Source organism: Aminobacter sp. Piv2-1, assembly GCF_037625995.1.
GTDB lineage: Bacteria > Pseudomonadota > Alphaproteobacteria > Rhizobiales > Rhizobiaceae > Aminobacter.
Map to the genome: position 1 here is coordinate 111440 of NZ_JARKMU010000007.1, position 111393 is coordinate 222832.

104 protein-coding genes and 1 pseudogene (2 of these 105 only partly in view) are annotated in these 111393 nt (G+C 66.2%); 48 read left to right on the forward strand and 57 right to left on the reverse strand.

The window, feature by feature from the left end; translation table 11 throughout:
• The 3 genes from AmiPiv_RS14570 to AmiPiv_RS14580 all read left to right on the forward strand — a co-directional run.
• A protein-coding gene (locus tag AmiPiv_RS14570) for a citrate synthase family protein (RefSeq protein WP_340038199.1) crosses the window boundary here: on the forward strand, nucleotides 1-931 show its 3' portion. 281 nt of this gene lie to the left of the window's left edge; the window shows 931 of its 1212 coding nt (coding positions 282-1212); its start codon lies off the left edge, out of view; its stop codon occupies nucleotides 929-931.
• A 48-nt stretch (nucleotides 932-979) separates the two neighbouring features.
• Nucleotides 980-1363 (forward strand): DUF1801 domain-containing protein, encoded by a 384-nt coding sequence (locus AmiPiv_RS14575; RefSeq protein WP_340038200.1) that lies wholly within the window; start codon nucleotides 980-982, stop codon nucleotides 1361-1363.
• 151 nt (nucleotides 1364-1514) lie between these two features.
• Nucleotides 1515-2165, forward strand: coding sequence for a DUF930 domain-containing protein (locus AmiPiv_RS14580; RefSeq protein WP_340038201.1), 651 nt, complete (start codon nucleotides 1515-1517; stop codon nucleotides 2163-2165).
• Between the two features lie 57 nt (nucleotides 2166-2222).
• Here AmiPiv_RS14580 and rpoD read toward each other — a convergent pair whose 3' ends face one another.
• Together rpoD and dnaG are read right to left on the reverse strand one after the other, a co-directional pair.
• Nucleotides 2223-4244: an RNA polymerase sigma factor RpoD gene (gene rpoD / locus AmiPiv_RS14585; RefSeq protein ID WP_340038202.1), complete on the reverse strand. Its 2022-nt coding sequence runs from the start codon at nucleotides 4242-4244 to the stop codon at nucleotides 2223-2225.
• Between the two features lie 323 nt (nucleotides 4245-4567).
• Nucleotides 4568-6508, reverse strand: coding sequence for a DNA primase (gene dnaG / locus AmiPiv_RS14590; RefSeq protein ID WP_340038203.1), 1941 nt, complete (start codon nucleotides 6506-6508; stop codon nucleotides 4568-4570).
• Between the two features lie 312 nt (nucleotides 6509-6820).
• On the opposite strand from dnaG, the gene AmiPiv_RS14595 reads away from it, so the two are divergent.
• Nucleotides 6821-8485: a Na/Pi cotransporter family protein gene (locus tag AmiPiv_RS14595; protein ID WP_340038204.1), complete on the forward strand. Its 1665-nt coding sequence runs from the start codon at nucleotides 6821-6823 to the stop codon at nucleotides 8483-8485.
• Nucleotides 8486-8754: 269 nt separating this feature from the next.
• Here the strand turns inward: AmiPiv_RS14595 and AmiPiv_RS14600 are convergent, their stop codons facing one another.
• Nucleotides 8755-9204, reverse strand: a complete 450-nt coding sequence (locus AmiPiv_RS14600) for a GatB/YqeY domain-containing protein (RefSeq protein WP_340038205.1) — start codon at nucleotides 9202-9204, stop codon at nucleotides 8755-8757.
• Between the two features lie 287 nt (nucleotides 9205-9491).
• Between AmiPiv_RS14600 and carA the strand changes: the two genes are divergently transcribed.
• A complete protein-coding gene (gene carA, locus AmiPiv_RS14605) occupies nucleotides 9492-10694 on the forward strand; it encodes a glutamine-hydrolyzing carbamoyl-phosphate synthase small subunit (protein ID WP_340038206.1) in 1203 nt (400 codons plus the stop codon).
• Between the two features lie 216 nt (nucleotides 10695-10910).
• Entirely contained in the window at nucleotides 10911-11195 is a 285-nt protein-coding gene (locus AmiPiv_RS14610; protein ID WP_340038207.1) for a hypothetical protein, read from the forward strand.
• Between the two features lie 202 nt (nucleotides 11196-11397).
• Here the strand turns inward: AmiPiv_RS14610 and AmiPiv_RS14615 are convergent, their stop codons facing one another.
• From AmiPiv_RS14615 to AmiPiv_RS14635, 5 genes and pseudogenes are all read right to left on the reverse strand, one after another.
• Nucleotides 11398-11883, reverse strand: a complete 486-nt coding sequence (locus AmiPiv_RS14615) for an SRPBCC family protein (protein WP_340038208.1) — start codon at nucleotides 11881-11883, stop codon at nucleotides 11398-11400.
• A gap of 28 nt (nucleotides 11884-11911) precedes the next feature.
• Nucleotides 11912-12256: an ArsR/SmtB family transcription factor gene (locus AmiPiv_RS14620; protein WP_340038209.1), complete on the reverse strand. Its 345-nt coding sequence runs from the start codon at nucleotides 12254-12256 to the stop codon at nucleotides 11912-11914.
• Nucleotides 12257-12366: 110 nt separating this feature from the next.
• Nucleotides 12367-13638, reverse strand: a pseudogene (locus AmiPiv_RS14625) (TCR/Tet family MFS transporter); the annotation flags it as partial.
• A gap of 201 nt (nucleotides 13639-13839) precedes the next feature.
• Nucleotides 13840-14745: a KPN_02809 family neutral zinc metallopeptidase gene (gene ypfJ / locus AmiPiv_RS14630; protein ID WP_340038211.1), complete on the reverse strand. Its 906-nt coding sequence runs from the start codon at nucleotides 14743-14745 to the stop codon at nucleotides 13840-13842.
• A gap of 177 nt (nucleotides 14746-14922) precedes the next feature.
• Nucleotides 14923-17484 (reverse strand): AMP-binding protein, encoded by a 2562-nt coding sequence (locus tag AmiPiv_RS14635; RefSeq protein WP_340038212.1) that lies wholly within the window; start codon nucleotides 17482-17484, stop codon nucleotides 14923-14925.
• Between the two features lie 228 nt (nucleotides 17485-17712).
• Between AmiPiv_RS14635 and AmiPiv_RS14640 the strand changes: the two genes are divergently transcribed.
• Nucleotides 17713-19059: an Nramp family divalent metal transporter gene (locus AmiPiv_RS14640; protein WP_340038213.1), complete on the forward strand. Its 1347-nt coding sequence runs from the start codon at nucleotides 17713-17715 to the stop codon at nucleotides 19057-19059.
• A gap of 83 nt (nucleotides 19060-19142) precedes the next feature.
• Here AmiPiv_RS14640 and AmiPiv_RS14645 read toward each other — a convergent pair whose 3' ends face one another.
• Nucleotides 19143-20315: an MFS transporter gene (locus AmiPiv_RS14645; protein ID WP_340038214.1), complete on the reverse strand. Its 1173-nt coding sequence runs from the start codon at nucleotides 20313-20315 to the stop codon at nucleotides 19143-19145.
• A 147-nt stretch (nucleotides 20316-20462) separates the two neighbouring features.
• Between AmiPiv_RS14645 and AmiPiv_RS14650 the strand changes: the two genes are divergently transcribed.
• Both AmiPiv_RS14650 and AmiPiv_RS14655 read left to right on the forward strand, forming a co-directional pair.
• Complete coding sequence (locus AmiPiv_RS14650; protein ID WP_340038215.1) at nucleotides 20463-20804, forward strand: ArsR/SmtB family transcription factor; 342 nt, start codon at nucleotides 20463-20465, stop codon at nucleotides 20802-20804.
• Nucleotides 20805-20835: 31 nt separating this feature from the next.
• Nucleotides 20836-21591: a metallophosphoesterase family protein gene (locus AmiPiv_RS14655; RefSeq protein WP_340038216.1), complete on the forward strand. Its 756-nt coding sequence runs from the start codon at nucleotides 20836-20838 to the stop codon at nucleotides 21589-21591.
• A gap of 142 nt (nucleotides 21592-21733) precedes the next feature.
• Here AmiPiv_RS14655 and AmiPiv_RS14660 read toward each other — a convergent pair whose 3' ends face one another.
• Both AmiPiv_RS14660 and AmiPiv_RS14665 read right to left on the reverse strand, forming a co-directional pair.
• Nucleotides 21734-22135 (reverse strand): DUF1801 domain-containing protein, encoded by a 402-nt coding sequence (locus AmiPiv_RS14660; protein ID WP_340038217.1) that lies wholly within the window; start codon nucleotides 22133-22135, stop codon nucleotides 21734-21736.
• A gap of 213 nt (nucleotides 22136-22348) precedes the next feature.
• Entirely contained in the window at nucleotides 22349-24751 is a 2403-nt protein-coding gene (locus AmiPiv_RS14665; protein ID WP_340038218.1) for a DNA/RNA non-specific endonuclease, read from the reverse strand.
• A gap of 242 nt (nucleotides 24752-24993) precedes the next feature.
• Here AmiPiv_RS14665 and carB point away from each other — a divergent pair, with 242 nt between their 5' ends.
• The 6 genes from carB to AmiPiv_RS14695 all read left to right on the forward strand — a co-directional run bounded on the left by carB (nucleotide 24994) and on the right by AmiPiv_RS14695 (nucleotide 31637).
• A complete protein-coding gene (gene carB / locus AmiPiv_RS14670; protein ID WP_340038219.1) occupies nucleotides 24994-28479 on the forward strand; it encodes a carbamoyl-phosphate synthase large subunit in 3486 nt (1161 codons plus the stop codon).
• 108 nt (nucleotides 28480-28587) lie between these two features.
• Complete coding sequence (locus tag AmiPiv_RS14675) at nucleotides 28588-28896, forward strand: endonuclease domain-containing protein (protein ID WP_340038220.1); 309 nt, start codon at nucleotides 28588-28590, stop codon at nucleotides 28894-28896.
• Nucleotides 28897-29108: 212 nt separating this feature from the next.
• On the forward strand, nucleotides 29109-29483 hold the full coding sequence (locus AmiPiv_RS14680) for a hypothetical protein (protein WP_340038221.1): 375 nt from the start codon (nucleotides 29109-29111) through the stop codon (nucleotides 29481-29483).
• A gap of 82 nt (nucleotides 29484-29565) precedes the next feature.
• Nucleotides 29566-29937 carry an endonuclease domain-containing protein gene (locus AmiPiv_RS14685; RefSeq protein ID WP_340038222.1) on the forward strand — a complete coding sequence of 124 codons (372 nt, stop codon included), beginning with the start codon at nucleotides 29566-29568 and terminating at the stop codon, nucleotides 29935-29937.
• A 239-nt stretch (nucleotides 29938-30176) separates the two neighbouring features.
• Nucleotides 30177-30530, forward strand: a complete 354-nt coding sequence (locus AmiPiv_RS14690; protein WP_340038223.1) for a hypothetical protein — start codon at nucleotides 30177-30179, stop codon at nucleotides 30528-30530.
• A 279-nt stretch (nucleotides 30531-30809) separates the two neighbouring features.
• Nucleotides 30810-31637: a hypothetical protein gene (locus AmiPiv_RS14695; RefSeq protein ID WP_340038224.1), complete on the forward strand. Its 828-nt coding sequence runs from the start codon at nucleotides 30810-30812 to the stop codon at nucleotides 31635-31637.
• Nucleotides 31638-31857: 220 nt separating this feature from the next.
• On the opposite strand, the gene AmiPiv_RS14700 is transcribed toward AmiPiv_RS14695, so the two are convergent.
• Both AmiPiv_RS14700 and AmiPiv_RS14705 read right to left on the reverse strand, forming a co-directional pair.
• Nucleotides 31858-32343, reverse strand: coding sequence for a GNAT family N-acetyltransferase (locus AmiPiv_RS14700; protein WP_340038225.1), 486 nt, complete (start codon nucleotides 32341-32343; stop codon nucleotides 31858-31860).
• On the reverse strand, nucleotides 32340-33419 hold the full coding sequence (locus tag AmiPiv_RS14705; protein ID WP_340038226.1) for a lytic transglycosylase domain-containing protein: 1080 nt from the start codon (nucleotides 33417-33419) through the stop codon (nucleotides 32340-32342). Before AmiPiv_RS14705 ends, AmiPiv_RS14700 begins: the two co-directional genes overlap by 4 nt.
• 166 nt (nucleotides 33420-33585) lie before the next feature.
• On the opposite strand from AmiPiv_RS14705, the gene AmiPiv_RS14710 reads away from it, so the two are divergent.
• Nucleotides 33586-34161: a methylated-DNA--[protein]-cysteine S-methyltransferase gene (locus tag AmiPiv_RS14710; RefSeq protein WP_340038227.1), complete on the forward strand. Its 576-nt coding sequence runs from the start codon at nucleotides 33586-33588 to the stop codon at nucleotides 34159-34161.
• A gap of 34 nt (nucleotides 34162-34195) precedes the next feature.
• Here AmiPiv_RS14710 and AmiPiv_RS14715 read toward each other — a convergent pair whose 3' ends face one another.
• Nucleotides 34196-34525, reverse strand: coding sequence for a hypothetical protein (locus AmiPiv_RS14715; RefSeq protein WP_340038228.1), 330 nt, complete (start codon nucleotides 34523-34525; stop codon nucleotides 34196-34198).
• A gap of 289 nt (nucleotides 34526-34814) precedes the next feature.
• Here AmiPiv_RS14715 and AmiPiv_RS14720 point away from each other — a divergent pair, with 289 nt between their 5' ends.
• Complete coding sequence (locus tag AmiPiv_RS14720) at nucleotides 34815-35024, forward strand: cold-shock protein (RefSeq protein ID WP_340038229.1); 210 nt, start codon at nucleotides 34815-34817, stop codon at nucleotides 35022-35024.
• A gap of 372 nt (nucleotides 35025-35396) precedes the next feature.
• Here the strand turns inward: AmiPiv_RS14720 and AmiPiv_RS14725 are convergent, their stop codons facing one another.
• Entirely contained in the window at nucleotides 35397-36236 is an 840-nt protein-coding gene (locus AmiPiv_RS14725) for an EAL domain-containing protein (RefSeq protein ID WP_340038230.1), read from the reverse strand.
• On the reverse strand, nucleotides 36233-37138 hold the full coding sequence (locus AmiPiv_RS14730; protein ID WP_340038231.1) for an EAL domain-containing protein: 906 nt from the start codon (nucleotides 37136-37138) through the stop codon (nucleotides 36233-36235). Before AmiPiv_RS14730 ends, AmiPiv_RS14725 begins: the two co-directional genes overlap by 4 nt.
• Nucleotides 37139-37497: 359 nt before the next feature.
• On the opposite strand from AmiPiv_RS14730, the gene AmiPiv_RS14735 reads away from it, so the two are divergent.
• From AmiPiv_RS14735 to AmiPiv_RS14750, 4 genes are all read left to right on the forward strand, one after another.
• Nucleotides 37498-38700 (forward strand): pyridoxal phosphate-dependent aminotransferase, encoded by a 1203-nt coding sequence (locus tag AmiPiv_RS14735; RefSeq protein ID WP_340038232.1) that lies wholly within the window; start codon nucleotides 37498-37500, stop codon nucleotides 38698-38700.
• A 225-nt stretch (nucleotides 38701-38925) separates the two neighbouring features.
• On the forward strand, nucleotides 38926-39297 hold the full coding sequence (locus tag AmiPiv_RS14740; protein ID WP_340038233.1) for a hypothetical protein: 372 nt from the start codon (nucleotides 38926-38928) through the stop codon (nucleotides 39295-39297).
• Between the two features lie 126 nt (nucleotides 39298-39423).
• Nucleotides 39424-39594: a hypothetical protein gene (locus tag AmiPiv_RS14745; protein ID WP_018428911.1), complete on the forward strand. Its 171-nt coding sequence runs from the start codon at nucleotides 39424-39426 to the stop codon at nucleotides 39592-39594.
• Between the two features lie 191 nt (nucleotides 39595-39785).
• Nucleotides 39786-41675: an MFS transporter gene (locus AmiPiv_RS14750; RefSeq protein WP_340038234.1), complete on the forward strand. Its 1890-nt coding sequence runs from the start codon at nucleotides 39786-39788 to the stop codon at nucleotides 41673-41675.
• Nucleotides 41676-41792: 117 nt separating this feature from the next.
• On the opposite strand, the gene AmiPiv_RS14755 is transcribed toward AmiPiv_RS14750, so the two are convergent.
• Nucleotides 41793-43382: an ABC transporter substrate-binding protein gene (locus tag AmiPiv_RS14755; RefSeq protein WP_340038235.1), complete on the reverse strand. Its 1590-nt coding sequence runs from the start codon at nucleotides 43380-43382 to the stop codon at nucleotides 41793-41795.
• A 295-nt stretch (nucleotides 43383-43677) separates the two neighbouring features.
• Between AmiPiv_RS14755 and AmiPiv_RS14760 the strand changes: the two genes are divergently transcribed.
• Nucleotides 43678-45723, forward strand: a complete 2046-nt coding sequence (locus AmiPiv_RS14760) for an elongation factor G (protein WP_340038236.1) — start codon at nucleotides 43678-43680, stop codon at nucleotides 45721-45723.
• A 388-nt stretch (nucleotides 45724-46111) separates the two neighbouring features.
• Nucleotides 46112-47071, forward strand: a complete 960-nt coding sequence (gene msrP, locus AmiPiv_RS14765) for a protein-methionine-sulfoxide reductase catalytic subunit MsrP (protein ID WP_340038237.1) — start codon at nucleotides 46112-46114, stop codon at nucleotides 47069-47071.
• A 15-nt stretch (nucleotides 47072-47086) separates the two neighbouring features.
• Here msrP and AmiPiv_RS14770 read toward each other — a convergent pair whose 3' ends face one another.
• Nucleotides 47087-47482: a GFA family protein gene (locus tag AmiPiv_RS14770; RefSeq protein ID WP_340038238.1), complete on the reverse strand. Its 396-nt coding sequence runs from the start codon at nucleotides 47480-47482 to the stop codon at nucleotides 47087-47089.
• 981 nt (nucleotides 47483-48463) lie between these two features.
• Between AmiPiv_RS14770 and AmiPiv_RS14775 the strand changes: the two genes are divergently transcribed.
• Nucleotides 48464-48976 carry a methyltransferase family protein gene (locus AmiPiv_RS14775; protein ID WP_340038239.1) on the forward strand — a complete coding sequence of 171 codons (513 nt, stop codon included), beginning with the start codon at nucleotides 48464-48466 and terminating at the stop codon, nucleotides 48974-48976.
• On the opposite strand, the gene AmiPiv_RS14780 is transcribed toward AmiPiv_RS14775, so the two are convergent.
• Complete coding sequence (locus AmiPiv_RS14780) at nucleotides 48970-49866, reverse strand: LysR family transcriptional regulator (protein ID WP_340038240.1); 897 nt, start codon at nucleotides 49864-49866, stop codon at nucleotides 48970-48972. The two genes, AmiPiv_RS14775 and AmiPiv_RS14780, sit on opposite strands and share 7 nt — an antisense overlap.
• A gap of 33 nt (nucleotides 49867-49899) precedes the next feature.
• Nucleotides 49900-50874, reverse strand: coding sequence for a thioredoxin-disulfide reductase (gene trxB / locus AmiPiv_RS14785; RefSeq protein ID WP_340038241.1), 975 nt, complete (start codon nucleotides 50872-50874; stop codon nucleotides 49900-49902).
• A gap of 618 nt (nucleotides 50875-51492) precedes the next feature.
• Here trxB and AmiPiv_RS14790 point away from each other — a divergent pair.
• Entirely contained in the window at nucleotides 51493-51963 is a 471-nt protein-coding gene (locus AmiPiv_RS14790; protein WP_340038242.1) for an Lrp/AsnC family transcriptional regulator, read from the forward strand.
• A gap of 122 nt (nucleotides 51964-52085) precedes the next feature.
• Nucleotides 52086-53177, forward strand: coding sequence for a methyltransferase domain-containing protein (locus AmiPiv_RS14795; RefSeq protein WP_340038243.1), 1092 nt, complete (start codon nucleotides 52086-52088; stop codon nucleotides 53175-53177).
• Between the two features lie 35 nt (nucleotides 53178-53212).
• On the opposite strand, the gene AmiPiv_RS14800 is transcribed toward AmiPiv_RS14795, so the two are convergent.
• Complete coding sequence (locus tag AmiPiv_RS14800) at nucleotides 53213-54007, reverse strand: polysaccharide pyruvyl transferase family protein (RefSeq protein ID WP_340038244.1); 795 nt, start codon at nucleotides 54005-54007, stop codon at nucleotides 53213-53215.
• 87 nt (nucleotides 54008-54094) lie between these two features.
• On the opposite strand from AmiPiv_RS14800, the gene AmiPiv_RS14805 reads away from it, so the two are divergent.
• Entirely contained in the window at nucleotides 54095-54892 is a 798-nt protein-coding gene (locus AmiPiv_RS14805) for a glycosyltransferase family 2 protein (protein ID WP_340038245.1), read from the forward strand.
• Between the two features lie 16 nt (nucleotides 54893-54908).
• On the opposite strand, the gene AmiPiv_RS14810 is transcribed toward AmiPiv_RS14805, so the two are convergent.
• The 3 genes from AmiPiv_RS14810 to greA all read right to left on the reverse strand — a co-directional run bounded on the left by AmiPiv_RS14810 (nucleotide 54909) and on the right by greA (nucleotide 57419).
• Nucleotides 54909-55640, reverse strand: coding sequence for a glycosyltransferase family 25 protein (locus AmiPiv_RS14810; RefSeq protein WP_340038246.1), 732 nt, complete (start codon nucleotides 55638-55640; stop codon nucleotides 54909-54911).
• Between the two features lie 181 nt (nucleotides 55641-55821).
• On the reverse strand, nucleotides 55822-56904 hold the full coding sequence (locus tag AmiPiv_RS14815) for a glycosyltransferase family 4 protein (protein ID WP_340038247.1): 1083 nt from the start codon (nucleotides 56902-56904) through the stop codon (nucleotides 55822-55824).
• Nucleotides 56905-56945: 41 nt separating this feature from the next.
• Complete coding sequence (greA, locus tag AmiPiv_RS14820; protein ID WP_340038248.1) at nucleotides 56946-57419, reverse strand: transcription elongation factor GreA; 474 nt, start codon at nucleotides 57417-57419, stop codon at nucleotides 56946-56948.
• 285 nt (nucleotides 57420-57704) lie between these two features.
• Between greA and AmiPiv_RS14825 the strand changes: the two genes are divergently transcribed.
• The gene (locus tag AmiPiv_RS14825) at nucleotides 57705-58838 is read left to right on the forward strand and encodes a PQQ-dependent sugar dehydrogenase (RefSeq protein ID WP_445206959.1); all 1134 of its coding nucleotides are present in this window, start codon (nucleotides 57705-57707) and stop codon (nucleotides 58836-58838) included.
• 118 nt (nucleotides 58839-58956) lie between these two features.
• Here the strand turns inward: AmiPiv_RS14825 and AmiPiv_RS14830 are convergent, their stop codons facing one another.
• The 5 genes from AmiPiv_RS14830 to AmiPiv_RS14850 all read right to left on the reverse strand — a co-directional run bounded on the left by AmiPiv_RS14830 (nucleotide 58957) and on the right by AmiPiv_RS14850 (nucleotide 62204).
• On the reverse strand, nucleotides 58957-59355 hold the full coding sequence (locus AmiPiv_RS14830; protein WP_340038250.1) for a hypothetical protein: 399 nt from the start codon (nucleotides 59353-59355) through the stop codon (nucleotides 58957-58959).
• 53 nt (nucleotides 59356-59408) lie between these two features.
• Complete coding sequence (locus AmiPiv_RS14835; protein WP_340038251.1) at nucleotides 59409-60311, reverse strand: hypothetical protein; 903 nt, start codon at nucleotides 60309-60311, stop codon at nucleotides 59409-59411.
• A 176-nt stretch (nucleotides 60312-60487) separates the two neighbouring features.
• A complete protein-coding gene (locus tag AmiPiv_RS14840; protein WP_340038252.1) occupies nucleotides 60488-61021 on the reverse strand; it encodes a tetratricopeptide repeat protein in 534 nt (177 codons plus the stop codon).
• A 193-nt stretch (nucleotides 61022-61214) separates the two neighbouring features.
• Nucleotides 61215-61790, reverse strand: a complete 576-nt coding sequence (locus tag AmiPiv_RS14845) for a tetratricopeptide repeat protein (protein ID WP_340038253.1) — start codon at nucleotides 61788-61790, stop codon at nucleotides 61215-61217.
• Between the two features lie 63 nt (nucleotides 61791-61853).
• Nucleotides 61854-62204 carry a DMT family protein gene (locus AmiPiv_RS14850; protein ID WP_340038254.1) on the reverse strand — a complete coding sequence of 117 codons (351 nt, stop codon included), beginning with the start codon at nucleotides 62202-62204 and terminating at the stop codon, nucleotides 61854-61856.
• Between the two features lie 160 nt (nucleotides 62205-62364).
• Between AmiPiv_RS14850 and AmiPiv_RS14855 the strand changes: the two genes are divergently transcribed.
• The 5 genes from AmiPiv_RS14855 (at nucleotide 62365) to AmiPiv_RS14875 (ending at nucleotide 67191) form a co-directional block, all read left to right on the forward strand.
• A complete protein-coding gene (locus AmiPiv_RS14855) occupies nucleotides 62365-62790 on the forward strand; it encodes a DUF3775 domain-containing protein (protein ID WP_340038255.1) in 426 nt (141 codons plus the stop codon).
• A gap of 388 nt (nucleotides 62791-63178) precedes the next feature.
• On the forward strand, nucleotides 63179-63763 hold the full coding sequence (locus AmiPiv_RS14860) for an extensin-like domain-containing protein (protein ID WP_340038256.1): 585 nt from the start codon (nucleotides 63179-63181) through the stop codon (nucleotides 63761-63763).
• A 416-nt stretch (nucleotides 63764-64179) separates the two neighbouring features.
• A complete protein-coding gene (locus AmiPiv_RS14865; RefSeq protein ID WP_340038372.1) occupies nucleotides 64180-64980 on the forward strand; it encodes an extensin-like domain-containing protein in 801 nt (266 codons plus the stop codon).
• 123 nt (nucleotides 64981-65103) lie between these two features.
• Entirely contained in the window at nucleotides 65104-65811 is a 708-nt protein-coding gene (locus AmiPiv_RS14870; protein ID WP_340038257.1) for an LssY C-terminal domain-containing protein, read from the forward strand.
• 72 nt (nucleotides 65812-65883) lie between these two features.
• Nucleotides 65884-67191 (forward strand): hemolysin family protein, encoded by a 1308-nt coding sequence (locus tag AmiPiv_RS14875; RefSeq protein ID WP_340038258.1) that lies wholly within the window; start codon nucleotides 65884-65886, stop codon nucleotides 67189-67191.
• Between the two features lie 214 nt (nucleotides 67192-67405).
• On the opposite strand, the gene AmiPiv_RS14880 is transcribed toward AmiPiv_RS14875, so the two are convergent.
• A complete protein-coding gene (locus AmiPiv_RS14880) occupies nucleotides 67406-68011 on the reverse strand; it encodes an NADPH-dependent FMN reductase (protein WP_340038259.1) in 606 nt (201 codons plus the stop codon).
• Between the two features lie 108 nt (nucleotides 68012-68119).
• Here AmiPiv_RS14880 and AmiPiv_RS14885 point away from each other — a divergent pair, with 108 nt between their 5' ends.
• Nucleotides 68120-68488 (forward strand): winged helix-turn-helix transcriptional regulator, encoded by a 369-nt coding sequence (locus tag AmiPiv_RS14885; protein WP_340038260.1) that lies wholly within the window; start codon nucleotides 68120-68122, stop codon nucleotides 68486-68488.
• Between the two features lie 368 nt (nucleotides 68489-68856).
• Here AmiPiv_RS14885 and AmiPiv_RS14890 read toward each other — a convergent pair whose 3' ends face one another.
• On the reverse strand, nucleotides 68857-69249 hold the full coding sequence (locus AmiPiv_RS14890; protein ID WP_340038261.1) for an acyl-CoA thioesterase: 393 nt from the start codon (nucleotides 69247-69249) through the stop codon (nucleotides 68857-68859).
• Nucleotides 69250-69429: 180 nt separating this feature from the next.
• On the opposite strand from AmiPiv_RS14890, the gene AmiPiv_RS14895 reads away from it, so the two are divergent.
• A complete protein-coding gene (locus AmiPiv_RS14895) occupies nucleotides 69430-71046 on the forward strand; it encodes a GMC family oxidoreductase (protein ID WP_340038262.1) in 1617 nt (538 codons plus the stop codon).
• Nucleotides 71047-71219: 173 nt separating this feature from the next.
• Nucleotides 71220-72434: a mandelate racemase/muconate lactonizing enzyme family protein gene (locus AmiPiv_RS14900; RefSeq protein ID WP_340038263.1), complete on the forward strand. Its 1215-nt coding sequence runs from the start codon at nucleotides 71220-71222 to the stop codon at nucleotides 72432-72434.
• A gap of 277 nt (nucleotides 72435-72711) precedes the next feature.
• Here the strand turns inward: AmiPiv_RS14900 and AmiPiv_RS14905 are convergent, their stop codons facing one another.
• Nucleotides 72712-73650 carry a diacylglycerol/lipid kinase family protein gene (locus AmiPiv_RS14905; protein WP_340038264.1) on the reverse strand — a complete coding sequence of 313 codons (939 nt, stop codon included), beginning with the start codon at nucleotides 73648-73650 and terminating at the stop codon, nucleotides 72712-72714.
• A gap of 153 nt (nucleotides 73651-73803) precedes the next feature.
• Here AmiPiv_RS14905 and AmiPiv_RS14910 point away from each other — a divergent pair, with 153 nt between their 5' ends.
• Nucleotides 73804-74238 carry a DUF4383 domain-containing protein gene (locus AmiPiv_RS14910; protein WP_340038265.1) on the forward strand — a complete coding sequence of 145 codons (435 nt, stop codon included), beginning with the start codon at nucleotides 73804-73806 and terminating at the stop codon, nucleotides 74236-74238.
• 9 nt (nucleotides 74239-74247) lie between these two features.
• Nucleotides 74248-75378 carry a hypothetical protein gene (locus tag AmiPiv_RS14915; protein WP_340038266.1) on the forward strand — a complete coding sequence of 377 codons (1131 nt, stop codon included), beginning with the start codon at nucleotides 74248-74250 and terminating at the stop codon, nucleotides 75376-75378.
• Between the two features lie 11 nt (nucleotides 75379-75389).
• Here AmiPiv_RS14915 and AmiPiv_RS14920 read toward each other — a convergent pair whose 3' ends face one another.
• Both AmiPiv_RS14920 and AmiPiv_RS14925 read right to left on the reverse strand, forming a co-directional pair.
• The gene (locus AmiPiv_RS14920; RefSeq protein WP_340038267.1) at nucleotides 75390-77012 is read right to left on the reverse strand and encodes an FAD-binding oxidoreductase; all 1623 of its coding nucleotides are present in this window, start codon (nucleotides 77010-77012) and stop codon (nucleotides 75390-75392) included.
• 324 nt (nucleotides 77013-77336) lie between these two features.
• Nucleotides 77337-77579, reverse strand: a complete 243-nt coding sequence (locus AmiPiv_RS14925; protein ID WP_340038268.1) for a DUF1344 domain-containing protein — start codon at nucleotides 77577-77579, stop codon at nucleotides 77337-77339.
• 464 nt (nucleotides 77580-78043) lie between these two features.
• Here AmiPiv_RS14925 and AmiPiv_RS14930 point away from each other — a divergent pair, with 464 nt between their 5' ends.
• Entirely contained in the window at nucleotides 78044-78301 is a 258-nt protein-coding gene (locus tag AmiPiv_RS14930; RefSeq protein WP_340038269.1) for a SemiSWEET family sugar transporter, read from the forward strand.
• A 17-nt stretch (nucleotides 78302-78318) separates the two neighbouring features.
• On the opposite strand, the gene AmiPiv_RS14935 is transcribed toward AmiPiv_RS14930, so the two are convergent.
• The 3 genes from AmiPiv_RS14935 to AmiPiv_RS14945 all read right to left on the reverse strand — a co-directional run bounded on the left by AmiPiv_RS14935 (nucleotide 78319) and on the right by AmiPiv_RS14945 (nucleotide 81707).
• Nucleotides 78319-79272 (reverse strand): hypothetical protein, encoded by a 954-nt coding sequence (locus AmiPiv_RS14935; protein WP_340038270.1) that lies wholly within the window; start codon nucleotides 79270-79272, stop codon nucleotides 78319-78321.
• Nucleotides 79273-79457: 185 nt separating this feature from the next.
• The gene (locus tag AmiPiv_RS14940) at nucleotides 79458-80495 is read right to left on the reverse strand and encodes a CapA family protein (RefSeq protein WP_340038373.1); all 1038 of its coding nucleotides are present in this window, start codon (nucleotides 80493-80495) and stop codon (nucleotides 79458-79460) included.
• A gap of 114 nt (nucleotides 80496-80609) precedes the next feature.
• Nucleotides 80610-81707 carry a glycosyltransferase family 4 protein gene (locus AmiPiv_RS14945; protein ID WP_340038271.1) on the reverse strand — a complete coding sequence of 366 codons (1098 nt, stop codon included), beginning with the start codon at nucleotides 81705-81707 and terminating at the stop codon, nucleotides 80610-80612.
• A 356-nt stretch (nucleotides 81708-82063) separates the two neighbouring features.
• On the opposite strand from AmiPiv_RS14945, the gene uvrB reads away from it, so the two are divergent.
• From uvrB to AmiPiv_RS14970, 5 genes are all read left to right on the forward strand, one after another.
• Nucleotides 82064-85273: an excinuclease ABC subunit UvrB gene (gene uvrB / locus AmiPiv_RS14950; RefSeq protein ID WP_340038272.1), complete on the forward strand. Its 3210-nt coding sequence runs from the start codon at nucleotides 82064-82066 to the stop codon at nucleotides 85271-85273.
• Between the two features lie 341 nt (nucleotides 85274-85614).
• Nucleotides 85615-86043 (forward strand): VOC family protein, encoded by a 429-nt coding sequence (locus AmiPiv_RS14955; RefSeq protein WP_340038273.1) that lies wholly within the window; start codon nucleotides 85615-85617, stop codon nucleotides 86041-86043.
• A gap of 197 nt (nucleotides 86044-86240) precedes the next feature.
• Entirely contained in the window at nucleotides 86241-86672 is a 432-nt protein-coding gene (locus AmiPiv_RS14960; protein WP_340038274.1) for a hypothetical protein, read from the forward strand.
• On the forward strand, nucleotides 86662-87621 hold the full coding sequence (dapA, locus tag AmiPiv_RS14965; protein WP_340038275.1) for a 4-hydroxy-tetrahydrodipicolinate synthase: 960 nt from the start codon (nucleotides 86662-86664) through the stop codon (nucleotides 87619-87621). Before AmiPiv_RS14960 ends, dapA begins: the two co-directional genes overlap by 11 nt.
• Before the next feature lie 102 nt (nucleotides 87622-87723).
• Nucleotides 87724-88020 (forward strand): hypothetical protein, encoded by a 297-nt coding sequence (locus tag AmiPiv_RS14970; protein WP_340038276.1) that lies wholly within the window; start codon nucleotides 87724-87726, stop codon nucleotides 88018-88020.
• Between the two features lie 6 nt (nucleotides 88021-88026).
• Here AmiPiv_RS14970 and AmiPiv_RS14975 read toward each other — a convergent pair whose 3' ends face one another.
• Complete coding sequence (locus AmiPiv_RS14975) at nucleotides 88027-88497, reverse strand: Lrp/AsnC family transcriptional regulator (protein WP_340038277.1); 471 nt, start codon at nucleotides 88495-88497, stop codon at nucleotides 88027-88029.
• A gap of 96 nt (nucleotides 88498-88593) precedes the next feature.
• On the opposite strand from AmiPiv_RS14975, the gene AmiPiv_RS14980 reads away from it, so the two are divergent.
• Entirely contained in the window at nucleotides 88594-89805 is a 1212-nt protein-coding gene (locus tag AmiPiv_RS14980; RefSeq protein ID WP_340038278.1) for a diaminopropionate ammonia-lyase, read from the forward strand.
• Nucleotides 89806-89969: 164 nt separating this feature from the next.
• Here the strand turns inward: AmiPiv_RS14980 and AmiPiv_RS14985 are convergent, their stop codons facing one another.
• The 13 genes from AmiPiv_RS14985 to AmiPiv_RS15045 all read right to left on the reverse strand — a co-directional run bounded on the left by AmiPiv_RS14985 (nucleotide 89970) and on the right by AmiPiv_RS15045 (nucleotide 103871).
• Nucleotides 89970-93113 carry an efflux RND transporter permease subunit gene (locus tag AmiPiv_RS14985; RefSeq protein WP_340038279.1) on the reverse strand — a complete coding sequence of 1048 codons (3144 nt, stop codon included), beginning with the start codon at nucleotides 93111-93113 and terminating at the stop codon, nucleotides 89970-89972.
• Nucleotides 93114-93218: 105 nt separating this feature from the next.
• The gene (locus AmiPiv_RS14990; RefSeq protein ID WP_340038280.1) at nucleotides 93219-94364 is read right to left on the reverse strand and encodes an efflux RND transporter periplasmic adaptor subunit; all 1146 of its coding nucleotides are present in this window, start codon (nucleotides 94362-94364) and stop codon (nucleotides 93219-93221) included.
• Between the two features lie 49 nt (nucleotides 94365-94413).
• The gene (locus AmiPiv_RS14995; RefSeq protein WP_340038281.1) at nucleotides 94414-95025 is read right to left on the reverse strand and encodes a TetR family transcriptional regulator; all 612 of its coding nucleotides are present in this window, start codon (nucleotides 95023-95025) and stop codon (nucleotides 94414-94416) included.
• A 245-nt stretch (nucleotides 95026-95270) separates the two neighbouring features.
• On the reverse strand, nucleotides 95271-96140 hold the full coding sequence (locus AmiPiv_RS15000; protein ID WP_340038282.1) for a DUF2182 domain-containing protein: 870 nt from the start codon (nucleotides 96138-96140) through the stop codon (nucleotides 95271-95273).
• Between the two features lie 9 nt (nucleotides 96141-96149).
• Nucleotides 96150-96794, reverse strand: coding sequence for a DUF1326 domain-containing protein (locus tag AmiPiv_RS15005; RefSeq protein WP_340038283.1), 645 nt, complete (start codon nucleotides 96792-96794; stop codon nucleotides 96150-96152).
• A gap of 82 nt (nucleotides 96795-96876) precedes the next feature.
• Entirely contained in the window at nucleotides 96877-97653 is a 777-nt protein-coding gene (locus AmiPiv_RS15010) for a slipin family protein (protein ID WP_340038284.1), read from the reverse strand.
• Nucleotides 97650-99029, reverse strand: coding sequence for an NfeD family protein (locus tag AmiPiv_RS15015; RefSeq protein ID WP_340038285.1), 1380 nt, complete (start codon nucleotides 99027-99029; stop codon nucleotides 97650-97652). Before AmiPiv_RS15015 ends, AmiPiv_RS15010 begins: the two co-directional genes overlap by 4 nt.
• Before the next feature lie 87 nt (nucleotides 99030-99116).
• Complete coding sequence (locus AmiPiv_RS15020; protein WP_340038286.1) at nucleotides 99117-99650, reverse strand: GNAT family N-acetyltransferase; 534 nt, start codon at nucleotides 99648-99650, stop codon at nucleotides 99117-99119.
• Between the two features lie 6 nt (nucleotides 99651-99656).
• Nucleotides 99657-100223 (reverse strand): helix-turn-helix domain-containing protein, encoded by a 567-nt coding sequence (locus tag AmiPiv_RS15025; protein WP_340038287.1) that lies wholly within the window; start codon nucleotides 100221-100223, stop codon nucleotides 99657-99659.
• 44 nt (nucleotides 100224-100267) lie between these two features.
• The gene (locus tag AmiPiv_RS15030; protein WP_445206960.1) at nucleotides 100268-100933 is read right to left on the reverse strand and encodes a class I SAM-dependent methyltransferase; all 666 of its coding nucleotides are present in this window, start codon (nucleotides 100931-100933) and stop codon (nucleotides 100268-100270) included.
• Between the two features lie 165 nt (nucleotides 100934-101098).
• On the reverse strand, nucleotides 101099-101392 hold the full coding sequence (locus AmiPiv_RS15035) for a GYD domain-containing protein (RefSeq protein WP_340038288.1): 294 nt from the start codon (nucleotides 101390-101392) through the stop codon (nucleotides 101099-101101).
• A gap of 358 nt (nucleotides 101393-101750) precedes the next feature.
• Nucleotides 101751-102422, reverse strand: coding sequence for an aspartate/glutamate racemase family protein (locus AmiPiv_RS15040; protein ID WP_445206961.1), 672 nt, complete (start codon nucleotides 102420-102422; stop codon nucleotides 101751-101753).
• Entirely contained in the window at nucleotides 102423-103871 is a 1449-nt protein-coding gene (locus AmiPiv_RS15045) for an MFS transporter (protein ID WP_340038289.1), read from the reverse strand.
• A gap of 253 nt (nucleotides 103872-104124) precedes the next feature.
• On the opposite strand from AmiPiv_RS15045, the gene AmiPiv_RS15050 reads away from it, so the two are divergent.
• The gene (locus tag AmiPiv_RS15050; protein ID WP_340038376.1) at nucleotides 104125-104967 is read left to right on the forward strand and encodes a MurR/RpiR family transcriptional regulator; all 843 of its coding nucleotides are present in this window, start codon (nucleotides 104125-104127) and stop codon (nucleotides 104965-104967) included.
• Between the two features lie 179 nt (nucleotides 104968-105146).
• Nucleotides 105147-107738, forward strand: coding sequence for a DNA translocase FtsK (locus AmiPiv_RS15055; protein ID WP_340038290.1), 2592 nt, complete (start codon nucleotides 105147-105149; stop codon nucleotides 107736-107738).
• Between the two features lie 39 nt (nucleotides 107739-107777).
• Here AmiPiv_RS15055 and AmiPiv_RS15060 read toward each other — a convergent pair whose 3' ends face one another.
• From AmiPiv_RS15060 to AmiPiv_RS15080, 5 genes are all read right to left on the reverse strand, one after another.
• Nucleotides 107778-108194 (reverse strand): DUF1801 domain-containing protein, encoded by a 417-nt coding sequence (locus tag AmiPiv_RS15060; protein ID WP_340038291.1) that lies wholly within the window; start codon nucleotides 108192-108194, stop codon nucleotides 107778-107780.
• On the reverse strand, nucleotides 108194-108418 hold the full coding sequence (locus tag AmiPiv_RS15065; protein WP_340038292.1) for a hypothetical protein: 225 nt from the start codon (nucleotides 108416-108418) through the stop codon (nucleotides 108194-108196). Before AmiPiv_RS15065 ends, AmiPiv_RS15060 begins: the two co-directional genes overlap by 1 nt.
• A gap of 27 nt (nucleotides 108419-108445) precedes the next feature.
• On the reverse strand, nucleotides 108446-108856 hold the full coding sequence (locus AmiPiv_RS15070; protein WP_340038293.1) for an SRPBCC family protein: 411 nt from the start codon (nucleotides 108854-108856) through the stop codon (nucleotides 108446-108448).
• The gene (locus tag AmiPiv_RS15075) at nucleotides 108853-109176 is read right to left on the reverse strand and encodes an ArsR/SmtB family transcription factor (RefSeq protein WP_340038294.1); all 324 of its coding nucleotides are present in this window, start codon (nucleotides 109174-109176) and stop codon (nucleotides 108853-108855) included. The genes AmiPiv_RS15070 and AmiPiv_RS15075 overlap by 4 nt, the downstream gene beginning before the upstream one ends.
• Nucleotides 109177-109310: 134 nt before the next feature.
• Complete coding sequence (locus tag AmiPiv_RS15080) at nucleotides 109311-109964, reverse strand: glutathione S-transferase family protein (RefSeq protein ID WP_340038295.1); 654 nt, start codon at nucleotides 109962-109964, stop codon at nucleotides 109311-109313.
• Nucleotides 109965-110584: 620 nt separating this feature from the next.
• Between AmiPiv_RS15080 and AmiPiv_RS15085 the strand changes: the two genes are divergently transcribed.
• Nucleotides 110585-110995, forward strand: coding sequence for a hypothetical protein (locus tag AmiPiv_RS15085; RefSeq protein WP_340038296.1), 411 nt, complete (start codon nucleotides 110585-110587; stop codon nucleotides 110993-110995).
• A gap of 104 nt (nucleotides 110996-111099) precedes the next feature.
• Here AmiPiv_RS15085 and AmiPiv_RS15090 read toward each other — a convergent pair whose 3' ends face one another.
• On the reverse strand, nucleotides 111100-111393 hold the end of the coding sequence (locus AmiPiv_RS15090) for a cation:proton antiporter domain-containing protein (protein WP_340038297.1). The gene runs 1440 nt beyond the window's last position; only the last 294 of its 1734 coding nucleotides appear in the window; its start codon lies off the right edge, out of view; the stop codon is at nucleotides 111100-111102.

Consider the following 111393-nt stretch of genomic DNA (forward strand, 5'->3'; position numbering starts at 1 on the left):
CGCCGTCGCCCTGTCCGAGCACGCAACCTTGGAACAGGCGGCGACGCTTCTGTGGGACATCAGCGGCGCCGACCCCTTCGCGGCCGACAACCTGCCGGTGGTGAACGAGACCATGCGCACCGTCGCGGCGGCGACGGCCGGCGAAGCGCCCATCCCCCGCGCGATCGCTATGCTGGCGCTGGCCGCCGGCAGCGACCCCCGAGCCTTCAACCGTTCGCGCCAGGGCCGCGCCGAGGTCGGCGCACGGGCCATGCGCCTGCTGGCCGCAGGCATTCTGGGCACCAGCCCCTCGCCCGCCCCGGTCCACCGCCAGGTCGCGGCGGCCTGGGCAACCGGCCATCCGCATGCCGAGTCCGTCTTTCGCCGCGCCCTGGTGCTGCTCGCCGACCACGAGCTCAACCCCTCGACCTGGACCGTGCGCTGCGCCGCCTCCACCGGGATCAACCTCTACGATGCGCTGATCGCGGGCCTGGTGGCGCTCAAGGGCCCCAGGCACGGCGGCGCCGGACCATTGGCCGCCCACATGGTGGCGAATTTCGCGGTGACCGACGTCGCCGCCAACATCCGCGAGCGCGTCGCCATCGGCGACCGCATCCCGGGCTTCGGCCACACCGTCTACCACGACGGCGACCCGCGCGCCGACAGCCTGCTGGCGACGCTGGCCGAAGCCGGCGCCGACAGGCGGCTTGCAGTGGAGGCGCCTGCCCTCATCACCGAAGCCACCGGCCTCCACCCCAACATCGACTATGCACTGGCGGTGATGGTGCGGACGTTCGGCTTGCCGATCGGCCACGAGACGGCGTTCTTCGCCATCGCCCGCTCGGCCGGCTGGGTCGCGCATGCCATCGAGCAATTGACCTCGGAGACGCTGATCCGCCCGCGCGCCCGCTATGTCGGCCCGGCGCCTGGACGATCCGCCAGTCTGGCCTGAACGCCCGTTCTCGACGATGCTTGCATCGATACCTGGGGAGACAGCCAGATGCTGAAGGAAGTTCCGGCGGCGAACCCGCAAGCCTATGTCGAGGCCCTTGGCGGCTGGCGCCGGGAGGTCGTCGAGGCATTGCGTGCCGCCGTCCGCGCGGCCGGCGATCCCGAAGCGCGCATCAAATGGGGCCACATCGTCTGTTTCTCCAACGGCCCCGTGCTCCTGATCCGCGCCGAAGACGCCCGCGTGCTGTTCGGCTTCTGGCGCGGCAAGCGGCTGCGCGCGATCGAGCCAAGGCTGAAGGCCGGCGGCAAGTACGAGCTCGCCACCATGACGTTCCTGGAAGGCGACACGGTCGACGTTCCTCTGGCCGAAAGGCTCGTCCGCGAGGCCGTGCGCCTGAACGCCGAGGTCGGCGACCCGACCAAGAGCAGCTAGTCTAGGCGGTAGTGCCAAGACAGCCAGCAACCTGCCGCCGACGTTCTACGTTTGCCGGCGCAAGCGCAACCAGCGCGCTGAACGATGTCGGGCGCCGCAATGGCGCCATAGTGACAGGCGAACCAACCGGCTGCATCTGAAAGCCGGTCGCATGACGCCTGCCGTGAAACTGGAGCCCAGCTGGCTCGCCTCGCTGGCATTGCATGCCCTGCTTTTGGCGGCCATGCTGCTGTTGCCACGGCCACACCCGTTCAAGGTGCCGGCCGAAGTGGCGGTGCCGATCGAACTGGTCCCGCCCGCACCCGAACCGGCGAAGGTCCCATCGCCATCCCAACCCGAGGCTCCCGTCGCCCCGCCTTCCGACGAAGCCGCAACCTCTCCGGAACCAGAGGTTTCCGCCTCTCAAGGGCCGGCCATGATCAAGGCGCGCAGCTTCTACGCGGCCAAGGTGCTCGCCGACCCGCGCAGCCGCGGCGGCAGGCAGGCGCTCGCAACCTTCGCCCCCGACGAGCGCGCCGTCCAGATCTGCAACATAGAAGCCATGGAGCAGATCCATCGCTGGAAGGCGGAACTTCGTCCCGATCTGGTGACCCCTTACGCCACCCGCGACCTGAAGATCGAGGGCGGCTCTATCCGCGCAGAGGGCGGCGCGTTCCGGGCCGGGCGGCGCTGGTACGGCGTGACATTCAACTGCGAAGTGGCCGGCGGCGCTGTCGCTGCCTTCGAATTCAGCGTCGGCGAGGAGATCCCCGAAGCCATGTGGGCCGAATACAACCTCGCCGCTGACGACCCGGCAGACTAGGCCTATGAACGAAAAAGCCCGGCCGGAGCCGGGCTTTCTTGAACGACATGGAACCGATCAGCTGTCGAGGAAGCTGCGCAGCTTGCGGCTGCGGCTCGGATGCTTGAGCTTGCGCAGCGCCTTGGCCTCGATCTGGCGGATGCGTTCGCGCGTGACCGAGAACTGCTGGCCCACTTCCTCGAGCGTGTGGTCGGTGTTCATGCCGATGCCGAAGCGCATGCGCAGCACGCGTTCCTCGCGCGGGGTGAGCGAGGCGAGCACGCGCGTGGTGGTCTCGCGCAGGTTCGCCTGGATCGCCGCGTCGATCGGCAGGATCGCCATCTTGTCCTCGATGAAGTCGCCGAGGTGCGAATCCTCCTCGTCGCCCACGGGCGTTTCGAGGCTGATCGGCTCCTTGGCGATCTTCAGCACCTTGCGCACCTTCTCGAGCGGCATGGCGAGCTTTTCGGCCAGTTCTTCCGGCGTCGGCTCGCGGCCGATCTCGTGCAGCATCTGGCGCGAGGTCCGCACGATCTTGTTGATCGTCTCGATCATGTGCACCGGGATGCGGATGGTGCGGGCCTGGTCGGCGATCGAACGGGTGATCGCCTGCCTGATCCACCAGGTGGCATAGGTCGAGAACTTGTAGCCGCGCCGGTACTCGAACTTGTCGACCGCCTTCATCAGGCCGATGTTGCCTTCCTGGATGAGGTCGAGGAACTGCAGGCCGCGGTTGGTGTACTTCTTGGCGATGGAGATGACGAGACGCAGGTTGGCCTCGACCATTTCCTTCTTGGCGATCGCAGCCTCGCGCTCGCCCTTCTGCACCTGGTTGACGATCTTGCGGAATTCCAGGATCGAGATCGCCGTTTCGGTGGCGAGGTTCTGGATCTCGGCGCGCAGGTCGCGGATCGCGTCCTTCTCGTTCTTGGTGAACTCCTTCCAGCCGCGGCTGGACAGGTTCGAGATCGAGCGGATCCAGTTCGGATCGAGTTCCGAACCCTGGTATTCGCGCAGGAACTCGTCGCGGCGCACGCCATAGCTTTCGGCGAGGCGCAAGAGCTTGCCCTCGTTCTGCACCAGGCGCTTGTTGATGTCGTAGAGCTGCTCGACCAGCGCCTCGATGCGGGCCTGGTTCAGCGACAGCGACTTCACCGCCTTGATGAGCTGGTCCTTCAGTTCCTTGAGGCGGCGGTCCTGGCTCGGCGACAGCGTTCCGGCGGCGGCGAGACGGTTCTCGACCTGCTGGTCCTGCAGCTTCCTGAGCTTCTTGTAGGTGTCGGCGATGACGTCGAGCGTCTCCATCACCTGCGGCCGGAGTTCGGCTTCCATGGCCGCCAGCGACAGGCTGGCCTCGTCCTCGTCCTCTTCCTCTTCCTCGCCGCGGGTATCGCCGCCGACATTGGTGATGTCGTCTTCCTCGTCGCCGCCGCGGCGGCGCGGCTTCTCGTCGACCTTCGGCTTGGCGTCTTCCTCGACGCGCTCGACCACCGGCGCCTGCTTGCCTTCAGGGCCGGCATAGGTCGCCTCGAGATCGATGATCTCGCGCAGCAGGATCTTGGCTTCGTTGAGCTCGTCGCGCCAGATGATGATGGCCTGGAAGGTCAGCGGGCTTTCGCACAGGCCGGCGATCATCGTCTCGCGGCCGGCCTCGATGCGCTTGGCGATGGCGATTTCGCCCTCGCGCGACAGAAGTTCGACCGAACCCATCTCGCGCAGGTACATGCGCACCGGGTCGTCGGTACGATCGGTCGGCTCTTTCTTGGTCGTGGTGGTGGCGACGGCGGTGCCGGTCTGTTCGGCAAGCTCGTTGGCATCTTCCTCGGCATCGCCTTCGGCGGCCTCGGCTTCCTCGCCCTGCTCGTCGTCCTCGACCACGTTGATGCCCATGTCGGAGAGCATCGCCATCGTGTCTTCGATCTGTTCGGAGGTCACCTCCTCCGAGGGCAGCACCGCGTTCAGCTCGTCCATGGTGACATAGCCGCGCTTCTTCGCGAGCTTGATCATCTTCTTGACAGCGTCATCGGAAAGGTCGAGCAGAGGGCCGTCGGTTGCGCCCTCGCGTTCGGTTTCGACCTCTTCCTTTTCTTTTGTCGCCATTCTTCGCTTTCTCCAGGCGGCCCGTCAGCCGCTTAAACCCTCGGACAGTGCAAATCAGATGCGCTCATCCAACCTGCGCCTGAACTGCCAGTAGCTGCACCTGTGTTAAGTCCAGATTAACCCTGATATCTGTGGCGGAGTCTCTTCCTGTCCAGTGACAAGCGCCCAATCCGCATTTTCAGGCCATCGACACGATCGGCAGCCTGGCTGCCGGTTAACTTTTCGAATCGACCTGATTCCGTCATTCCGGCGGAAGGTCAAGCGCCTCTCGCATGATTCGCCTCAAAAAGGCGAATCATTTGCGGTCTGGACAAGGTCCCGCCTCAGTTCCGCCCGGTTCGGCCGGACGACACGCCGAAGCCTTCGATAAGCGCCTCGGTGGCCTGCACGTCGTGAAACTGCGCCTGGATCTCCACCAGATGCCGGTAATTCTCGTCTGTCGGATCGGTTGCGAGCGCCGCTTCGGCCTGTTTCAGTTCCTTATGTAAGGTGCGGGCGCTGCGGTGCAAGTGCAACGCCTGCGCGAAGGCGTCGCGCGCATCCTCGATCGCGGCATCCTCGAGCGCCGTCCACTGGCGCGCCTTGCGCACCAGCGCCACCGCCCGCTCCCAGATCTCGATGCAGCCGGCGCGTCCGATGGCGCCCACCACCTCGTCGCGGTTGTCGGCCTCGTGATGGGCCATTGCGTCGATGAGCACCGAATGGAGCTGCCTGAGCTCGCCACTGCTGAGGTCGAGCCGTTCGACGTGGTCGAAGTTCTCGTCGATCAGTATCGGGTGGTTGGCGAGCGCCACCACCAGGCAGGTCTCGCGCAGCGGCATGATCGTCCCTGCCCGTTTGACCATGGCCGAGCGCTGCAGGCTTTCGGACACGGCGAGCCGGCCGGCCGCCTGGCCGCCGCCGCCCTTGCTCCACTGTCCGCCGCCGCCTTTGCCGAACGAACCCTTGCCGCGCTCGCCCTGCCCCTGCTGGCGGCCGCGCTGGCCGCCGAAGAAGCTCTGCACCCGGTCGCGCATCTCCTGGCTGTAGTGGAAGCGGACGCTCTCGTCCTTGATGCGGCTTGTAAGCTCGCGCAGCGTCTTTTCGAGCTCGGCGCGCCGCTCGGGCGTGTCGAACACGCCACCCTGCGTCTCGCGCATCCAGATGAGATCGGCGAGCGGCCGCGCCACTTCGAGCACGGCGCGGAACGCCTCCGGGCCCTCGGCCTTGACCAGGTCGTCGGGGTCCTTGCCCTCGGGCAGCAGCGCGAAGCGCGCCGTATGGCCGGGTGCGACCAGCGGCAGCACCATGTCGGCGGCGCGATAGGCTGCCTTGAGGCCGGCCTTGTCGCCGTCGAAGCACAGCACCGGCTCGCCCGACATGCGCCACAAGAGCTCCAGCTGGTTCTCAGTCAGCGCCGTGCCGAGCGGCGCCACCGCATTCTCGAAGCCGGCTTGCGCGAGCGCGATCACGTCCATGTAGCCTTCGACGGCGATCACCGCCCCGCCCTTCTGCAGCGCCTTGCGGGCGCGGGCGAAGTTGTAGAGCACGTTGCCCTTGTGGAAGAGTTCGGTTTCCGGCGAGTTCAGATATTTGGCCGAGATCTCCGCCGACATGGCGCGGCCGCCGAAGGCGATGATGCGGCCGCGTGAATCGGGGATCGGGAACATGATGCGGTCGCGGAAGCGGTCGTAGGACACCGGCACGTCCTCGAACACGGTCAGCCCGCAGGCCTCCATCTGCACTTTTTCGATGCCTTTCGCGGCAAGGAACTCCTTCAGCGCGTTGCGGCTGTCGGGGGCATAGCCGAGCCGGAACGACTGCTGGGTGGCCGGCGTCAGCCCGCGGTCGCGCAGATAGGCGCGGGCCTTGGCGCCGTCGGCACTCTGCAGCCGGTCCTCGAAGAACTTGGTCGCCAGTTCCATGACGTCGGTCAGGCTGGCGCGCTCCCGCTCGCGCCGCTCCTCCTGCGCGTCGCGCGCCGGCATCGGAACGCCCGCCATCTCGGCGATGCGCTCCACCGCCTCGGGGAAGCTCATGCCGTCGAGGTCGGTCAGGAAGCGGAAATGGTCGCCGGTAACCCCGCAGCCGAAGCAATGGTAGCGGCCCTTGCGGTCCTCGCAGTGGAAGGACGGCGACTTTTCGCCGTGGAACGGGCAGCAGGCCCAGTAGTCGCCGCGCGAGGCATTGGTCTTCTTGCGGTCCCAGGTCACGCGCTGGCCGATCACGGCCGAAATCGGCACGCGGTCGCGTATCTCGCTCAAGAATCCGTCGGAAAAGCGCATCGGCCCCTGCTTGGTTCACCCTCATATAAGCAAGGCCGCGCGCGCCAGCGACCCCTATTCGCGCCCATGCCCGGTTTTCACAGCCTCGCAGGAGTCCGCCGTCCTGATTGCGTCGGCCGCGGGCCGCGGCGGAACCGCAATGTATGTCGCGCGTATTTACATCTGGAATACAGCTCTTGCAGCGATTGCACACGTGTGCAATATGGACGTGAAACATTATCCGGCTAAACTAATCACCATGGACATGACAGTGATTCGCCACAGTGCCCGAACCCTTTTGCGCGGCAGCTCGCCTGCAGCGAGGTGCGCCCGATGAGCGGCTCGCTGGTCCTGCTGCATCTCGCCGGCGCGGTCGCGCTGCTTTTGTTCGCCACCCGCATGGTGCGCACCGGCGTCGAGCGCGCCTATGGCGACGTGCTGCGTCACCGGCTGCGCTCGATCCTGCGCAACCCGCTGCTCGCCATTGCCGCCGGCGCAGCCCTCGCCATCTCGCTGCAGAGCGCCACCGCGGTCGCCCTCATCGTCGGCTCCTTCGCCGGGTCCGGCATCGTCGGCGGCACCGCCGGCCTGCTTGCGGTCCTCGGCGCCGATGTCGGCTCTTCGCTGGTGGTCAAGCTGCTCAGCTTCAATCTCAGCCTGCTCGTGCCGCTATGCCTGGTCGTCGGCACGGCGCTCTTCATGTCCACCGAGCGGCGCAACCTTTTGCAGCTCGGGCGCATCCTCATCGGCGTCGGCCTGTTGATTCTCTCCCTGCGCCTGATCGGCGAAGCCTCTGAACCGCTTAGGCAAAGTGCGCTCCTGCCGGTCATCATCAACTACCTGTCGGGCGACCCCTTCACCGCCTTCCTGCTCGCGGCGGTCATGACATGGCTGTTCCATTCCAGCGTCGCGGCGATCCTGCTCGTGACCGCCCTTGCCGCCCGCGGCCTGGTGCCGGTACCGCTCGGGCTGGTGCTGGTGCTGGGCGCCAATCTCGGCGGCGGCATCATCGCCGCCATGCTGTCGCGCGCCGCCACCCCCAAGGCACGCACGGTGCCGCTCGGCAACCTCATCATGCGCGGCACGGGCGCCATCATCGCCCTGGTCGCCCTGACCCTTTTTGCGCCGCCGCTCGATCTCCTCGGCAGCACGCCCGCCGCGCAGCTGATCAACGGCCACATCGCCTTCAACCTGACGCTCGCCATGCTCGGCATTCCGCTCGCCGGCTTCGTCCACGGCCTCGCCGAGAAGATCGTGGCGATGGGCACCAAGCCCGACGCCGCCGAAGAGATGGCGATCGCCGAACTCAGCGCGCTCAACGAAAGCGCCCTCGACATCCCCTCGCAGGCGCTGGGCAATGCCACGCGCGAGGTGGTGCGCGTCTGCGAGACCGTCGAGATCATGCTCCAGCGCATCATCGAGCTCTACCAGGACGCCGACGAGGACAGGATCAAGGCGCTGGCCTCGCTCGACGACCGCGTCGACCGCAAGCATGCGGCGATCAAGCTCTACCTCGCCAAGGCCACCATCCGGCCGATGACGGAAGCCGAGGCGTTGCGCTGCCAGGAACTCATCGGCGCCTGCGTCAAGCTCGAGCAGGTCGGCGATATCATCGTCCGCAACATGCTTGTCCATGTCCGCAAGAAGCTCGAGCGTGGCCTCGACTTCACCGACGAGGGCTGGCGCGAACTCTGCGCCTTCCATGCCGCCGTGCTCGCCAATGCGCGGCTTGCCTTCAACGTGCTGGTGTCGCGCGATCCCGACACCGCCCGCCAGATCGTCCAGGAAAAGGACCGCCTGCGCGATCTCGAAAAGAAGTCGAGCCAGAGCCACTTCGCAAGGCTGCGCGAGGGAACGGCCAAGAGCGTCGAGACCAGCTCCATCCACCTCGACACCATCCGCGACCTCAAGCAGATCAACTCGCTGCTGGCCTCCATGGCCTATCCGGTGCTGGAGGAGCAGGGCCTGCTGCGCGGCTCGCGGCTGAAGGCGAGCTGAGCTGCGAGGCATCCCTTCTTCCCTTGTGGGAGAAGGTGCCCCGAAGGGGCGGATGAGGGGTGCCGGGCGGAGTGCAGCGCCTCCGAGTCCCGGCTGACAGAACCCATTCACTGCCCTCTCATTCCTTCCAACACCCTCATCCGTCTCGGCGCTGCGCGCCGGTCCACCTTCTCCCTCAGGGAGAGAAGGCAAGCAGCAGCCCAAAAGGAAACGCCCCGCGCTGCATGGCAGGCGGGGCGTCACGTTTGCAATGACAGAAGCCGTTGCTGCTACTGCAGCAGTTCCTTGACGATGCCGCTGGCCTTGCCGAAATCCATCTGGCCAGGATAGCGCTCCTTGAGCGCGGCCATGGCGCGGCCCATGTCGCGCAGGCCCTCGGCGCCGACTTCGGCGATCGCCTTCTTGGCCGCCTCGCGCACCTCGTCCTCACCCATCTGCTTGGGCAGGAATTCGCTGATGATGACGCTTTCCTCGCGCTCCTGCGCGGCCAGTTCCAGCCTGTTGCCGTCTTCGAAGGCCTTGGCCGATTCCTGCCGCTGCTTGACCATCTTGGTCAGGATCTGGAGGATCTCCTCGTCCGAGACCGGTTCCTTGCCAGCGCCGCGCTGGACGATGTCGCGGTCGTGAATCGCCGCCTGGATCAGCCTCAGCGTCGACGTCCGGCGCTTGTCGCCGGCCTTCATTGCGGTCTTCAGCGCCTGGGCGAGCATCTCGCGCATGGCAGTCACTCCTAGATGGTGTCGCAGACAATAGCGCCGATCTGCCACACCGGCAAACCCAATGACAACGGCCAACTTGCTGTTTTTAATAGGAAAAATTATTAGCCACGAATTCCGCCGCAGTCATTGACCCAAAAGCGGCCTTCGCCTATTGTCCGCGCCTTGCAAGGACTTGTTTGGTTTGTGCACGGGACTCGCCGGCTGGCGGTCGCCGTGTTTTTCGCTGCGCGAAATGGCCCTTGCCGAGCCATTTTACAAGCCGCGGCGTCGTTACGCAGGAGCACCCTATGGCCTCAGAGACCGCCCCCTGGGCAACCGAAACGCCGACCGCCGTCCTGGTGCTCGCCGACGGCACGGTGATTGCCGGCCGAGGCCTGGGCGCCACGGGCAGCGCCGTCGCCGAAGTGTGCTTCAACACCGCGCTCACCGGCTACCAGGAGATCCTGACCGATCCGTCCTATGCGGGCCAGATCGTCACCTTCACCTTCCCGCACATCGGCAATATCGGCACCAATGACGAGGACATCGAGGACCTGAACCCGGCCGCGCGCGCCGGCGCGGTCGGCGCCGTCTTCAAGGCCGACGTCACCAATCCCTCGAACTACCGCGCCGCCGGCCACCTCGACCAGTGGCTGAAGCGCCGCGGCATCGTCGCGATGTCGGGCGTCGACACCCGCGCGCTCACCGCGCTGATCCGCGAAAAGGGCATGCCGAACGGCGTCATCGCGCACGCACCCGACGGCAAGTTCGACATCGACAACCTCAAGGCCCAGGCCCGCGCCTGGTCGGGCCTCGTCGGCCTCGACCTCGCCAAGGACGTCACCTCCGGCCAGTCCTCGTCCTGGACCGAGACGCCCTGGATCTGGAACGAAGGTTTTGGCGAGCGCAAGCAAGCCACCATGCACGTGGTCGCCGTCGATTTCGGCGTCAAGCGCAACATCCTGCGCCTGCTCGCCGGCCTCGGCGCCAAGGTGACCGTGGTTCCGGCCAAGACCAGCGCCGACGACATCCTGGCGATGAAGCCGGACGGCATCTTCCTGTCCAATGGCCCCGGCGACCCCGCCGCGACCGGCGAATATGCCGTGCCGGTGATCCAGGACCTGCTCAAGACCGACCTGCCGGTCTTCGGCATCTGCCTCGGCCACCAGATGCTGGCGCTCGCGCTCGGCGGCACGACGCAGAAGATGCACCAGGGCCATCACGGCGCCAACCACCCGGTCAAGGACCACACCACCGGCAAGGTCGAGATCGTGTCGATGAACCACGGCTTCGCGGTCGACGCCGACTCGCTGCCCGAAGGCGTCGAGGAAACCCATGTCTCGCTGTTCGACGGCTCCAACTGCGGCATCGCGCTCACCGGCCGGCCGGTGTTCTCGGTCCAGCATCATCCCGAAGCCTCGCCCGGCCCGCAGGATTCGCACTATCTCTTCCGCCGCTTCGCCAACCTGATCCGCGAGCAGCAGGGCGAACCGGCGCTCGCCGAGCGCTGAGCGGCGCTTTAGACTGAACGAAAAGGCCGCCCCGGGCGGCCTTTTTTGTTGCCGCCCTCAAGCCGGCGCCAAATAGAGGCCGCCCCGGTCACGGCAGGATTTTCGGATCTTCTACTCAATGCTTGTCGTACGGTTTGAACAAGGATGCCTTTGTATTTCATGCTGGCACGATTTTTGCGTGGCTACTACCGCATAACTTGAGAATGGGTGGAAGCCATGGCAAAAGTGATCGAAATAATTACGCGCGAACAGATCGAACTACGCAAGGAAGGCCGCCGCCGCACGCTCAAAGGCGCCAAGCTCTCATTTTACGGCGGCTATTGCTCCTTCGAGGGGATTGTTCGCAACCAGTCCCCAAATGGCGCAAGATTGGATTTTGGCGACACGACAGGTGTGCCGTCCGAGTTCACTCTGGCAATTGCCGGTGAGGCGGCAAAGCGGACGGCGCGCGTGTGCTGGTTCTCCCAGACATCGGTAGGCGTGCGGTTCATGGAACAATAGCGGTGGCTTTCCTGGCCCCGCGCCAGCGATGCCGTCCGAACGCCTGAACGCCCCTTGTGCGTCCGAATGGAAGCACAAAGGGCGCTCTCGCTTCTTGAACCTGTGCATCGCGCTTTCCGAAAGACGATCCCGAGGGCCGATGCGCTGGCAGCCGGTTGGGTCGTGACTGGGTAGGAGTGCCGGCCCGAAGGCCGGCACGAGGTTAGGCCGAGACGAGCTCGCCGAGCAGCTCTTCGAGCTGGTTCATGCTTTCCTGTGCGCCGGCTTCCATGCCCGAGGCGACCATGCCGTCGCGATCCTCGATGCTGTCGAAGCGGGTGACGCCGCTGTAGTGCGTCCTGCCGTCGATCTCCTCGAAGCGGTGCGTTTCGATGACGGTCTTGTCCTCGAACATGCCTTCGAGCGCAAACGTGTTGACCAGCCTCTCCGGCTCGTCGACCTCGATGTACTTTCCGATGAAGGCAAAGACGGTGCCGTCGGGCGTTGTCTGCTCGAAGCGCCACTCGCCGCCGGGGCGGAGGTCGAGCTTGACCACCCTGGTCGCGCCCATGGCGCGCGAGCCCCACCAGCGGGCCACGTGCTCGGGCCGTGTCCAGGCCCGCCACACCAGCGCGCGCGGCGCGTCGAAGGTGCGGCTCATGCGGATGATCGGTTCGCCCTCGGGCGTCTCGACGAGCATCTTGTTCATGTCGTTGTTCCTGTTGCTGTCTTGGTTGTCACTGCTTGCCGGTGTCGTCGCCGCGCTGCATGTCGGCGAGATAGGCGTCGAGCTGGTCGAGATTGTCGCGCCACAGCCCGCGATAGGCGTCCATCCAGCCGTCGAGGTCCTTGAGCGGCCCGGCCTGGAGCTTGCAGTAGCGGTACTGCGCGTCCTTCTCGCGAGCGATCAGGCCGGCGGTTTCGAGCACCTTGATGTGCTTCGACACGGCTGCCAGGCTCATCTGGTGGGGTGCGGCGAGTTCGCCGACGCTGGTCTGCCCCTGGGCGAGACGCGCCAGGATGGCGCGCCGCGTCGGATCGGCCAGGGCGGCGAAAGTGAGGGACAGGGGATCCGTTGCCATCTATTCAACCTCAAAGTTTTTAACCTATTGGTTGAATACCAAATGCCGCACCAATTGTCAACCAATTGGTTGAATAAATTCTGGAGGCATGATTTCTGGAATGCGGCTCCCTACTCCGCCGGATTCGTTGCCGCGTTTCCAGTCGCGGCGGACTGCCGCTCGACCCTCAGCACGAACACCGCCAGCGCCATGGCGATGAAGATGCCGCCGAGCAGATAGGGCGCGCCGGCGAAATGCACCGGGGCATTCGGTCCGGTGAACCAGGCGAAGATGAAGGTGTAGAGCAGCGGCGTGATGATGCTGGTGATCGAGAACAGGCTGGTCATCGCCCCCTGCAGTTCGCCCTGCGCCGATGGCGGCACCTTGGCCGCCGCCAGGCTGCGCAAAGGCGGGTCGGCCAATGCTTCGAGGCAGGTCGCCACGATCACGGCATAGATCATCCAGCCCTGCCACGCCGCGGCATAGCCGAAGGCGGCGATGGTGGTGAAGGTGAGGCCGACGACGGCGGTCCGCCACTCGCCCAGCCTCGGGATGATGCGCGGCAGCACCAGCGCCATCACCAGCGCGCCGCCGATGCCGAACACGCCCAGCGAGAAGCCGATCTGCTGCTCGCTCCAGCCGTAGCGGTAGCTGCCGACGAACGACCACACCGCCGGATACATCATGTGGCCGAGCGTCATCAGGAAGAACACCAGCCCGATCCAGCCGATGCCGTGGTAGTTGCGCATCTGCTTGAGCGCGCCCAGCGGATTGGCCCGCTTCCACTCGAATCTGCGGCGGTGCTCCTGGGTCAGCGTTTCGGGCAGGAGGAAATAGCCGACCACGAAGTTGAGGAAGGCGAGGCCGGCGGCGAAGAAGAACGGCACGCGCGGGCCGAACTCGCCGAGGACGCCGCCGAGCACCGGGCCGATCACGAAGCCGACGCCGAAGGCGATGCCGAGCAGGCCGAAGTTCTTGGCCCGGTTCTCGTCGGTCGACACGTCGGCGATGAAGGCCGAGGCAGTCGAATAGCTGGCGCCGCTGATGCCGGCGAGCACGCGGCCGATGAACAGCATCGGATAGGACCAGGCGATGGCGCAGATCAGATTGTCGATGGCGAATGTCAGCACCGAGGCGAGCAGCACCGGCCGGCGGCCGAAGCGGTCGCTGAGATTGCCGATCAGCGGCGCGAACAGGAACTGCATCGCCGCATAGACGAAGAACAGCCAGCCGCCCTCGATCGCCGCGTCGGAGATGCCGACGCCGGTCAGTTCCTGCAGATAGGCCGGCAGCACCGGCATGATGATGCCGAAGCCGATGACGTCGAGCAGCAGCGTCGTGAAGACGAGCGCCAGGCCCCGTTTCGCGGTTCTTTCGTCAACCATGTTGACCTCGCTTGCATTGCGGGCCGCCGGGGGCGAGCGGGACGACGCTTATAGGCGACAGCGGTCGCAAGAACAATACAGGAACGCGACAAAAAAATTTCATGCTGACATGAAGTCGGCAGCAAGGAAAAAGGCCGCCCTTCAGTCCCGAGCCCGACAAGCCGGCTCGAATCGGTGACCGCTGATCCGAGGGAGACAGGCCGCGAGGAGCCGATGATCTCAGATCGGATTGTTGAAGGTGTCGCAGGAAGACAGCTTGCCGCTCTTGAACCCGGCGGCGAACCAGCGCTGCCGCTGCTCCGAGGTGCCGTGGTTGAAGCTCTCGGGCACGACGTAGCCCTGCATGCGCTTCTGCAGCGTGTCGTCGCCGATCTGCTGCGCCGCATTCAGCGCCTCCTCGACGTCGCCGCTCTCGAGGATGCCCTTCTGGTCGGTGTAATAGCCCCAGACGCCGGCGAAGCAGTCGGCCTGCAGTTCCACCCGCATCGACATCTGGTTGGCGTCGGCCTCGCTCATCTGCTGCCGCATCTGGTTGAACTTGGGCAGGATGCCCGTGAGGTTCTGCACGTGATGGCCGACCTCGTGGGCAATCACATAGGCCTGGGCGAAGTCGCCGGCCGCGCCGAACTGCCGGGCAAGCTGGTCGAAGAAGGTGGTGTCCAGATAGACCTTGCGGTCGCCGGGGCAATAGAATGGCCCCGAGGCCGATGAGGCGAAGCCGCAGGCCGAACGCACCTGGCCCGAGAACAGGACAAGCTTCGGCTCCTCGTATTTCAGGCCCTCGGCCTGGAAGATGCCGTTCCAGGTGTCCTCGGTCTCGGCCAGCACGGTGGAGACGAACTGGGTCATCTCGTCGTTCGCCGGCGCCCCGTCCTGGGTGACCTGTTCGCCGCCCGATCCCGAGCCGCCGTCGGTCAGCACCTGCATGGGGTCGATGCCGCAGGCGCGCAGGGCGAAGAACAGCACGATCAGGATGATGATGCCGGAAATGCCGCCGCCGCCGACCCTCGGCCCCACGGGCAGGCGTCCGCCGCGCCCGAAGCCGCCGGGCAGCCCCATGCCGCCGCCGCCCTCGCCACGCTCGTCCTGGACGTTGTCACTCTGACGGCGGCCTCTCCAGCGCATATGGCTATCCTCGATGTTCGTCGCATGCGGCGGCGACGCCGCTCCGCTTCCATGTGACAATTAGCCCAACGTTCGGTGCGGTCACAAGTTTTTTGGTTGTGCCACCGACCGAGCAAAGCACGCGGCCGGATCAACCGTCCCGGGAACGCCTGGGAACCGGAACGGTCTGGATGCGAGCTATTCGGCGGGCGCGGCCTGGGCCTCTGGCGCCGGCCCGGCGGCGCGGCTGCGGCGCGTGGCGAGCCAGGCGGCGATGGCCTTCTGCGCGTGGAATGCGGCGAGCCCCGAGACCAGGCCGATGGCAACCGCGACGCTCGAGACGAGCGGATCGAAAGCCAGCGGGTCGGGCCGCGGCAGGAACATTTCCGGCAGCAGGCGGTGGAACAGGTAGATGTGGTATCCGGCAGCGGCAACCGGCAGCGCCAGCGTGGCGACCAGCTTCGGCACGCTGACACGCGGCAGGTAGAGCAGCACGCTCACGCAGACGAGCTGCAGCATGAACTTGACCCAGGAGCCGGTCCAGTTGCCGCCCCAGTAGGCCATGAGGGGGAAGGCGACCACCGCCGCCGCGAATACGGCCAGCCGCTGTTGGGGCGTCCGCGCGAAGAACGCGCACCAGCCGAACGCGGCGAGGTAGAGCACGTCGGTCACGGTGAAGATCTGCACCCCGCCCACCGGCCAGAGCACCGGCACGATGAACTTGAGCGCCACGGTGGCACCCAGCATGGCAAATCCCGCCGAAAACGGGTTCCGCGAGGCATGCCGGCGCACCGCTTCCAGCGAGAACAGCCCGGCCACGATCAGCATGATCTGCGCATAGGCTTCCACGAACCAGTAGAGATAGGGCAGCATGTGCTTGGGATCGAAGATGCCGAGATTGCCGACGAGGAAGACCGACGGCCACAGCACCTCGCCGCGCGCGATGGAGAAGCCGGCGACGATGGGAGCATAGACGGCCAGGTTTCCGGCCAGCGCCTTCAGCAACCGCGAGGTCTCGCCGCGCATCAGGGCCGCCCCGTGGAAGCGCGCGAGCCCGTAGCCCACCAGCATCACCAGTGCCGCCGCCCCTCCCGGGATCGGCCACAGCGTCGCGTGGTGGAGGACGATCAGCAGGATCGCCGCGGCCCGCATCAGCAGCTCGGCGTCCACCACCTGCCAGCGGCTGGTCTGGCGCCCCATCCGGGCGAGCTGCCCGACCGGCATCTTCTCCCAGCCTTCCGGAATGCGCCCCAGCTTGCGCTCCAGCGTCAGCGACAGCTGCACGTAGAGCAGTGAATCGCCGGCCAGCGCCTCGAAGCTGTCCACCGGCGTCACCCGGCGCGGATAGAAGGCGCGGGCGAAGGCGTCGAGCACGCCGGCGTCTGCCTTCTGCGCTTGCCCGCCAAGCCGCGCGATCGCCGGATAGTCGACCTTGCCCGACGGCAGCCGCGGCAGCGCATCGACCGCCACGGCCTCGACATGCAGAGGGGTCAGCCCGCTCGCCTCGATCATCAGCTTGCGCACCGCCTCGGGCGCCTCGCCCGACGAGAAGGCGGCAACCAGCCGGCGGTCGTCGCCGGCGACGGCCGCCTCGATGCCGCGCATCCTCAGCGCATGCTCGACCGCCTCGTGGCCGATCCTCAGCCCGGCGATCTTCGACATCCGCTTGAGCCGCCCGACGATGCGGAAGAAGCCGTTTTCGCAACGTTCGGCGAGGTCGCCGGTACGCAACTCGCCAACTTCGGCGCCCTGCGCCAGGTCGGCGCGGCCGAGTGCATAGCCCATCATCACGTTGGGACCGCGATAGACCAGTTCGCCCGCCTCGCCGCAGCCCTCGATGCGCGTCCCGTCCGCGGCGGCCAGCGCCAGTTCGCCGCCCGGTATGGCGATGCCGATGCTGTCAGGGTTCTCCGCCAGAGCCTTGGGCGGCACATAGGCGATGCGCGCGGTGGCCTCCGTCTGGCCGTACATCAGGAACAGCCGCCGGCCGGAGGCATCAAGCCGGCGCAGGAAGGTCTCGGCGAGCTCGGCCGAAATCCGTCCGCCGGCAACCGTCATGAAGCGCAGCGACGGCAGCTCCTCGACGCGCAGGCCGGTCTTCTGCATCAGCTCGTAGGAATAGGGCACGCCGCTGATGCTGGTGACTTCGGCGCGCCGCAGGTCGTCGGCGAAGCCACGGTCGGCAACGCCCTTGGCCGAGACGAACACACCCGCCCCCACCGCCAGATGCGAATTCAGCACCGACAGGCCGTAGGAATAATGGAACGGCAGGATCAGCGCCGCGCGGTCGTCCGCGGTGAGTTCCAGATAAGAGGCGATCGCCTCGGCATTGCTCTCGACATTGGTCCGCGACAGTCTGACGAAGCGCTTCCTGCCGGTGCTGCCGGAGGTTGCCAACAGCAGCGCCAGCTCCGGATGCAGCGCCTCTCCAGTCCCGCCATGCTCGATCCGGCGCCAGCGCCCGTCGACCGACCGCACGCTCACCTCGGGGCGGAAATCCTCTTCGAAGGCCGCGAACGCCTCGGCGTCGTTGGGCGCAAGCAGCGCCACCGCATGGCCGCCGGCACGCGCCGCCAGATAGGCGATGATGGCATGTTCGGAATTGGCGGCTTCGACCGCCACCAGCTTGCGGCCGTCGCCGAACCCGACGACCGTGTCCGCCACGCGCCTTGCCAGCTCGGCATAGGTGATCGCCGGGCGGCCCGGAAACATCAGCGCCGGCCGCGCCCCATGGGCTGCAAGCTCCTGCAGGAATGCCATTATGTCTCGCCCGCCGCCTCTGTCGCAGCCAAATGAACGCGCGAGCCGATAGCCCAATTCCTGATTGTTTGCATCAACTATTTTATGGCCAGCTGATGTATTCCGGCACGCGCCGGACAACCCACGGTGGACAAACCGCCGCAGGGGGCTTGCTACGCAGGGGGCTTGCTAAAGGTAGGCCGCTCGATATTGTTGCAAATGATTGGCAACTGCGACTGGAGACAGACGGTGGACTCTTACACTCGGCCATCCGAGGACATCAACGGATGGCGCACGGCCCGGGGTGAAGGATCGCTCTCGGACGTCCACCGTTCCATCGCGGTCCGCAGCACCGGCCCGAACTGGCGCAAGGCCGTGGCCTTCATCGGCCCCGGCTACCTCGTCGCCGTCGGCTACATGGACCCCGGCAACTGGGCGACCTCCATCGCCGGCGGCTCGCGCTTCGGCTACACGCTGCTCTTCGTGGCGCTGGTCTCCAACATCATGGCCATCGTGCTGCAGTCGCTGTGCGCGCGCCTCGCCATCGCCTCGGGCCGCGACCTCGCCCAGGCCTGCCGCGACGCCTTCCCGCGTCCCGTCGCCTATTTCCTCTGGCTGCTTGCCGAGATCGCCATCATCGCCACCGACATCGCCGAGGTGATCGGCACCGCCATCGGCCTCAACCTGTTGTTCGGCATCCCGCTCGAACTCGGCGTGGTCATCACCGCGCTCGACGTGTTCCTCATCCTCTATCTGCAGAAGCTCGGCTTCCGCTGGGTCGAGGCGCTGATCATCACGCTGCTCGGCGTCATCGCGGTCTCCTTCGCCATCCAGGTCGCCCTGGCCGACCCGGACTGGGGCGCCGTCATCGTCGGCTTCGCGCCGACGACCGAGATCGTCACCAACCCCGAGATGCTCTACCTCGCGCTCGGCATCCTCGGCGCCACCGTCATGCCGCACAATCTCTACCTGCATTCCGGCATCGTCCAGACGCGCGCCTATGGCGAGACGCTGCCGGAGAAGCGGCAGGCGCTGCGCTACGCCACCTGGGATTCGACCATCGCGCTGATGTTCGCGCTGCTCATCAACGCCTCGATCCTGATCCTCGCCGCGGCGACCTTCTACGCCTCCGGCCGCACCGACGTCATCGAGATCAGCGAGGCCCATTCGCTGCTCGCGCCGCTGCTCGGCATCGCGGTCGCGCCCACCTTGTTCGGCATCGCGCTGCTCGCCTGCGGCATCAATTCGACGGTGACCGCCACCCTTGCCGGGCAGATCGTCATGGAGGGCTTCCTCCACATCAAGCTGCCGCCGTGGCTGCGCCGCCTCATCACCCGCGGCATCGCCATCGTGCCCGCTGCCGCCGTCACCATCTGGTTCGGCGAGACCGGCACGGCCAAGCTCTTGATCCTCACCCAGGTCGTGCTCAGCCTGCAGCTCTCCTTCGCCGTCTTCCCGCTGGTCATGTTCACCGCCAGCAGGAAGAAGATGGGCGCGCTCGTCGCCCCGCGCTGGCTCATCGCCCTGGCGATGCTGATCGCGGCGTTGATCGCCGTGCTCAACATCAAGCTGCTGTACGAATTCGTGCTCGCCTGACAGTCCGGGCGGCGGCCCCCGGCCGCCGCCACTCCCGCCATCGTCGCTTTGCCCGTCAGGTCACTGTCGGCCTCCAGCCGACTTCAGCCTGCCACAGCCACCCGCGCCGACCGCCGCGTCAGCGCCAGCACCGTGAGTGCCACCAGCGGGAAGGCTGCCGCCACCAGGCCGAGATCGGAAGGTCTGGCGAATTCCAGCACCCGTCCGCCGATGACGGTGCCGAAGGCGATGCCGAAATAGAGCGCCGAGGCGTTGAGCGACAGCGTCAGGTGCGCGAGCTCGGGCGCGAAGCCGACGATGCGGCTCGCCTGCGCCGGCGGGAAGGCCCAGCCGATGATGCCCCACGGCACCATCAGGCCGATCAGCACCGGCCCGGCGATGTGATGCGGCAGGAGCTTCAGCGTCAGCGCGATCGCTAGGCAGAAGCCCGACGACATCAGCAGCGACAGCACCACCATGCGCGTGGCCCCGATCCGGTCGGCGAGATAGCCGCTCGACAGATTGCCGATGACGGCACCCGCACCGAAGGCCAAGAGCATGCCCGGCAGCGCGATCGCCGGCAGTGCTGCCCCTTCGAGCGCCAGCGGCGCGATGTAGGAGATGACGGTGAAGCCGCCGGCGAGATAGAGCAGCGTCACCAGCAGCGACGGCAGGATGCCGGGCCTGGCGATCGCGGTGAAACGCTCGCTCAGCGTCAGCCTGATGCCGCGCGAACCCTGCGGCAGCCGCAGCCACAGGATCGCCGCGCACACCAGCGCCAGCAAGGCGATCGAAACGAAGGTGCCGCGCCAGCCCCACATGGTGGCGATCAGCGACCCGGCCGGCGCACCGAGCGCCACCGCGAATGTCGTGCCGCCCACCACCACCGCGATGGCACGTGCCCGGTGTTCCGGACCGGCCAGCGACACGGCGGTGGCCTGGGCCGTGGCGGCATAGAGGCCCGCAGACATGCCCATCATGATCTGGGCGGCCAGCAGTCCGCCAAATGACGAGCTCGAAGCCGCCACCAGGTTGCCGGCGACGAAGACCAGCATGGTCGCGGCCAGGATGCGGCGGCGGTCCACCTCGCCCGCCAGCGCCGACAGCACCGGCGCGCCGATGGCATAGGCAAGCGAGAACGCCATGATGAGGTAGCCCGCGAACGGTATGGAGACATGGGCGTCGCCGGCGATCGCCGGCAGCAGGCTCGAGAACACGAATCCGACGGTGCTCATGGCGAACGAGCCGACCGCCAGCCAGATAAGGCGCTTGTCCATGACGCTGTCCTTTGTTCAAAATTTATTGAACTATTGAACTTAAACCGCCGACATGTCAATCTGCCGCCCGTCGATCTCCTGCCAGCCTCGTGTCAGCAGGCCGCGACACGCCTTGAACCAGGAACCAGCCGCAGCTACCTTCGACCCATGTCCCTGCCCCATCCCACCGCCGACCAGATCAGCCTCGCCAACGTGCTGGCCGTGCTCGGCGACCAGACCCGGCTGGCCATCGTCGGCTACCTCGCCCGCAATGAGGGCGTGGCGATGAGTTGCGGCCAGTTCCTCGAATTCGGCTCCAAGACCAATCTGAGCTACCACCTCGCCAAGCTGCGCGAGGCCGGCATCACCAGCACCGAGATGTCGGGCACCAGCCGGCTGATTACGCTCAGGCGTAGCGACCTCGACCGCCGTTTCCCGGGACTGCTCGATTCCATCGTCACGGCGGCACGGGACATCCCGCAGCTCGAACGCCTGCGCGAGGAAAGCTGACGCCGCCTTCCCCGGCGTGGAGGACCGCAAGATGCGCATCGCCGTTTTTGCCGACATCCATGGCAACATCCTCGCGCTCGAGGCCGTTCTCAACGACCTGGCCCGCCGCGGCGGCGCCGACCTGACCGTCAATCTCGGCGACCTCGTCTCCGGCCCTCTCTGGCCGCGCGAGACGATCGAACGCCTCATGGACCTCGACTGGCCCATCGTGCGCGGCAACCACGATCGCCGCACGGCCACCGACCCCCTCGCCGAAATGGGGCCGTCCGACCGCTTCGCCCACGATCGCCTGACGGCGGCCCAGCGCGACTGGCTGGAGGCCTTGCCCGTGACCCTGGAGCTGGCGCCCGGCATCCTCGCCTTCCACGCCCGCCCCGATCACGACGAGCGCTACCTCACGGAAGTGATCGCCGACGGCCGCCTGGCCCGGGCGCCGCTGCCGCTCATCGAAAAGCGGCTTGCCGGCACCGACCGCTCCCATCGCCTGCTGCTTTCCGGCCACAGTCACCGCCCCGATCTGGTGCGGCTGCCCGACGGGCGCATGCTGTTCAATCCCGGCAGCGTCGGCGACCCGGCCTATCGCGACGACAGTGCCCCCGCGCACGTCTCCGAGCAGGGCTCGCCGCTGGCGCGCTATGGCCTGGTCGAGACCGAGGGCGCCGGCGCCATCGTCAACGTCGAGTTCAGAGCGGTCGCCTACGACCACGAGGCGGCCGCCCTCCGCGCCGATGAGTCCGGCCGCCCCGAATGGGCGCACGCGCTGCGCACCGGCTTCATGCCGGCTTAGGGCAATTCCAGGAAAAGTGCGCAGCGGTTTTCCGTCCGGAATTACGCAAAAACAAAGAGATAGAGCGTTTCCGCGATTCGAAGAAAAGCGGAAATGCTGGGGCTGCCCCGGCGCCTTGCGGCACCCGCAGCCCGGCAGCCGCTCAGCCCGAAGTGTTCAGGGCCACGGCGGCTAAGATGAGCGCCTTCAACGCCTCTTCATCGATCGCTTCGCCCTCGCGGAAGTCGATGGCGCGCCTGGTGTTGCCTTCGAGGCTGGAGTTGAACAGGCCCGAAGGGTCCTTGAGCGAGGCGCCCTTGGCGAAGGTCGTCTTCACCGCCTTCTTGTAGGCCTCGCCGGTGCAGATGATGCCACCGTGCGACCACACCGGCGTCCCCCACTTCCATTCCTCGACCACGTCGGGATCGGCCTGCCTGATGAGGCTGCGGATCTTGGCGAGCGTCGCGCCGCGCCAATCGTCCAGCTCGTTGATTCGCGCATCGATCAGTTCGGACGCGGAGGCCCCGCCGTTGCCTTCCTGCGCGCTGGTCATCTTCTTTGCCATTGGCCTCCTCCTCTTTGCATATGGCCGATGCGGGCTGCCGGCCTGGCATCCGCTCCGCCATGCCCGCCCTTCCACGTCCCGCTTACATCATTTCGACGGGCAATTCGCTGGATTGCTTCACCCAGCCGGCGACCTGCGCTTGGTCCAGCCGGCCTCGCGGCTGTCCGGGCAGCACACGTCCTCCGCTGCCGGCGCCACTCTACGGCCTGCGGTTCATTTTCGCGAACGGCGAGGTTTTGGCGCCGGCATGGCCGTGCGCGCGGCGCTCTTCGCCGGGCGGGCATAAGGCTTGCGCGCCGGAGCCAGGTCTTCCGCCTCCAGCGTCTGCGCCGGCCGGCCTATCGCCTCCTGCCCGGCCCGGATGTCGGCCTCGCGCAGGGCCGCGCCGAAGTCGAGCCCGGTCAGGCGCTCGATTTCCGCCACCGTGGTCAGGAACTCGGCCACGCGCGCCAGTTCCAGTTCGTCGCCGAAGGCCTCGGCGCCGGCGAGCATCGCCTCCGGCATCACCTCGATCAGCGGCCCCTGGTCGGCCAGCAGCGCGATCGAGCGCAGATCGGCGCCGTCGCTCCACGCGGCGATCTTCCAGAACCGCAGCGGCACCTTGCTGTCGAAGCGGTAGGGCGGGTCGGTCTCGGCGAAGACGGGGCCGGCAAACACCGTGACCCGGCTGCGCATGGTCACCGCGTTGCGCAGCACGTAGGTCTCGACCGCCCGCCACCTGAGCTTGCCCTTCGAACCCGGCCGGTCGAGCGCGCTGCCTTGGTTGAAGAAGCCGAGCTGCGGCGCCGCATTGGTGTAAAAGAACGTGTCGCGCTCGGCCGCCACCGCCTCGGCATCGGTGCCCCAGGCCGGGTCGCCGCGCAGCGTGATGTGCCCCTTCTGGAAGATGCGCGCCTTGCGCTCGTTCGACTGCGGATCGGGGAAGCCGGCCACCTTCTGCTTCTCGTAGAAAGGCCGGTTCATCTGCTCCTCGGGCAGGATGCGCCGGTCAGGGCGGAAGTCGTCGCTGGCCTCCGCGCCGAGGTCGCCGAGCGACTCTATGCCGAGATCCTTCAGCGTCGGCTCGTCGGTCACCGACTTGTCGTCGCGGTTGATCGCCTTGATGCGCGAGCCGTCGATGTTGCAGGCGGTGAAATAGGCGAGCCGCCGCATAGCGTTCATGACGACGGAGAAGTGGTGGTAGCGCAGCTCGAACGGGTCGTCGCCGGGCTTGGCCAGCTGGTTCTCCGCCGCGCGCCCCGGCGCGCCCGCGTGGTTCGGCAACGGCACAACGAAGCCGGGGATGAAGCCCGGCTCGTAACCGCCGCGGTCGTCGAAATTCTCGGTCTTCCAGCTCGCCGCCTCGGCGCGCGGGGTCTCTCCCCGGTCGCCGCCGGCCGGCTCGGCGCGCCCGGCCACCGTCGCTGCGGCGGCCAGGGGCGCGCGCACGTTGATCTCGATCGGAAAGGTCCATGTCACCGAGCCGTCCGCGTTGAGCCGCGACCTGGCGGCGTCCTCCACCGGCCGCTCCGCCTTGCCTGCCTGCTTCGGCGCCTGCCCCTCCGCCTCGCTCCCGCCCGATGGCTGCGGCTGCAGCTTCAGCCGCCCGGCCTCCTGCCAGGTGTCGAGCAGCTTCGACACCGTCGCGCGGCTTGCCGCGTCGAACGTGTCGAGGCGCTTCTCCAGGTCGTCGACGATGGCGCTGATGCGGATGCCTTCGTTGATCTCCTTGGCGAGCGGCTGGCCGTCGGTCCCCATCACCTCGTGCCACGGCCCGCCCCAGTGATGCAGCGCGATCGGTTCCCATTCGTTGTTGAACACCGGCGAGCCGGACGAGCCCTGCTCGGTGTCGGCCACATAATGCAGCACGTGCAGCGTCTCGTCGCGCGCCACCAGGTGGTTCTCGCGCAGCACCAGCTCCTTGAAGCGGCCGTCGGGGTGCTGGACCAGGTTGGCGATCTCGCCGAGCATGTGCTTGTCGCCGGCATTGGAAAGCACCAGGAAGCCGAACTCGTCGAGCAGCCTGGGCCCGCGCCGGCGTTCGCCGATGCCGACCAGCGTGTAGTCGAGCCCGTCGATGCCGTCGGTGACGAAACACAGGTTCGGATCGAGCAGGTACGACGTCGGCATGCGCAGCTCGTTCAGCCGGTCGCGCTCGTAGTCGAACTGGACCTGGAAGCGCGCCGCGTCCTGCGGCGTCGGGATGACGTGGTGGTTGGTCAGGAAGAGCTTGGGTCCCACCAGGAAGCCGGTGCCCTGCGGCATCTCGTTGAGGAACGCCACCCGGCCCACCGCATCGGCGGCGCGGCGGCCGCGCTCGAGAAAGGCGACGCCGACGAAATCGAGGGTGGAACCCTGGATCGCCTCGGGTCCCGCCGGCTTGGCGGCAGCGGCCGGCTTGCGCCCGGCCCTGGCCGGCGCAGCGCTCGCTTCGATCGCTGTCGAGATCATCTCGGCTTCTTCGCGGCTGAGCTGCGCCTTGACCTGCAGCCGCTCGACGCGCCGCCGCCGCTGGGGCTCGGCGGCCAGCGGATTGCCCTCGGCGATCCGCGCCAGGGATTCTTCGATTTCGGGGCGTGTCTTCTTCAGTCTTTCACGAACGACAAGTTCGACGTTGCCAAAGGTTTGGATATCCACAGCCCCATCCCCCGCACTACTGAAAGGCGCAAAGTATAGCTTGGGATCATAACTCCCGGTAGCGACGTTTTGTTGACGGACGGAAGCGGCTGCGACATCGGGGATTCATGCATTTTCGGGGTTCCCCCCTCCCCGTCCTTCCCCTATAAGGCCCGCCTAGCCTCTAGTTGACTCTCACTTGCGCACCGGCCGGGAATATCCCGTCCCGGTTCTTCGCGCAGGCCTACCTACGGACCGCACCCATGCCAAGACGCACCGACATCAAGTCCATCCTGATCATCGGCGCCGGTCCCATCGTCATCGGCCAGGCCTGCGAGTTCGACTACTCCGGCACCCAGGCCTGCAAGGCCCTGCGCGAGGAAGGCTACCGCGTCATCCTGGTCAACTCCAACCCGGCCACGATCATGACCGATCCGGAGCTGGCGGACGCCACCTATATCGAGCCGATCACGCCGGAAGTGGTCGCCAAGATCATCGCCAAGGAGCGCCCCGACGCACTGCTGCCCACCATGGGCGGCCAGACGGCGCTCAACACGGCCCTTTCGCTGCGCCGCATGGGCGTGCTCGACCGCTACAATGTCGAGATGATCGGCGCCGACGCGCACGCCATCGACAAGGCCGAGGACCGTTCGCTGTTCCGCGAAGCCATGGCCAAGATCGGGCTGGAGACGCCGCGCTCGATGCTCGCCAACGCCTCCGACGTCAAGGACGCCGACCGCAAGCGCCACGAGGCCGAGCGCGCCGCCCTCAAGCTCGAGGCCCCGGCCAATCTCGACGCAGCACTCGACGCGCTCGAAACCCAGTGGAACCTCGGCGAAGGCGACCGCAAGCAGCGCTACATCAACCATGGCATGGCGATCGCCGCCCAGGCGCTCGACCATGTCGGCCTGCCCGCCATCATCCGCCCGTCCTTCACCATGGGCGGCACCGGCGGCGGCATCGCCTTCAACCGCCAGGAATTCTTCGACATCGTCCAGTCGGGTCTCGACGCCTCCCCCACCACCGAAGTGCTGATCGAGGAATCGGTGCTCGGCTGGAAGGAATACGAGATGGAGGTCGTGCGCGACCGCGCCGACAACTGCATCATCGTCTGCTCGATCGAGAACATCGACCCGATGGGCGTGCATACCGGCGATTCGATCACGGTGGCGCCCGCGCTGACCTTGACCGACAAGGAATACCAGATGATGCGCAACGCCTCGATCGCGGTGCTGCGCGAGATCGGCGTCGAGACCGGCGGCTCCAACGTCCAGTTCGCCGTCAACCCGGCCGACGGCCGCCTCGTCGTCATCGAGATGAACCCGCGTGTCTCGCGCTCCTCGGCGCTCGCCTCCAAGGCGACCGGCTTCCCCATCGCCAAGATCGCGGCAAAGCTCGCCGTCGGCTACACGCTCGACGAGCTCGAGAACGACATCACCGGCGGCGCCACGCCCGCCTCGTTCGAGCCGACCATCGACTACGTCGTCACCAAGATCCCGCGCTTCGCGTTTGAAAAATTCCCCGGCGCCGAGCCGACGCTGACCACCGCCATGAAGTCGGTCGGCGAGGTCATGGCCATCGGCCGCACCTTCCAGGAATCGCTGCAGAAGGCGCTTCGCGGCCTCGAGACCGGTCTCACCGGCCTCGACGAGATCGAGATTCCCGGCATCGGCGACAACGGCGACGAGCGCAACGCCATCCGCGCCGCGCTCGGTACGCCCACCCCCGACCGGCTGCGCATGGTCGCCCAGGCCATCCGCATGGGCACCTCGCTCGAAGACGTGCACGCCATGTGCAAGATCGACCCGTGGTTCCTCGAGCAGATCGCCGGCATCATTTCGATGGAAGCCCGCATCCGCGAGCACGGCCTGCCGCAGGATGCCGAAAACCTGCGCATGCTGAAGTCGATGGGCTTCTCCGACGCCCGCCTCGCCTCGCTCACCAGGACCGAGGCCGAAGCGGTCGCCAAGCAGCGCCAGAAGCTCGGCGTCCACCCGGTCTACAAGCGCATCGACACCTGCGCGGCCGAGTTCGCCTCGCCGACCGCCTACATGTACTCGACCTATGAGGTGCCCTTCGCCGGCGCGCTGGCCGACGAGGCCCAGGTCTCGGACAAGAAGAAGGTCGTCATCCTCGGCGGCGGTCCCAACCGCATCGGCCAGGGCATCGAGTTCGACTATTGCTGCGTGCACGCCGCCTATGCGCTGCGCGAGGCCGGCTATGAATCGATCATGGTCAACTGCAACCCCGAGACCGTCTCGACCGACTACGACACCTCGGATCGCCTCTACTTCGAGCCGCTGACCTCGGAGGACGTGCTCGAAATCCTGCGCGCCGAACAGGCCGCGGGCACCCTGCACGGCGTCATCGTCCAGTTCGGCGGCCAGACCCCGCTCAAGCTTGCGGACGCGCTCGAAAAGGCCGGCATCCCGATCCTCGGCACCTCGCCCGACGCGATCGACCTTGCCGAGGACCGCGACCGCTTCCAGAAGCTGCTCCACAAGCTCGACCTCAAGCAGCCCAAGAACGGCATCGCCTACTCCGTCGAGCAGGCCCGCACTGTCGCCGGCGAGCTCGGCTTCCCGCTGGTCGTGCGCCCGTCCTACGTGCTCGGCGGCCGCGCCATGCAGATCATCCACAACGAGGGCATGCTGCAGTCCTACCTGCTCGACACCGTGCCGGGCCTGGTGCCCGAGGACATCAAACAGAAGTATCCGAACGACAAGACCGGCCAGATCAACACGCTTCTCGGCAAGAACCCGCTTCTGTTCGACACCTATCTCTCGGGCGCCATCGAGGTCGACGTAGACTGCCTCTGCGACGGCAAGGAGACCTTCGTCTCCGGCATCATGGAGCACATCGAGGAAGCCGGCATCCACTCGGGCGACAGTGCCTGCTCGCTGCCGGTGCATTCGCTGTCGACCGAACTCGTCGACGAGCTCGAGCGCCAGACCTCGGCGATGGCGCGCGCGCTCAACGTCGGCGGCCTGATGAACGTGCAATACGCCATCAAGGACGGCGTGATCTACGTGCTCGAAGTCAACCCGCGCGCCTCGCGCACCGTGCCCTTCGTGGCGAAAACCGTCGGCAAGCCGATCGCCAAGATCGCCGCCCGCATCATGTCGGGCGAGAGCCTCGACGATGCCTTCGCCCACTATGGCGCCAAGCCCGATGCCCGCAATCCCGGCCACATCGCCGTCAAGGAAGCGGTGTTCCCGTTCGCCCGCTTCCCCGGCGTCGACATCCTGCTCGGACCGGAGATGAAGTCGACCGGCGAGGTCATGGGCCTCGACCGCGACTACGCGCTCGCCTTCGCCAAGGCCCAGCTCGGCGCCGGCGTCGACCTGCCGCGCTCGGGCACGCTGTTCGTCTCGGTCCGCGACGAGGACAAGGCCGGCATCCTGGGCGCCGTGCGCCGCATCTCGGAACTCGGCTTCAAGGTGCTGGCCACCTCCGGCACCGCGCGCTTCCTCGTCGAGAACGGCGTGCCGGCCGAGAAGATCAACAAGGTGCTCGAAGGCCGTCCGCACATCGAGGACGCCATCCGCAACCGCCAGATCCAGATCGTCTTCAACACCACCGACGGCCAGAAGGCCGTGTCGGACTCGAAGTCGATCCGCCGCGCCACGCTGATGCAGAAGGTGCCCTACTACACCACCCTGTCGGGCGCCGCCGCCGTCGCCGAGGCCATCGCGGCCCTCAAGGCCGGCTCGCTCGAAGTCCGCCCGCTGCAGGATTATTTCGCCTAAGGCGCGACGCTGTTTTCCCCTTCTCCCCGCGCGCGGGGAGAAGGTGCCCCGAAGGGGCCGCCTGGGTCGCCCATTCCCGGCTCGCGCGACCCGCGCTAGCCTTCCCGCATGCCGCATCAAGCCGTGCCTCCCGCCAAACGCGCCTTCGCCAGGACCATGCGCCGCGAGCCGACGGAGGCCGAGGACCGGCTGTGGCAGGAACTGCACGGCCGCCACCTCGACGGCATCAAGTTCCGCCGGCAGGTACCGATCGGCCGGTTCGTCGCCGATTTCCTTTGTTTCGACGCCATGCCCGTCGTCGAGATCGACGGTAGCCGGCATGCCGAATCCGCTCGTGACGACTTCCGCACTGCCGAACTCAACCGGCTCGGTTTCCGTGTACTGCGCTTCTGGAACGACGATGTCCTCAAGGACTGAGCGGCGTCTGCGATACCGTCATCGCCTATGTGAGGGACAGGATTTCGCAGCCTTGGCGTTGAAGGGGCCGCGCGACCTCCCTTCTCCCCTTGTGGGAGAAGGAAACGCGCCATGGTAATCCCCAGCAATCGTATGCCTTTCTCTGACATTTCATCTTCTCACACGCAGGGATTGCAGCTACATCTCAAGCGTCCAAAGGGGGGATGCAGGGAATGGGACTGAAATTCGTGCGGCTGGCATCGGCGTCGATGCTGGCGGGGGTGATTGTTGCGGCCGCGCTGGCGCCGGCAATGGCAAAGGATGCGGGATCGCTGGCCGGCAAGGTCGGCACCAAGCGCTATCCGCTGCAGTTCCAGCAGACGGAGGGCCCCTGCCAAAAGACCTACAAGGAATATGTCGCTGCTGCCGGTCACTCGGCCTACGCGCAAACGCATCTGGGCAATGTCGAAGGCTTCTACTGCGGCGCCTCCATCAACGGGCCATCCCAGCAGGCCACCGAAAAGCAGGCGTTGGAAAGATGCAATTCGGTCGGCAAGAGGTACAAGCTCAAGACGACGGGCAACTGTTCCATCTACGTCTCGAAGTGAGGCATGGCTCGGCCCCTTCTCCCCCTGTGGGAGCAGGGGGTGTCAGTGTCCCGCGCCCATCACCTCCGCGCTAGCTCGCGCCATGCCGCACCAACCCGTCCTTCCCGCCAAACGCGCCTTCGCCAGGGCCATGCGCCACGAGGCGACGGAGGCCGAGGACAGGCTGTGGCAGGAGTTGCGCGGTCGCAGGCTCGACGGCATCAAGTTTCGTCGGCAAGTACCCATCGGCCGCTTCGTGGCAGACTTCCTCTGCCCTGAGGCGATGCTGATCGTCGAGATCAACGGCAGCCAGCATGCTGACTCCCCTGGAGACATCAGACGCACCTCCGAACTCAACCGTCTCGGCTTCCGCGTCCTGCGCTTCTGGAATGACGATGTCCTCAACGACATGACCGGCGTCTGCGACACCATCATCGCCTATGTCAGGGATGCCAGCTTGCAACCCTGGCGCTGAGCTGCCCGAACCTCCCCTTCTCCCCTTGCGGGAGAAGGTGCCCCGAAGGGGCGGATGAGGGGTGCTGGCGGGAGCGCGACGGGTTCAGAGAAAAGCGCAGGTCGAGTTCCTTCCAACACCCCTCATCCGTCTCGGCGCTGCGCGCCGATCCACCTTCTCCCGCAGGGGGAGAAGGGATCGCCGCCCCTCCCAATCCCACCTCCATCCGGCTACCCTGCCCTCTCCGCAGGAATCGCCGCATGCCACAAGCCTACGACCCGTTCGACGAGATCCGCCGCGAGGCGCTGGGGCTCGACCTCGTTCCGCCGCAAATCGTCTCCGACAACGCCGCCAGGGGCCTTGCGCTGAGGCAGAAATTCGGCCGCGGCGGCACCGAGATCGGCGTCGCCCGCGCCGAGGAACTGGTCGCCCGCACCGGGCTTACGCCCCATACCGTCAAGCGCATGGTCAGCTTCTTCGCCCGCCACGAGGTCGACAAGCGGGCCAAGAACTTCGGCAACGACGACAACCCTTCGGCCGGCTACGTCGCCTGGCTGCTCTGGGGTGGCGACGAAGGGCGGAAATGGGCGGTGGAGGTGAAGGGACGGATTTAGACAAGGCTGGAAGAGGTATTTCGCCTAGCACTTCGCATCATTAATACGCGAACTCGCAAACCGCCTCTGCGTCAGTACACTTTGTTTACCTCCGCGCTGCCTTTGCGGTACAACTTTTACCTTGTCCCAGAAGCGTCTCCTCTGAACACCCTCAATAGTTTTCTGAATCGTACACTCGGTGACCGGCTTTCACCCGATTGCAATTCTTGAGATGTAAGGCCACTCTGGCAACGAACGGCATTGTGGAACAAGACCATCGACGATGGTAGGCACAGAGATATGATAAACGTACTGCGAAGATATTTCTTTGTGGCCGCGCTTTTTATTTCCTGCACTACAAACGCAAAAGCTGCTGAACCCGAAATTGTCAGACGTCTGTTAGAGGCATCAGGATTTACCTGGCACATGTCGCGCAACATGCTGGCCATTGAGACAATTCCTGCTCGACTATTGAATTCGCCTAGCCCCGCGTTCAAGGCCGCCTGGGGAGTTGCAGTACAGGAGACATTTAATCCCCAGGAGCAAATGCAAGAACTCGAAGCGGGAATAGCAGCTCAAATGTCCGATGAAGATGTCAGATTTCTGCTGACATACCTTGAGACGCCCTTGGCGGCTCGTATTAAGCAGATTGAACAGTCGGGCTCTAATCCCAATGCAACCATTGAACTGCGAAACGCCGCAGAGGACGAACTTGCGAGGCTAGTTCAACAGGACCCCGCACGACTAACTGCATACCGAGGCTTGGCGAAGGATACGCGCTACGTAGATCGAACGGAAGTGATGGCCATATCCTCGCTGCAGCTCCACTTGGAGGCTATAGCATGCTCCGGCCAAACGCAGATAACTGAAACGCAAGTGCGAGATAAGTTAGAAGAAGCGCGTTCAAGAAACAGGCCGTTCCTAGAGAATCTGGTCATGCTAAACATCGTCAACTCATATGAGCCGCTGACTGCGTCCGAGATAGAAAGCTATGCAGGTTTCCTGTCCTCGGAGCCGGCAAAACGGTTCTATCGTTCCATTCTGGACGTGACATCGAGTGTGTTACCACGCCGAGCGGAGAACTTTCGAAGCAATCTGGCAAAGGCGCTCGGCACCACTGATTGCTAGTGCTTGGTAGCGACCGCAGTTCGGCGGAACGAAATCCCGGCCATTCTCCTAATTTTGCCCTGATGCCCCTTCCCTAGAAACAATGGCGACGAGGAAGCGCGACGTGAGGGGAGGGTCGATCCGCGCAGCGGTTGGGGTGGGGTCACTTGAGGCAGAACGCAGCGCCCTCCTCGATGGGGGAGGTGCCGGGCGCAGCGAGCCAGGCGGAAGGAGAAAGCCCTCACCCGGCCCAGTCCACCTCCACCATGTCGAGCCGGCGGTAGAGGCGCACGGCCCCGGCATTGCCGATCAAATTGGTCTTGAGGTCGACGTGGCTCGCCCCGCGCGCGGCGAAGGTGGCAAAGACGTGCCACAGCAGCGCCTCGGCAATGCCCTGCCCGCGAAAATCGGGATGGACGGCAAGGTCCTTCAGGAAGGCGCTGGTCCAGCACAGGGCGGCCCCCGCGAGCCTGTCCCCGCCGTCGAAGACCAGGAAGCACAGGTCGGGGTCGAACTCGGCATCGCCCGAAATCCGCGGCCACCATTGCTCGAACGGCCCGTCCATGCCGTCGTCGAAGACCAGCCCCAAAAGCGCGTGCAGCGCCGGCGCATCGGCCGCCTCGAACGTCCGCATCGCAAGGCCGTGCGGCCAGCGCGGGGTCTTCAATTCGCCCGGCAGCAGCCGGCGCAGCCGGACGTCGTTCTCCGCCGGCCCGGATGCCGTCACAGGGCAGTTTCGGCCCGGCGGCGCACGCGGTCGCGGCCCAGGCCCGTCTCGTCGAGCAGGCCCTTGCGCTTGGCGTCGTAATAATAGCCGCGCTGGTAGAGGCGGTCGGCCTGGTCCTCGTTGCCCTCGGCCACGAGGAACGCCCCGCGCAGATATTTGACCGCGTATTTGAGGTTGGTCTCGGCGTCGAGCAGGCCGCTGGGCGGGCCGTCATAGCCCATGCCGCGCGCCGTATCGTGGCGGATCTGCATCAGCCCCCAATACGGCCCCTTGCGCGCCATCGGGCGGAAATTGCTCTCGCGCCTGACCACGCGCCGCACCAGCTGCTCCGGCAGTTCGTAGACGGCGGCATATTTGGCGATCAGCGCGTCGACCATGCTGGACGAAGCCGCCGAAGGCGCATCGGGCGCGGCATAGGAGGAGGTGGCGAAATTCCCGGGCGCCACGTCGCCCAGCGAGGCGACCTGGTAGCTGCCGGGGATCGGCGCCGTCGCCGGCAGGATCTGGCCGGGCAGCGCCGGTGCAGGCGGAAATTCGCCGACGAGCTTTGCCTGCGCGTCGGCGACGATCTCGCCGCCGGCCATGGGCGCGGCAAGTGCTGCCTCCGACGGCTTTGCGTCGGCCGGCAGTCTTGCCGAAGCGGCGGCCGGCGTTGCCGAAGCGGTCGGGGTCGCAGCAGCAGCCACGACGGCTGGTTTCGCAGCAACTTCGGACGGATGGTCGGGCGCTACAGGGGCGGCAGCGAGCACTTGCGCCTGCGCCACCTCGGCCGGGGCGGCCGCGGCGGCGCCCGGCGTTTCGGTTGCGGCGGCGAGCACGGCGGTCGCCGGCGACACCTCCCCGCCCGCATAGGACGTCGGCACCACGGCCACCGTCTCGGGCAGCGCGATGTCGGCCTCGGCGGAAGCCATGGCGCCGGCCTCGGTGGAAGCGGCGGCATCCGTCTGGGTGGCAAGCGCCACCTCAGTGCCGGTTGCAAGATCGGTGCCCAGCGCCGCAGTATTGGTCTGGCAGCCCGAAAGCAGAGCCACAGAAAGAGCTGCCGAGATCAGCAGATGGGTCTTGAATGACGGCAAAGCCAAGCTCTGTTTGATGATGATCGTCCCGCCCGATTTTCCTTACAGCAAGGCATCTGCCCCGGCAATCCACAGCCACCTTCGGTTTTCGGGTGGCATCGGGTCGCAGATCATGCGATCATGTTCCCGGTTTGTACTTGGCAACGCAAGGTTTCAGGGATCATCCATGGACACCACCATCTCCTATCCCAGGCCCGGGCATGCCGTGTTCGAGACCACGCTCGGCTTCATGGCGCTGGCCTGGAGCGATGCCGGGCTCACCCGCGCCTGCCTGCCCGAAAAGACCGCCGCTGCGGCCGAACGCCGCCTGTTGCGCCTCGCCGGCGAAAGCGACGCGGGCCGCGCCGTGCCGGCGTGGATCGGCGCGCTGATCGCCGACATCCGCCGCTATGCCGAGGGCGAGGACGTCGATTTCTCGGCCGTGCCGGTCGATCTCGCCGGCGTCGACGAGTTCCGCCGCGACATCTATGCCGCCGCGCGCTGCCTCGGCTATGGCGAAACCACCACCTATGGCGGGCTGGCGGAAAAGTCCGGCCACAAGGGCCTGTTCCGCGAAACCGGGGCGGCACTCGGCGCCAACCCGGTGCCGCTGGTCATCCCCTGCCACCGCATCCTCGCCGCCGGCGGCAAGATCGGCGGCTTCTCCGCCACCGGCGGGTCGGCCACCAAGGAAAGGATGCTCTCGCTCGAAGGCGTCCGCACGGGTCCGCCGCCCTCGGCTCAGGCGTCGTTCGGCTTCTAGAGCAACAACCAGGGCAACGACGGTTGCCTTGGGCTCAGTCCGGAATGATCAGCCGGCGCTTGAAGCGGAAGAAGTCGCGTTCGATCCGCTTGCAGATGTTCACCGGGCACGACCTCGCATCGGCGGTCGGCACAAAGGCGCGTTGCGCCTCCTCGCCCGCGGGGCAGAAGCGGTCGTCGCGCACGTAGCGGTCGAAGCGCTGCACGCCCGAGGTCGGCGAGCGCCAGCGCAGGATCACCGCACCCTCGTAGCGCACGACGTCGCGCGTCTCCGCACAGCTCATACTGGTCGAATTGTAGCGCGAGATCGCCTGCGCCTCGGCCGCGATCAGGGTCAGGCAGGCGGCAAGTAGTAGAGCTTTCATGACGACCTCCGAAGGCGCCGGCCCGTTGCGCCGTTGCCCGACCACTATAACATCCTTCGCCCGCAATGGTTGCGAAGCACAGCGCGGCTCCAACAGGAACCACCGCCGGCGCAGCGCGGGGCTTGCAAAATGCCGCTCAACCCCTTATTTGCGACATGTTGATATTTCGGCCGACAGATCTAGATACCGCGATTTTTCGCGTTTGCTCAGTCTATCTCCAAAATCTCGATACATCGATCGGGTGATTTCGCCAGATCAAGACCAACTGCAAACGCCAAGGATAATCGTAATGGCTACTGGAACCGTTAAGTGGTTCAACGCAACCAAGGGCTTCGGCTTCATTCAGCCGGACGCCGGCGGCGCGGACGTGTTCGTCCACATCTCCGCTCTTCAGCGTTCGGGCATGACCGACCTGGCCGACGGCCAGAAGATCAGCTACGAGATCGAGCAGGACCGTCGCACGGGCCGCTCGTCTGCCGGAGCTCTGAAGGCCATCTGATCCGAGGGCGCTGGAGCGCACGCTCCGGTCGCACTGCAAGTCACGGATGTACTGGCGGCAGCGCAAGTGCATGACCGCGGACACGATGATGTCCGCACATGCGCGAACCTAATTCTTGCAGCGCCTGTCGCGCGTCCTTGAGATGCGCGGCGCTGCAAGATGCGCCGGCCGAGAACCTTGCGGACGATGCGGCAGATTGCCGTGAGCCGCAGGTTCGGGAAACCAGGATCAGGTGCCGATGAGGCGGGGTTTTGCCCCGCCTTTTTCTTTGCCCGTTTTCACCAACGGAAATTCGCCCGCCGAAAGCTCGTTCGGGAGTTGCCCCTGCCCCCACCGCGCGCCGACCAGCCGCGATGCGCAGGGCGCATGAGCTCAGCCGAACAACGGGATGACGACGCAATCGCCCCGGCGGAAGCGCGAAGCGTCGCGCGGCCCCTCGTCGATCACGCTGCCGACCAGCACCGGCGGCTCGAGCAGATCGCCGGCAAGCAGGTCGACGCCTGCCGCGAGCGCGACCTCGAGATGGTTCTCGCTGTCGATGCCGTCGACCAGCACCGATGCGCCGCGCGCCCTGAATTCGGAAACCACCGCCCGCAGCAGCCGGCCGGTGGCCGCATCGGCGCAGAAGCGGTCGAATGAAGCGCGTCCGAGCCTGACCACATCCGCGCCCAGGTTTGCGGCCGCGTCCTGATCCGGATCGGCCCCCGCGCGACCCCGCAACGCGACGCGCAGGCCGAGTGCCCTGGCTTCCGCGGCAAAGGCCGCACTGGTCCCGTCGACCCCGCAGATCAGCCGCGACGCCTCGAAACCCTCCTCGGCCAGCCGCCTGACCATGAAGCGCAGGTCCTCCAGCGCGGCATCGCCTGCCGCGGCATCGTGGCGCAAGATCAGCGAGACGCCGTCGACGCCGATGTTGTGGACGTTGGCGAGCGGAAGCACCACGGCCATCCGCGCCACCAGCGCGCGGTCCTCGCCAGACACCTCGGCGTCGAAATCGGCGAGCGCCGCCGGCTTGCCGTTCAGATAGGGCACGACCTGCGCATCCGCGGCCACGGGCGTCAGGCGCCCGTCGCTGTGCCTGAACACCGGCTGGATCGCAGAGCGCAGGCGGAAGCGGCCATGAACGCCGAATTCGATCCCGACCTCGTCGGCAACGATCTTGTCGCCGAGATCGGCGGGAATGGCACCGAAACCGAAAACCGGATCATTCATGAATATGTCCTCTTGCCGAAGCTGCGGCCCGGTCTTTGGGCGCGCCCCTGCGGCACATGCGCGGGCTCGGGATCGGTCGCCGCCGCGATGTCGCGGCCGGACGCGTTCTCCTGCCCGGAATAGATGGAGAAATTCGCCGGCACGATCTCCGGCAGCGCCAGCACGTAACCCTGCACCATCGAGGCGCCCGAACGCTCGGCCAGCTGCAGCTGCCAGCTCTGCTCGAGCCCCTCGAACACGGTGCGGATGCCCTTGTCCTCGAAATTCGCCACCATCTCCTTCAGCAGCGCGAAACCGGCACCCGACTCCATCAGCCGGCTGATCCAGTGGGCATCGAACTTGACGATGTCGGGCTTGAGGTTGCGGATCCGCTTGATGTCGGATTCGTCCGAGCCGAAGTCGTCGACCGCTATGCGAAAGCCGTTGGCCTTCAACGCGCTGACGAAGCCGAACAGCGCCTCCTCGGAGGCCGGCTTCTTCTCGGTGACCTCGCAGACGACGCGGCGCGGATCGATGCCGGCTTCGTTCAGCACATGGCGCATGTCGCGCAGCGCAAGCTCGGCGATGGAGGCGTCGGTGAACACCGACGGATCGAAATTGATGAAGATCGCCGCGTCCGTGGGCAGGAAGGCTGCAGCGTTCAGCAGATGCAGGGTCCGCGTCAGCGTTTCGATCTGCAACCGGTCGGCACCGTCGACATTCGCGAAGAAGACGCCCGGAGGCACCGGTTCGCCCTGCCGCGACGGCCTGATCAGTCCCTCATAGGCGGTGGCGGTCAGCTTGCCGTCGGCGAACGAGAAGATCGGCTGGAATGCACTTTGCAGGGTGTATACACCCCAGACGCCGGTCGACGAAGCGTCGTCCTGCCGGATAATTTGGGCGAGCCCGATGCTTTTCGACACGGTCCGTCCTATTTCCGGGATGCTGGCGAAATTGCCCGGCCAAAATCTCATTGAAGATTTGATCGCCGGTTAACGGGATAGATCAAAGTTGAACATTGCCGGCGCTCGCCCGCGGTTGTGCACAGGCAAGAACACGCGGCTAATCCGCCAGGATGAGGTGGGCCAAGGCGTCAATCCGCTTGCGATTCCTTGCGTCATGCGACATTACAGCGCCGCGCGTCCGTTTGGACGCGCAAAGGACGCTGTAACGAAATGAACCAGTGCATGATCCTGCCGAAAATCGGTCAGATTCTCGGGGTCATGCACGAGAGCCCGCGGTCGCGCGACCGCGTCATCTTTCGAACCGGAGACACCAAGTCATGGCCTTTCTTGCCGATGCCCTTTCCCGCGTTAAGCCTTCCGCGACCATCGCGGTCACGCAGAAAGCGCGCGAGCTGAAAAACGCCGGCCGTGACATCATCGGCCTCGGTGCCGGCGAGCCGGATTTCGACACCCCCGACAATATCAAGAATGCGGCAATCGAGGCGATCCGCCGCGGCGAGACAAAGTACCCGCCGGTTTCCGGCATCGCGCCGCTGCGCGAGGCGATCGCCAGGAAGTTCAAGCGCGAGAACAACCTCGACTACAAGCCGGAGCAGACCATCGTCGGCACTGGCGGCAAGCAGATCCTGTTCAACGCCTTCATGGCGACGCTGAACCCCGGCGACGAGGTCATCGTGCCCACCCCGTACTGGGTCAGCTACCCCGAGATGGTGGCGCTCTGCGGCGGCACGCCGACTTTCGCCGAGACGACCATCGCCAACGGCTTCAAGCTGACCGCCGAGGCGCTCGAGAAGGCGATCACGCCGAAGTCGAAGTGGCTGGTGATGAACTCGCCGTCCAACCCCTCGGGCGCGGCCTACACCGAGGCCGAGCTGCGCGCCATTGCCGACGTGCTCATCAAGCACCCGCAGGTCTGGGTGCTGACCGACGACATGTACGAGCACCTCACCTATGGCGACTTCGTCTTCAAGACCATCGCCGAGGTCGAGCCGGCGCTCTACGACCGCACGCTGACCATGAACGGCGTGTCGAAGGCCTATGCCATGACCGGCTGGCGCATCGGCTACGCGGCCGGTCCGATCCAGCTGATCAAGGCGATGGACATGATCCAGGGCCAGCAGACCTCGGGCGCCTGCACCATCGCCCAGTGGGCGTCGGTCGAGGCGCTCAACGGCCCGCAGGACTTCATCACACGCAACAAGGCGATCTTCCAGGCCCGTCGCGACCTCGTCGTGTCGATGCTCAACCAGGCGCGCGGCATCTCCTGCCCCTCGCCCGAAGGCGCCTTCTACGTCTACCCGTCCTGCGCCGACCTGATCGGCAAGAAGACGCAAAGCGGCAAGGCGATCACCGACGATGCCGTCTTCACCTCCGAGCTGCTGGAAGCCGAAGGCGTGGCGGTCGTGCAGGGTTCGGCCTTCGGCCTTGGCCCGAACTTCCGCATCTCCTACGCCACGTCGGAGAAGCTCCTGGAAGAGGCCTGCACCCGCATCCAGCGCTTCACGGCCTCGCTCTCCTGAGAATCAGGATGGGCTGATCGGGAACCCGGCTTCGGCCGGGTTTCTTTTAGCCGGCGCGAGGACGGAGAAGCGTTCGAGACGGCTAATATATTCTCCAAATCTCATACGCTGTTATACATTTGCATATTGCCGTCACGGCCCGAATGCTGCTACTCTGACACACTATTTCCGTCGCTGTAGACGGAGCAGTGCAGAGGCATCCGAGGGCAGGCATTGTATCGGCGCGTGGAACAGCAGCAGGGGCGAAGCAGCACAAGGCTGCTGACGCACTTCTTCTTGCTGTTGTTGTCGACCTTTGCTGTGCTGACGGCGGCGGTTGCATCGAGCCAGGCCGGAGCGGGTATCCATATCCCGGCGGCGCACCTGACCGCGACCACCGAGAATGCCGGGCACGCCGAGACGGTGCTGACGGCTGCCGAGTCCACCTGCAACACCGTTTCCGAATGCCAGATCCACGGGCTCGATCATGCCACGCCGACGTCGGTCCATGCGCTGTCGTCGGGTGTGGCCGGCGAAGCCTCCTTCCCCACGATCATCAACTTCGGTCTCTTGCGTGGCCGCACGAGCGCACCGCGCGCGCCTCCACACCTGGTCTAACGGCGCAACGCGCCCCACCTGCGCCGCCCGACCGACCAGCCAGCGATCGAACAGAGCAAGCTACGTCGCCAGTTGCCGGTCGTATTCCCCGGGATCGGACGATCCCGAAAAATACCAGGAACGACCATGTCCAAGACTCATCCACTCGGCTTCCGTATCGAACGCGATCTCAAGGAAGCACTGGTCAAGGCCGCCAAGGACGACCATCGCTCGGTGTCGTCCATGGTGGAGATCATCATCGCCCGGTGGCTGCGCGATCGCGGCTATCTGGTTGAGAAAGAGGAACGGGCCGCCTGACCCTTTCCGACGTCTCCGGCGGCGCAAAATCGCCGCCGGAGACCGCCTACGACCAAAGTCATAATCCCAAAGCAGCGATGGATAGCGTCCGCCTCCCGGCGTTATCACTTTGAAGTCGTTAGGTTCGGCGGCTTCCCATGGAGACCTGTCTCCGGGCCGTGACCGCCGGCACTCTGGGAGGAGACACAAATATGACAATTTCGGCAACCGCCGACGTCCGCCAAGGGCGAGGCATGTCGCGCGAGGAGAAGAAGGTCATCTTCGCCTCGTCGCTCGGCACCGTCTTCGAATGGTACGATTTCTATCTGTACGGTTCGCTCGCCGCCTTCATCGGCGCCACCTTCTTCGCCTCCTACCCCGAGGCGACGCGCAATATCTTCGCGCTGCTCGCCTTCGCCGCCGGCTTCCTCGTGCGCCCCTTCGGCGCGCTTGTGTTCGGCCGCATCGGCGACCTCGTCGGCCGCAAGTACACCTTCCTCGTCACCATCCTGATCATGGGCCTGTCGACCTTCTTCGTCGGCCTCCTGCCCGGCTCGGCCTCCATCGGCATCGCCGCCCCGATCATCCTGATCGCGCTGCGCATGCTGCAGGGCCTGGCGCTCGGCGGCGAATATGGCGGGGCTGCGACCTATGTCGCCGAACACGCCCCCGACGACCGTCGCGGCTACTACACCTCGTGGATCCAGACGACGGCGACGCTCGGCCTGTTCCTGTCGCTGGTGGTCATCCTCATCGTCCAGACCTGGCTCGGCAAGGAGGCCTTCGCCGCCTGGGGCTGGCGCGTGCCGTTCCTGCTCTCCTGCGTGCTGCTCGGCATTTCGGTCTGGATTCGCCTGTCGCTCAACGAATCGCCGACCTTCCAGCGCATGAAGGAAGAGGGCAAGGGCTCCAAGGCGCCGCTGTCGGAAGCCTTCGGCCAGTGGAAGAACGCCAAGATCGCCCTGCTCGCGCTGCTCGGCCTCACCGCCGGGCAGGCCGTGGTCTGGTACACCGGCCAGTTCTACGCCCTGTTCTTCCTGCAGAACGTGCTCAAGGTCGATGCGCAGTCGGTCAACATCATGATCGCGATCTCGCTGCTGCTCGGCACCGGCTTCTTCCTGCTCTTCGGCTGGCTGTCCGACAAGATCGGTCGCAAGCCGATCATCATGGCCGGCCTGGCGCTTGCCATCGTCACCTACTTCCCGCTGTTCAAGGCGCTGACCTGGGCCGCGAACCCGGCGCTCGCCACCGCCCAGCAGGACGTTCGTGCCACCGTCACCGCCGCACCCGGCGACTGCAAGTTTCAGTTCAACCCGGTGGGCACCGCGAAGTTCACCACCTCCTGCGACATCGCCACTTCGTTCCTGACCAAGAACTCGGTTCCCTACGACGTCGTCACCACGGCGGCTGCGGGCACCGCGGCCACCGTCAAGGTCGGCGAGACGACGATCGAGTCCTATGACGCGGTTGTTGCCGGCGACCAGGCCAAGGCCAAGGACGGCGCCTTCACCAAGGCGGTCAACATGGCTCTCCACGCGGCCGGCTATCCGCTGGTCCGCGGTGCGGCCAAGGTTGCCGACCAGAAGCTCGACGCCTTCGTCGCCGCCAATCCGGAGCTCAAGCTCGACGCGGCCGCCATCCGCGGCGGCGAGAAGTCGACGGTTGCGCTCGACCAGGCGGTCAAGGACAAGCTGCTGACGGCCGAGGAAGCCGCCGGCGCAACCGACGTCACCGTCTACAGCATCGCCGGCGGCGGCGCATACGCCATGGTCGCCGATCCGGCCGAGGTGAACTGGCCGATGATCATCGGCATCCTGTTCATCCTGGTCGTCTACGTGACCATGGTCTACGGCCCGATCGCCGCGATCCTGGTCGAGATGTTCCCGACCCGCATCCGCTACACCGGCATGTCGCTGCCCTACCACATCGGCAACGGCTGGTTCGGCGGCCTGCTGCCGGCGACCGCCTTCGCCATGAGCGCGGCGGCCGGCGACATCTACTACGGCCTCTGGTACCCGATCGCGATCGCCGCGATGACGCTGATCATCGGAGTGATCTTCGTGAAGGATACGCTCGGCACCGACCTCAACGCCAAGGACTGACCCTCCGGCCCCTGGCGCAAAAAAGGCCCGGCAGGCACCGCCTGCCGGGCTTTTTCGTTTCCGACGGGCTGGCGGGCGGGCCACGCGCCCGCCCGTTTTCCGCGCTCGACCTTTGCCTCAGGCGTTGACCCAGCACTTGGTCAGGGCATGGCCGCCCATCAGCTCGCCGTTCGGGTCGTCGACCCAGCCGCCCACCTTGGTGCCGGTGGCGTCGATGTAGTTGTTGAACATCGGCGCGATCATGCCGCCCTCGTCGCGCAGGATGATTGCCGCCTGGCGGTAGAGCTCCTTGCGCTTGGCCTGGTCGAGTTCGCCGCGCGCGGCCAGGATCAGCTTGTCGAAGTCCTCGCGGAAGAAGCGGGTGTCGTTCCACTCGGCCTTCGACAGATAGGCGATCGAGTAGACCTGGTCCTGTGTCGGCCGCCCGGTCCAGTAGGACATCGAGAAGGGCTGCTTGTTCCACACTTCCGACCAGTAGCCGTCGCCGGGTTCGCGCTTGACCTCGATGGGGATGCCCGCCTTGGCGGCACTCTGCTGGTAGAGCTGCGCGGCATCCACGGCCCCGGGGAACGCCACGTCGGAGGTCCTGAGCAGGATCGGCCCGTCATGCCCCGACTTCTTGTAGTGGAAGGCCGCCTTGTCGGGATCGTACGTCCGCTGCTCGATGCCTTCCGGGAACATCGCATAGGCCTGGGTCACCGGCATGTCGTTGCCGACCGAGCCGTAGCCGCCGAGAATGCGCTGCACCATCTCCTTGCGGTCCACCGCATATTTCAGCGCCAGCCTGAGGTCGTTGTTGTCGAAGGGCGCAGTGTTGCAGTGGGCGATGAAGACGTAGTGCCCCTTGCCCGGCACGTTGCGGATCTCGACGCCGGGCACGCGCTTGATGAGATCCACGATCTTCGGCTCGACGCGGTTGATCATGTCGACCTGGCCGCCCTGGAGGGCCGCCGTGCGCGCCGTGGCGTCGTTGATGACGACAACTTCGACTTGGTCGGCATGGCCGCGCTTGTCGGAGCCCCAATAGCCCTTGGTCAGTTCGGCGCCATGGCGCACGCCCGGTTCGTTGACCACCAACTTGTATGGCCCCGTGCCGATGCCTGCGGTCGGATCGTCCTTGCCGCCATTGGGCTGGATCATCAGGTGGAAGTCGCTGACCACGTATGGCAGGTCGGCGTTGGCCTCCTTGAGCTGGATCACGACATAGTCGCCGTCGACCTTCATGCTTTCGAACTGGCTGACGAAGGCCAGCGCCGCCGATTTCGAGTTGGCGTCGGCGTGTCGCTCCAGCGTCGCCATCACGTCGCCGGGGGTGAGGTCCTTGCCGTTGTGGAAGGTCACGCCCTTGCGGATCTTGAAGTGCCAGGTCTTGGCGTCGTCGGACGCCTCGTAGGACTCGGCCAGCCTGGGCTCGATCTCGCCGGCCGGCGACACCTCAAGCATCTGCTCGCCCCAGCATCGGCCGATCGTATAGGGCACCTGGCTTGCCCAGGTGGCGGGGTCCTGGCTGTCGGTGGCCGCGCCTCCGACCATGCCTGCCTTCAGTATCCCGCCCTTGGTTGGCGTCTGCGCGCGCGCCGCGTTGCCGAGCAGCGCGTTGGCCGAAAATGCCGTGACGCCGAGTGCTGCCGCGCGACCGAGAAAGTCGCGGCGCGACAGCTGCCCGCCGACGACAAGGCGCCCAAGATATTCGAGTTCATTGGACATTTGGCTGAGTTCCTCCAGACGAATGTGGCTGCCGTAATCATTCCCCCCGACTGGATAGTTGTTTGGCACACCGCCCGATCAGTAAGCCCATTGCGACATTTTCTGCCGCTTTTGGAGCGCCGGGCATTTTGCCTGTCGCAGGGGCAGCATTGCCCGCTGCATCCCCTTGCCCTGCTCTCAAAGCCGTGTTTCGATAAGCCAGCTAGGGAGGCCCATCGAAACAGGAACATGCCCGCGACGGTCGAACAGGCCGGCCGCCGCTTCAGGGATAAAACGCCTGAGTGGAGGTCAGATCATGGGTAATCGCGCCGGAGGAAGACGTACGGGACCGAAATGCATCGCCATCGTCGGTCCCTACGCCAGCGGTAAAACCACGCTCTTCGAAGCCCTTCTCGCCCGCACGGGCACGATCCCCAAGCAGAACCCGGTCTCATCCGGCAACACCGTCTCCGACCACTCCGCCGAGGCCAGGGCCCACGCCATGAGCGTCGAGGCCGTCTTCGCCACCACCGAATTCATGGGCGAGAGCATCACCTTCGTCGACTGCCCGGGCTCCGTCGAATTCGCCTTCGAGGCCGAGCCCGTGCTGGCAGCCTGCGACCTCGCCGTCGTCGTCGCCGAACCAGACGAGAAGAAGATCCCGGCGCTCCAGCTCATCATGCGCCGGCTCGACGATCTCGGGGTGCCGCGCATCCTCTTCCTCAACAAGGTCGACAAGGGCACCGCCGGCGTGCGCGACACGCTGAAGCTTCTGCAGCCGGCCAGCCGCGCTCCGCTGTTGCTGCGCCAGATCCCGCTGCGTAAGGACGGCGTCGTCGTCGGCTCGATCGACCTGGCGCTGGAGCGCGCCTACATCTACCGCGAATACGCCGAGAGCGAGATCGCCGAGATACCGGGCGACGAGAAGGCCCGCGAACTCGAGGCGCGCTTCGCCATGCTCGAGACCCTGGCCGACCACGACGACCAGCTGATGGAGCAGCTGCTCGAGGAGATCGAGCCGCCCAAGGACGAGATCTTCGACGACCTCGCCGCCGACCTGCGCGACGGCACCGTCGTCCCGGTGCTCATCGGCGCCGCCGAGAAGGGCAACGGGGCGCTGCGCCTGCTCAAGGCCATCCGCCACGACGCGCCCGACGTAGAGGCGACGCGCAAGCGGCTCGGGGCCGGCGACGGCACGATCGTGCAGGTGATGAAGACCATCCACACGCCGCATGGCGGCAAGCTGTCGGTGTCGCGCATCCTGTCGGGCAACGTCGCCGACGGAGCCGAACTCTGGCTCACCGCCACGGATACCGCCAAGGTGTCCGGCATCTACCGCATGCTCGGCAAGGACCAGTCCAAGCTGCAGTCCGCCGGCACCGGCGACACGGTTGCGCTGGGCAAGCTCGACAACGTGACCACGGGGCGGACGCTGACCACGGCGAAGGGCGGCACCACGCAACTGGTCAGGCTCGAGCCACCGAAGCCCGTCTATGCCTTCGCGCTCAGGCCCAAGGAGCGCAAGGACGAGGTGAAGATGTCGGCCGCCATCCAGCGGCTTGCCGAGGAGGACCCCTCGCTGACGCTGCACCACAACCAGGACTCGGCCGAAACCGTGCTGTCCGGCCACGGCGAGATGCATCTGCGCGTCGTCAGGGAACGCCTCGAAGGCCGCAACCTGATCCCGATCGAGGGCCATGCGCCCGCCGTCCCCTACCGCGAGACGATCCGCAAGGGCGTCCAGCAGCGCGGCCGCCACAAGAAGCAGTCGGGCGGCCACGGCCAGTTCGGCGACGTGGTCATCGAGATCAAGCCCTTGCCGCGCGGTTCGGGATTCGAGTTCACCGACTCGATCACCGGCGGCGTCGTGCCCAAGCAGTACATCCCCTCCGTCGAGGCCGGCGTGCGCGACTTCCTGAAAACCGGTCCGCTGGGCTTCCCCGTCGTCGATATCGCCGTGAACCTGTCGGACGGCTCCTACCATACGGTCGATTCCTCCGACATGGCCTTCCAGATGGCCGCCAAGATCGCCATGAAGGAGGGTATGGGCGCCTGCTCACCGGTGCTGCTCGAACCGGTCATGAAGGTGGTGATCCTCACGCCCTCGGATGCCACCGCCCGCATCATCGCGCTGGTGCCGCAGCGGCGCGGCCAGATTCTCGGCTACGACGCCCGCGACGGCTGGCTGGGCTGGGACGTCGTCGAGGCGACCATGCCGCAGTCGGAGATCGGCGACCTCATCATCGAGCTGCGCTCGGCGACCGCCGGTGCCGCCACCTACCGCGCCGAGTTCGACCACATGGCCGAACTCACCGGCCGCCTCGCCGACGAGGCCGTGCAGTCGGCCGGCAAGGCTGCGTAGGCACTGCGTCCGGGCGGCTCCCCTGTCGCCCGGACATCCTTCCCCCACCACGGGATAAGAAACGCCAACGGCCGAAGCTGCGATCGGCGCCTCCAGCTTGGGTTCCTCGCCCCCACGAAGTGGGGGAGAGGTGCCGAGTGCAGCGAGGCGGTGAGGGGGCAAAGCCGGTCAGGGAGGCGCACAGGCCGCCTTTGCCATGCGCCAAAACCAAATCGAGAACGCCGCCCAAGATCGCCCGCCTCGCCGGCGACCAAATTGCGCCGCCATCAAACTCCCGTGAGCCCTGCCGCCCGGCGAAACAATCGCCCCTCCGCACGCGTATGTGAACAGGCAAACATTGATTTCGCGCCGCCGAAGGCCGAACCTTCCCCGGACAGGAGCATATACGATGGTAGTCATACACCGCCGCCCGAGCTGGGCGATTTCCGAGGCGCTGGCGACGCCCGAGGACGTCTTCCTCAACCGCCGCGCCATACTCGCCGGAATGGGGCTGGGCCTCGCAGCAGCAGCCCTGCCGCGCCACGCGCGCGCCGAGGAGAAGGACCCGACTGCCGACCTCTACCCTGCCCGGCGCAACGAGGCCTACAAGCTGGACCGGCCGCTGACGCCCGAGGAGGTCAACGCCAACTACAACAACTTCTACGAATACGGCTCCTACAAGGAGATCGCCGCCAACGCCCAGCAGCTTCAGACGCGGCCATGGGAGGTCGCCATCGGCGGGCTTGTCGACAAGCCGATGACGATTGCGATCGACGACCTGATCCGCAAGTTCCCGCTGGAGACGCGGCTCTATCGCCACCGCTGCGTCGAGGCCTGGTCGATGACCATTCCCTGGAGCGGCTTTCCGCTGAAAGCGCTGGTGGCGATGGTCGGCCCCAGGTCGGATGCGAAGTTCATCCGCTTCGAGACCTTCCTCGACCCGAAGATGGCGCCGGGCCAGAACGACTTCCTCTACCCCTGGCCCTATGTCGAGGGCGTCACCATCGAGGAGGCGTCGATCGACCTGCCCTTCCTGGTCACCGGCGCCTACGACAAGCCGCTCGCCAAGCAGTTCGGCGCGCCCATCCGCCTGGCGTTGCCGTGGAAATACGGCTTCAAGTCGATCAAGTCGATCCGCAAGATCGACTTCGTCGCCGAGCAGCCGCTCGGCCTGTGGGAGGCGATCCAGCCGAGCGAATACGGCTTCTGGGCAAACGTGAATCCCGAGGTGCCGCACCCGCGCTGGAGCCAGGCCAGGGAGCGCGTGCTGCAGACGGGCGAGCTGGTGCCGACGCAGCTGTTCAACGGCTACGCCGCCGAGGTATCGCACCTCTATGCCGGCAAGGATCCGTCCAGGCTCTATATGTGAGCCCTGCCGCCGCTCCTAGCCGGCCTTCACCTCGACATGCCACCATTTGGGCCGCCCGCTCCGGAAGGAGTGGGCCGTCGGCTTGAATTCAAGCGTGCCCGGCTTGTCGAACGTGCCCAGGAGCAACGCCACGACGGGCGCATCGTCGATGGCGCCGAGCGAGCTGCCGCAGGCCGGGCAGAAGGCACGGTTCGACATTTCCGACGAGCGATAGACCGTGGGCGCCCCGCCCGGCCCGGTCCAGCTTACCTTGTCGCGGTCGAACTCCACCCAGGCCGCGGTCAGGGCTCCGGTGTGGCGCTGGCACATGCGGCACGAGCAGGTGTGCGGCTTGCCGGCCACGCCGACCGCCGCGAAACGAACGGCACCGCAAAGGCAGCCGCCCGTATGAATCTTCGGTCTTCCGCCCATGCTGCCCCCCCGGGGACGCTTTCATGAAATATCGAATCACGGTCCCGAAGCCGACCTGAGCAGGCCTGCCGACAAAACAAAAGCGGCGCCCTGGCAAATTCCAGGACGCCGCTTTTTTGCGGACCGTTCCGCGGGAGGCGGGACGGCAGGTCCGCCGCATCGTGGCCGATAATCAGCCCACCGGCAAACTGCTGGACGCGGCGCCTTGCCTGAGCCCTGGTGCTGCGGGTGATGCCCCCATCTCCCGCGGCACCAATCACCGCGTCCATGAAAAACCTAGTCCTGGCAGCCGGTTCCGGGAATGTTACCTGACGTTACATGTCACTGTTACGCGGCACATTTGGTGCATGTGGCCGACAATCGGAACCGATTTTCCGGAAAGCGCATGCGCGACGTGCGACGACGACCCATTGCACCGCGAACATCCGGGCCTCGGGTGAGGTCGCCCGTAAACGAGAGAGATGCCGGAGTCACAATCTGCAGCGTCCCTTGTGTACGTCATTGAACCCACGGCGCCCTGGGAGGAGGCGCGGAGATCGAGGTGCTTGGGCCTGGGATTCGGGCAACAAAAAAGCCGGATCCAAGAAGATCCGGCTGAGTTTGTTTGGAAGTGCCGATTAAGGCTAACCTCCAGAGGGGAACACTCGAGGGCGCTAATGGGAGGAGGAACGCGCCCTGGAGATGGTCAATATATGTTCCCTCCATGCCCAATAAACAAGCATCTATTTTGCAATGCACTCATGCAAAAAGGCACGGGCTGTGGTCCAACAATGTTAGAAACCGCATAGGACCAGAGAAAACCGGCGAAGGCGGCCAAGTTTTGCCCGCCGCGCCCTGCCGCACTGCGCAAAAACTCCAAAGTATCCGGGAAGGTTTCGCTGCAGTGCAATGACGCCGGATCGGGCAGGCGAAAGCGATACTTGCGGCGGAAAAGTGCAGATGGGCAATATACCGGCAACCCGATCAACAGGAGGGCATCGCATGCGCAAGCCAGTCGCACTCCTCGGCAGCGCCCTCTTCTTCGTGCTCGCGCCCGGCGTCGTCGCCGGCCTGGTGCCGTGGCTGCTCGTCGGCGGCTATGCCGCACCGCTCGCCCCTGGCCCGCTGGTGGCCGTCGGCGGCATTGTCGTCGCCGCAGGCCTCGCCGTCCTGCTCCACGCCTTCGCGCGCTTTGCGCTCGAGGGCCTCGGCACGCCCGCGCCCGTCGCCCCCACCGACCGGCTGGTGGTCGGTGGCCCCTATCGCTATTTGCGCAACCCGATGTACGTCGCCGTGCTGTCGATCATCCTCGGCCAGGCATCGATATTCTGGAGCGCGTCGCTCGCCGTCTACGCCGCGGCGGTCGGGACAGCCTTCGCGGTCTTCGTGCGCTTCTATGAGGAGCCGGTGCTCGCCAGCCGCTACGGCCGTGCGTACGAGGCCTATCGCCGACACGTGCCGGGCTGGCTGCCCCGCCTCACGCCCTGGGATGGCGACGATGCCCGGCCTCAATAGGCCCAGCTGCGCGCCTTGGCGATGATGAAGTCGCGGAAGGCATGCAGCTTCGCCTGGTCGCGCATCGCATCGGGATAGGCGAAATAGGTGTCGAAGGACGGCACCTCGGTTTCGGGCAGGAGCTGCACCAGGTTCGCGTCCTTGCCGATGACGTAGTCGGGCAGCATGGCGATGCCGGCGCCGGTCTGGACGGCGCGCTTGATCGACAGGATGTCGTTGATCTGCAGCGTCGGCACCCGCTGGCCGCCCTCGAAGTCGCCGACTGTTTCCAGCCAGTTGAGTTCGCTGAGATGCGCCGGCACCGGCACGCCGAAGGTGACGATGCGGTGCTTCTTGAGGTCGGCGATCGTTTCCGGCTTGCCGTATTTGTTGACGTAGGCCGGCGAGGCATAGAGGTGGAAGTGCACCGTGAACAGGCGGCGCTGGATCAGGTCCGGCTGCTGCGGCTGGCGCAGGCGGATCGCGCAATCGGCCTGGCGCATGGTCAGGTCCAGCTCCTCGTTGGCGAGGATGAGCTGCAGCTGGATGTCGGGATAGAGTTCGAGGAATTCCTGGATGCGGTCGGTGAGCCAGCCGGCGCCGAGGCCGACCGTCGTCGTCACCCTCAGCACGCCCGAGGGTTTGTCCTTGGTTTCGGTCAGCCGCGTCTTGATCGTCTCGAGCTTCATCAGCACGTCGTGCGCCGTGCGGAACAGCATCTCGCCCTGCTCGGTCAGCACCAGGCCGCGGGCATGGCGGTGGAACAGTGGCACGCCGATGTCGTGCTCGAGCGCGCTGACCTGGCGCGAGATCGCCGACTGCGACAGCCTGAGCGTCTCGGCCGCATGCGTGAACGAGCCAGCCTCCGCCGCTGCGTGGAACACGCGCAACTTGTCCCAATCCAACGCCATGTTTCCCCTCTTATGTTTGGCGTATGGCCGGCCTTATTCGGCCGCTTCGCGATGCACTTCTATGCCGGCCAGGTATTTTTCGGCTTCGAGCGCCGCCATGCAGCCGAGCCCGGCGGCGGTGACCGCCTGGCGGTAGACGTCGTCGGTGACGTCGCCGGCGGCGAACACGCCCGGCAGGTTGGTGCGCGTCGAGTTCGGCTCGGTCCACAGATAGCCGTTCGGCTTCTGCTTCAGCTTGCCGACGAACAGCTCGACAGCCGGTGCATGGCCGATCGCCACGAACACGCCGTCGGTGGGCATTTCGGTGATGGTGCCGGTGTGCACGTTCTTGAGACGCACCCCGTTGACCGACGGCGGCAGCGGCTTCTGCGCCGGCGCACCCACGATCTCGTCCACCGCGTGGTCCCAGATCACCTTGATGTTGTTCTTGGCGAACAGCCGCTCCTGCAGGATGCGCTCGGCGCGGAAATGATCGCGGCGGTGCACCACCGTCACCGTCTTGGCGAGGTTGGCGAGGTAGAGGGCCTCCTCGACCGCCGAGTTGCCGCCGCCCACCACCACCACGTCCTTGCCGCGGTAGAAGAAGCCGTCGCAGGTGGCGCAGGCGGAGACGCCGAAGCCCTGGAACACCTGCTCGGAGGGCAGGCCCAGCCACTTAGCCTGGGCGCCGGTGGCGATGATCAGCGCGTCGGCGGTGTAGAGCGTGCCGGAATCGCCCTTGGCCTTGAACGGCCGCACGTCGAGGTCGACCTCGGTGATGATGTCGTTGATGATCTCGGTGCCGACATGCTCGGCCTGCAGCCGCATCTGCTCCATCAGCCACGGGCCCTGGATCGGCTCGGCGAAGCCCGGATAGTTCTCCACGTCGGTGGTGATCATCAGCTGGCCGCCCTGCTGGATGCCGGCGACGAGCACGGGTTTCAGCATGGCGCGCGCCGCATAGATCGCCGCCGTGTATCCGGCCGGACCGGAACCGATGATGAGGACGGGCGCATGTTTGGCGGTCATCGAGGAGCCTTCACGGTCAATGGAAACGGGCCCACGCCCGCTGAAACAGGGCGCAGAACGCTCCTAATCTAGGGGTTCACCCCCTCCCCGTGCAAGGCGACAAGATGTTACTCCCCCGAAAGCTTGCATTTGGCGCGGCGCGGGTGCCGTGGCGAAGCGGGTCCGGTGCCGCTATGGGGAACAGCCATAGCATCGCCCGGTCGCATTTCATGGCGCTCGGGTTTCCTGGGTTCCCCGACGGCTCGCCACGCCTGAAGCCGGCTTTTAGCGCGTGCATTTCCCGACCGTTCGGACCTCGCCCCGAATGCGGCGTCATGTTGCAGCCGCTCGGGTTTCCGAAGTTCCAGGGGGGCTGTCGCTCGGCGGAAAGCAGGCGTCGAGCCCGAGCAGCGTCGGTTCGGCCCCACTCCAGAAATCGACGCAGTTTGCGGTGCTCGGGTTTCCGATGTTCGAGGGCGGCTTGCCGTTCGCAGGAAGCCGGCATCCTGCGGCATCGCCTCGCGGCGGTTCGTGCCTCACCTACGCGGCAGCATTTTGCGGCCATTCGGGTTTCCGAAGTCCGACGGCTGGTCTATTGACGGATGCACGAAAGATTCTTGCGCGAATCCGGGAGCGCACATGGCTATCAAAGCCGACCTCGACGCCATCGACTGGAAGATCCTGCGCGAGCTGCAGGACGACGGCCGCATGACCAATGTGGAGCTATCGCGCCGCGTCGGCATCTCGGCGCCCCCCTGCCTGCGCCGCGTCAAGCGGCTGGAAGACGAAGGCATCATCCTGCGCTATCGGGCGGCGCTCAACGCGCCGGCGCTCGGCATGGACGTCGTCGCCTTCTGCTTGGTCGGCCTCAACCGCCAGTCGGAAGCGGACCTCCGCTCCTTCGCCGAGCGCACGCGCAACTGGCCGATCGTGCGCAGCGCCTGGATGGTGTCGGGCGAGAGCGACTTCATGCTCCACTGCGTCGCCCCCGACCTCGGCAGCTTCCAGAGCTTCGTCATCGACGAGCTGACGTCCTCGCCCAACGTCGACACGGTGCGCACCGCACTCACCATCAGGCAGGTCAAGGACGAGGGCCTGGTGGGGATTTAGGGGCGATGAATCAGATTTGCTCCCGTCAGTCCCTGCAAAAATACGGCTACCCGGCTTGAACTTGGCCGTCGCCAAGCATAGTGCGGCAGTACGTTCATTCACGATCTGGAAGCGGAGGCCACATGGCATTCGAAAATTTGAGAAGGAATTTGGCTGTTCGACTGCGCAGAGTGCGCAGTGCACAGACTGCGACATTTGATAAGTCGGCAATCGGCCAGTTTCACTTCTATCAATTTAAGGCATCTACCGCGGACTTTTTTTTCAGGCGGCTGCAACGAACGAACGTGCAGGTGGTAGACACCCCGCACTTTGCATTGGCCAGCGCACTGGCCACGGGAGATAAGGCCGCGATCGCAACGGCGTCCGACTACTATCTGGACTACCTGAAGGCCAGCTGGGCCACCGACGACAAAAATCGTATCGAACGCCGTCTGGCGGATTTTCGCAGTCACTTTGAAGCATATCGTGCAAGCAACAAATCGCGGCCTCCGATCCTGACGCGCCTCGAACCGAACGGAAGCTTGTTTGTCGTCGACGGCAACCACCGCACTGCGTTCGCGCTAGCGCTCGGCCGCACCATCAAGGCCGAGATTTGGCCGATCGATTTGGCGTTCCTCAAGTATTCGCACATGAAGGAGTACTACGGCACCGGAAACAGGAACCTGCCGTATCAGAGTCTGTTCTTCAATCGACAAGAGATCATCAATGGACGGCGCAATGACGCCATTCGTCGCCTGCAAATGATCCCTTCTCATGTGCTGAACGGATCTAGGATACTTGACGTGGCGAGCAACGTGGGAATGAGTTCGCTTCTGGCACGCTCACTTGGAGCCGGTTCATCGCTCGGCCTTGAGATTTCGCCGGCCATGGTGGACGTAGCCTCTCGCTTCGCCATGTTCGAGGGGCTGCATCCGACTGTCGAATTTCGTCGCTTTGACGTGGACAACGATACCTTGCCCGCGACCGAGACTTTCGACACGGCTTTCATGTTCTCGATCTACAGCCATCTGCGGAAACCGGAAAATCTGGTCCGCATTGCGCGAGAAAATGTAAGCCGCTATGTCGTCTTTGAGGCGCATCCTGGCCATCAGAAGGAGAGATATAGCTCCTTCTTCGACAGCGGATTGTTCAGATCAGTCACGGAACTCGGCGTACTCCCGCAATCCATTTTCAGGCAGAAGCCCGACCGCATTCTGTGGCTTTGCGAGAAATAGAGTTTACACGCGTCGAAAACGCGCTGCAGAAAAGCCTACAAGTTCATTAGCTTGAAGGAACTCTCCAGCGCATTTTGCCGCTTCTCCACCACGGATCGCTCCGAGCGCACTGCCTGATCTTCCAGTTTGCGCAGATCGCCCCCCAAGGAGATGGGGGCTGGCGCCTCCCTCTCCATGCTCAGGAAATAGTCCCTAAACTTCCAGTCAACCCCAAAGACCTTATCTCCGACCTTTGTCCATAGGTGAGGAATTCCAAGTGCATCGGCCGCAATGACACCATGCAAACTTGACGACACAATAAAGTCACACGACATTATTTGTCTGATTGTCTCGAGAAGGTCAGGATTGCGAAGATTTATTACAATGGAATTTTCCGTGCCATTGCTGACCTCGGATATGATGGAGGCATCAGCATCTACGACATGAGGAATAATTCCCCATCTGTACCTTTTTGCAACCAAAGGCTGCAGCCGATCGATGAGCAGTCCCGGGTCGCCAAGGGGTAGATCAGGGTCAAGGTTCATGGCATCCCGCGTCAGTGGACCGCGGACGGCAAATACGTCCAATCTGCGATGCTTCCGCACGCGATGCGGCTTGAATGAACCCGAGCCCCAGACTTTGATCCTGCTCAGTCGAAACGCAATGTCTCGTCTCCACTGCTTGCGTACGACGGTGTCGATTAGGCTACCTACCGCCACGACGTCGCAGTGTGGAACGGTTCTATGCACCACTTCCTTGCCCGACAGGTGGCGAACGATGAGCGGCGAAATGCTGTCACCAAAGTTGATCCCACCCGTATCACCGCCCCACCAGAATAATTTAATGGGCATCGTATGCTCTCCACCCCTAATCATACATCAAGCTGCCCATGCTCACGTGGGCGCCACATCAACAGTGCCTGCCGGAGTCTCCAAGCGATGAACCAGGACCGCCTGCCAATATCCGCCTACATTGTCTGTCGCGACGAGGTGGACATGATCGGCCCTTGTATCGAAAGCCTCGCAATCTGCAATGACATTGTCGTTGTCGACTCGGGCTCCACCGACGGGACCCTGGATCTGCTGGAGTCTTACCGTCAGCAAGGATACCCGATACGCCTGTTTCACAACCAGTGGCCTGGTTACGCACGCCAAAAACAGTACGCACTGGACCAAGCCAAGGAAGAATGGTGCCTCAACCTCGACGCAGACGAGCGCCTCGACGCAGCCTTGGCGAATGAATTGAAGGCGCTGGTACGCGCTCCAAGGCATGTGGGCGCTTGGCGCATCAATTTCAGGATCTTTCTGTATGGATATGGATACACGCCTGAATCCGTGCGGTACGGAGGAAGCGTGCGACTGATGCGGCGAGGTCGCGCAAAATACAATATCGAACAGCTAGTTCATGAAGGGGTAATCATCGACGGAGAGATTAAAACGTCAAAAAAAGGTCACATCCTTCACGCAAGGTCAATTTCAATCGCAGAACAGATTCAGAAGGAAAATCAATACTCAAGCCTGAAGGCCGAGCAACTATTTAGGAGCGGAAATACTCCACGAATATTCCGACTTTTCACAAGTCCTATTTTCTATTTTATCAAGATATTCTTCATAAGAAGATATTTTCTATGCGGCATGACAGGATTCATACATGCAACGATAGGATCAATATACTCATTTATGACAGAATCAAAACTATATCAGATTCACTACAACAGTAAACTTCCGAAATCATAATGATCACTATAATTACCTATTTTGGTGCAACGTCGACACCTCGACGCACAGCAAAGCGATAGATTGAACGCTTTATTTCTCGAGCAAGAACCTCGCCAATTCTCTTGCCTTTGTTTTGAATCATCGAGCCACCGAACGCGGAACTCACTTCTCGAACACAGATAGGCCGCGAAGACAGCACGCGAATCGGGTGCAGCCGCCGCAATTGGATTGTAGTGTCCACCGGACGATCGAATTGGCACGTGGTCTCGAGCAGGCCGGCCGCAGCGCCTGGGCCAACAAGTTGCATCACCATTCCCAGACCAGGCAACCTTGGCTCGAAAACTAGAGATGCGCCCATTTCGGCATGTATCTGTCCGTTCTCGTTCATTTTTTGGGGAAAGCGAAGGTAGTCGGCACTACCGAACGTCTGCTGAACAGCCGAAAGGATCTCAACGAGCTTGGCAACGTCGACATCAACGTCATCCTCTACGATCAGGCCCGCGTCCAGTCCTTTGTCGAGGATCGACTGCCATGCCTTGCGGTGCGACAGGAAGCAGGCGATCTCGGTTTTCCGCAACTCGAAGGGGTATCTCGGGCTGTGCAAACGACGACGATAGACCTTGGCAATGTCGTCGTCGGAGAGGGTCAGTCCATCGACTGCATCGACGATGTTGGCCGGCATGGGCAACGCCGCCGCGAGCGCGTCCACCTGCTGCCGCCGCGCGGTCGCACGCTCGAGGTGAATGATGAACGCCTCAATTTTCAATTTGCACAAGCTTCCCGACAGCACAAAGACATACCCGCAAGAGCAAGTTTCACCTCAAGCTGCATTTCCACAAAAGACAATATTGGGTCAGAAGGAAGGCGTCTGATCCAATGAAAAATTTTGTGATGCCTTGCCCAATACCTTCCAGAGATCGGAAAGTACTTCTTGTTGGCGACGAAAATTACTGTCCCCATACCCGCTCATACACTTCGCGCAGCCCGGCCGCCTCGCCCTCGAGCCGGAACCTGACCCGCACGTCGTCCAGGCCGCTGGCGCCATGCGCCACCGCCAGTTGCGGATCGGCGAGATAGGGGCGGATCGCCTCGCGCAAGGCGTCGCCGTCGCCGGCCGCCACCACCGTGCCGGTCACGCCAGGCGTGACGATCTCCGAATAGGAGCCGGCGTCGCTCGCCACCACCGCAGTGCGCGACGCCATGGCCTCGAGCGGCGTCAGCCCGAAGCCCTCGTTGCGGGACGGGGCGACATAGAGCGTCACGCGCCGGTACCACACCGCCACGTCGGGCACCTCGCCCAGGAAAAGAATGCGCTCCGAAAGCCCGGCCGCAGCGATCCGCCGCCTGAGCTCGTCGGCGAAGCCCTTGTGCTCGGCCGTCACGCGGCCGGTGATCACGGCGGTCCAGTCCGGATGGTCGGGCAGCAGCGCGATCATCGCATCGACGAACAGGTCGGTGCCCTTCGAGTGGCGGACGCGGCCGAAGCAGCCGATGGCGTATCTTCCGGGCAGGCCGGCGGCGGCGAACCGGTCGTCGGCCTCCCGCGCGGGATGGAATTTCTCGAGGTCGACCCCGTGCATCACCACCTTGTGCGGCACGTCGAGGAAGCCCCCCGAGAGCCGGCTCGTCGCGATCACGCCGTCCATGCGGCGGATCAGCCACTTGGTAAACGGCCTGTGGTCGCGCTGGGCGGCGGAGGTGAAGACGAGCCTGAGCGGCGCCCGGCAGACGTGCCGCAGCGCGAGCCCCGCCACCATCTCGACGTTGCGCCGCGCATGCCAGATGCGCGGCCGCCCCGAAGCCGGGCGCCGGAGCAGCGACGGCAGCTGCCACCAGCGCATCTTCGGCAGGTTGTCCGGCAGGCCGGGACCGACCACGGCAATGCCCAGCTCGCGCGCCTGCAGCGGCACCAGCTGCACGATGGTGCTGGTCACCCCCGACAGGCGCTTCTTCAGGTTGGGGGCGATCACCTCCACCCGCGCCATATCGACCGCGCCGGCGCGTCCGGCCGGGGCGTCGATCACGGTCATGTTTGCCTGTTCCGGCCTCGCAAGGCCCATCCGCAACGACCTCAGATGAACTGGATCTGGACGATCTCGTAGCCGCGCGCGCCGCCCGGCGCGTTGACCTCGATGGCGTCGCCCACTTCCTTGCCGATGAGCGCGCGCGCGATCGGCGACGAGATCGAGATGCGGCCCGCCTTCACGTCGGCCTCCTGGTCGCCGACGATCTGATAGGTCTTCTCTTCCTCGCTGTCCTCGTCGACCAGGACGACGGTCGCGCCGAACTTGATCTTGTCGCCATTGAGCTTGGTGACATCGATCACCTCGGCGCGCGCGATCAGGTCCTCGAGCTCGTGGACACGGCCCTCGTTGAGGCTCTGCGATTCCTTGGCCGCGTGATATTCGGCGTTCTCGGAAAGGTCGCCGTGCGAGCGGGCCTCGGAAATCGCTTCGATGATGCGCGGCCGCTCTTCCTGCTGGCGCCAGCGCAGCTCTTCCTTCAACGTCGCGAATCCACCCGCCGTCATCGGAACCTTGTTCATAGTCGACCTCTCCTGGCCCGTGCCCCGCAGCCCGCCCTGGGCGCCGCGAGGCACAAAAAAAGAAAACGGTCCGGAAGCCTCGGCTAACGGAACCGTTTCACCTCAATCTCATCCGAATATAGCAATCCTGCCGCAGAATTCACGTCAAAAAATGCGCCGGCTGCCCGACAGCTGTTGGCAAGTCGCATGCAACGCCGCGGCAGCTCACCCGCTTGTGATTGAAATGGCGCCGCTTTGTTGCTCTGCTGCCGTTGTCCGTCCGGTTCGTTCACCTATGTCCCGATCATGACGATGAAATCATCCCTCCTCGCCACAGCGCTACTGTCCGTGCCCCTGCCGGCCGACGCGCAGGTCCGCAGCTTCGAAACGGATGTCGTGGCGCTGCGCGCCGACATCGTCGCCGGCGGCCTCGAGAACCCGTGGGGCCTCGATTTCCTGCCCAATGGCGAGGCGATCGTCACCGAGCGGCCGGGCCGCATCCGCATCCTGACCCAATCGGGGCTGTCCCAGCCGGTGGAAGGCGTGCCCGAGGTGTGGGCGCGCGGCCAGGGCGGGCTGTTCGACGTCGCCGTGGCCCGCGATTTCGCCGGTTCCGGCACGATCTTCTTCTCCTATGCCGAACCGGGCCGCGGCGGCGCCGGAACGGCCGTGGCCCGCGCAAGGCTGGTACGCGATGGCGCCGCCGCCAGGCTGGAGGATGTCAGGGTCATCTATTCCATGGCGAGGAAATCCTCGTCCGGGCTGCAGTTCGGCTCGCGCATCGTCGTCAACGACGACGGCACGCTGTTCGTCACCACCGGCGACCGCGGCCAGGCGAAGCGGGCACAGGACATGCAGGACACCGCAGGTGCCGTGCTGCGCATCGAGGCCGACGGCTCGATCCCGGCCGACAACCCCTCGCCCGACGGCAAGAGCATGGCGGCGGAAATCTGGTCCAAGGGCCACCGCAACATCCAGGGCGCCACCTTCGACCCGGTGCTGGGCGGCCTCGTCACCGCCGAGCATGGCGCCCGCGGCGGCGACGAGATCAACCGCCCGCAAGCGGGCAAGAACTATGGCTGGCCGGTGATCAGCTACGGCGTCGAATATTCGGGCGCAAAGATCGGCATCGGCACCGCGGCGCCAGGCTACGAGCAGCCGCTCTACTACTGGGACCCCTCCATCGCCCCTTCGGGGCTCGCCAGCTACCAGGGCGCCATGTTTCCCGAATGGAAGGGCGACCTTTTGGTCGGTTCGCTGAAATTCGGCCTGCTCAGCCGGCTCGACCGCGACGCCAGGGGCAGGATCCTCGACGAGGAACGGATGCTCGACGGCGCCTTCGGCCGCATCCGCGACGTCGACATCGCCCCCGACGGCTCGGTCTGGCTGCTGACCGACGAGGCCGACGGCGCCATCATCCGGCTGTCGCGGGGCGATTAGGGCATTTTGCGGCCAGCGGAATCGCCTGGCGTCGCGCGGCTCAAGCGGCGGGGCTGCACCCGTCGGAATGCCCGCCGCCCTGCCCCATCCACCCTAAGCAACAGGCAAGGTCAAACGTTCAGAGCGCGCCGACAAGCGCGCCGAAGGCGGCCAGTATGGCGGCAGCGTTCTTCATGCCCGCAATGGTCTTCCTTGCCTGCTGGTAGGCGTCGTCGAGCTTGGCCCTTGCGCCCTTGAAGGCATCGGTCAGGGGTTGGTAGTTCTCGCTGTCGAGCGCAATCTGGGTGAGTTTGGCAAGTTCGACGAGGACGACGTCCATCAGGCGGTTGTAGTGCGGCCGCATGCCGGGATTGCGGCGCGAAAGCTCGGCCAATGCGGAATGGGTGGAAGCCAGCGCCTCCCGAGCCGCCTTGTTGGACAGCGACCGCTCGACGACCAGATTGAGCGCCGCGGCGCGCGCATGTCCCGTGGCGGCCTCGAACGCCTCGGGCGCCACGCTGACGCCGTGCAAAAGCAACCGACGTATCTTTCGGTTCCGGTTGGCTATCAGCCTGCCTATTTCGTCCGAGTTCATTTGCTGGACCTCGCTTCGTTGACGGCCTTGATGAGGGCGGCGAGATCATTTGCCACCGACGCGAATGCCTGGACCTGCTCGCTTGGGTCGCCTTCGCCGGTCGCCAAGGCCTTGTGGGCGGCCGCCAGCCTGGAAAACACCTCGTCCAAGCCTTCCAGCTTTTCTTGCAAGGCAAAAGCACCGTCCACATCGCTGCGGGCGACCAGGTACTCCTTGTAGAGTTGCAGCCGGTCAAGCCGGCGATCGCGCCTGATTGAATCAAGCGTCTCCAACCGCTTTGTCTCGTAGCTTTTGGTCTGCTCTCTTGTCTCGAGCGCAACCGTGCGCACGCTTTCCGGCATCCTCGCTGCGAGGTCCTGCACCGCAGGATCGACCTGCCTGATCACGTTGCGGACCGACCGGGCGTACCGATCCTTCAGGCCCAGCCCGATCAGGTTGCCGCCGAGATTGAACGCCGGCTCGACGATCGGAGCGGCGGAGGGCGACGCCGCCGCCGCGAGGCCGCCCGCTGCCGACGCCATCTCCTTGGCGGCGCTTGCCAGTTCCGCAGTCACGCCTTGGTCCGCTGCCCGGCTGAGCGCCCTGGCATAGGCGCCCAATGCCGCGAGCACGGCCAGTTGCGCGTCGGCGGTCACGATCAAAGCCGCGTCCTGGTCATTCAACCGCAGCTGGTAGTTCGGATTGCCCGACGCATACGCGAGGCTTTCGCGCTCGCGGCTGATGCCGACCGCCAGCATGCGATTCGTTTCGAGGGCATTTTGCATTGCAGACGAGGACACCGACGCCGCATTGGCAAAGGTTTTGACGTCGTCGTCCTGCGGCAGCGCGGCACATGAAGCCACGCCCAAAATTGCTGCAATGAAAAATGCCCAATGACTCAATCGACTACGACTGGTCATCGCCCCGCCCCCGGATTATTGCAGGCAGGCTAATACTATTTATGGTTGAGTCAACACTACATACTCGAAATTTGTTAGAGAACGTCGAAAGAAAAGGGCGTAGGGCAGTAAGGGAGTAAGGGAGTAGGGGAATAGGGCGGTTTACGGTCCGACCTACTCCCCTACCCCCTACTCCCTTACCCGCGCAGATAGGCCTCGATCTGCTCTGCCAGCATGCCGTATTCGCGGCAGCCCTTGCCGCAGCGCTTCTCGATCTCGGACAGCTGCACGCGCGCGGCCGCCACGTCGCCCAGCATGAGCTGCGCCTCGCCCATGTACTCGCGCACCAGCGTGTAGTCGGGATCGTTGCGCAGGGCCTCCTGGTAGTAGCCGAGGCCGACCAGCACGCGGCCGGCCTTGCGGTGCGAATAGCCGAGATAGTTGAGGATGCGCGGGTCGGTCTTGTCGGCGGCGAGCGTCAGCACCTTGATCGCCTCGTCGTACTTGCCGTCCATGGCCAGTGCCCGGCCGGTCTCGTAGAGGTCGTTGTCGTCGATCATGCCCGATTTGGGCGGTTCGCACTTCTTCGTCTTGCTGTTGTAGACAAGGCCCGTGCGGCACTTCGGCGGAGCGTTCGAACTGCCGCTCTCGCCCGCGGCGAGGACCGGACCAACCAACAGCGGCAGCGACACCGTCGCGCCGGCCAGCAACTTCGCAAATCGGGACTGCATCGCCACCTCCTGTGCTCTGCCCACGCAGATTAACGCAACGGGAAGGCGATTTCATCCGGAGCTTCGAGGCGCGACGTTCGTAGGAGAGTAAGGCAGTAAGGGAATAGGGGAGTATGGAGGGCGGAAGGAAGCATCGTCGCCACGTACTCCCTTACTCCCCTAACCCCCCTACTCCCCTACTCCCCCTACTCCCTCACCCTCGCAGATAGGTCTCGATCTGCTCCGAAAGCAGGCCATATTCGCGGCACCCCTTGCCGCAGCGTTTCTCGATCTCGGACAGCTGCAGCCTGGCCCCGGCGACGTCGCCGAGCGTCAGGTGGGCCTCGCCCATATATTCGCGCACCGGCATGTAGTCGGGATCGTTGAGGATCGCCTCCTGGTAGTAGCCGAGGCCGACCAGCACGCGGCCCGCCTTGCGGTGCGAATAGCCGAGGTAGTTGAGGATGCGCGGGTCGGTCTTGTCGGCGGCGAGCGTCAGCACCTTGATCGCCTCGTCGTATTTGCCGTCCATGGCCAGCGCCCGGCCGGCGAGATAGAGGCTGTTGTCGTCGATCATGCCGGACTGTGGCTTCTGGCATTTCTTGGTGCGGGTGTTGTAGACGAGGCCGGTGCGGCATTTCACCTGGGTGCCGTCGTTTCCGCCACCGCCGCCCGACGTTCCACCGCCTCCGCCGCCGCCGCCGCCGCTATCGGCCGGGAATGCAGGCGCCGCAAACAGCGGCAGCGACACGAGCGCACCTGCGATGAGCTTGAGATAACGGGACTGCATTGCTACCTCCACCATGCGTTTTCCTGCGAGGCAAACGCATGGGAGGCGCGGTTTCGTCCGGCCTCAGCCGCGGAAGATCAGCCCGGCCCCGCCGGCGATCAGCACGAAGCCGGCGACGTGGTTCCAGGTGATTCCTTCCTTGAGGTAGAAGACCGAGAAGATGACGAAGACGCTCAGCGTGATCACCTCCTGCATCGTCTTCAGTTCGGCCGCCGAGTAGACCTCGTGGCCGACGCGGTTGGCGGGTACGGCGAGCCAGTATTCGAAGAAGGCGATGAGCCAGCTGAAGATGACCGCCGCATAGAGGGGCGCCGCCTTGAACTTCAAGTGGCCGTACCATGCGAAGGTCATGAAAACATTGGACGCGATCAGCATCAGCACCGGAAAAATCTTCGGCGACAGCAGCATAGCCATGTGAGGGTCCGCATCTGGGGAAGGAGGCGCGCTTTTCCGACCTGTCCGGCGCCATGTCAAGATGCAGGTTCCGCCCGAAACAACGAGTTGATGACGTGGCTGCCAAATGCGCTATCATCAGCGCGGGAGGCAGACCTGAGGCGATACCTGGAGCACGGTCGTGCAGCAGCGGCGCGAGAAGGATTGGGAACTGGCAATCGGCCCGGACACGGTTAGGCTGTTCATCCTCAAGGCCAAGGCCATCAGTGCCGCCGTCAACGAAGACTACGAGGACGGTTCCGAGCACGAAATCGAGTTCGACGGCGACGTGCGCGACAACCACCATCACGACGGCCTTGCCGAGGAGGAGGAAGAAGACCTCACCGAGAAGGAGCTGCGCGAGCTGATCGACGACCTCAATGTCGACGAAGCGGCCGAGCTGGTAGCACTTGCCTGGCTGGGGCGCGGCGATTTCGACGCCACCGAGTGGACGGACGCCGTCGCCGAAGCCCGCCTGCGCGGCAACCGCCGCACCGCGAAATACCTGCTGGGCATGCCGATGCTCGGCGCCTATCTCGAGGAAGGCCTCGAGGCGCTCGGCGCCTGACCCGGCATCACCTCCCGCTCCGGTGACAAGTGCGTCACCGAATGTGATCGCCTTCGGCGCGTTCCCGGGCAACCCTTCCGCCAGGTCGCCGTTGTCGGCGATGCATTTCCGCAAGCCTTTCCCCCCGTCTCTGCCGGTCCTGACATTCGCTATCGCCAGCTTCGCGGTCGCGAGCGCTCCGCTGCCGGCGGCAGCCGTTGCCGTCGAGCTTCCCGAAAGGGCACCCTTGCCCAGCGCCGCCCCCGCCCCGCCGCCTCCCGAGCCGAAGCCAGGCGAAGGTCGGCAGGCCGCCATCCCGATCCCGCAGCCGCGCCCTCCGCGCGCCGACCGCCTGCCGCAAAAGCCGCGGGAGCCGCGTGAGCCGTTCGGCCCGCCGGCACCGCCGAAGATGCTGCCCGACCCACGCTCCGACGCTGTCAGGCCCGCCAAGATGCCGCCGGCCGAAGTCGCGTGCCGCAGCCGCCTCGAGGCGCTGGGCGCCGCTTTCGACGAGGCGGCGCCCGAGGTCAGCGCGGACGGCTGTGCGCTGCCCTTCCCGATAAAGTTGTCGCGCCTGTCGAAGTCGGTCGGCGTCGAGCCGGATGCGATCGTCAACTGTGCCACCGCCGAAGCCACCGCCCGCTTCACCGCCGATGTCGTCGCCCCCGCCGCCAAATCCACCTTCGGCCAGGACTTGGCCGGCATCGTCCAGGCCTCGGCCTATGTCTGCCGACCGCGCAACGGCACCCGCAAGCTTTCCGAACATGCCTTCGGCAACGCGCTCGACATCGCCGGCTTCGCCTTGGCCAAGGGCAAGGCGATCGATGTCGAGCCTGCCCCGCCGGAGGAAAACGCCAAATTCCTGATGCTGGTCCGCAAGGCCGCCTGCGGCCCGTTCAAGACGGTGCTGGGCCCGGGCAGCGACGCCGACCACGCGCGCCACGTCCACCTCGATCTCGCGCCCCGCCGCAACGGCGGCACCTTCTGCCAATAGATTGACCGCGCAAGCAAATCCAAGCTTCCAGCAAGGTAGAATCCAGACCGGCCGGCCGCATTTCGGCCCCAGCCGTAAATCGCGGCGCTGATCTTTCCTTTACCCTTGCCGGTTAGGCTCGGGGTTTAGGGGGACAGGAGCCCAAGATGGCCGCAAATCTTCGCGCTATCGCCACATTGGCCGGCGAAACGAGAAGCTTGGTGCGCGCGCGCGCATTTCGGCTGGCGGCCTCGCTTGCCTTCACCAGCGTCGTCGTCGCGGCCTGCACCACCGGCGACGTCTTTGCCCTCAAGCCGGCGGTCGACGTCGGCACCCGGACCGCCTCCCTGCCGCCCGTCGAGGTGGCGCCCGTCGAGGTGGCGCCCGTCGAGATGGCGCCCGAGCAGGCCGCGGTTGCGCCGGAGCCCGAGGGCGCGATGATCGCATCCGCACCCGAGGCCGGCCTCGATCCTGTGCTCGACGCGCAGCCGGTCGAACCGACGCTCGACGCCCAGGCCGCGGAGATGGGTGAGATCACGGCCGAATCGCCGCCGCCGGTCCAGACCGCCTCGCTGGTGCCGGCGCGGGGACTGCCGACGCTGGTTCCGTCCAATCCGCAGACAGTCGCCTACCCGCGCCTCGACGATCCCTCCGCCCTGCCGCAGGCTCCCCAGCCGCGCGTACCCGCCGTCATGCCGGCCGACGAGGTCCAGTGCCGCAGCGATCTCAGGGAACTCGGCGTGAAGTACCAGGACCTGCCGACGATCCAGGATGGTGCTGCCTGCGGCGTCGACTATCCGGTCAGGGTTTCGTCCATCGGATCGGTGAAGATGCAGCCCGCCGCCACCGTCAGCTGCGCCATGGCGGCCAGCTTCGCCGCCTGGACCAAGCGCGAACTCGTGCCCGCCGCGCGCCTGCGCTACTTCTCGGGCGTCAAGACCATCCACCAGGGGTCGAGCTATTCCTGCCGCAAGATCGCCGGCACGCGAACCCTGTCGGAGCACGGCAAGGGCAACGCCCTCGACATCATGCGCATCGAGCTCAACAGCGGCCGCGACATCGACGTCAAGAAGCCGGGGCTGTTCGCCTTCCGCACCCGCGGCTTCCTCAACACCATCCGCGCCGACGGCTGCAACTACTTCAACACGGTGCTCGGCCCCGGCTACAATTACGACCACCGCAACCACTTCCATTTCGACATCAAGCAGCGCCGCAACGGCTACCGCGCCTGCCGCTGACCATTCGTTGCGGCACCACTTGCCGGCAACCTATGGGCGCATTAAAAGGCGCGATACATCCGAAGATTTGCACCCTGTACCCGTTCGGAGTTACAATGGGATGCAACTTGGCGGCGGCATTCCATGGCTCGGGGCAAACTGCACAGACAGGCCACTCTGTGGTTCGCGGCCCTTTGCGCCAGCTATATCGGGCTTGCCTATTTCGCGGCTCCCGAATTCTGGTCCTTCCGCATCCTGCGCGACGGCATCACGCCGCCCACACTGGTCACGACCACGCCGCAGGGCATCCCGGGTGACCCGATCAACATCGCGCTGGTCGGCTCGGAGCAGGACATGGTCGATGCCTTCGAGGCCGCCGGCTGGAGTCGCGCCGACGCCCTGTCCCTTGGCTCTTCCGTCGAGATCGGCGAGAGCGTCGTGCTGGACAGGCCCTACCACGACGCGCCGGTGAGCACGCTGCTGTTCGACGGCCGCCCCCAGGACCTGGCCTTCGAGAAGCCCTCGGGGCGGAGCCCGGACACCCGCCATCACGTCCGCTTCTGGCGCACCTTCGTTCGCAGTGACAGCGGCCGTCCCACCTGGTACGGCTCGGCTACCTTCGACCGCGGCGTGGGCATCAGCCACGACACCGGTGCGATCACCCACCACATTGCCGCCGACATCGACGCCGAACGCAAGCTGGTCATCTCCGACCTTTCGGTCGCCGGCCGCATCCTGTCGTCACGGATCGAGCCCGGCAGCGGCTACACCCGCAACGGCCGCAACGGCGCCGGCGACCCCTATTTCACCGACGGCAAGATGGTCGTGGCGGTACTTGCCCCAGCCAAGTAGCGGCACCGCGCCGAAAGAGTTGTGCGAGGCATCTTTTCGAGCCTGCCGGCGAGATGCTATTGAGCGGCGGCTATGCTTTACGCTGAAATCGGTATCGTGGTCGTCCTCATCTGTGTGAACGGCCTCCTGGCAATGTCTGAACTTGCCATCGTTTCTTCCCGTCCGGCGCGCCTCAAGGCGATGATCGACCGCAACGTCAAGGGTGCCGGACGCGCCCTCGAGCTCGGCGCCGACCCGGGCAAATTCCTGTCGTCCGTGCAGATCGGCATCACGCTCGTCGGCGTGCTGTCGGGTGCCTTCTCGGGCGCCACCCTCGGCGAACGCCTTGCAGGCGTTCTCGTCGCCAACGGCATCAGCGCCGGCGCCGCCAACGCGCTCGGCGTCGGCATCGTCGTCGCCATCATCACCTATGCCTCGCTGATCATCGGCGAGCTCGTGCCCAAGCAGATCGCCCTGCGCGACCCCGAAGGCGTCGCCGTACGCGTCGCCCCGGCCATGGCGATGCTCGCCAGGATCGCGCTGCCGCTGGTCTGGCTGCTCGACCTTTCCGGCCGCGCCGTGCTCTGGCTGCTCGGCCAGCGCGGCGAGAGCGAGGAAAAGGTCACCGACGAGGAAATCAAGATGCTGGTCGCCGAGGCCGAGCATCACGGCACCATCGAATCCGACGAGCGCCGCATGATCGCCGGCGTGATGCGGCTCGGCGACCGTGCCGTCCGCGCCGTGATGAGCCCGCGCACCGAAGTCGACTGGATCAACCTGCAGGCCGACGAGGCGGCCGTCCGCAAGCTCTTGATGGAGACCCAGCATTCGCGCCTGCCGGCGGGCGAAGGCTCCGTCGACGCCATGGTCGGCGTGATGCAGACCCGCGAGCTGCTCGCGGCCCTGCTCGCCGGCCGTGCCTTCGACCCGCGCAAGCATGTGCGCAGTGCACCCATCGTCCACGACCAGGCCGACGCGCTCGACGTGCTGGCCACGCTGAGGCAGTCCGACGTGCCGATGGCGCTCGTCCATGACGAGTACGGCCACTTCGAAGGCATCGTCACGCCGGCCGACATCCTGGAAGCCATCACCGGCGTCTTCCGCTCCGACCTCGACGAGGACGAGGCCGACGCCGCCGTGCAGCGCGACGACGGCTCGTGGTTGCTCGCCGGCTACATGCAGGCCGACGAGATGGCCGACCAGCTCGATATCGACCTGCCCGAGAACCGCGACTACGAGACGGTGGCGGGCTACGTGCTGTCGCACCTGCACCACCTGCCCGCGACCGGCGAGTGCGTCGACGCACAGGGCTGGCGCTTCGAGGTGGTCGACCTCGATGGCCGCCGCATCGACAAGGTGCTGGCCTCGCGCCTGCCCGGCACGCACCGCGGAGCCCGGTAGGAAGCGTCCGCACCTCACGAAAACTACCCCTCATCCGCCTGCCGGCACCTTCTCCCCATGAACGGGGAGAAGGATGAAGCGCCGACGCTTACGCCCCCCACTCCCCGCCTGCGGGGAGTGGGTACCGGTGGGGGGCAGATCTTGGCATCGGCCCAAAAGAAAAGGGCGGCTTGCGCCGCCCCAGTCCCTGGGAGGAATTTCAGGAATTCGCCGCTCAGGCGGCCTTGGCCTCTTCGGCGATGAGGTCGGCCTCGCGGGCAAGCTTCAGCGCCCTGGCCCACCAGGTGATCTCCTCGATCAGCCCGTTGGCGGACTGGTTGAGATGCTCGAAGTCGGAGAGCTGCTTCTCGCCCTGGCGAACGGCCAGGAAGTCGGCCCAGACGATGTGCACGGCGGCCTTGGTCGGCGCCATCTGCAGCTCGACGGCATGCATGCGCAGCTGCTCGACGGCGCGCGCACCGCCGACACCACCATAGCCAATGAAGCCGGCCGGCTTCTTGTTCCATTCCTTGGCAGCGTAATCGAGCGCGTTCTTCAGCACCGCAGTCGGGCCGTGGTTGTATTCGGCGGCGGTGAAGATGAAGCCGTCGAACGAGGCCACCTTTTTCTGCCAGCGCTGCGCCACCGCGTTCTGCGACGGCGCCCAGGCCGAGGAAGCCACCTCGTCGAAGAAGGGCAGCGGATAGTCGCGCAGGTCGACGACTTCGAACTCGGCGTCGGTGTGGGTCTTTGCGATCTTGGCGAACCATTCCACCGGCACGTCGGCGAAGCGGGCCGCGCGCGTCGAGCCGACGACGATGGCGATCTTGGGTTTGGACATGGCAGGAACCTTTCGGTATGAAACTTGGTATCCGGGGCGAAACTGGTATATGATCGATACCGACACTATATTGGTAACCGGATAACGCCTGCACAAGGAGGCACTTTTTTGAAACCGAGGCACCCGCACCGCACCGAAGACTGCCGGGCCATAAGTGACATCCTGCAGCGGGTCGGCGACAAGTGGACCGTTCTCGTCGTCGGCAAGCTCGGCGCCGGCCCGATGCGCTTCAACGAGCTGCGCCACGCCGTCGGCGGCATTTCGCAGAAGATGCTGACCACGACCCTGCGCGGACTCGAGCGCGACGGCTTCGTCACCCGCACCGTCTTCCCCACCATCCCGCCGCGCGTCGACTATGAGCTGACCGAGCTCGGCTGCGAGCTCCTCGTGCCCGTCAACGCGCTCGGCGAATGGGCGCGCAGGAACCAGGGTCGCGTGGCGGAAGCGCGCCTGAAGTTCGACGCCGCGGCGCAGTAAACGGAATTGCCATGCGCGTCGGATGGAACGAAGTGTTAGAAGCCGTGCATCAACTGCACTGGTCAAAGGAACGCGAGTTCTCGCCAGAGACGATCAGAAACGCTGAGGATTTCATCGCAAATGCGAGAGTGCGACTGGCACCGCCTGAGCATATCGGGCCGGGGTATTGGCCAACGCTCCAGCTCGGATGGGACTGCTCACCTCCGATATCGGTAGAGATATTCGACGACTCGTACGAATTTTATCGGATACATGAAGGTAGGACCGATATCTTCGAATACGCCCATGGCCCTGGCCAGCCCTTCCCCGAGAAGCTGAACGAGCTGCTTGTTTCAACCTGCGCCCAGCTTCCGAAATCAGAGTGAAGCCTACTCCGCCGGCACCGGCTTCGGCCGCCCCTGCCCGTCCAGCGCCACCATGATGAAATCGGCGTCTGTCACCTTCTCCATCAACTCCGACAGGTAGCGCTGCGCCCAGGCCTCGACCTTGAGCGTCATCGAGGTCCGCCCCACCCGCTCGACATGGGTGTAGATGCACAGCGTGTCGCCGACCTTCATCGGCTTGGCGAAGGCCATCTCCTTGACCGCCGCCGTCACCACGCGGCCGCGGGCGCGCTCGGCGGCGCGGATGCCGCAGGCAAGGTCCATCTGCGCCATGACCCAGCCGCCGAAGATGTCGCCGGCCGCGTTTGCGTCGGCGGGCATGGCGAGCGTCCTCAGCGTCAGTTCGCCCTGCGGCCTGCCGTCGGCATATTGCACCATCTGCGTTCCCCGGATTCGTTCTTGTCCCACCCGTATCGTCGCAGCCGCCGCTGCGTCAACGAAACATCGCGAAAACGACACCGGTCGCATTTTTCACAGGCCATGCCGGAACCGCCGCCGTCGCCGTCCCGTCACGGGATAGTCTGGCCGAGCGATCACACAGGACAGGCCACGGCCCGCATGCAGACTTTCGATTTCATTGTCGTCGGCTCGGGCTCGGCCGGTTCCGTCGTCGCCGAAAGGCTGTCGGCGAGCGGCCGCCATTCGGTGCTGGTGCTGGAGGCCGGCGGCACCGACCGCCGCTTCTTCGTCCAGATGCCGCTCGGCTACGGCAAGACCTTCTTCGACCCGGCGGTGAACTGGAACTATGCGGCCGAGCCCGACCCCGGCCTTGCCGGCAACAAGGACCACTGGCCGCGCGGCAAGATCCTCGGCGGCTCGAGCTCGATCAACGCCATGGTCTGGATCCGCGGCGCGCGCGAGGACTTCGACGCCTGGCGCGATGCCGGCAATCCCGGCTGGGGCTTCGACGACCTCTTGCCCGCCTTCAGGGCGATCGAGGACAACGAGGCCGGCGGCGACGCGCTGCGCGGCACGGGCGGCCCGGTTCACGTCACCGACAACCGCAAGAAGGTGCATCCGCTCACCCACCGCTTCCTCGCAGCCGCGCAAGCTGCGGGGCTGCCCTTGAATCAGGACTTCAACGGCGAGGCCCAGGAGGGTGTCGGCGTTTATCAAATCACCACCAGGGACGGCCGCCGCATGTCCGCCGCCCGCGCCTTCCTGCGCCCGGCAATGAAGCGTGCCAATCTCCGCGTCGAGACCCATGCGCTGGCCACCAGGGTCCTGTTCGAAGGCACGCGCGCGATCGGCGTCGAGTACCTGCAGAACGGCCAGAGCAAGACGGCCCGCGCCGGCCGCGAGGTCATCCTCTGCGGCGGCTCGGTCAACACGCCGCAGTTGCTGCAGCTGTCCGGCATCGGCCCAACCGCGCTGCTGCGCGATCTCGGCATCGGCGTCGTCCACGCCGCCGAGCATGTCGGCCGCAACCTGCAGGACCACCAGGGCATCAACTACACCTGGAAGGCCAAAGTACCCACGCTCAACCAGCTGCTGCGCCCGTGGTGGGGCAAGATGCTGGCCGGCATGCAGTACCTGCTGCTCCGCTCCGGCCCGCTGTCGATGAGCATGAACCAGGGCGGCGGCTTCTTCCGCACCGACGGCAGCCGCGCCCGCCCCAACATGCAGCTCTATTTCCAGGTCTTCTCGACCGTCCTGCCCAAAGCCGGCGAGCGCCCGATCCTGACCCCCGACCCCTTCCCCGGCTTCTCCATCGGGCTGTCCAACTGCCGTCCCGCGAGCCGCGGCGAGATCATGATCCGCTCGGCCGACCCGACCGTTCACCCGCGCATCACCGTCAATGCGTTTTCGGCCGAAAGCGACGTCGCCGAGATGCTCGACGCGGTCAAGTTCCTGCGCAGGCTCGCGTCGCAGTCGCCTATCGCCGACATCGTCGCGGCAGAAGTTTTGCCAGGCCCGTCAATCACTTCCGACGCCGACTTGATTCAGGATTTCCGCAAGCGCTCCGGCACCGTCTACCACCCGGTCTCGACCTGTCGCATGGGACCCGACCCCGCGTCCTCGGTGGTCGACCCGCGCTTGCGCGTCCACGGCGTCTCTGCCTTGCGCGTCATCGACGCCTCGATCTTCCCCGACAACATCACCGGCAACACCAACGCCGCCGCGATCATGACCGGCTGGAAGGGCGCCGAGTTGGTGCTGGAGGACGCGGGGTGAGCAGTTTGAGTGTCAGCGCCGCCCCTCACCCTTACCCTCTCCCCGTTCAAGACGGGGAGAGGGAGACGTCAACGCCGGAGCTGCTTCCTTCTCCCCGTCATTGCGGGGAGAAGGTGCCGGCAGGCGGATGAGGGGCGGCACATGGCGAGCCTAGGTCACCGGGAGGAACCCGCATGAAAATCACCGACGTCAAAACCTTCGTGGTCGACAACCCGCCGCCGCAGACGGGCGGGCGCTACTTCATCTTCGTCAAGCTGACCACCGATTCAAACGTCGTCGGCTACGGCGAGGCCTACAACGCCACCTTCGGCCCCGACGTGACCGCCAGGATGATCGAGGACTGCGCCGCGCGCTACCTCGTCGGCCACGATCCGCACGACATCGAGACCTTCTTCCGCCGCGCCTATTCCTCCGGATTCAGCCAGCGCCCCGACATCTCGATGATGGGCTGCGTGTCGGCGCTGGAGATGGCCTGCTGGGACATCATCGGCAAGGAGGCCGGCAAGCCGGTCTACAAGCTGCTCGGCGGCCAGGTGCACGAGCGGCTGCGTTCCTACACCTACCTCTATCCGAGGAGCGGCAGCGTCTTCCCCGGCGAGACCGAGAGCAGGAAGAACGTCTACAACGACCCCGACCTCGCCGCCGAAACGGCGCTCGCCTATGTCGCCCAGGGCTTCAACGCGCTGAAACTCGACCCCGCCGGCCCCTACACCGCCTTCGACGGCCACCAGCCGCGGCTCGAGGACATCGATCTCTCGGTGCGCATGGTCAAGGCGATCCGCGAGGCGGTCGGCACCTCCGCCGACATCTTGTTCGGCACCCACGGCCAGTTCACCGCATCAGGCGCGCTGCGCATGGCGCGCGCCATCGAGCCCTACGACCCGCTGTGGTTCGAGGAGCCGGTGCCGCCGGACATGCCCGAGGTCATGGCCGAGGTGGCGCGCGGCACGAAGATCCCCATCGCCACCGGCGAGCGGCTGACCACCAAGTGGGAGTTCGCCCGCGTCATCGAGAATCGTGCCGCCACCATCCTGCAGCCGGACCTCGGCCGCTCCGGCGGCATCCTCGAGACCAAGAAGATCGCCGGCATGGCCGAGGCCTATCACGTCCAGGTGGCGCCGCACTGCTATTGCGGGCCGATCGTCGGCGCGGCCAACATCCAGCTCGCCGCCACGCTGCCCAACTTCCTGATCCTCGAATCGATCAAGACCTGGGACGGCTTCCACGCCGATCTTTTGAAGCAGAAGATCGAGTGGCAGGACGGCTGGGTCATCCCGTCGAAGGAGCCCGGCCTCGGCGTCGAGCTCGACGAGGCGGTGTGCGAGGCCCATCCCTGGACCGGCGGCCCGCTGCATCTCGAGATGACGCCCGACCCGCTGTTCCCGTGAGGGGCGTCTCCGTCCCACCCCCCTCTGCCCTGCCGGGCATCTCCCCCTCAAGGGGGGAGATTGGCAGCTTCGGCCAATGCGTCTCTACTGCAACGTCGGCGATTGCCGAAGGCAGCGATGACGGCCGATCTCCCCCCTTGAGGGGGAGATCGGCCGTCAGGGCAGAGGGGGGTGGGACGGATCGCGATCTATCAAGACGGGAGCGGCACGGACCCGCACCCCCCGCAAAATCAGCCCCTTGCGCGGCCTTTCCGACTCAACCTCCGAACCGCCTCGCTTAGCACCTCACCTTGAGCGCCATGGGCACCATCTCGTAGGTCGCCGGGATATGCCCCGGCGACTCGCCGTCGATGTCGACGAGTGCCGCGTTCGCCAGCGGGTCGCCCAGCGGCTCCACCGTCACCTTGCGGCCGCGCAGGATGGTGATCGCCGGATGGTTGCGGTGGCGCCCGCCATAGAGCAGGCGGATGTCGAAGATGAGCTTGAGCTTGCTCGCCGCCCGCAGGATGACGATGTCGAACAGCCCGTCGTCGGGTACGGCATCGGGCGCGATCATCATGCCGCCGCCGAAGAACCTCTCGTTCGCCACCGCCACCAGCGCCACCTTGGCCTCGACCGGCACCCCGTCGTCGACGGTGATGCGCACGTCCTGGAAGCGGTAGCGCAGGAACTCCGTTACCGTGCGCCAGAAGAACAGCGCCTTGGCCGACACCCTGCCCTTGCGGCGGTCGTTGTTGACCGCCCGCACCGTCGCGCCCGACATGCCGAGGCTGGCGATGTTGACGAAATGCCGGCTGGCCAGGCGGCCGTGATCCTCGATGAAGGAGATGCGCCCCGCGTCGATCACCCGGTCGGCGCCGTCGGCGATGCGGTCGACGGCCGACTTGGCGTCGACCGGGATGCCCAGCCCGCGCGCGAAGTCGAGCCCGGTGCCACAGGGCAGCACGCCCAGCACAGCACCCCTGCCCGTTTCGGCCTGCATCTGCAGGATGCCGTCGGCGACCTCGCTGATCGTGCCGTCGCCGCCGGCGGCGACGACGACCTCGCAGCCGAGCGCCACCAGGTCGCGCGCCAGCACCGCGCCGTCGCCCGGCTCCTCGGTCTCGCGGAATTCGACGTCGTCGAAGCGGTCGGAAAGCGCCGCCGCCACCTCCGCCCAGTGGGCGTCCAGCCGCCCGCCTCCAGCCACCGGATTCCTGACCACCCCTAGCTTCACGAACCAAAACCCTCCCCGGCAGCCGATGCCCCCCATTGTTGGCCGTCGAAAGAATTGCGCAAGAGGCGAGCGCGCCGCCCGGCCGACTTTCCCCACCCGTTCACCTCGCCCGGGAATCGGCTAGTATCGCGCCACGAAATGGGGAACGGGCACATGTCGCTGATCCAGAAGCTGGCCGTCGCCTACGCGGCGCTGTTTTTCGTCGTCGTCGCGGTCGGCTACGTGCCGGCCTTCAACGACGCTGACGGCAATCTCTTCAGCCTGTTCTCGCTGCAATGGTACGACGACCTGCTGCATGCCTTCTCCGGCGTCTGGGCGCTGGTCGCCGCCTTCGTGTCGCACCGCCAGTCGGTGCTCTATTTCAAGCTCTTCGGCGCGGTCTACCTGTTCGACGGCGTGCTCGGCCTGGTCACCGGCTCCGGCTACCTCGACGGCGGCATCTTCATCAACGGCTTCCGCTCCTTCGACGACATCGAGCTGCCGACCCGCTTCTTCGCCAATGCCCCGCATCTGGCGATCGGCGGCTTCGCTGTCTTCGTCGGCTTCTGGCTGTCGCGGCGCGTGCGCGCGTCCCTCGCTGCGGGCTGAGCCGGCACGATGTTCCTGCTCCGCCTCCTCAAGCGCCTCGTCAAGGCGGTCGTCCTTGTCGTTGTTCTGATTCTGCTAATCCCGGTCATCGGCCTCGCCTACGGCTTCCTCACCACCGATGCCGTCGACAGCGAGCCCCTGCCCGGGACCGCCGAGGGCGCCCCGCCCGCGGCGCTCGCCGAACAGGTCCGCGCCGAGATCGCGGGCTACCAGCGGCCCGAGGAGTCGACCTTCCTCACCTATCCCGAGTGGGCGATCGTCTATGCGGCGCGCGAATATGCCGGCTTCGTCGACCGCGGCAATCCGGGCGACTTCCCCTACTGGGCCTATATCGGGCGCTTCTGGCAGGACTATGCCACCGTCATCCGCGCCTCGGACGAATACCCGTTCAACTTCGCCAACCACCAGATGCTCGCCGTCATCGGCACCAGCCACACGATCGAGCATGTCCTGCAGTGGGCCTACGAGAACACGGTCGGCCGCATCACCTACATGACCGGCGGACCGTCGAACCCGGCCGACCGCTACCTCGCCCGCACCGCCGGCGAATATGCCGCCTTCCTCGACCAGGTGCCCTGGTACGAATTCCCCTATGCCGAAAAGCGCGCCGGGCTGATGGCGCTTGCCGCCGGCCCAGGCGACGATCCGGTCCGCATGGCCGAGCGCAAGTTCGCCTTCGGCCTCGCCTACTCCGTCAAGCAGACCTATGCCGACCTCATCGAGGCCGGCCTTTCCGCCACCTCGGATCCCGCCCAGCTCGATATCCATGTCTGGGCCAAGGGGCCGGTTGCCGAGGCGATCGCCGGCGAGCCCGACACGCGCCTCGAAAAGGATTTCGGCGACGACGGCGCGGTCTTCGTCACCCGCCGCTACCAGGTCTTCACCGACATGATTCCGCGCCTGCTCGGCAAGGGCGTGCGTTTCGTCGAGATCGGCGGCAACGACGAGATCCTCGTCTCGGTGCTGAGCGGCGATGCGCTGGCCACGCCCGAGGGCGCGCGCCAGCTCTTCGCCTACCAGCTTCCGGCCGAGCCTTCCGCCCGCCGCACCGGCCTTGTAGTGGCCGTTCGCAAGCTCGACACCGTGCTGCCCGCGCTCGCGGCCTCCGGCGCCCGCCTCGAGCACGTCTACGACTACTGAGCCCTTGCGCCTCAGTCGACGGCGGCCATCGCCTTGATGGCGCGATAGAAGGTCGAGGTGAACAGCTCGTCCGGATCGTAGCTGCGCTTGCGGGCGAGGAAATCCGGCAGTTCCGGATAGGACGCCAGCAGCTGCCGGCCGGTGTAGTGCAGCTGATAGGGCAGGAAGAAGCGGCCGCGGTGGCGCAGCGTCAGGTCGATCAGCGCCCGGGTCAGGCCGCGCATCGCCTGGTTGCCGGCCTCGTCGGCGCTCTGGTTGACGTAGAGCACCAGCGCGAAGGCCGGCTCCGTCGCATAGGGAAGTGCCACGTCCTCGCCGTGCACCACGCGTACCGAGGCGTTGAGCAGGGCGAGCGGCTGGGCAGCCAGTATCCTGCGCGCCGCGGCCAGGAACAGGTTGAACTCGCCGCGCGGCACGAAATACTCATGCAGGATGTCGGTCTCGTCCTGGAGGTCGTTGAACAGGTACGGCACCGAATCGTGCATCGGGTTGTTGCGCGTCACCAGGCACGCCTCGCCCTCGCTCATCGCCGCCGTGCGCGCCACCGTGCAGGTCTCGGACCGCGGCTCGAGATATTTCTCGGCCAGCCATTTCGCCCATTGGAAGAAGCCGCCCTGCTTGGCGAGGTTCATCACCAGCCGCTTGGTCCCCACGCCCTCCGGCTCGTCCAGCGCCGCCTGCCCCGCCGGCGCGGCGTCCGCCGCCTTGTCGTAGCGGTAGACGATCATGTCCTCGAGGAAGTTCAGCGGCGACGTCGACAGGTGGCCGTAGAACAGCCCCAGCCCCTTGTCCGGCTCCATCTGCCGCTCGAACACGCGTGGGAAGCGCTCGGCGCGGATGATCTCGCGCGAAGTCCGGTAGACGGCGTTGTCGACGATCTCGATCACCGCCGACACCACCACGCCGAACAGACCGTAGCCGCCCACCACATGGCGGAACAGGTCCTCGTTCATGGCGCGCGAGGCGGTCACCACCTCGCCGTTCGCCAGCATCACCCTCAGCGAGCGGATCGAACCGGCCACCGAGCCGGCCTGGTGGTCCATGCCGTGGGCATTGACGGAGATCGAGCCGCCGACGGTGAAGATGTCGGTCGACTGCATCGCCTTCACCGCAAAGCGCGGATGCAGCAGGTTCTGGATGTCGTGCCAGGTGGCGCCCGGCTCGACCGTGATCGTCTTCAATATCTCGTTGACGCTCACCTTGTTGAACTTGCGCATGTCGAGCACGAGCGCGTTGTCGTCGAAGGCGTGGCCGCCCATCGAGTGCCGCACGCCGGCCATCGACACCTTGAGGCCGTTGTCGCGCGCGAATGCCAGCGCATTGGCGACGTCGGCCTCGCTCGCCACCTCGACCACGCCGTAGACCGGCGTCGCCGACAGCGCGCTGGCGTCGTTGATCTCGCCGCCCTTGGCGAGCCATTTCAATGCCGGGTCGAAGGCGGGCGCGGCGTCGAGCGGTTTCGTCGCCAGCGCCATGCCGTCGACATCGGCGATGCGCCCCAGGCTCTTCGGACCCGTGGGAGCGCGGGCGAGCCGCGCCAGCGCGTTACCTGTCCAGTAGACCGCCCCGCCCATGGCCACAGCCCCGAGCAGCAGCCGTCGCGAAATCCCCCGCCGCCTGCGATGGATCGCCATCATTCTCCTCCGCACCACCTGTCAGCATAGACCGTGATTCGACAAAAATCCAAAAGAGGAGGAGAGCAACTTCGGCGTGCATAAAGTCGATTATGTCATCGTCAGTAGAAAAAACGGCCGCCTCCAAGGAGACGGCCGAGTTGTACAGGTGCGTTGATCTTGGAAGGTGTCGCGCAGTCCGCTCCGCGCGGCGCATGGCAGGGCCGGCGGAGCAGGCATGCGTCTAGTGCAATTCCAGGAAAAGTGCGGAGCGGTTGTCCGTCCGGAATTGCGCAAAGATGGAGCGTTTCCGCGATGCGAAGAAAAGCGGAAACGCTCTGGTCCTTAGGACGCCTTGTCGATCGCCGTCACGGCGCCGGTGGTGTCGTCCACGGTCACCTTCACCTTGGCGCCGGCCGCGAGGCCTTCCACGGAAATGCTCTCGGGCACGACATAGGTCTTGCCGTCTTCCAGCGTGATCGAGCGCGTCGCCGGATCAACCGACTGGACCGTACCCTCGACCTCGGCGGCATAGGCCGCACCCATGATGGCAAGCGAGGCGACGGTCGTTGCAAGGAACTTCTTCATGTCATCTTACTCCCGTTCTGTCTTTGCCCTCGCGGACCTGGCGTTTGGCGCCATATCCGCCGGACGAGATGGAAACTGGCCGTCGACGCCCAGCAACGCAAATCACGTTGAGTGAAATTATCGAACATTATCATAGGCTTATTTCTGCCGCATTTGAACGCAGCCAAGCCTGGACGGGGCGCTTCGAAGGTCGCTCGGACGCCGCCAGTCCGTGTCGCGCAACGGCTCGGACCCGTCATATGCCCGTCACCTCGGGGCCATCGCGGCGCCCGAATTGCTTTCGGGCGATCACGAACGGGCCGGAAAAACTTGCCGCGGCAAGTCCTGGCGCAAGATCATCCGCTCCGGCCCGCGGCGATCTGCTACATCCAAATACTTGGTCCAGGCCATCACCTCGGCTTCACAGACAACCCCGATTCTGGCATAGGTCCCACCGCACGCTGCATGCGCCCGGAACCCCTGCCTTGAACCCGTTGTTCGAAATCGTCGGCGCCCTTGCCGCCATCCTCACCACGCTTGCGTGGCTGCCGCAGATCCTCAAGATCCTGCGGGAGCGCAAGACCAGCGACATCTCGCTCGGCACCAATGCCGCGCTCGCCACCGGCATCTCGCTGTGGATCGTCTACGGCGTCGCCATCGGCTCGCTGCCGGTGATCCTGTCCAACTCGATCACGCTGGTGTTCATCCTCGCCATCGTCGGCCTCAAGCTGCGCTACGGCTGAAGCCGGGCCGCAGCGCCTCAGCTGCCGATCTTGCGCACCAGCGAGGCCGTCGCCAGCATCGTCGCCATGTCTGCAATCATCGGCTCGATATGCGCCTTGTAGTCCAATGGCACATTCGAAGCCGGTAGCTCGAAGAAGTTCCTCTTGTCCGGCAGCAGGAGGAAACCGTCCTTGCCCTTGAGCGCGATACGCGCCGGTTCGCCCGGCCAAGCCTCCCTGAGCCAGTTCAACGCCTGCGCCATCTGGCCTGACACCACGGGCTGCGCTGCCTCGACATTGCCGGTTCGGAATTCATAGGCCATGTCCAGTTCTTGCACACCCGACCTGACCTCCATCAGTCCGCCGCCGAAGATCTCGCTGAAAAAGCTCAAGACCGCATTGGTACGGACCGTCGCAATCAAAATGCCGGGAAAGGGCTTCTCCAGTCCGAATGCCACGATCACGCCTTGGAAAGTGGTCGAATCGAACTTTTCGGTCCGCTGTATCAGCAGGGTTTCGTAGAGCTCGAAGTAGAAATCGTCGAATATGCCTGAAATGGAGTCGTCGATTTCCATCACATTGTACTCGCCGACCGTTGCTTTCGGCAGCACCGCAAAGGACGGCGGCATCACTGCCTTCTCATGGCGAAAATTCTTGATGAATCCGAAGGCGATCGGCAGCAGCCTGTTGCGAAACGAGGCGTTGGCGGCGTCAGCAGGCTTCATCGCACGGTAGTAGACGACGAAGGCAGCGATAAAGGCTACCACGTAGAGATAGACATGCAGCGTCGACAGCCATTGCTCGTTGACATCCGAAATCAGGTTGAGCACCAGCGCCAAAACAACAACGGCGGCGATCAGTCCACCAAGACTGAGCGGCAACCGCCACATCGTGGCACGCCTGATCGAGGTGCGCTCGGCTTCATAGGCCGCCAAATCTTTCCTGATACCCGCGATGACCGCCTCGTCGGGCATGAAACCGGCTGCGCTCATTCACCCCTCCCCAATGCCGGTGCGCCCCGGCAGGCGCCGATGATAGCGGTTTTTCGGCAAATGTCGCGGCGCTGCCCCGCCGCATCCGCATCGCCGGTCGCCGGTCGCCGCGAACCTGCCATAGCGAATCGTTCGGAAACAAGGGGATGGCCGCAAGACCGGAATCGAAATGAGAAGCAGCGCGCTCAGCCGAACAGGCCGGCCCATCGCGCCCGCGCCTTGGCGCCGAGGCGCCCCTCGACCGCCTCGAGCGGCACCAGGCGCTCGCGGTCGCCGTCCCGCTCGCGAAACAGCGGCACCATGCTCCAGCCGGCGACCTGCCCGCGCGTCCCGGCATCGGCGCTCACCTCGACCGTCAGGATCGCCCCGATCCGTCCCGGCCAGGGCTGGCGGGCGAAGGCGGTGCCGAAGAAGTCGCCGAGCCCGTATGCCACCAGCGCGCCCCCGATCCGCTCCATGGGCTGGACCACATGGGCATGGTGCCCGGCCACCAGGCCGACGCCGAGATCCGCCAGCCGCCGTGCCTCGGCGCGCGTCGCCGCGCGCGGGAAGTGGCGGAACTCCCAGTCCCAGTGCGGCACCGCGCAGACGAGGTCGACGCCCTCCGCGCCTTCGATGCCGCCGCGGTTGGCGGCGAAGAACGCGTCGGCCATGACTGCGCGGCCGCCAAAAGCGGCGGCATCGGCGTTGCGCCATTGCGTGTAGGCCGCAAGGCCGATCCGCAGCGGCCCGGCCGCCACCGCAAGCAGCCCGGCCGCCGTCCCGATCGTCGCAATGCCGAGCCTGGCCAAGGCCGCGCGGGTCTCGTCGTAGCCTTCGATCCCCTGGTCGAGCACGTGGTTGTTGGCCAAAGACAGGACCAGCCGGGCGGGCGCGATGCCTGTCGCCGCAAGCGCGTCGGCCAGGAACTCGGCCGTCATCGCATGGCGGGTGCCGAGCCGCGTGCCGAGCCTGGCGCTCGGTTTGCCGACCACGGGGCTCTCGCAATTGCCGATCACCAGGTCGGCCGAGGCCAAAAGCGCGGTGAGCTGCGCGTCGCAGGCCGGCGCGCGCCGGTTGGCCACCGCCGAAATGTCGCCGACGAAGGCCAGCCGAACGCATCTTGCCGGCCTCGGCAGCAACGCGCCTTCGCCCGGCAGGTACCCGGAGGCATCGCCGGCCGCCGACGGCTTCAGGAAGCGCGCCGGCCACGAGATCTTGTAGGAGAGCGGATAGTTCGACACGCAGCGCCCGGCAATTCGATCGGGCACCTCATGTCCTGGACGGACTGGCGGGTCCCGCAAAATCGCACAGTAGCAGCAATTCATTGCCGCAAGCTGGCCCCGACCGGCCCGCGGTCATTTTTGCGCAGGTTTCTGCCGCGCGCGTGCGGCCGCCAGCCGGTAGACCTGCTCGATCCGCGACACGATCGCCGGCGGCTCCAGCCGGGCCACCGCCCGCCGCGCCGCCGCGCCGATGGCGCCGCGCAAGGTTGCATCGCCTGCCAGGGTGGCGGCCGTCCCGGCCATGGCGTCCACGTCGCCATGGCCGAACAGATGGCCGCTCTCACCGTCGACGATCAGTTCCGATGAGTAGCCGACATCCACCGTCAGCACCGGCAGCTCGGTAGCCATGGCCTCGAGCGTCGCGATCGGCCCCTCCTCCATGCGCGACGTGCACAGATACGCATCCATGGCGCCCATCATCGCGACCCCGTCGTTTCGCTCGCCCACCAGATGCACCCGGCCGGCCACCAGCGGATCGCGGAGCGCCGCGCCCCACAGGTCTTCCCGCGCCGTGTCCGCGAACAGGCCAATCAGGAGCAGCTCCGCGTCGATGCCGGCCGCCACGAGCCTTGCCAGCACCGTCACCATGTCGAGCTGGTTCTTGCGCGGACAGATGTCCCCGACCGAACCGATGACGAACGCCTCGGGCCTGAGCCCCAGGCTCGCGCGCGCGGCGGCCCGCAGGGGGTGGCTGACCGGCGCCACGCTGCGGATGTCGAACATGTGCGGCACCACATGCATGTGTTTGCGCCGCACCAGCAGGCGGGACAGGTAGTAGTCGGCCGTCTGCGCGCTCGGCGCGATGACTTCATGCGCGAAGGCCCAGGGCAATTGCGGCTGCCTGGTATGCGCGGTCATGACGATCGGCGTTCCGGCCGCGCATCGATACACCATGGCGTGCTTGTTGCCGCGGCTGCCATGCGCATGCACCACCTCATGGCCCCAGTCGCGGATGGCGTAGCCGACACGGCGGATCTCCGCCGGCGTGGTGGCGAGGTCCGACGCCAACATGTCGATGGGCCCCGTGAAGGCCTGGCGTTCGATCCAGGAGTTGCGCGAATGCACGAGCAGCACCTGGTGTCCGGCGTTGAGCTGCGCCTGGATCAGCGTCCGCGAACTCGTCGCGACGCCGTTCAGCGCGGCATGCGACACGAGGTGCGCGATCCTCACGCGGCCCTCGCGTCAGCCGGGAGATGGATGAGCGACGAACGCCGTGGAATCACGCGCCTGGCACCGGTTCGAGAATGACGCAGCCTAGGTAGCACTCATCAGACGCCACTAAAACAGGTATCGCCACAGCAGCACGCAGTGCACGGCCCGCCCGATCCAGTACTGTTACGCAGGCATAAAGGATAATGACATCAGGCCAGTAACCACAATCTTGGCGAACGCCAGCCTTCCCTGCCTGAGTTGAGCACCACTTCCTGACAACCTGTTGTCAGGAACCCGTCCGACGACTGGCACGGATGCCGGCTTTCCGGCGCCGCGCCCTTTCCATTTCGGCGAACTCCGCCCATATTCCGCCCATGGCCAAATCTCCCGACAAGATCTCGCCTTCGGCGACCCCTGGACGTGCAGCGAGCAAGCGCGGCGGCAACGGCGTGACCGCCTATCTCGACGCCTCCGAGCCCTTGCATCGCCCGGGCTTCGGCGAGGCGCCGCAGGCCGAATTCTCCGGCGCGCCATTGTCCGGCTCGATCTCCGACTGGGCCGAGGAGATCGCCCGCGAGGCCGAGCGCAGGGAAATCTCCCCCCTTGAGGGGGAGATGGTCGCGAAGCGACCAGAGGGGGTCGGCAAAGGCAGCGCGGGACGAAAAGCAACGTCGAGCACGGCCGCGACGACCCTACCCCGATCCGCTGCGCGGATCGACCCTCCCCTCAAGGGGGAGGGAAAGGCGCCGCGCAAGATCCCCGAAAAAAGCTCCGCCCCCACCCGCTCGGCGCGCGGCACCTCGATGGGCGGCGCCGCCTCGGCCAAGGAGCGCGCCGCCGCCGGCCTCAACCCGGTCGCCGGCCTCGACATCAGCCTCGAGGACGCGGCCTCGCTGTCCAATTCAGGCGTTACCGCAACCGTGGCGGCGCTGTCGGCCCTCATCGAGAGTGGCAACCCGCTGCACAAGAACGGCGAGATCTGGGTTCCCCACCGCCCGGCCCGGCCGGAAAAGTCGGAAGGCGGCATCCAGATCGTCATGCAGTCGGAGTTCGAGCCGGCCGGCGACCAGCCGACAGCCATCAAGGACCTCGTCGAGGGCGTGAACTCGACCGAGCGCACCCAGGTGCTGCTCGGCGTCACTGGTTCGGGCAAGACCTTCACCATGGCCAAGGTGATCGAAGAGACGCAGCGCCCGGCGCTGATCCTCGCGCCCAACAAGACGCTGGCGGCCCAGCTCTACAGCGAGTTCAAGAAATTCTTCCCCGACAACGCGGTCGAGTATTTCGTCTCCTACTACGACTACTACCAGCCGGAAGCCTACGTTCCGCGCACCGACACCTATATCGAGAAGGAATCGACCATCAACGAGCAGATCGACCGCATGCGCCACTCGGCGACGCGCTCGCTGCTCGAACGCGACGACGTCATCATCGTCGCCTCGGTCTCCTGCATCTACGGTATCGGCTCGGTCGAGACCTATACGGCGATGACCTTCCAGATGCAGGTCGGCGACCGGCTCGACCAGCGCCAGCTGCTCGCCGACCTGGTGGCCCAGCAGTACAAGCGCCAGGACATCAACTTCGTCCGTGGCTCGTTCCGCGTGCGCGGCGACACCATCGAGATCTTCCCGGCCCACTTGGAAGATTCGGCCTGGCGCATCTCGCTGTTCGGCGACGAGATCGAGCAGATCACCGAATTCGATCCCCTTACGGGACAAAAGACCGGCGACCTGAAGTCCGTCAAGATTTACGCCAACTCGCACTATGTGACGCCGCGCCCGACCTTGAATCAGGCCATCAAGTCGATCAAGGAAGAGCTGCAGCATCGCCTGCAAGAGCTTGAAAAGGCAGGCCGCCTGCTCGAGGCCCAGCGCCTGGAGCAGCGCACCCGCTTCGATCTCGAGATGCTGGAAGCCACCGGCTCCTGCGCCGGCATCGAGAACTATTCGCGCTATCTCACCGGCCGCCGCCCCGGCGATCCGCCGCCGACCCTGTTCGAATACATCCCCGACAATGCGCTGGTCTTCATCGACGAAAGCCACGTCACCGTGCCGCAGATCGGCGGCATGTATCGCGGCGACTTCAGGAGAAAAGCGACGCTGGCCGAATACGGCTTCCGCCTGCCGTCCTGCATGGACAACCGGCCGCTGCGCTTCGAGGAATGGGACGCCATGCGCCCGCTTTCGGTCGCGGTCTCGGCGACGCCCGGCAGTTGGGAAATGGAGGAGGCCGGCGGCGTCTTCGCCGAGCAGGTCATCCGCCCCACCGGCCTGATCGATCCGCCGGTCGAAGTGCGCCCGGCCAAGACCCAGGTCGACGATGTCGTCGGCGAGATCCGCGCCACGACGGCCGCCGGCTACCGCACCCTGGTCACGGTTCTGACCAAGCGCATGGCCGAGGACCTGACCGAATACCTGCACGAGAACGGCGTGCGCGTGCGCTACATGCACTCCGACATCGACACGCTGGAGCGCATCGAGATTCTGCGCGACCTGCGCCTCGGCGCCTTCGACGTGCTGGTCGGCATCAACCTGCTGCGCGAGGGCCTCGACATTCCCGAGTGCGGCTTCGTCGCCATCCTCGACGCCGACAAGGAAGGTTTTTTGCGCTCGGAGACCTCGCTGATCCAGACCATCGGCCGCGCGGCGCGTAACGTCGACGGCAAGGTCATCCTCTATGCCGACCAGGTCACCGGTTCGATGGAACGCGCGATGGCCGAGACCACGCGCCGCCGCGAAAAGCAGATGTTGTGGAACCAGGCCAACGGCATCACGCCGGAAAGCGTCAAGTCGCGCATCGCCGACATCCTCGAGTCCGTCTACGAGAAGGACCACGTCCGGGCCGACATCTCGCAGTTCACCGACGATGCCGGCGCCATGGTCGGCAACAACCTCAAGGCCCATCTCGACGCGCTCGACAAGCAGATGCGCAATGCCGCCGCCGATCTCGACTTCGAGAAGGCCGCCCGCATCCGCGACGAGATCAAGCGCCTGCGCGAGATGGAGCTCGCTATCTCCGACGATCCGCTGGCGCGCGAGGTCGAGGGCCAGAGCCCGGCCTCCGGCCGCGAGAAGGGCAAGCACAACAAGGGTGTCGCCAGGCATCGCACGGCCGAGGAGCAGGAGCGTTTCCGCAAGCTCGACGAGGCCCGCGCCGCCGAGGAAGCCGCCAAGGCCGCGCGGCCCAACCTGTTCCGCAAGCCGCATATCGACGACATGGGTCCGGGCACGGACATGGCGACGCCGGCGGGTGCGGTCTCGCGCTCGCTGTTCAAGAAGCAATCGGCCGCCGAGGCGCATGGTTCCGACTACGGGGTTCCCGACGACGGGCGAAGCCCGAGCGGCCGACCGGCCGCCGCGCCTGTTGGCGCGCCCCCGCACAGCGGCGACAGCGCGAGCGAAAAGAACCAATCGCTGTTCCGCAAGAACGACCTCGACGAGATGACGGTGCGCCGCACCGAAAAACCGGTGGAAGGCGTCAAGCCGATCAAGCGCGCCAAGATCGGCGCGGGGTCCTACGAAGACCCGGCCGAAGCCGCGCGTGCAAAAAGGAAGCCGGGCAAGTCAGGTCGTCCGGGAGAGTAGCGCCGCGACGATCCATGGGCTGGGTACCCCCACCCCTAACCCCTCCCCACAAGGGGGAGGGAGACTCTGGCGAGGCCGTTCCGGCGGTATACAGCGCAACCACGTGTTCACGACTGCGGGTGGCACGCAGCAAAGTCCCCCTCCCCCTTGTGGGGAGGGGTCAGGGGTGGGGGTAGCCATCGCGGTACCCCGCGCCTGACCAAAAATCTTCGCCGGCCATGTCGGCCTCGGCCGGCGTCGTTCGTCTTCAAGGCGAGGCATCGGCCCATGGCAGCCAGCGATGCCCGGAACATGCGCCGCACGTCGCGGCGATTGGCTTCATGCGAGGAATGGAGAAAGAAATGTCGGAAGCTCAGAAAGTCGAATATCCCTCCCCGAAGGTCCTTGGCGGCCTGATCGCCTATCTGCAGGTCGACGGCGCCTTCAAGGCGGCCGAATTCTACAAGCGCGCCTTCGGCGCCGAGCAGGTCTTCGCCTACCCGCCGGACGAGCAGGGCCGCTCGATGCACGTCCACCTCTACGTCAACGGCAGCTCGCTGATGCTGTGCGATGCCTATCCCGAGCATGGCCACCCGCACGAGAAGGCGCAGGGCTACACCATGCAGCTCATCCTCGGCGACGACATCGACGCCTGTTGGAAGCGCGCCGTCGAGGCCGGCTGCGAGGTGGTCGTGCCGCTCGACGTCATGTTCTGGGGCGACCGCTGGGGCCAGCTGCGCGACCCGTTCGGCGTCGCCTGGGCGATGAACGCGCCGGTCAAGCCGGCCTGATCCCCACCTCTCGAGAGAAGCTGCGCGTCCCTGAGGCGCGCAGCAGCACGCTCCGCTACTCCCCCCGTCGATAGCGGCGTCGCCGCCACGGATGCACCGCGGCCCGACGCGAGCGGCACGCGCAGCGCGGCCCGGACCGCCGGCCTTTATGCCTTCCCTATAAAACTCCTCGCCCGTCCGTCTCGAACCTTCATGCGGTGCTGACCTATCTCTGTCGCACCATGAAGCCAGACCCCACATTGGCCGACCGCGTCGCCGCCGTCAGGATCCTTCGAGAGCATCATGTCTGGGCAGCGGCCCGGAGCTTCGCTGCGGTCGACGACCGCTCCTCGCCAGCGCGACGGCGCTTCCGGTCGTTGATGGCGGCCGATGCGCTGCTCGACGCGGTGATGCTGCTTGCCCAAAGCGCCGAGCCCCCGCGTGCCATCGACACCCTCGCGCGGCACGATGGCCGCTGGCATTGCGCCATGCGCGCTGGCTTGTCGCGACGGTCGCACAAGGCCGATCATGCCGATCTCTCTGCGGCGGTGCTGATGGCCCTCCTGAAAACCTTCCCACGCTCGTCCCGGCGGCGGGCGAGCCGCACGTCCACCCTCCAGACCATCGGGAGTTCGCTCCATGACCACTGACCTGCTTCGCCAGCGCCTATACGGCGCCATGTCCGCGCTCGTCACCCCGTTCCGCGACGGCGACGTCAACCTCGCCTCGCTCGCCCGGCTCGCCGAATGGCAGATCGGCGAAGGCATCAATGGCCTTGTGCCCTGCGGCACGACAGGCGAGGCGCCGACCCTCTCCTGGCACGAACGCATCGCGGTCATCCGCACCTGCGTTGCCGTTTCGGCCGGGCGCGTGCCGGTCATCGCCGGTACCGGCAGCAACGGCACCGATGCCACGATCGCCTTCACCGCCGCCGCGCGCGATTTCGGCGCCGACGCCGCGCTCATCGTCACGCCCTACTACAACCGGCCGACCCAGGCCGGCATCGTCAGGCATTTCGAGGCCATCGCCGCCAAGGTCGACATCCCGATCGTCGTCTACAACGTGCCGGCGCGCACCGGCGTCGACCTCACACCGGCCATCATCGCGCGCCTCGCCGACATCCCCACCATCGTCGGCTTCAAGGATGCAACGGGCGACCTGCCCCGGCAGATGGCGCTGTCCCGGCAGTTCGGCAGCCGCTTCGTCTCCCTGTCGGGGCACGACGCAACCGCCTTCGGCTTCAATACCATGGGCGGCAGCGGCACTATCTCGGTCGTCGCCAACGTTGTCCCGCGCCTCTGCGTCGACATGCACGATGCCTGCCGCAGCGGCGACACGCACGCCGCTCGCGCCATCCAGCAGCGCCTGCGCCCGCTGATCGACGCGCTCGAACGCGAGACCAACCCGGTACCGGTGAAATTCGCGCTGCATGCAATGGGCAAGATCGCGCCCGATGTGCGCCTGCCGCTGGTCGAGGTCGAGCCGGACACGGCTGTAGCGATCGGCAACGCACTTTCCGGCTTTGCCCCACAGCCACGCATGTGTACCCCGCATCCGGCCCGCTCCGCAACCGCGTTGGTCAGGCGGCCGAATTCCTGATGACGTCGTCCTGCGCCCCTAGCCGGAATCCCCATGGCGCAGGCCTCACCTCCCAACCAGCTCCGCCGCGTTTCCGGGAGCAGCCACGAAAGGTTCAAGATCATGGGCAGTCTTGCTCGCGACATCCACCCGGCCCTTCACAGCCATCGCTTCATGGTCGGCCGCGACGCGGCGGGCCGCTGGCTGGTCAGCGACGAAAAGGCAATGGTCGGCGGCATCTTCGCCGACAGGGAATCGGCGGTGCGATTCGCGCTCGCCGAGAGCGACCATATCCCCGGCGCGGTGTTCTGCGCCCCAGCCGAGATCATCTTGAGCCTCGACCGGCTTTCGCTGCCGCTCGACAGCAATACCGACACCGTGGGCACTGTCGCGAAGGTTCGCACTGCCAGGCACGCCTGACCGGCTCTACCCCAGCGGCACGGTCAGCCCGACCTTCACCCGGTCCATGGCCACCAGCGTTCGGAAGCGCCTGATGTTGGGATTGGCGAAGAACAGCCGCCTGGTCAGCGCCTCATATTCGGCCATCGACGCAACCGTCACCACCAGCACGAAATCGGCCTCGCCGGTGACGTAGTAGCATTGCTGCACCTCGGGCGCCGCCGCGAAGCTCGCCTTGACCGCGTCGAGCAGGTCGACCCGTTCGCTCTCCACCGCAATCTCGACGATGATGGTGATCGGCCGCCCGGCCCTGTCGGGATCGACGACCGCGACGTTGGCGGCAATCACGCCGGTCTCCTCCATGCGCTTGATGCGCCGCTGCACCGCCGGCGCCGACAGGTTCACCGCCTCGCCGATCTCGCGCTGCGGCGTCGTGTTGTCCTGCTGCAGGATCGAAAGAATCTTCAGGTCGAACGCATCGAGTTCCGTCGCCAACATCGCCTCACGAAACAAACTTGCACAAATTCCACCGGAATAGAGCGCTTTTCTCACCCTCCTTGCAATATCAATGCGCTGCAACAGGAGGCCTCGACCATGCTCATCCGCAACCAGCACCCCGACCATCGCCAGCCGCCTATGCCGGAAGACGCCGAGACCCTCGGCGTCGAGGCCGCCGAGACGGTGGCGCGCTTCCTGTCGCACCGGCCGAACCACCGTGCCACGCCGCTGCGCGCCCTGCCCGCGCTCGCCGGCGAGCTCGGCATCGGCGCCATCCATCTCAAGGACGAGGGCTATCGCCTCGGCCTCGGCAGCTTCAAGGCGCTCGGCGGCGCCTATGCGGTCATCCGCCTGGTTCTCGAGGCCGCGGAAAGGGAACTCGGCCGGCCGGTCGCCGTTTCCGAGCTGCACAGCCCCGCGGTGGCCAAAATCTCGGCGGCGATGGCCTTCGGCTGCGCCACCGACGGCAACCATGGCCGCTCGGTCGCGCAGGGCGCACAGCTGGTCGGCGCCCGCTCGGTGATCTTCGTCCATGGCGGCGTCAGCGACGCCCGCGTCGAGGCCATCGCCCGCTACGGCGCCGAAATCGTGCGCGTCGCCGGCACCTATGACGATTCCGTCGCAGAATCCGCCCGCGTCTGCGAAGCGAATGGCTGGACCGTCGTCTCCGACACGTCGTGGCAGGGCTATGAGCGCATCCCCGGACTGGTCATGCAGGGCTACACCGCCATCATGCGCGAGGCGCTGGAGCGGCTGCCCGCGCCGCCGACCCATGTCTTCGTCCAGGCCGGCGTCGGCGGCATCGCCGCCGCCACCGCGGCCTATCTCGCCTGCCGCTTCGGCGATCAACGCCCGACCTTCGTCGTCGTCGACCCGGCCCGCGCCGCCTGCATCTTCGAGACCGCGCGCGCCGGCCGTCCGGTCAAGCTCCAGCACGGCGAGCCGACCGTCATGGCGATGCTCGAATGCTACGAGCCGTCACTGCTCGCCTGGCGCATCCTGTCGCGCACGGCCGACGCCTTCATGACCGTCGAGGACGAGGATGCGGTCGAGGTCATGAACCGGCTCGCCCGCCCGGTCGGACACGATCCGGTCGTCGTCGCCGGCGAGAGCGGCGCGGCCGGCATGGCCGGGCTGTTCCGTGCCGCGCGCGATCCGGAAATGCGCCAGGCCATCGGCCTCGACGCCGGCTCGCGCGTGCTCCTCATCGTCACCGAAGGCGCCACCGACCCGGACCGCTATCGCGAGCTGGTCGGCATCGGCCCGGCCGACCTCGCCGCCAACCTTGCCGCGGTCGCGGCGAAATAGGCTCGCCCGGGGAAATTCGCCGTCGAAGGCCGGCTCCCTCTCCGCCATGGTCATGCAGGCGCAGACGCCGCACCGAGAAGGCCGCCACATGCCGGCGCACGGGATCGGCAAATGAAAAGGCCGCCCCGGGGGCGGCCTTTCGCATCTGTCGGCAGCGGGCCGGCCTACTCGGCCGCCAGCGCCGGCCGGTGCGGAATCTCGGCGACGTTGCCGCGGTCGCCGTCTTCCGGCTCGCTCGTGGCCTTCTTCGGCTCCTTGCCGAAGAACAGGGCGTAGCCGGCGGGCAGCACCAGGATGGTCAGCACCGTCGCCACCAGGATGCCGCCCATCATCGCGTAGGCGAGCGGCCCCCAGAACACGCCGCGCGAGATCGGGATCAGCGCCAGCACCGCCGTCATCGCCGTCAGCATGATCGGCCGGAAGCGGCGCACCGCCGCCCCCACGATCGCCTCGGAGCGCTCGATGCCGGCGGCGATGTCCTGGTCGATCTGGTCGACCAGGATGATCGAGTTGCGGATGATGATGCCGAGCAGCGCGATCACGCCCAGGATGGCGACGAAGCCGAAGGGCGCGCCGCTGATGAGCAGCGCCGCCGCCGCCCCGATGATGCCCAGCGGGCCGGTCGCCAGCACCAGCATCGACTTGCCGAAGTGCTGCAGCTGCACCATCAAGAGCAGCACGATGACGAGCAGCATGATCGGCGCCTTGGCGGCGATCGAGGCCTGGCTCTCGGCGGCGTCTTCGGCGCCGCCCTGGATCTCGACCTTGTAGCCGGGGGCGAGGCTGTCGCGCAGCGGCTTCAGATCGTTGAACAGCTTCATCGTCAGGTCGTTCGGCTGGATGCCGTCGGGCAGCGTCGCCCTGACGGTGATCGTCGGCAGGCGGTCGCGGCGCCATTCGATGCCCTGCTCCATCACCGGCACCACCTTGGCTACCTGCGACAGCGGCACGAAACCGCCGAAGTCGGTCGGGATGTAGACCGAGTCGACCGCCGACAGCAGGTGCCTGTTGGCTTCCGGCTCGCGGGCGACGATCGACACCGTCTCCTCGCCGTCGCGGAAGTCGTCCAGCGGCGCGCCCGACATGGTCGCCTGCAGCATCTGGCGGATGCGCTGCGAGGTCACGCCCAGCGCCCGCGCCCGATCCTGGTCGACCACCAGCTTCATCGCCGGCACCGGCTCCAGCCAGTCGTCGTGGATGGCGCCGAGCTCGGGGGTCTCAGCGAACTTCGCCTTCACCTGGTCGGCGATGCGGCGCACCTCGGCCCGGTCCGGGCCCATGACGCGCAGCTGCACCGGCCAGCCCGTGGGCGGCCCGAGGAACAAGCGGTCGACCTTGCCGCGCACGGAGGGGAAGTCCTCGGCCAGGATGGTGCGCATCTTGGTGATCAGCCGCTCGCGCGCCGGCTCGTCATTGGCCATCACCAGCAGCTGGGCGTAGTTCGGGTTGCGCAGCTGCTGGTCGAGCGGCAGGAAGAAGCGCGGCGCGCCCTCGCCGATGAAGGTCGCGATGAACTTCTTGTCCGGGTCGTCCATCATCCTGGCTTCCAGCGCCTCGGCCTGCTTCTCCACTTCCGTGATGCTGGTGCCTTCCGGCAGCCACAGGTCGACCAGGATTTCCGGCCGCGACGACTGCGGGAAGAAGTTCTGCGGGATGAACTGGAAGGCGAAGAGCGAGCCGAAGAAGGCGACCAGCGTCAGCGCCAGCACGATGATGCGGTGCCTGACCGCCCAGCCGACCGTCGAACGCAGGCGGCGGTAGAAGCGCGTGTCGAACACGTCGTGGTGGCTGCCGGCGTGCTTGCGCTGCTTCAGGATCATGTTGCCCAGCCACGGCGTGAAATAGACTGCCACGAACCACGACGTCACCAGCGCTATGCCCACGACATAGAACAGCGAGCGCACATATTCGCCCGCCGTCGATTCGGCGAAGCCGACGGGGATGAAGCCGGCCGTGGTGATCAGCGTGCCGGTCAGCATCGGGAAGGCCGTCGACGAATAGGCGAAGCTCGCCGCCTCGATCTTGACCAGCCCCTCCTCGAGCTTCCGCTCCATCATCTCGATGACGATCATCGCGTCGTCGACCAGCAGCCCCAGCGCGATGATCAGCGCGCCCAGCGAGATGCGCTGCAGGTCGATGCCGAGCTCGTACATGATGGCGAAGGTGGCGGCGAGCACCAGCGGGATGGTGATCGCGATCACCAGGCCCGAGCGCCAGCCGATCGACAGGAACGACACCACGAGCACGATCAGCAGCGCCTCGACCAGCGCCTTCATGAACTCGCCGACCGCCTCGGTCACCACCTCCGGCTGGTTGGAGATCTGGTCGACGGAAACGCCGTAGGGCAGCGTGGTTTCGAAGCGTTCGTAGGTCGCCTCCACCGCCTTGCCCACGTCGGTGACGTTGAAGCCCTTGGCCATCACCACGCCGACCTGGACGCTGTCCTTGCCGTTGTAGCGGAACTTGCGCGAATACGGGTCTTCGAGGCCCGCGGTCACGGTGGCGATGTCGCCGAGCCTGGTCACCTGGTTGCCGGCGCGCAGCCTGAGTTCACGGATGTCGGAAGCCTTGCTGAGATCGCCCTCGACCGAGATGCGCACCGAGCGCGTGCCGGTGTCGACCGTGCCCGCCGCGTCGATGTTGTTCTGGCCGGCAATGGTGTTGCGCAGGTCGTTGAGCGTCAGGCCGCGCTCGGCCAGCGCCTTGGACGACACCTCGATGTAGATGCGCTGCGGCTGGTCGCCGAGGATGACCGCCTTCTCGACGCCCGGCGTGGTCAGCAGCACGTCGCGCGCCTGGATGGCGAACTTCTTCAGTTCCGGATAGCTGTAGCCGTCGCCGCTGATCGAATGCAGCGTGATGAAGGTGTCGCCGAACTCGTCGTTGAAGAACGGCCCGATCAGGCCCTGCGGCAGCTCGGCCGAGATGTCGCCGACCTTCTTGCGCACCTGGTAGAAGGCGTCCTTCACCTCGGCGGCGTCGGTGTCGCCTTTCACCTGCACGGTGATGATGGCGCTGCCGGCGCGGGTGTAGGACTTCACCCAGTCGAGATGCGGCGTCTCCTGCAGCTTGCGCTCGATCTTGTTGACCACCTGGTCCTGCATCTCCTCGATCGAGGCGCCGGGCCAGACTGCCTGCACGACCATGACGCGGAAGGTGAATTCCGGGTCCTCGCTCTGGCCCATGCGCATGAGCCCGAGCGCGCCGGCGATGATGATCAGCCCGAACAGGAAGCGCGCGATGCTCGGATGGCCTATCGCCCAGCGCGACAGGTTGAAGGGCTTCTTTTCCTCGGTGGAAGTGGCCATGGCCTTGGTTCCGATCTGGCGCACGACGCCGTCGACCGGCACATGTGCGCAGGTTCAAGGGTTGCGGCACGCCAGTCGGCGCGCCGCTCCGCGAAATTCCTTGTCTCAGCGAACCGCGTGGTTCGTATCGTTCGACGCCGCGCGCTGTTCGGCGGCCGGCACCTTCACCTTCAGGTTCTCGGCCATGAACTGCGTTCCCGCGGCCACCACCAGGTCGCCCGGCTTCAGGCCGTCGGCCACCTGGACGCCGTCGTCGACGAAGTTGGCCACCTTGATGGGCCGCGCGCGCACCGTCTCGTCGGCCGCGTCGACAACCCAGACGATCTCCTTGCCCTCCTGCTTGGCGAGCGCGCTAAGCGGGATCGACACCAGGTTCTCGCCGCTGTCGACCGTCGCCGCGATGGTCGCCGTCATGCCGAGCAGCACGCGGGCATCGTCGGGCAGGCTGACGCGCACCGGGAACGTCCGCGACTGCGGGTCGGCGCTGCCGGCCACCTCGCGCACCTTGCCGTCGAGGATGAGCTTGTCGTCCGACCAGAAGCTGACCTTGACCGCCTTGCCGGGCGAGAACTTGCCGATGTCGAGCTCGGGCACGGCGATCTGCACTTCCTTCTCGCCGTCGACGGCGACCGTCACCACCGGGGTGCCGGCGCCTACCACCTGGCCGGTGTCGGCATTGATCGCGGTGACGATGCCGCTCTGGTCGGAGCGCAGCTCGGCATAGCCGACCTGGTTCTTCGCCTGCCGGAGCGACGATAGTGCCGCGTCGCGCTGCGAGGCAGACTGCTTGTAGGCGAGTGCCGCCTGCTCGCGCTGCGCCTCGGAGGCGAACTTGCGGGCATAGAGCTGTTCGGCGCGCTGGTCGGCGAGCTTAGCCGTCTCGACCTGCTTCTCGGCGGCCGCGAGGTTCGCCTCCGCGCTCGCGACGCCAAGCTGGTAGTCGGTCGGGTCGATGCGGGCGAGCAGGTCGCCCGGCTTCACCCGGTCGCCGATGTTGGCGACGCGCTCGGTGATCTTGCCGCCGACGCGGAAGCCGAGATTCATCTCGGTCCGGGCCTTCACCGCGCCCGAATAGTTGAGTTCGCGCGTCGTGTCGGTCTTGGCGATCTCCACGACCTTGACCGGGCGGATCGCCTCGACCGTCTCGGTCTTCGCCTCCGAACAGGCCGCAAGCCCGGCGCCGATCAGCGAAACGATCGCGAGGCTGAAAAGAGGACGCAAGCTGGTATTGAAGCTTCTGAACGAAAGCATCGTTCGCACTCCCGATGATGTTCGATTGTGGTTGGCCCGTGGGCCGCTTCTAGTTCCTCTTGAGCGCCGCGATCAGGAACTCGACGAGTTCCTCCGCGGACGCCCGATTTTCCTTGGAAAGGCACTGCGCCACCATCTGCGGGTGGCACAGCGTCACGGTCGCGGCGCCGAAACAGCGCGCCGCCACGGCCGGGTCCTGTTCGACGAATTCGCCCGCGGCGATCCCCTCGGCGATGACTTCCGCCATGAGATCGTGGATGCGGTCGACGTGTTTTTCGATGACGTGCCAGTCGCGCTCCATGGCGACGATCACCATCTCGTGCACCTTCTGCTGGTCGAGCAAGGTGTCGACCGTCAACTGGTGCTGCTGGTGCACGTAGCGGCGCAGCCGCTCCTCGGCGCTGCCTGGCCCGCGCATGGTGTTGCACGCCATCTGGTAGACCGCGCCGAGCATGCGGCCGCAGATCGCCTGGTGGATCTCCACCTTCGAGGCGAAGAAACGGTAGATGTTGGCCGGCGACATGCCGAGGTCGCGGGCGATGTCGGCCACGTTGGTCTTGGCGTAGCCATAGTGCCGGAACAGCCGCTCGGCTGAATCGAGGATGCGCGTCACCGTTTCCTGGCGCGCCAGATCCACGGTATTTTCGGCGACTTCGTTCATTCCAGGTGTCCAGTTAACGAATGACGAATTTCTAATTTCGTCAGTCGTAATCCTTTAGCAGCTCCCGGTCAAGCGCGAATCCGCGCAGCCGTTGGGCGTCTCGTAGTTCGGCCATGGGATGATCGACCGGGCGGCCGCCTCGCCGAACCCGAAATAGACGATATTCTTGAACACATGGTTGTGGCCGTCTCTATGAAACCAACCATGACGATTGGCGCTACCGTCCGGCGCCTCAGCCCCCGCTTCTACGAAACCCACGGCATCGCGGTCGAGCCGCTGCCGATTGCCGCGCCCAGTCCGATGAGCACCGCGCCGACTGCCGAGGCGACGCGCGGGCCGTGCGCAAACAGCTTCTCGGCGAAGACCACCAGCGTGAGCAGCAGCATCCAGGCCAGGCTCATCGTGCCCGCCGCCACCAGCACGGCAAACAGCGCCCAGCAGCAGCCGAAGCAATAGGCGCCGTGTCTCAGCCCCATGCGCAGCGCGCCCAGCCTGCCGTCGCGCCAGTGCAGCGCCACGAAGGCGAGCGGCGAGCGGCAATGGCTGAGGCACACCCGCTTCGCCGGCAGGAACTGGTAGAGCCCGGCAGCAGCGATGGTCGCCCCGAGCGCCAGCGGTGCCCATCTTGCCCTGGCGTCCGGGGCGAGAGCGGTGGCGACGTCGCTGCCGATCTGCACCGCCACATAGACGCCGAGCCCGGCCGCCGCCCAGACCAGCATGTAGCCGGCCGCGAAAATCCAGGTCGGCACCGCGACGGACGGGTCGCGCCGCGCCTGCGCCTGGGCAAACATGAAGATCATCGGTGCCGCCGCCGGCAGCATCATCGCCGCCATCATCACCGTCCACAGCGCCACGAACACCGCGGCTCCCTCCGGCGACCAGCCGCTGGCGGCGATGCCCGACATCGCCATGCCCGACATCTCGCCGGAAGCCATCCCGTCGCTGCCGCCGCGGACGGCGAGCCCCATCGGCATGTCCATGCTGACGGCCTGGTAGAGGGTCAGCCACCAGGCTGCGACGGTCAGCACCAGCAGCGACAGCAGCAGGCCGAGCGGCACCCGGCCGCGCCGCTCAAACTGCTTCAGCCGATCGAGCCAGCCTGCCTGTGACGGCATGGCCATTGCCTATGCCGGGCCGGGTCCGGTCCAGTCGAACGGGATGTGCTTGCTGGAGCGGTTCTCGCCCGTCCAGTCGAAGCCGAAGCCGTCGGTCCTGACCTTGGTCGAATGGCCCCAGGTCGCGACCTGGCCGGGACCGACCTCCGATCCGGGCGGGTTCAGCGTCTGCACGCGCATGCCGGGCGGCGTGGTCGGACCCGAGAGTGCCTCGGCCCGCCCGATGACGCGGCCGGGCACCTCGGCGTGCCAGTAGGCGAGGTCGTCGGCGACCTCGAACGTGATCGGCACGAACTCGACGCCGCGCATCTCGCCGATGTTCGAAGCGAAGGCCGCCGGCCAGCCGCCGGCCTGGCCGCCGAAGATCGTCTGGATCGCCTCGCGCTGGCGCTCGTCCGCCCGCTCGTCGATGAACAGGCCCATGCGCGCCTTGCCCTCGCCGGCCCACAGATTGCCCTCGAACGCGCCGAGCGCCACCAGGCTGAAGCCGTCGAGCATGACGTCGCCGAAATGCCCCTCGCGGATATGCCAGGCGAGCATGCCCTGGCAGGCGTTGTTTGTGGGGGCCTGGGCGAATTCACAGGGACAGGGGATGTCGCAGCTGCAGATGTCGAACCAGTCGCCGACGAGATGCCATTCAGGGACGGTATTCATGACACCACCTCCGTGAATATTGCCCCGGGATTCTACCGCAAGTCACCTCGCCGCTCCAGAAGGGAGAGCGGCAGAGCGGCTTTCACTTCGGCTTGGCGGCCTCCGCCGGCGGCCGCGAATTCAGGTGCCCCAGCAGGTCCATCGGCACCGGGAACACCACCGTCGACGAGCGCTCGCCGGCCACGTCGTGCAGGGCCGCGAAATAGCGCAGTTGCATCGCCTGCGGCTCCTGCGCCAGCATCCGGCCCGCCTCGACCAGCTTTTCGGCCGCTTGCTGCTCGCCCTCGGCGTTGATCACCTTGGCGCGGCGCAGCCGCTCCGCCTCGGCCTGCTTGGCGATGGCGCGCACCATGCTCTCGTTGAGGTCGACGTGCTTGATCTCGACATTGGTCACCTTGATGCCCCAGGCGTCGGTCTGCTGGTCGAGGATCTCCTGGATGTCGGCGTTGAGCCGGTCGCGCTCGGCCAGCAACTCGTCGAGTTCGTGCTTGCCCAGCACCGAGCGCAGCGTGGTCTGCGCCAGCTGGCTGGTCGCCGCCAGAAAGTCCTCGACGCGGATGATCGCCCGCTCGGCGTCGACGATGCGGAAATAGAGCACCGCGTTGACCTTCACCGAGACGTTGTCGCGCGAGATCACGTCCTGCGGCGGCACGTCCTGCACCACCACGCGCAGGTCGACCCGCACCATCTGCTGGACGAAGGGGATCAGGATGATGAGCCCGGGGCCCTTGACGCCGGTGAACCGGCCAAGCGTGAAGATGACGCCGCGCTCGTACTCCCTGAGGATACGGATCGCGGCGGACAGGAAGGTGACGATGACGAGCGCGAGTGCAAGGTAGCTCACATATCCGATGATCATGGCCGTTCTCCGTCGCCTGGCTGGCGCAGCTTGCGCCGCTCGACCTGTAGCACCAGGTCCTCGATGCCCGTGACCTCGACGGTGTCGCCCGGCGCGAGGTTGTCTGCGGCGCGCGCGCGCCAGCGCTCGCCCTGGGCGAGCACATGGCCCTCGCCGCCGGACCAGTCGAGGATTTCTGCCGGCAGCCCGCGCATCGCCTGGGCGCCGACGCGCGACGGCCGCCGGCGCGCCGTCCAAAGGTAGCTTCCCGTCAGCAGCGCAAGTCCCAGCGACAGCGCCGCGGCGGTGCCCGTCACGACCCAGGACAGCTCGAAGCCGGGGCTGTCGACCTTGAGCAGCATCGCCGCCCCGAGCAGGAACGCCGTCACGCCGCCAAGGCCAAGCACCACGGTAGGGTTGAAGGCCTCGATCACGAGGAAGATGAGGCCGAGCAGCATCAGCCCCAGCCCGGCGTAGTTGATGGGCAGCAGGTTGAGCGCATAGAGCCCGAGCAGCAGGCTGATCGTGCCGATCACGCCGGGCGCCACCGCTCCGGGGGTCGAGAACTCGAAGACCAGGCCGTAGATGCCGATCAGCATCAGGATCACCGCCACGTTGGGGTCGGTGATGACCGATAAAAGCTCGATCAGCCAGCCCGGCTCGACCTTCTCGACTACGGCGTCCCTGGTCGCCAGTGGCCGCTTCGCCCCGCCCGCCTCGACGATCCTGCCGTTGCTCATCTGCAGCAGTTCGGCGGTATCGCGGGCGACGAACTCGATGACGCGCTGCTCGAGCGCCGCGTTCGCCGACAGGCTGGCCGCCTCGCGCACCGCCTTCTCGGCCCACTCGGCGTTGCGGCCGCGCAGTTCCGCCAGGCTGCGGATCAGCGCCACCGCATCGTTGGTGATCTTGGCCGTCATGGCGTCGCCCGAAGCCGGCGCGGTCTTCTGGTCCTTGCCCGCGTCCTTGCCGTCCTCGCCGGGCTGCGACGGCGTCAGTCCGCCGAACTCGACCGGCGTGGCCGCGCCGATATTGGTGCCCGGCGCCATCGCCGCCACATGGGTCGCATAGAGGATGTAGGTGCCCGCGCTCGCCGCATGGCCGCCGGACGGCGCGACATAGCCGATCACCGGCACCGGCGACGCCAGTATGTCGGCGATCATCTCGCGCATCGAGGTGACCAGCCCGCCCGGCGTGTTCATCTGCAGGATGACGGCCTCGGCCTTGCGCTCCTTCGCCTCGGCCAGCCCCTCTTCCAGCAGCCTGGCGCTCGCCGGGCCGATGGCGCCGTCGATCTCGACGGTCAACACGAGCTGCCCCCGGCCGCCCTCCTCCGCTTTCGGGGGAGAGAGGCCCAGGACCGCGGCGACGCCAAGGGCCGCGGCGAAAAGGGCCATACGCGCGCGTTCCACGCTCAAAGCTCCATACCGAAGATATGGGCGCGGCGATCTCAAAATCCAAGGTTGCAGGCCGGGCGGCCGGCCTCAGAGGGTCTTGTACATGATGGTCGTCGGGTCGAGCCGCTCGCCGCCCATCGGGTCGCGGGCGAAACCGGGGATGATGCCCACCGTCCGGTAGCCGAGCCCGGCATAGAGCGGCTCGGCCTTGTCGCCGCTGCGCGTGTCGAGCGTGATCAGGCTGCGCCCCGCCGCGGCCGCCCTCTGCTCCAGCTCGGCCATCAGCCTGCGGCCGATGCCAGAGCGCCGGAAATCGGGATGGACCAAGAGCTTGTTGACCTCGGCCCGGTGCGGCTGGTTGGGCGGCATGTCGCCGTTGAGCTGCACCGAACCGGCGATCCGCCCGCCCTTTTTCGCCACCAGCAGCAGCCGCGTCCCGTCGGCTACCCCCGGCAGCACCTTGTCGAGCCAGAATGCCTCGCTGTCGGCCTGCGAATGGGGCAGCACGAAGCTGATGCTCGCGCCGCCATGCACGCAGGCATTGAGCAATCCGCCGAGCTCGCCCAGGTTTTCGCGCAGGTCCTCAGCCGCGAAGGCCGAAATGCCGATGTCGTCCGTCATCGTGCCTCACACCATGAAGAGGAAATATCTCGCCCCGGTTCCTTCGGGCGTCGAAAAGGCGCTCGGCCCGAACAGCTGGTAGCGCAGGCAGTCGCCCGGTCCGAGCGCATGGCTCTTGCCGTCGACAGTGACCTCCAGCTGCCCTTCGACCAGCACCAGATGGTGCTCGAGGCCCGGGCGCGGCGGCGCGTCATAGCCGATGCGCGTGCCCGGCCCGAGCCGGCATTCCAGCGCCTCGCCGGCCAGCGTCTGCGCCGGCGGCGACACCGAGCGGCGGTTGAAGCCCGTCTCCGGATCGACCCAAACCGGCTGCGCGTCGGATGGCACCAGCGGCGCGAAATCGCCCTCCACCATATGCATGAGCCGCGACAGGGTGAGACCATAGGCGGCACACAGCCTGCCGAGCGAGCTCGCCGTCGGGCTGACCTCGGCATTCTCTAACCGCGACAGGCTGGCGCGGCTGATGCCGCTGCGCCGCGCCAGCTCGTCAAGCGACCAGTTGCGCTCGGCCCTCAGCCCCCTCAGGCGCTGCGCGATGCGCTCGTCGATCCCGGCAACTTCGATCTTTTCCATATATGAGAAATATTCCCACATATGGAAGATGTCAAGCCACGCCGTCAGGCGACGAAAGCATAGACCGCGCCCGGCACGGTTCCCGTCCCGCTGGCCAGGCCGACGTCGGCCACGTCATATTCCGCGACCGGCCGCAGGCGCTGCCGCGGCAGGCCGGACCGGCCGGGATCGCCGACCAGCACCGCGACGCCCGCCGCCAGGCAACGGTCGAGGAAGCCGGTCACCCGGCCCGCGAGGCCGGCGTCGTAGAACACGTCTCCGGCCGCGACGAGGTCGACGGCGGGCGGCGGCCCGCCGAGCAGGTCGTCGGCCAGCACCGTGAGCGCGACGCCGTTCAGCGCCGCGTTGAGGCCGATCGCGGCGACCGCGTTGGCATCGATCTCGGCCGCGATGACGCTGCGCGCCCCTGCCGTCATCGCGGCGATGCCGACGAGCCCGGACCCGGCGCCGAGGTCGAGCACCCGGCGCCCCGCGACCGTCTCGGGCCGCGCGTGGAAATGCCGGGCAAGCGCCAGCCCGCCGGCCCATTGATAGGCCCAGTAGGGCGGCGGAGCGTCGTCCCCCTGCCCGGCCGCCAGCCGCCGCAGCCCGCTGCCCGGATGCGCCGCGTAGAGCCGGATGCCGGGCAGCGCCGGAACCGCGGCGATCCGCATGTTCGCCGCGATGAAGGCTGCCGGATCGGGCCTTTGGCTGGAGCCGTGGTGGTTCAATTCGATGCCGCATGCGCCTGAGGACGCCGGACCATCGTCCGAACCCAGGGCGAACGCAAGCGCCCGCTCGCGCGTTCGGCGTTCAGGTCACGCCGGAAGGATCGTCGTTGCGGCAATAAGACGGCGGAAGCCTAGGAAAAACCCGGCTTCCGCCCCGAGAATGGCTCAGGCCATCTTGGCCAGGATCTTGTCCATTTCCGCGGCATCGAAGGCCCGCAGCGTCTGGGTCTTGACGTTGCCGCGTTCCGATATCGACAGGCTGAGCGCCGTCGCGACCGCATCGTCGGGCGCCTCGACGACGGTCACCACGTCATGCTTGCCGAGGGTCCACAGCAGCGTATGCACCTTGCCGCCGAGCTTCTCGGCCAGGGCCCTGAAAGCTTCGGCCCGCTTGGTCGTGTCCTTTACGGTACGTACCCCTTGGTCGGTAAAGTTCACCAGGTAAACGTAATATGCCATTTCGACCTCCCTGGATTGCGGAAGGCGTGCGGGCGCATCTGGCGTTGCCGCCGTTTCTCCCGCGCGCAGACTATCACGCGCGGGCTGCAAATGATGCACGCAAAGACGTAGCTCTTGCGCCCTAAGACATAGGGTCTAGCGCCACCCAGGCGGGCACCGGCTCCCCGCCTGCAATCCGGCGGCGAAGCCGATCGTACCCTTGAAGCCGTAGCCGCCCGCGCAGGCGCATTCGCGCGCCATGGCCAGAAGCCCGTCGAAGGCATCTGCTCCGACCCCGCCAGGAAGAACCCGCCTGAATGCGAGAAAGCGCGCCGCGGAATTCTCCACGACGCGCTTCCCGACCCGGACTGCGGTTTCGTCAGGCTGCGCGCTGCGGCAGCATGCCGATGAGCCGCTCGATCGCGCAGGGGATCGGCGCGATGACGGGTGTTTCGAACAGCGGCTGCAGCTGTTCCGCCGCCTGGCCGAGCGGGCCGCCGCCGATGATCACCGCCTCGGCCCCGTCGAGCTCGATGCATTCGCGCACCGCCTCGCCCAGCGACTGCCTGAGAAGCTTTTCGTCGCCGGCCACCGCGATCGGATCGCCCGGCGTGCAGCGGATGCCGGTGTAGAGATGTGCCAGGCCGAGGTCGCGGGCGCGCCCGGCGATGGCGTCGGTCAGGTCGGGCGTCGAGGTTGCCACGCCGAACCTGCGGCCGCCGCGCGAGGCCTCGATCATCGAGGCCTCGCAGATGCCCACCACCGGCACGCCGACGCGCTGCCGGAGCGCGGCCAGCCCCGGATCGCCGAAGGCGCTGACCACGATGCCCATGCACTCGTCGTCGTGCTCGCAGCCGATCTCGATCACCTGCTCGGCCGAGGCTTCGAGCTGCAGGCCGTTGACGATCATCGGCGGGTTGCGGGTAGCCGTGGCGATTGCCACGGCCATCCGTCCTGTCGCCGCCTTGCGAGCGATCGCATGCATCATGTCGCTCGTTGCATGCGAGCTGTTGGGGTTGATCAACAGGATGTGGGACGTCTCATTCATCATTTACGCTCTTGCTTCGGCCCGCCGCACCGACGGCTCGGGCGTTTCCACCTCTGCCGGCTGCGTCAGGTCTTCCATGGACATTCCGTAGGTCTCCGGACCCATCTGGATGCAGACGGCGAAGACCGCGTACATAGCCGCCGCCAGGCCGAACACGCCGATCATGCCGTAGGCGTCGAACAGCGCGCCCGCGATGGTGGGCACGAACGAGCCGGCCGCCGAACCCGTCGCCAGGATGAAGGCGACGCCGAAGGCGCGGATGCGGGTCGGGAACAGTTCCGGCGCATAGATCCAGATCGAGGTGTTGAGCAGCAGCACGAAGAACTGGAAGATCGCGCCGAACATCAGCACCAGGTAGATGTTGGTGCCGAGATAGGCGATCGAAATGGCCGCCAGGCAGGCGAACACGGCACCCACCGTCAGCACCCGCTTGCGCGGGAAGTAGTAGCCGAACATCGAGGCTGCGATGGCGCCCAGCACGCTGCCGCTCTGGATGATCATCGAGTAGAGCAGGCTGCCCTGCAGCGTGTAGCCCATCGACACGAAGATGATCGGCATCAGGGTGAGCACCGACAGCTGCGCGCCGTAGCTCATCAGGATGGCGATGGCGACGGGAATGGTGCGGCCGATGAAGGGCGCGCGGAACAGCTCCTTCCAGGCGCCCTTGGCGGGGGCTTCCTGCGCGGTGTCGTCCTTGAGATATTCGCGCACCACGAGGTTCTTTGGCCGCAGCGTGCCCGATTCCAGGATCGACAGCACCTTGTTGGCTTCCGCTATCCTGCCCTGCGAGGCGAGGAAGCGCGGCGTCTCCGGCACGAAGCGGCGGTAGAACACCACCAGCAGCGCCGGCACCGCAAGTGCCGCGAACAGCCAGCGCCAGCCGTTGTCGCCCGGGAAGATGGTGAATATCAGCAGACCGAAGGCAGGGGCCAGGAAGTTGCCGAAGCCGCCGGCGCCGACATTGACCAGGCCCGCGGCGGTGCCGCGGAACTTCGGCGAGCAGAACTCGGACAGCATGGTCACCGCGGTCGAGATCTCGCCGCCGATGCCGAAGCCGACGATGCCGCGCGCGACGGCGAGTGCCGCGAAGTTCGGCGCCAGCGCGCAGGCCAGCGAGCCGATGGTGAAGAGCAGGAGGTTGAAGGTCAGCATCACCCTGCGGCCGTAGCGGTCGCCGAGGATGCCCGACAGCAGGCGGCCGATCGCCGCGCTGCCGAATGTGATCGTGTTGAGCAGGCCGATGTCCGCGCCGGTCAGCCCCCAGCTTGCCTTCAGCATCGGCCCCGAAACGCCGATCGTGTTCTGCTCGAAGGCGTCGAACAGGACGCCGATGAGCACCAGCGCGATGATCTGCTTGTGCGCGCCGGTGACGCCGATCCGGCTCAGCGACGTTTCCAATTGTCTTATGACCGGCGATGACTTGCCGGATTGCACCATACCTTCAGCTGCCATGGTTTCTCCTCCCTTGGCTGAACCAGATGTGAAAACTGATTTTCACAAACCTAGCATATGAAAATCACATTTTACAGCCTAAACTTGGGCCCACGGGTTCGGCCGGCCCGGAACTCGGGGTCGGGAGCCTATGTTCTTGTGATTCCTGGGCGAATGCGCCCCCGCCGATCGAGGCCCTGCCCGGCACGCACTTGCGAAGCGCCCCCGAGACGCGCAAATCTGCATCGGCAGCGAAGGAATCGAAGGCAGCATGATGGCATCCAAGGAACGGTCATTCCTCTTCCGCGTCAGGGAAGCCCTGGACGACCTCCATCCTGCCGAGCGCCGGCTGGGCGACTTCGTCTGCGACTTCCCCGGCGAGCTCGCCAGCTATTCGGCCTCGGAGCTTGCGACACTCGCCCATGTCTCCAACGCCACCGTGTCGCGCTTCGTCAAGCGCCTCGGCTACGACAACTACGAGGAGGCGCGCCGCCATGCGCGCGAGGAGAAGCAGACCGGCTCGCGCCTGTTCCTGACGACCTCCACCGACGCCGCCGGCGCCCAGTCGCTCGGCGCCCACGTCGCCCAGGGCATCGCCAACATCGAGGGCACCTTCGCCGGCGTCACCGACGCCCAGATCGACGCCGTCGTCGACGCCATGCTGTCGACCCGCAAGGTCTGGGTGCTCGGCTTCCGCTCGAGCCATCCCTTCGCCGATTACCTGCAGTGGCAGATGACCCAGGTGGTCGAGAACATCGTCGCCATCCCCGGCGGCGGCCAGACGCTCGGCGAGCACCTCGTCAGCGTCGCCAAGGGCGACGTCGCCGTCGTCTTCGGCATGCGCCGGCGCATCGCCCGCATGGACATGATTCTCGCGGCGATCGAAAAGAGCGGCGCGCAATTGCTCTACATCACCGACGAGGGCGTGCCGCACCGCCAGTCTGCTGCCTGGCACTTCCGCTGCCACACCCTCGCGCCGGGGCCCCTGTTCAATCATGTCGCCGTGATGGCGATCTGCCACCTGCTCGCCACCCGCGCCATCGAGCGCGCCGGGGCGGCCGGCCGCACCCGGCTCAGGGGTATCGAGGCCTTCGGCGACGCGCTCGAGGAACTCTAGCGGCGGGCCCGACGGCCCAAGAAAATTGTTCGCCCGCCAACCCCTTGGGAATGCTTGGGAGTGCCCGTCCGGCTGTACCAAAACGGGTCTGTTCGGGTCGTCCAGCGCTGTTTTCGGAAGAAACTGTTAACCATCGGTTCCTATTGCTCGGGAGGCGTTCAAACCGGCGAGTCTTGAGTATGGCATCCATGCGTTTTCCTCGGGCAAATCTATCGGGCACGGAAGCTGGAGAGGGCGAGCAGCAGCGCCGCGAGACCGCGCGCGATCAGGCCCATGCGGTCGATTTCGCCGGCCGCATCGTCAGCCTGCGCGGCAACGAACACAGCTACATGAAGCCCAGGGAAGGCGACGTCTTCCCGAATTTCGGCGGCAGCGAGGGTGAGTTCGCCCGCCCGGGCTGGCAGGACTATTTCTTCCTGGCGCCCAACGTGCGCTTCACCCGCACGCCCGACCGCGAGGTCAAGAAGATCCGTCCCGAGGATGCCGAGCACGCCGTCGAGGAAGGCGCCCAGCCGGCCGAGGCCCTTGCCCTGCCCGATTCGCCCGTTGCTGCGCCGGCCGCCGCCGCTTCGATGCCGAACGCTTCGCACGCCCGTCCGTCGCTCGACCGCGTCGTCGAACGTGCCCAGGTGCTCGCCACCGCACCGCTGCCCGCGCCGACCGCCCATGCCATGGCCGCGGCCCGCGCCGCCGCCGCCGCACGCCAGCCGGCCGCCGTCGCGGCCAGGCCCGCGGCAATGCCCGACACGCGCTGGTCCTATCTGTCCGATCACGCCTACTTCGAGTTCGGCGCCCCCTATGTCGTCGAGGTCCGGCCGGCGGAAACGCGGCGCGTGCCCGCCGCTACCGCCCCGGCGGCCCGCCGCCCCGGGCCGCGCCCGGTTGCGGGGCCCGAGATCACCGCGCTCTATCGCGTCATCGAACGGCCGTCGCCGGCGCACGGTACGCATGCCGCAAGCGCTGCGCCGGTCGCCGCCCCCGTCATCGCGCCCGCCGCAGCCATCCCGGCCGCCCCTGCCCCTGAACCGGTGGCCAAAGCCCCGGCCGTCGCGGCAGAGGCAGCCCCTGTCGAGGCCATACCCGCCGAGGTCAGGGAGCCGTCGCCGCGCGTCGCCGCCAACGACGTGGCGCCTGCCGCCCGGAGCGTCGAGATCACCATGCCGGCGCAGCGCCAGGCCCCGGCGCTGCCGATCGCTGGCAAGCTCGCGGCCGTCGCCTCGGGCGACGACTACGACCTGCCCTCGGAGGAACTGCTGCAGCTGCCGCCGGAGGGCCAGGGCTTCTACATGTCGCAGGAGCGGCTCGAGCAGAACGCCGACCTGCTCGAAAGCGTGCTCGAGGACTTTGGCGTCAAGGGCGAGATCATCCATGTCCGCCCCGGCCCCGTCGTCACCCTCTACGAGTTCGAGCCGGCGCCGGGCGTCAAATCCTCCCGCGTCATCGGCCTCGCCGACGACATCGCCCGCTCCATGTCGGCGATTTCCGCGCGCGTCGCCGTCATCCCGGGCCGCAACGTCATCGGCATCGAGCTGCCCAACGAGACGCGCGAGACCGTCTATTTCCGCGAGCTGATCGAGTCCGACGGTTTCCGCAACACCTCGTGCAAGCTGGCGCTCTGCCTCGGCAAGACCATCGGCGGCGAGCCCGTCATCGCCGAGCTCGCCAAGATGCCCCACCTTCTCGTCGCCGGCACCACCGGCTCGGGCAAGTCGGTCGCCATCAACACCATGATCCTGTCGCTGCTCTACCGGCTGAAGCCGGAGGAATGCCGCCTCATCATGGTCGACCCCAAGATGCTGGAGCTGTCGATCTACGACGGCATCCCGCACCTCCTCACCCCCGTCGTCACCGATCCCAAGAAGGCGGTCACCGCGCTGAAATGGGCGGTGCGCGAGATGGAGGACCGCTACCGCAAGATGGCGCGCCTCGGCGTCCGCAACATCGACGGCTACAACCAGCGCGCCGCGACCGCCCGCGACAATGGCGAAACCGTCGTCATGCAGGTGCAGACCGGCTTCGAGAAGGGCACCGGCGAGCCGCTGTTCGAGGAGCAGGAGATCGATCTCGCGCCGATGCCCTACATCGTCGTCATCGTCGACGAGATGGCCGACCTGATGATGGTCGCCGGCAAGGAGATCGAAGGCGCCATCCAGCGCCTCGCCCAGATGGCGCGCGCCGCCGGCATCCACCTCATCATGGCGACCCAGCGTCCCTCGGTCGACGTCATCACCGGCACCATCAAGGCCAATTTCCCGACCCGCATCTCCTTCCAGGTCACGTCCAAGATCGACAGCCGCACCATTCTCGGCGAACAAGGCGCCGAGCAGCTGCTCGGCCAGGGCGACATGCTGCACATGGCCGGCGGCGGCCGCATCGCCCGCGTCCACGGCCCATTCGTCTCCGATGCCGAGGTCGAGCACGTCGTCACCCATCTCAAGGCGCAAGGGCGGCCCGAGTATCTCGAGACCGTCACCGCCGACGAGGACGACGAGGAGGAGGAAGCCGACCAGGGCCCGGTCTTCGACAAGGGTTCGGTGGCGGCCGAGGACGGCGACAACATCTACGACGAGGCCGTCAAGGTCGTGCTGCGCGACAAGAAGTGCTCCACCTCCTACATCCAGCGCCGCCTCGGCATCGGCTACAACCGTGCCGCCTCGCTGGTCGAGCGCATGGAAAAGGATGGCATCGTCGGCACGCCCAACCATGTCGGCAAGCGCGAGATCCTGCTCGGCAAGCGCGACCAATCGGCCGGCCGCGACGACAACGACTGACGCCGTCAGACGGAGCGCCCCGCGCCCTCGACCGCCGCCTCACATCCTCTCGCCGGGCAGGGCGCTTGCCTGCCTGACCCAGTCGGAGAACTGCCGCTCGTCGAACGGGCGGTCCTCATAGATGTCGAGATAGCGCACCTCCGCCTGCTTCGAGGTGCCGGGCGGCAGCGGGGTGAGATGCGCGCCCTTGAAGAACGCGACCTTGACGTATCGGGTCATGCAGTGGAACCCGAGGAACCAGCTTCCCTGCTCCACGCCATAGAAGGGCGAGTTCCACTTCACCGCCTTGGCCACGCCCGGAACCGCCTCCGAGATCAGCGTGTCGAGGCGGCGCCCGACGCCGGACTTCCAGCCGGGCATGGCCTCGATATAGGCCTGCACGACGGCGTCGCCGTAACCCTTGGCGATCTGCGGATTGCCGCCGGACAGGAGTTTTGGACTGCCGGTCCCCGCCATCAGGCATGGCCCTTCGCGGCCGGCACTCCCTTCGGCTGGCCGCTGAAATAGGGCAGGAAGAACATATGGATGCCGGTCGGGATCAGCACGGCGAGCGGCGGCAGCGGCAGGTAGTAGAACCATTCGGGCGGCTGGGTGACGGCCATGCCGGCGAATATCGAGGCGACGGCCAGGCTGAAGACGAGCGACGTCCAGCGATGGATCGCCCTGATCGTTGAGTTCATGTCAATGCTCCCGGTATTCGATTGGGGTCAGTCCAGCCTCGAGACGACTTCGCCCAACTGGGCGATGAAGCGCGGCCAGCCGACCGTCGCGCCCTGGAAATAGGCCTTCTGCTCTGGCGTGAAACCGCGCTGCTCCATCCGCAGGCTCGTGCCCGTCGCGGTGGGGGCGAGCGTCCAGGTGACGATGCTGCGCAAATCCTTGGTGTCCCAGCGGTAGGACAGCGAGCGGTTCGGCTCGACCGCCTCGACCTCGCAGTCGACCTGGCCCCAGTCGGCGGACAGTGTGAAGCGGCGGCCGGCTTCCGCGCTGAAGTCGTTGCGCATCAGCCATTCGGCGATCAGATGTGGCTGCGTCAGCGCCCGCCAGAGCTTTTCCGGCGGATAGGGAAAATCGCGCTCGACCACGACCGCGCGCGTCGTTTCCATCGTTTCGGTCATTGGTCCATCCTCCTGAGCAGATTGTCGAGATCGTCGAAGCGGTCGTTCCAGAAGCCGGTCATCCGGCTCGTCCAGTCGATCAGCGACCTGAGCCCGTCGCGCTCGGCGCTGTAATAGGTGTAGCGGCCCTCGTGCCGGTCGTGCACCAGGCCTGCGGCCTTCAGTATCTTGAGATGCTTGGAAACCACCGGCTGCGAGACGCCGGCCCCGGCCAGCAGCCCCACCACCGTCGTATCCCCCTCGCGGCAGAGCCGCTCGAACAGCCCGCGCCGCGTCGGATCGGCAAGCGCGCGGAACATTGCATCCTGAAGCTGCGGCATGATCCATACCCGATTGGCTATGCGACGACACATAGCCAATCGGGTATGGGTAGTCAATGCGCGGCGGCGCTGTCTCCGAAAAAAATGTCTCCGGCCTCGACGCGGCGCGCGCCCATCCTGAACGCGGAGCGCCCTCATCCGCCTTTCGACGCGGCGGTGAAAACCGCCAATTGGGCGTCAAAAGCACGCTTGAAGGCCGGCCGCGCTTCACCGCGGGCGACATAGGCGGCGAGGTTCGGGTACTCGTCCAGCAATCCCGATCCGTTCAACCGGCGCAGCACCATCACCATCAGAAGGTCGCCGGCGCTGAACGCACCGTCGAGCCAGTCGGCATCGCCAAGGCGAGCCGACAGTTCGCCGAGCCGGCCACGGATGCGATCCTCGACCAGCGGGAGGCGCTTTTCATGCCAGGTCTCGTCGCGCTCCACGAGCTTGGCGATTTCCCTGTCGACGATCGGCGGCTCCAGCGTGCTGAGTGCGGCAAACATCCAGGTGATCGCGCGCGCCCGGGCATTCGTCTCGTCCGGCAGCAGGCCCGCATGGCGCTCCGCTATGTGCAGCACGATCGCGCCCGACTCGAACAAAGCGAGATCGTCCTCCTCATAGGTCGGGATCTGCCCGAACGGATTGAGCGCGCGATGCGCCGGCTGCTTCATCTCGCTGAACGAGACGAGACGGACGTCGTAGGGCTGGCCCACTTCCTCGAGCGCCCAGCGAACACGCATGTCGCGCGCCTGTCCCCTGCCGCGGTCGGGCGACCGTTCGAAGGCCGTGATGGTGGGGATCATTGGGAGCCTCCGGGTGATTGCATGGTGCTTTTGCATCCAAAGGACGAACGACCGGCGCGGTTCCCGACAGCTTACCTTTTTCTTTGGCCATGGAGAAACTCGGCCTCACCGGCAGACGCAGCTCCCTGCCCGCACCGTGGGATAAATTCCCGCGCCCATCTCCACCAAACATTTGATCCGGTTGGGCTTTAAAAAAAAATCTTCGGCCGGCTTTTCCACCGCCTGGAGCGCCCGGCCTATACTTCAGGCACTGTCCTCACGGGAACCTGGTGCGCACCGGGTATCAGGGAGGGCGGCGGTGACCTCCCGCCACGGCTGCGGTAGCCGTGGCTCCGAGGGCCCGACGACAGGCCGGCGTTGCTCCGGCACGCGCCGCAGATGGCGGGTGCCGGGCGATGCGGAGAAGCCGCGGGTTCAGGCCACGAAAAGACCGTGGGACAGACCTGTGACCGGCCGACCGAGGGACAGACACCGGACGGGCGGTCGGTGGACCGCACATTCCACTACTGACGAGCGAGCTGCCGACCGCCCGTCTTCCCACCCCATGATCCGGCCTCGCGGGAGGCGCGGTGCCGCACCGGCACGCCTCGCGGTCCCGGACTTTTCACCAAGGAGCCCGCATGCACCCCATGACCGACCACGACCATTTCCTCCTCTCGCTCGAACTCGAGGAAACTGCGAGAACCCTGCAGGAGCAGCTCGCCGGCCTGTTCCCCGCGCCGCCTTGGCCGCGCGCCGAGATGCTGGCGCTGGCGCGCTACATCGCCACCGAAACCGGCGTGCCCGAGCTTTGCACCGACCCGATGTGCCGGCGCGGCCGGCTCTGCCGCGCCGAAACCATAGCCGAGGGCGGCCCGCCATGCGCCGCCTTCTGGTCGAGCGAGGCTCTCGCCCGGCTCGAGGGTGGCTTCGAAGCGCTGGCGCTCGGCTGGATAATGGCCGAGCGCCGCCAGGCGGCACTGCGCGACGCCGCCGCGGCCGCGGCGGCAAAGCCAGGCGCTCGCCGGCCGCGCGAGCGGCGCAGGCGGTGAGGCTCGAGCAATTCCAGGAAACGTGCGCAGCGCCTTTCCGTCCGGAATTGCGCAAAAACAAAGAGATAGAGCGTTTCCGCGATTCGAGGAAAAGCGGAAATGCTCTACGCCACGTCGGCGCGCCCGTAGGCGGCGTTCCGCACGGCGGCGATGCGGTCGTTGAGCACCTCGCTGGCATAGCCGAACTCGGAGAGCGCTCGCCCCGCCAGTTGCAGCCCCGCCTCGACGGCGTCGGGAATGACGAAATCGGCGCCGGCGGCGTGCAGCTCGCGCGCATGCTCGGCGTCGCGGGCCCGCGCCAGCACCGGGGCGTCGGGGCGCATCCGCCGCACCGCCCGCACCATCGCGGCGGCATCATGGGCATTGTCGACAGTGACGATGAACATGCTGGCGCCGGC

Excerpts from the sequence above, each read along its gene's own strand:
- AmiPiv_RS14575 (WP_340038200.1), top strand. The coding sequence starts at position 980 with ATGCTGAAGGAAGTTCCGGCGGCGAACCCGCAAGCCTATGTCGAGGCC.
- AmiPiv_RS14580 (WP_340038201.1), top strand. The coding sequence starts at position 1,515 with ATGACGCCTGCCGTGAAACTGGAGCCCAGCTGGCTCGCCTCGCTGGCA.
- rpoD (WP_340038202.1), bottom strand. The coding sequence starts at position 4,244 with ATGGCGACAAAAGAAAAGGAAGAGGTCGAAACCGAACGCGAGGGCGCA.
- dnaG (WP_340038203.1), bottom strand. The coding sequence starts at position 6,508 with ATGCGCTTTTCCGACGGATTCTTGAGCGAGATACGCGACCGCGTGCCG.
- AmiPiv_RS14595 (WP_340038204.1), top strand. The coding sequence starts at position 6,821 with ATGAGCGGCTCGCTGGTCCTGCTGCATCTCGCCGGCGCGGTCGCGCTG.
- AmiPiv_RS14600 (WP_340038205.1), bottom strand. The coding sequence starts at position 9,204 with ATGCGCGAGATGCTCGCCCAGGCGCTGAAGACCGCAATGAAGGCCGGC.
- carA (WP_340038206.1), top strand. The coding sequence starts at position 9,492 with ATGGCCTCAGAGACCGCCCCCTGGGCAACCGAAACGCCGACCGCCGTC.
- AmiPiv_RS14610 (WP_340038207.1), top strand. The coding sequence starts at position 10,911 with ATGGCAAAAGTGATCGAAATAATTACGCGCGAACAGATCGAACTACGC.
- AmiPiv_RS14615 (WP_340038208.1), bottom strand. The coding sequence starts at position 11,883 with ATGAACAAGATGCTCGTCGAGACGCCCGAGGGCGAACCGATCATCCGC.
- AmiPiv_RS14620 (WP_340038209.1), bottom strand. The coding sequence starts at position 12,256 with ATGGCAACGGATCCCCTGTCCCTCACTTTCGCCGCCCTGGCCGATCCG.
- ypfJ (WP_340038211.1), bottom strand. The coding sequence starts at position 14,745 with ATGCGCTGGAGAGGCCGCCGTCAGAGTGACAACGTCCAGGACGAGCGT.
- AmiPiv_RS14635 (WP_340038212.1), bottom strand. The coding sequence starts at position 17,484 with ATGGCATTCCTGCAGGAGCTTGCAGCCCATGGGGCGCGGCCGGCGCTG.
- AmiPiv_RS14645 (WP_340038214.1), bottom strand. The coding sequence starts at position 20,315 with ATGGACAAGCGCCTTATCTGGCTGGCGGTCGGCTCGTTCGCCATGAGC.
- AmiPiv_RS14650 (WP_340038215.1), top strand. The coding sequence starts at position 20,463 with ATGTCCCTGCCCCATCCCACCGCCGACCAGATCAGCCTCGCCAACGTG.
- AmiPiv_RS14655 (WP_340038216.1), top strand. The coding sequence starts at position 20,836 with ATGCGCATCGCCGTTTTTGCCGACATCCATGGCAACATCCTCGCGCTC.
- AmiPiv_RS14660 (WP_340038217.1), bottom strand. The coding sequence starts at position 22,135 with ATGGCAAAGAAGATGACCAGCGCGCAGGAAGGCAACGGCGGGGCCTCC.
- carB (WP_340038219.1), top strand. The coding sequence starts at position 24,994 with ATGCCAAGACGCACCGACATCAAGTCCATCCTGATCATCGGCGCCGGT.
- AmiPiv_RS14675 (WP_340038220.1), top strand. The coding sequence starts at position 28,588 with ATGCCGCATCAAGCCGTGCCTCCCGCCAAACGCGCCTTCGCCAGGACC.
- AmiPiv_RS14680 (WP_340038221.1), top strand. The coding sequence starts at position 29,109 with ATGGGACTGAAATTCGTGCGGCTGGCATCGGCGTCGATGCTGGCGGGG.
- AmiPiv_RS14685 (WP_340038222.1), top strand. The coding sequence starts at position 29,566 with ATGCCGCACCAACCCGTCCTTCCCGCCAAACGCGCCTTCGCCAGGGCC.
- AmiPiv_RS14690 (WP_340038223.1), top strand. The coding sequence starts at position 30,177 with ATGCCACAAGCCTACGACCCGTTCGACGAGATCCGCCGCGAGGCGCTG.
- AmiPiv_RS14695 (WP_340038224.1), top strand. The coding sequence starts at position 30,810 with ATGATAAACGTACTGCGAAGATATTTCTTTGTGGCCGCGCTTTTTATT.
- AmiPiv_RS14710 (WP_340038227.1), top strand. The coding sequence starts at position 33,586 with ATGGACACCACCATCTCCTATCCCAGGCCCGGGCATGCCGTGTTCGAG.
- AmiPiv_RS14715 (WP_340038228.1), bottom strand. The coding sequence starts at position 34,525 with ATGAAAGCTCTACTACTTGCCGCCTGCCTGACCCTGATCGCGGCCGAG.
- AmiPiv_RS14720 (WP_340038229.1), top strand. The coding sequence starts at position 34,815 with ATGGCTACTGGAACCGTTAAGTGGTTCAACGCAACCAAGGGCTTCGGC.
- AmiPiv_RS14725 (WP_340038230.1), bottom strand. The coding sequence starts at position 36,236 with ATGAATGATCCGGTTTTCGGTTTCGGTGCCATTCCCGCCGATCTCGGC.
- AmiPiv_RS14735 (WP_340038232.1), top strand. The coding sequence starts at position 37,498 with ATGGCCTTTCTTGCCGATGCCCTTTCCCGCGTTAAGCCTTCCGCGACC.
- AmiPiv_RS14745 (WP_018428911.1), top strand. The coding sequence starts at position 39,424 with ATGTCCAAGACTCATCCACTCGGCTTCCGTATCGAACGCGATCTCAAG.
- AmiPiv_RS14750 (WP_340038234.1), top strand. The coding sequence starts at position 39,786 with ATGACAATTTCGGCAACCGCCGACGTCCGCCAAGGGCGAGGCATGTCG.
- AmiPiv_RS14755 (WP_340038235.1), bottom strand. The coding sequence starts at position 43,382 with ATGTCCAATGAACTCGAATATCTTGGGCGCCTTGTCGTCGGCGGGCAG.
- AmiPiv_RS14760 (WP_340038236.1), top strand. The coding sequence starts at position 43,678 with ATGGGTAATCGCGCCGGAGGAAGACGTACGGGACCGAAATGCATCGCC.
- msrP (WP_340038237.1), top strand. The coding sequence starts at position 46,112 with ATGGTAGTCATACACCGCCGCCCGAGCTGGGCGATTTCCGAGGCGCTG.
- AmiPiv_RS14770 (WP_340038238.1), bottom strand. The coding sequence starts at position 47,482 with ATGGGCGGAAGACCGAAGATTCATACGGGCGGCTGCCTTTGCGGTGCC.
- AmiPiv_RS14775 (WP_340038239.1), top strand. The coding sequence starts at position 48,464 with ATGCGCAAGCCAGTCGCACTCCTCGGCAGCGCCCTCTTCTTCGTGCTC.
- AmiPiv_RS14780 (WP_340038240.1), bottom strand. The coding sequence starts at position 49,866 with ATGGCGTTGGATTGGGACAAGTTGCGCGTGTTCCACGCAGCGGCGGAG.
- trxB (WP_340038241.1), bottom strand. The coding sequence starts at position 50,874 with ATGACCGCCAAACATGCGCCCGTCCTCATCATCGGTTCCGGTCCGGCC.
- AmiPiv_RS14790 (WP_340038242.1), top strand. The coding sequence starts at position 51,493 with ATGGCTATCAAAGCCGACCTCGACGCCATCGACTGGAAGATCCTGCGC.
- AmiPiv_RS14795 (WP_340038243.1), top strand. The coding sequence starts at position 52,086 with ATGGCATTCGAAAATTTGAGAAGGAATTTGGCTGTTCGACTGCGCAGA.
- AmiPiv_RS14800 (WP_340038244.1), bottom strand. The coding sequence starts at position 54,007 with ATGCCCATTAAATTATTCTGGTGGGGCGGTGATACGGGTGGGATCAAC.
- AmiPiv_RS14805 (WP_340038245.1), top strand. The coding sequence starts at position 54,095 with ATGAACCAGGACCGCCTGCCAATATCCGCCTACATTGTCTGTCGCGAC.
- AmiPiv_RS14815 (WP_340038247.1), bottom strand. The coding sequence starts at position 56,904 with ATGACCGTGATCGACGCCCCGGCCGGACGCGCCGGCGCGGTCGATATG.
- greA (WP_340038248.1), bottom strand. The coding sequence starts at position 57,419 with ATGAACAAGGTTCCGATGACGGCGGGTGGATTCGCGACGTTGAAGGAA.
- AmiPiv_RS14825 (WP_445206959.1), top strand. The coding sequence starts at position 57,705 with ATGACGATGAAATCATCCCTCCTCGCCACAGCGCTACTGTCCGTGCCC.
- AmiPiv_RS14835 (WP_340038251.1), bottom strand. The coding sequence starts at position 60,311 with ATGACCAGTCGTAGTCGATTGAGTCATTGGGCATTTTTCATTGCAGCA.
- AmiPiv_RS14840 (WP_340038252.1), bottom strand. The coding sequence starts at position 61,021 with ATGCAGTCCCGATTTGCGAAGTTGCTGGCCGGCGCGACGGTGTCGCTG.
- AmiPiv_RS14845 (WP_340038253.1), bottom strand. The coding sequence starts at position 61,790 with ATGCAGTCCCGTTATCTCAAGCTCATCGCAGGTGCGCTCGTGTCGCTG.
- AmiPiv_RS14850 (WP_340038254.1), bottom strand. The coding sequence starts at position 62,204 with ATGGCTATGCTGCTGTCGCCGAAGATTTTTCCGGTGCTGATGCTGATC.
- AmiPiv_RS14860 (WP_340038256.1), top strand. The coding sequence starts at position 63,179 with ATGCTGCCCGACCCACGCTCCGACGCTGTCAGGCCCGCCAAGATGCCG.
- AmiPiv_RS14865 (WP_340038372.1), top strand. The coding sequence starts at position 64,180 with ATGATCGCATCCGCACCCGAGGCCGGCCTCGATCCTGTGCTCGACGCG.
- AmiPiv_RS14870 (WP_340038257.1), top strand. The coding sequence starts at position 65,104 with ATGGCTCGGGGCAAACTGCACAGACAGGCCACTCTGTGGTTCGCGGCC.
- AmiPiv_RS14875 (WP_340038258.1), top strand. The coding sequence starts at position 65,884 with ATGCTTTACGCTGAAATCGGTATCGTGGTCGTCCTCATCTGTGTGAAC.
- AmiPiv_RS14880 (WP_340038259.1), bottom strand. The coding sequence starts at position 68,011 with ATGTCCAAACCCAAGATCGCCATCGTCGTCGGCTCGACGCGCGCGGCC.
- AmiPiv_RS14890 (WP_340038261.1), bottom strand. The coding sequence starts at position 69,249 with ATGGTGCAATATGCCGACGGCAGGCCGCAGGGCGAACTGACGCTGAGG.
- AmiPiv_RS14895 (WP_340038262.1), top strand. The coding sequence starts at position 69,430 with ATGCAGACTTTCGATTTCATTGTCGTCGGCTCGGGCTCGGCCGGTTCC.
- AmiPiv_RS14900 (WP_340038263.1), top strand. The coding sequence starts at position 71,220 with ATGAAAATCACCGACGTCAAAACCTTCGTGGTCGACAACCCGCCGCCG.
- AmiPiv_RS14910 (WP_340038265.1), top strand. The coding sequence starts at position 73,804 with ATGTCGCTGATCCAGAAGCTGGCCGTCGCCTACGCGGCGCTGTTTTTC.
- AmiPiv_RS14915 (WP_340038266.1), top strand. The coding sequence starts at position 74,248 with ATGTTCCTGCTCCGCCTCCTCAAGCGCCTCGTCAAGGCGGTCGTCCTT.
- AmiPiv_RS14920 (WP_340038267.1), bottom strand. The coding sequence starts at position 77,012 with ATGGCGATCCATCGCAGGCGGCGGGGGATTTCGCGACGGCTGCTGCTC.
- AmiPiv_RS14925 (WP_340038268.1), bottom strand. The coding sequence starts at position 77,579 with ATGAAGAAGTTCCTTGCAACGACCGTCGCCTCGCTTGCCATCATGGGT.
- AmiPiv_RS14935 (WP_340038270.1), bottom strand. The coding sequence starts at position 79,272 with ATGAGCGCAGCCGGTTTCATGCCCGACGAGGCGGTCATCGCGGGTATC.
- uvrB (WP_340038272.1), top strand. The coding sequence starts at position 82,064 with ATGGCCAAATCTCCCGACAAGATCTCGCCTTCGGCGACCCCTGGACGT.
- AmiPiv_RS14955 (WP_340038273.1), top strand. The coding sequence starts at position 85,615 with ATGTCGGAAGCTCAGAAAGTCGAATATCCCTCCCCGAAGGTCCTTGGC.
- dapA (WP_340038275.1), top strand. The coding sequence starts at position 86,662 with ATGACCACTGACCTGCTTCGCCAGCGCCTATACGGCGCCATGTCCGCG.
- AmiPiv_RS14970 (WP_340038276.1), top strand. The coding sequence starts at position 87,724 with ATGGGCAGTCTTGCTCGCGACATCCACCCGGCCCTTCACAGCCATCGC.
- AmiPiv_RS14975 (WP_340038277.1), bottom strand. The coding sequence starts at position 88,497 with ATGTTGGCGACGGAACTCGATGCGTTCGACCTGAAGATTCTTTCGATC.
- AmiPiv_RS14980 (WP_340038278.1), top strand. The coding sequence starts at position 88,594 with ATGCTCATCCGCAACCAGCACCCCGACCATCGCCAGCCGCCTATGCCG.
- AmiPiv_RS14985 (WP_340038279.1), bottom strand. The coding sequence starts at position 93,113 with ATGGCCACTTCCACCGAGGAAAAGAAGCCCTTCAACCTGTCGCGCTGG.
- AmiPiv_RS14990 (WP_340038280.1), bottom strand. The coding sequence starts at position 94,364 with ATGCTTTCGTTCAGAAGCTTCAATACCAGCTTGCGTCCTCTTTTCAGC.
- AmiPiv_RS14995 (WP_340038281.1), bottom strand. The coding sequence starts at position 95,025 with ATGAACGAAGTCGCCGAAAATACCGTGGATCTGGCGCGCCAGGAAACG.
- AmiPiv_RS15000 (WP_340038282.1), bottom strand. The coding sequence starts at position 96,140 with ATGCCGTCACAGGCAGGCTGGCTCGATCGGCTGAAGCAGTTTGAGCGG.
- AmiPiv_RS15005 (WP_340038283.1), bottom strand. The coding sequence starts at position 96,794 with ATGAATACCGTCCCTGAATGGCATCTCGTCGGCGACTGGTTCGACATC.
- AmiPiv_RS15010 (WP_340038284.1), bottom strand. The coding sequence starts at position 97,653 with ATGATCATCGGATATGTGAGCTACCTTGCACTCGCGCTCGTCATCGTC.
- AmiPiv_RS15015 (WP_340038285.1), bottom strand. The coding sequence starts at position 99,029 with ATGGCCCTTTTCGCCGCGGCCCTTGGCGTCGCCGCGGTCCTGGGCCTC.
- AmiPiv_RS15020 (WP_340038286.1), bottom strand. The coding sequence starts at position 99,650 with ATGACGGACGACATCGGCATTTCGGCCTTCGCGGCTGAGGACCTGCGC.
- AmiPiv_RS15025 (WP_340038287.1), bottom strand. The coding sequence starts at position 100,223 with ATGGAAAAGATCGAAGTTGCCGGGATCGACGAGCGCATCGCGCAGCGC.
- AmiPiv_RS15035 (WP_340038288.1), bottom strand. The coding sequence starts at position 101,392 with ATGGCATATTACGTTTACCTGGTGAACTTTACCGACCAAGGGGTACGT.
- AmiPiv_RS15040 (WP_445206961.1), bottom strand. The coding sequence starts at position 102,422 with ATGATGAATGAGACGTCCCACATCCTGTTGATCAACCCCAACAGCTCG.
- AmiPiv_RS15045 (WP_340038289.1), bottom strand. The coding sequence starts at position 103,871 with ATGGCAGCTGAAGGTATGGTGCAATCCGGCAAGTCATCGCCGGTCATA.
- AmiPiv_RS15050 (WP_340038376.1), top strand. The coding sequence starts at position 104,125 with ATGGCATCCAAGGAACGGTCATTCCTCTTCCGCGTCAGGGAAGCCCTG.
- AmiPiv_RS15055 (WP_340038290.1), top strand. The coding sequence starts at position 105,147 with ATGGCATCCATGCGTTTTCCTCGGGCAAATCTATCGGGCACGGAAGCT.
- AmiPiv_RS15060 (WP_340038291.1), bottom strand. The coding sequence starts at position 108,194 with ATGGCGGGGACCGGCAGTCCAAAACTCCTGTCCGGCGGCAATCCGCAG.
- AmiPiv_RS15065 (WP_340038292.1), bottom strand. The coding sequence starts at position 108,418 with ATGAACTCAACGATCAGGGCGATCCATCGCTGGACGTCGCTCGTCTTC.
- AmiPiv_RS15070 (WP_340038293.1), bottom strand. The coding sequence starts at position 108,856 with ATGACCGAAACGATGGAAACGACGCGCGCGGTCGTGGTCGAGCGCGAT.
- AmiPiv_RS15075 (WP_340038294.1), bottom strand. The coding sequence starts at position 109,176 with ATGCCGCAGCTTCAGGATGCAATGTTCCGCGCGCTTGCCGATCCGACG.
- AmiPiv_RS15080 (WP_340038295.1), bottom strand. The coding sequence starts at position 109,964 with ATGATCCCCACCATCACGGCCTTCGAACGGTCGCCCGACCGCGGCAGG.
- AmiPiv_RS15085 (WP_340038296.1), top strand. The coding sequence starts at position 110,585 with ATGCACCCCATGACCGACCACGACCATTTCCTCCTCTCGCTCGAACTC.